Here is a 113,749-nt window from a genome sequence, read left to right on the forward strand (position 1 = left end):
ATCAATTTCTCGAACTTCTTTTTGTAGGCTCACATATTCAAATTGATTGGGAAGAAATGGAAGAATATCCCTCAATAATATGCTGCGGTTATGGTCATTTTTATGGCGTGGATTTCCACTCCAAACCAAACCAACTCGTGGCTTTAACTTTGAGCCCAGTTTTGCCTTCCAATTGATGATTTTATTGGGGTAGTTATCGAGGTTGATATATCGACTCGGATTCGGAATAGTATCTAGATTGGTTTTACATGCCAACGGAAGGCTTAAGAGTGGGCATTGATAATCAAAGAATGGCAATTCTTCACCCTCAATGACCAATTCTGAAACACCTTCTAAATTCCCCAGCAAACCGGCAAGAGCCTGAGGAGTTTCCAAAATAACTTTTGCACCTAAATCTGAAACTAGTTTTACATATCGACAGAATTGAATAAAATCACCTAACCCCTGCTCCCCATAAATCAAGATTGTTTTACCCGCAAGAGAATCAACCCCAAGCCAAGTCGGCTTGTCAAAAATGCGCTTACCTGCGCTTTCACTAACCTTCTCTGAAACCCATCGGCTCTCATAAAGCGGTAAGCCGCTCTCAAAACAACCCTGCAAGAGTAGTGTGAGGCTTTTATTCCAAGAAGCCTCGTGATAATTAGGATTCAGGCTAAGCGCCTTATCGTAGTGGTCTATAGCTTCATCAAAGCGCTTAAGTTCATTTAATACATTACCCTTATTGGACCAGGCCTCTGCATAGTCAGGTTTTAGGCTCAGCGCCTTATCGTAGTGAGCAATTGCCTCTTCATAATGCTTGAGTTTGTTTAATACATTGCCCTTATTGGACCAAGCTTCGGCAAATTCAGGGGCGAGATTTAATGCATTATCATAGTGAGTAATTGCATCTTTATAGCGTTTTAATTCATACAAGCTCATCCCTTTATTGGACCAAGCTCCAGCAAATTCAGGGTCGAGGCTTAACGCTTTATCGAAGTGAGCAATAGCATCGTCATAACATCTAAGTTCATTTAATATATCGCCCTTATTGGACCAAGCTCCAGCAAATTCAGGGTCGAGGCTTAACGCTTTATCGTAGTGAGCAATAGCATCATCATAACGCTTTAGGCACTGGAGTGACTTACCACAACCAAGCCAAACCTTATGATTATTGGGGGATAAAAAAATCGCTTTTTCGTGATACTTTAATGAATCTGAATGCCTTCCAATCGCCTGTAGTGCTTTAGCACAATTAATATTTACTTCTAAATCATCAGGTTTAATTTTTAGAGCTCTTAATGAATAATTAAAAGCTTCCTGGTGATTATTTTCAATTCCACAAATAAATCCCATTGCATGTAAAGCATCAAAATTTTTTGGCTGTATCTTTAGAATATACTCAAAAAGGGGTTTAGCTCGGCCAAAGTTTGCCTTCTGAGTGTATGTAAAAGCTTGTTGAATAATTGATTGTAGTTGGGTGCTCATGCCACTATTCTATAGGTAAAGATTAGTCTATAAAGTAATAAAAAATAGCTGGTCGGCTGTGCAAAATAAGGTGAAGAGTCTACCTATATGGGACCCTTTTTAAAAAATGGAGGAGTGGGTATGGTGGGGTCAATTTCTAGAGAATCGACCGAGGCACTCCCGCTTTATCTAGTATGCGCATGGATTCGGTCTTGCACGACTCTTGTGCTATTCTTTTTTGTGGCCTAACACTGTCCTTATTGGCCTAACTTTTAACCCGATGGGTTTAGGTTTAGTTGTTTTAGTTTTTCTTAGTTCGTTGTTTTTACTGGGCTCTCACCGCAGTTCAGGTTGCCTTACTCACAATCTACGATATGGCGAAAGCGGTTGATAGAGGTATGGTGATGGGCGATGTCCACCTGCTAGAGAAGAGTGGCGGCAAAAGTGGGGAATGGAAGGCATAACAACTAACACTCGACATGCACGTCATTAAGCCACCCAAGGGTGGCTTAATTTGTTTTGAGGCTAGAAATTCTTTATTTAGTAATGCGGCACTCTGAAGGGAGCAACTGAGGCAAGAGATTGGTTTCGGTAGAGCGGCAAGACCAACCGCCGGCCCAAGTTGATCCCTCTGGCTTGGATAAATCAATTGCTTTAGGGACATTCGCATCCGGGTCGTTCGTTGGGATGAGGTGTAGTGTGTTTTTATTTTCTGGTGCAACGTTATTCTGAAAATCGATAGCAATAGCACCAGAGGGTGTAATTTCAATTAACTTCACGCTTCGAGTAGGCACAAAAGTAAATGAACCATGGGTTGCCTCATCCATTGCTACTGTACCTCTGCTTGCAAAGGCTTCTGTCACCGCAAGCTTTGCACTTGAGGAGAGGTTCATACCCTCTACGATGCGACTGCGGGCGATGTAATCTTGGTATTGTGGAACCGCCACGGCAACCAAAATGCCAATGATGGCAACAACTACCATCACTTCAATTAAGGTGAATCCAGACTCTTGATGCTGATCTTGCTTGGGCATTATTTTTGACTCCTAAGGTTAAATACCTCATCATCCAGTCTATACCCAACGTACTCAAGACGCCCAAATGTAAGAAAAGCCGGCTTTAAAGGCCGGCTTTTCTGATTAACGCGGAAGAAAATTAGTGAGCTTCTTTAGCTTCATTTTTTTTCTTTAAATAACTACCAACCAAAATCACGATCACAATACCAACCACTTCAAAGGCCAGCTTTGCATCGCCTAGCGCAGCTTGAATGCTATCTTTAATTGCAGGGTCATCAACCAACATGCCACCGGCTAAGAAGCCTAAAAGGCCTGCACCAATAGTGATGATGATTGGGAAACGCTCCATTACTTTGAGCAACATTGCGCTACCAAAAATAATCAGCGGAATAGACATTGCCAAACCAATGATCAGGAGCAAGAGACGAGTTTCTTCTGGGCCTTTTTGAGCTGCTGCTGCAACTGCTAAAACGTTATCTAGGCTCATCACCAAGTCGGCAATCAAGATTGTGCGAATGGCTGCCCAAATACTAGTCTTTGCCTCCATGTGCTCTTCGCCGCCGCTATCAGACAAAAGCTGAATACCGATATAAAGCAAGAGTAAGCCGCCAATGAGTTTTAAGTATGGCAAGGTTAATAAAGCAACTGCGGTGATCGTAAGTACAACACGCAAGATGATGGCTGCAGCGCTACCCCAAAAAATGGCTTTCTTTTGTTGGGCAGGCGGTAAATTGCGTGATGCTAAGGCAATCACAACGGCGTTGTCACCAGATAACAAAATATTGGCAACGATGATTGAGAGTAATGCCGCCCAAAAAGCTGCATCTGAAAATGCTGAAAAATCCATAATGTCTCCGTACTTTTATATTTTAGTTTTAACTACAAGGTGCTACAAAAAGCATGCCGACGAATCGGCATGCTTTTTTGATTACAACATGGCTTTGAGCAAAGCAGCCATTTCTGAAGGATTTCTTGTTACTTTAAAGCCACACTCTTCCATAACCGCGAGTTTGGCATCAGCTGTATCTGCACCACCAGAAATCAATGCGCCAGCGTGACCCATACGTTTTCCAGGAGGCGCTGTAACACCAGCGATAAAGCCAACAACCGGCTTCTTCATGTTGGCTTTACACCAGCGAGCAGCTTCAGCTTCATCCGGACCACCGATTTCGCCGATCATGATGACTGCATCAGTTTCGGGATCTTCGTTGAACATGCGCATCACATCAATATGCTTCAAGCCATTGATTGGATCACCACCAATACCGACTGCAGTGGACTGACCTAGGCCAATTGCTGTCAATTGACCAACAGCTTCATAAGTCAAAGTACCAGAACGGCTAACTACACCGATACGGCCTTTCTTATGAATATGGCCAGGCATGATGCCGATTTTGATTTCGTCTGGAGTAATAATTCCAGGACAATTTGGGCCAAGCAACAAAGTCTTTTTGCCACCAGCAGCTTCTTTCGCATGCATTTTGTTCCGCACTTCCAACATATCCTTAACCGGAATGCCTTCAGTAATACAGATCACAAAATCGAGGTCAGCCTCTACAGCTTCCCAGATTGCAGCTGCTGCTCCAGGAGGCGGAACATAAATAACTGAAGTGGTTGCACCAGTTTGCTGAGCTGCTTCTTTAACAGTTCCGTAAATTGGAATATTAAAAATAGACTCGCCCGCTTTTTTAGGATTTACACCGGCTACAAAACAGTTTTTACCGTTTGCGTATTCTTGGCACTTCTCAGTGTGGAATTGCCCAGTCTTACCAGTAATACCTTGAGTAATTACTTTAGTATTTTTATTTACCAAAATAGACATATTGAAGTTCCTTGATTATTTGTTTTTCGCAACAGCAGCAACTACCTTAGTAGCAGCTTCTGCCATTGAATCGGCGCTAATGATTGGTAAACCAGAGTCTGCAAGAATCTTCTTGCCCAACTCCTCATTGGTACCCTTCATGCGAACAACCAAAGGTACAGTCAAGTTCACCGCTTTACAAGCTGTCACTACGCCATCAGCAATCACGTCACAACGCATAATGCCGCCGAAAATATTGACCAAAATGGCTTCAACGCTCTTGTTCTTGAGCATGATCTTGAATGCTTCTGTTACTTTCTCTGCAGTTGCGCCACCGCCAACGTCCAAGAAGTTTGCTGGCTCGCCACCAAATAACTTAATGGTATCCATTGTGGCCATTGCTAAGCCGGCACCGTTCACTAAACAACCGATATTACCGTCGAGTGAAATGTAAGCCAAGTCAAATTTAGAAGCCTCGATTTCAGCTGCATCTTCTTCATCGATATCGCGATAAGCCACGATTTCTGGATGACGATACAAGGCATTTGGATCGAAATTGAATTTAGCGTCAAGCGCCTTAATCTTGCCGTTACCCTCAAGAATCAATGGGTTGATCTCAACTAATGAAGCATCAGTTTCCCAATAGGTCTTGTACAAATTCTTGAACACATCGCCTGCCATTGGAATTGAGGCATCTGGAACCCCAATACCTTTTGCAATGATCTGGCAATCAGCATCTGTCAAACCAATCAATGGATCAACAAATACTTTAATAATTTTTTCTGGGTGAGATTCTGCAACCTCTTCAATGTCCATACCACCTTCGCTTGAGGCCATGATCACATTCTTTTGTGTGCCACGGTCGGTAACGATACTGAAGTAGTACTCTTTTTTAATGTCAGCGCCGTCTTCAATCAAGAGACGATTTACTTTTTGACCTTCTGGGCCAGTCTGGTGAGTCTTTAACTGCATGCCCAAAATTTCAGAAGCATACTTTTTTACTTCATCCATGCTGCGCGCTAATTTCACGCCGCCGCCTTTACCGCGACCACCAGCATGAATCTGAGCTTTCACAACCCATACTGGGCCGCCTAGCTTTTCGGCAGCTTTAATTGCCTCATCAACACTAAATGCAGGGATGCCATTTGGAACTGGCACATTAAATTGGCGTAGTAATTCTTTGCCTTGGTACTCGTGAATTTTCATTATTACTCCCGAAACGGTATCTTTTTTAGCAAGCGATGAGGATTAGTAAAACCAGCTTTACCTTAATCACCTATTTACTATATGGACAACCTAAAGGAGTTCATTTAAATAAATGGGAGCGGTTTGGGCCGACTCCATAAGTCTATCATGCTGCAATGCGGCAACATAGCGTATTTACTCCGTAATTGCCCTAGTCAGGACGCCCGGCAACTACCTTGGAGACCACATCTGAGCTGAAGCCCTTTGAGGCCAGAAAACGATACTGTCGCGCCCGCTCTTTTTGTTCTATTGCTAATGCACCAAACTTACGCAACCACAGCTCATGGGCTCGCTGATACTCAGTCTCTTTGAGACCTCTGAGCAGATCTGCGGTCTTCGAGCTATCTACCCCAGCCTGAGCAAGCTCATCCTGTATTTTTCGGGTGCCAAAACGCTCGCTACGGCGCCGAACAAGAGCTTCTGCGAATCGCTGGTCAGAAAGCCAGCCACGAGCCTCAAAATCATCTAAAACGGCTTCAATTTGAGTGCTTAAAGGAATTGCTGGCACAAGATCCTCAGAATCTTCCTCTAGGGGCTTGAGCTTCAGCATCCTTGCTGCTGACTCTTCGAGTTTTGCTGCTAAGCCCTTACGACTGTACTCTCGCATCGATAAAAGGCGCAAAGCCCGAGCTTTAAGGCTCGGGCTTTGTTTTTTACTTTTCTTAATGGTGCTACCTAATTCTGACATTGAAGAATTACGCTTCCTCTTCTTCGCTCAGAACGTCGCTCACTACCGCTGTGCCAGCTTTCACACCCAACTTTGCGCGAATCTTGGATTCAATATCTTGGGCAATGGCTGGATTTTCTTTTAAGAACTCACGCACATTGTCTTTTCCTTGACCAATGCGATCGCCGTTATAGGCATACCAAGAGCCTGACTTTTCAACGATATCGGCCTCAACACCCATATCGATAATTTCACCCTCACGAGAGATTCCAGCGCCGTACATGATGTCAAAGATAGCTTCACGGAATGGCGGCGATACTTTATTTTTCACTACTTTCACACGGGTCTCGTTACCAACTACTTCGTCACCCTTTTTGATACTGCCGATGCGACGGATATCTAAACGCATGGAGGCGTAGAACTTCAGTGCATTACCACCAGTAGTAGTTTCAGGAGAGCCAAACATCACACCAATCTTCATGCGGATCTGGTTAATAAAGATGACGGTTGTATTAGTACGCTTAATCGCGCCAGTCAACTTACGTAAGGCTTGGCTCATCAAACGAGCTTGTAAACCCGGCAGTGAATCACCCATATCGCCCTCAATTTCAGCCCTTGGAACCAAGGCCGCTACGGAGTCAATAACGATTAAGTCGATAGAGCCAGAGCGCACTAAAGCATCAGCAATTTCTAAAGCTTGCTCGCCAGTATCTGGTTGAGAGATCAGCAAATTATTAACATCCACACCTAAGCGTGAGGCGTACTGAACATCTAAGGCATGCTCGGCATCGATAAAAGCGCAAGTACCGCCAATTTTTTGCATCTCTGCAATCGCATGCAAAGTCAGCGTTGTTTTCCCTGAAGATTCTGGGCCGTAAATCTCGATCACGCGCCCACGTGCCAAACCGCCTACTCCAAGTGCAATATCTAAACCCAGTGAACCACTTGAAACTACCTGAATATCTTGATGAATCTCTGCATCGCCCAATCTCATGATTGAGCCCTTACCAAATTGCTTCTCAATTTGCGCCAAGGCTGCAGTCAACGCCTTTTGCTTGTCTCCACTCATGCCGTCAAATTCTGATGAGGCTGATTTTTTCTTATCATCCAAGGCCATTTTTTAATTCCTTTTCGCTATGTATTGGGCTATTTCCCGAAGTTTTCGTGCTTTTCAACAACTCAGAAGTTACTGTATATAAAAACAGTAGTATTTGCAAGCAACTTTTTAGGAAGTTACAACGGATTTTTTAATGGGTCAGATCCCACAGTAGGCCGATCCCAGTAAAAAAAGAGGGGAATAGCTATACCCCAGGCCAAGCCAAGCAGGATCAGCCCACCGATTTGACCATTCGCACCCCATGCCCCAGCCCCCATCCTGACCCCTGCCTCATAGGACATCGGCCCGGCTATTGCGCCCAGGACCGCACCCAAAATGGGTCTATCCCGCAACCAGGCTAAGGAGCTATTAACAGTGCTGGCAACTAAGGCCCAAAGCGTCCACATCCATACCGGTGATAGATAGGCACTGGGCCAAGAGTTCTCAAAGCTTAAAAAGCCCAAATTAGCAATCAGGGTATCAACCGCCGCCCCAAATAATCCAGCCTTAGCAAGGAGCTTTAACTCTGAGATTGGTCGAGGTGAATGCCAGATATGAATAGCAATGTAGAGCAAGGTAGCCACTACGGGCCAAAAGACTTGCTGGTTTGCTGCCCCAATCACACAGGCAAACCAACCAGCTTGGAAAAACACGAAATTCCAAAATTTAGCCATCGATTAAACCCAAGCGACATTGCCTAAGAAAAAGGCCACTGCCGGTGGGCAATGGCCTCTTGATATGGTGGCGAATCAGGGATTTGAACCCCGGACCTGCGGATTATGATTCCGTCGCTCTAACCAGCTGAGCTAATTCGCCGAAGGTCAGATTTTAGCTTATTTGCTCAAAATGCTCAATTTATCCGCTTTGACCCTATAAGCCGAGACCTTTAAACGATCTTGATGCTTAAATCCGGCAAATTATCAATACTGCAGCGAATGACATCACCACGAACAACTGCTCCAACATTCTCTGGCGTACCAGAGTAGATGATGTCTCCGGGGAACAGTTCATTTGCCTCCGATAGTTTGGCAATTTGCTCCGCTACCGACCAAATCATTTGATCTAAATTTGCCTTCTGCTTCACTATTCCGTTGACTGAAAGTGAAATTGATCCCTTGGTAAAGTGCCCAACCTGGCCAACCCGAAAGATGGGTCCAATAGGAGCGGAATGATCAAAGGACTTCCCAATTTCCCAAGGCTTTTTCTGATCACCCATAAAGCGCTGCAAATCACGACGTGTCATATCCAAGCCCAGGGCATAGCCAAATACATGCTCCAGCGCTTTTTCAACCGGAATATTTTTTCCACCTTTATTGAGGGCTGCCACTAGCTCAACCTCATAGTGATAGTTTTTAGTCAGCGATGGATATGCATGATCCACAAGCTTATTCGGGGCAATAAACTGAATTGCATCTGTCGGCTTTTGAAAAAAGAATGGTGGCTCACGAGTGGGGTCAGAACCCATCTCGCGTGCATGAGCCGCATAGTTTCTGCCAATACAGTAAATGCGTCGCACAGGGAATTCAGCATCACTACCGGCAATTGGTATAAAGGTTTGCGCAACAACAAAAGGAGTTTTAATTGAATCATCTGATTTATGGGCCTGAGCACCAGCAACCATTCCCACCGAAGAGAGGGATGCAACCCCTAGCTTGATCGCATTACGTCGACTGAGAATATCGTTATTTTGATTAGACATATTTCACTCCTCTTAAGAATATAAGTCATCGTATTCTCATTAGAAAATATGTGCATCAGGAAAACCCGATAATCACCCCAAGCAACTGATGAGGTAAATCATTACTTACTTAATCTGAAAGATATTCACAGCCTCATCCCGGTTATAGCGCACAAAAACTTCGATTTTCTTGGCCAGAAAGAGCCTTTTCAGAACTTCATCCTTATTTTCAAAAATGATGGCTGTCTGCTCCGGAAAGCGGGAGAATGGGTCGCTCATCACCTCAATAGACTGCCCATCCACCTTAATTAGGCGAATGGTGCGTTTATACAGGCGGTCAGGCTGAATAAAGATCAAGCGCTTTACATACTTATCGAGAACCAGCTTTTGCCCCAGCTCATTGGTCTTGTAGTAATAGACCAACTCATCCTTGCCATTAGTGGTGACGTCGCGCTCCTCATCCCACTTAGCGGATGCGCTGGCGCTGGCGAGTGCACAAAAAATTGCTACCGCCACTAATCTATAAAGATGCATCATTCACTTTCTTAGTTCGATTATTTCATCTTATCAGCCATCTGGACTTATGCGACTTCTCTCAATCTCAGCCGGCAAAGTCATGCCACTCTTTGGATCTCATCACCCAAATTATTCAAGAGTAGCCTCCGCCATTAATAAACAATCCATGAGCAATCTTGCTTCTCCTGCTCCAGTTGAAATTACTAGGCTTGGAGTTGCAGGCGATGAACAAGCAGATCTGTCGGTGCATGGCGGGATTGAGAAAGCTATTTACGTCTACCCCATTGAGCATTACGCCTTTTGGAATGATCTACTCTCTCGTGAAACTAAGAAGCCTGTTGACTTAGCGCTGGGAGCTTTCGGGGAAAACTTTACGATTGAAGGCTTAGTGGAAACTGAAATATTCATTGGGGATCAAATGCAAATTGGTGGTCTTCAATTTACCGTGGTCAAACTTCGCGAGCCCTGCTTTAAATTCAATGCCAAGATGGGCTACAAAGGCGCGGCCAAAGCCATGTTGCAATCGGGCTTTAGTGGGTGGTACCTACGAGTGAATCAAACCGGGACGCTTGCAGCAGGAGCTGCAATCCAAGTTCTCCCTGGCCAAAGACTGACCTCGGTCGCAGACCAGAATCAAGCGCTCTTTAATCGGGGAGAGCAAAAAAATCTTTGGGATTAAGTTAGGGGCTAACTTAGGGACCGGCTTAGGAACTAAGCAAGAAACTAACTTAAGAAATAAAAAACCCGACCACATAGTGGTCGGGTTTAGTTTTTGAAGCAGACTAGTAAAGCTTAGTCTTTAGCGTAGATATCTACGTCTTTAGTTTCTTTTACAAACAGTACACCGATTACCAATGTCATCGCAGCGATGATGATTGGGTACCAGAGACCATAGTAAATGTTACCGTTTTGCGCTACCAAGGCGAAGGAGATCGTTGGCAACAAGCCACCAAACCAACCGTTACCAATGTGGTATGGCAAGGACATAGATGTGTAACGAATGCGAGTTGGGAACATCTCAACTAACATCGCAGCGATTGGGCCATAGACCATGGTTACCAAGATCACCAAGTACACCAACAAGAGCAATACAGCAACATAGTTAATGTCAGCTGGGTTTGCTTTAGCTGGGTAACCAGCAGCATTCAATGCATCACGAATTGCTTTCTTGAACTCAGCATCTTTAGCTTTTGCATCAGCAGGAGCCAAACCTTTTGCAGAGTAACCAGTGATTTCTGTATCACCAATCTTGACAACAGCTACGCCGCCAGCAGGGCCAGCAACAGTGCTATAGCTAGCAGAGTTAGATGCCATCACTTGTTTTGCGATATCGCAAGAACTTGTGAACTTAGCTGTACCTGTTGGGTTGAACTGGAACGTACATTCATTCACATCAGCAGTAATCGTAGCGGGTGCAGTGGCCATTGCATTTTCTAACGCTGGGTTAGCAAAGTGGGTCAAAGCATTAAATACGGAAACTGGTGTATTTGGAATGTATGTAATTACAGCCAATAACAAGCCACCCATGATGATGACCTTACGGCCAATCTTGTCTGACAAGCTACCGAATACAACGAAGAATGGTGTGCCGATTACCAATGAAGCAGCAATCAACAAGTTCGCAGTCTTAGCATCTACCTTCAATACTTGTGTGAGGTAGAACAAAGCGTAGAACTGACCTGTGTACCAAACCACTGCTTGACCTGCAACCAGACCAAACAATGCCAAGATAACAATCTTCAAGTTCTTCCATTGACCAAATGACTCTGTCAAAGGAGCTTTAGACAATTTACCTTCATCTTTCATCTTCTTGAAGGCGGGGGATTCGTTCATCGATAAACGGATGTAAACGGAAACACCTAACAAGGCGATAGATACGATGAATGGAACGCGCCAGCCCCAAACGTCAAAGTCTGCACCAGTTAATTCACGTGTGAACAAAATCACTAACAAGGATAAGAACAAGCCAAGTGTGGCTGTTGTCTGAATCCAAGCTGTGTATGCACCACGACGTCCGTGAGGAGCGTGCTCAGCAACGTAAGTTGCAGCACCACCGTACTCACCACCCAAAGCCAAACCTTGAAGCATACGTAATGCGATCAAGATCACAGGAGCGGCAACACCGATAGTGGCGTAGTTAGGCAGAATACCAACGATAAACGTAGCACCACCCATGATGAGGATCGTCACCAAGAAGGTGTATTTACGACCAATCAAATCGCCTAAGCGACCGAATACCAGAGCGCCGAATGGGCGAACGATAAAACCGGCAGCAAACGCAAGCAATGCAAAAATGAAGGCTGAGCCTGCATCTAAGCCAGAGAAGAACTGCTTGGCGATAACGGCAGCCAATGAACCGTAAAGATAAAAGTCATACCACTCAAAAACCGTACCTAAAGAGGAAGCAAAAATAACTTTGCGTTCTTCAGCGGTCATTGGGGCTGCTTTAGTTGATGTTGACATCAGTAGCTCCTAACTATTTTTATTGAAATAAAAAACAACGGGTCGATTATGCTTTGAAAAAATTCAAAGAAATCCACTAGTTAGGGTAATTCCCCATCAAATCGAATCGGGGTTTTCCCGATAAATGTGGATTTGTTGCAACGCATTCGTTGCATTCTCATGAAACGCACTTGCACCAAGATATTGCAAGCAGCCCAATTCAGGTGCAACTGAAATAAAACACCTCCTTGTATCCCGATTTAATAGCGTTTGCAGTCCGTACCCGGTAGTGCACTAAAAATAATTAATTAAGGAGCAATACAAATGAAAAGACGTGACTTTTTAAGTAAAACCGCATTAGGCGCAGCTGCTGGCGTACTAGCAGCTCCGGCCATCGCTCAATCCATGCCTGAAGTGAAGTGGCGCTGCGCTTCTAGCTTCCCAAAAAGCCTAGACACAATTTATGGTGGTGGCGAATATATTTCTAAGCGCGTCGCAGCGCTGACCGATGGCAAGTTTCAAATTCGTATTTTTGGGGCAGGTGAGATTGTTCCAGCATTTGGTACTGTTGATGCCGTTCAACAAGGCACTGTAGAGTGCACTCACACTGCCGGCTATTACTTCGTTGGTAAAAATAAAACGTTTGCGTTTGACACTACCGTTCCCTTCGGAATGAACCAACGCCAGCAAAATGCTTGGATGTACTGGGGTGGTGGCTTGAAGCTACAACGTGAGTTCTTACGCGACTACAACATTGTCTCCTTCCCAGCAGGTAATACTGGTACACAAATGGGCGGCTGGTTTAAAAAACCTGTCAAAACAGTAGCTGACCTCAAAGGTCTGAAAATGCGTATTGCGGGCTTAGGCGGCGAGGTGATGTCACGTCTAGGCGCCATCCCTCAGCAAATTGCTGGTGGTGATATTTATCCCGCACTAGAAAAAGGTGTGATTGATGCCGCCGAGTGGGTTGGTCCTTATGACGATGAAAAACTAGGCTTTTACAAGATCGCGCCTTACTACTACTACCCAGGATGGTGGGAAGCGTGCTCCATGTATTCCATGTACGTCAATATTAAGGAATGGGAGAAGTTGCCGAAGCAATATCAAGAGGCTTTCACTTCAGCCTGTGCGGAATGCAATATCGACATGATGGCCGAGTACGACTACAAGAATCCAATTGCGCTCCAAAGCTTAATCAAGAATGGCGTAAAGCTCCAATCCTATTCAACAGAAATCATGAAAGCAGCCTCCAATGCTGCGTTCGAGATGTATGAAGAAGAGGCAGCCAAAAACCCATCGTTCAAGAAAATTTATGAGCCATGGAAGAAATTCCGCAACGACCAGATGCTTTGGAACAAGGTTGCAGAACAGACTCTGATGAGCTTCATGTTAACTAACCCAGTCAAATAAGAAATCACCGATAAGTTGATATGCCAAAACAATTATTACTTTTCTCAAGTTTCGTTGATCGCCTGAATGACCGTTTTGGTGTATTAGCGAGTTGGTTGGTATTGATAGCTGTACTGGTCAGCACTGCAAATGCGCTGATCCGGTACGGCTTCAATATCAGTTCGAATGGCTGGTTAGAAGCGCAGTGGTATTTATTCGCCGGGATGGTGATGTTTGGTGCCGCCACTACGTTTCGACTAAATGAACATGTTCGGGTAGACGTGCTTTATGCACTCTATCCAAACAGGGTTCGTCTGTGGTTAGATTTCTGGGGGGGTATTATTTTCTTCCTGCCGGTGACCATCATCATTGGCTACTACTCCTGGGAATTTTTCATCACCTCCATTATTCAAAATGAAACCTCAAGCAATCCTGGCGGCCTCATTCGCTGGCCAGTTAGAGGCGCTATTACTCTAGGCTTCTTCTTGCTGACCCTTCAGGGTCTCTCTGAAATTATCAAGCGATACGCAGCCATCATCGGCGTAATCAAAATCGATCCTAAGTACGAAAGACCTTTGCAATGATTAGTCATGATCTGATGGCCCCCATTATGTTTGGGGGTTTAGTTGTATTTTTATTGATTGGATATCCAGCAGCCTTTTCACTTGGCGCAGTTGGCTTATTCTTTTCTTTCATCGGCATTGAGATGGGCATGTTTCAGCCCACTTTTTTGCAGGCGCTACCGGATAGAGTCTTTGGTATTCTTTCGAATGACCTTTTACTATCTATTCCCTTCTTCACCTTCATGGGGGCCATTCTTGAAAAGTGCGGCTTAGCCGAAGACATGCTTGAGGGCTTAGGTCAATTATTTGGTCCTATTCGAGGTGGACTTGCCTATGCGGTAATTATTGTTGGCGCAATTTTAGGCGCCATTACTGGTACCGTGGCAGCTTCTGTCATTGCCATGGGCTTGATCTCCTTGCCAGTGATGTTGCGTTACGGATACAACCCACGAGTGGCAACTGGCGTTATTGCAGCTTCTGGCACGATCACTCAGCTGATTCCTCCTTCGCTAGTACTGATCGTACTTGCTGATCAATTAGGTAAATCTGTTGGCGACATGTATGCCGGTGCTATTGGACCATCCATTATCCAAGTGACACTCTTTTGCTTGTTTATCTTCTTCTTATCTATCTTTAGACCGCAGGATGTACCGGCTCTACCACCAGAGGCTCGCCCGAAAATTGACTGGAAGTTATTCAAGAAAATTCTGTGGGGAATCGTCCCTTCAATTGCACTGATCTTCTTGGTTCTCGGAACAATTCTGATGGGTCTTGCTACACCTACTGAAGGTGGCGCAATGGGCTCAGTTGGCGCTTTAATTCTGGCGGCAATGAATAAGCGTTTACAAAAGGCATTGGTCTGGGAAGCGATGACTTCTACCATGCGCATTAATGCCATGGTGATCTTCATCCTCATTGGCTCGACCGTTTTTGGCCTAGCATTTAGAGGTGTAGATGGTGATCTATGGATTGAGAACTTACTGTCCGGCCTCCCAGGCGGTCAAGTTGGCTTCTTAATCGCAGTGAATTTGTTTGTATTTTTCCTAGCCTTCTTCTTGGATTATTTTGAGATCGCCTTCATCATTATTCCTTTGCTGGCCCCAGTTGCTGAAAAACTTGGGATTGATCTCATTTGGTTCGGCGTGTTACTCGGCGCAAATATGCAAACTTCGTTCATGCATCCACCATTCGGATTTGCATTGTTCTACTTGCGTGGTGTGGCACCAAAATCTCTCAAGAGTTCTGACATTTACTATGGGGCACTACCTTGGGTTGGTTTACAACTCATCCTGGTTGCCATCATTATCTTTATCCCAGAAACTGTGACTTATTTTGTCGATAAGCCTGCAGCTGTCTTTGATGCTAATGGCCCATCTGTTGATCCATTAGCTGGTGTAGAGCAAAATGAGATCACAATGGACTCAAGCGCAGATATTGAACGTCAGCTTAGAGAAAATAAATAAGATTCATATTGAGACAGTAGTCAAAGGGGTTTGAGTAATGCAACAAAAATGGGGAATTCGAGGGATGGCGGTAGCGCCACACTCACTAGCATCTGAGTCAGCGCTTGCGGTACTGCATGAAGGTGGGAATGCACTAGAAGCAATGGTTGCTGCAGCTGCAACTATTGCCGTTGTTTACCCTCACATGAACTCGATTGGCGGCGACTCTTTTTGGGTGGTTCATTCCCCGGGCAAAACCATGGGCGGAATTGATGCCTGTGGCGCAGCGGCTGGCTTAGCAACTAAACAGTGGTATGCCGAGCGCGGAATCACTAAGACTATTCCATTTCGAGGTGCCATTGCCGCTAATACGGTTGCAGGCACCATTTCCGGCTGGGGCGCCGCGCAAAAGCTTTCAAAACAAGGTTTAGGTGGAAAGCTCCCGCTCTCTCGCTTGCTGGCAGATGCCATTCACTACGCAGAAGCTGGTGTTCCGGTCACTTTTAGCCAATCAAGCTTGACTGAAAAAAAGAGGCCTGAATTAAGCTCCATCCCTGGATTTGCTGAAACATTTTTAGTGAATGGCAAAGCGCCCGAAGTAGGCAGCATCTTCAAACAAGAACGTCTTGCTAAAACCTTGCGTCAAATTTCTCGCAAAGGAACCGAAGATTACTACCGTGGTGATTTAGCTGAATTACTTGCCAAGGAGCTTACCGATATTGGTAGCCCTCTCAGGTTGTCGGATTTGCATCGCCATCAAGCCAAACTCATTGACCCGCTTGAACTCAAACACAGCATGGGGAATGTCTACAATATGACGCCGCCAACCCAAGGCGTTGTGTCTTTGATGATCATCGGCATATTAGATCAACTTAATCTCAAGCGCTTTAAGGTTGATAGTTCTGAGTATGTTCATCACTGTGTTGAAGCTACCAAACAAGCTTTCAAGGTACGAGATCAATTTGTTACTGATCCAGCGTACATGACAAAAAATGCACAGTCTTTCTTATCGCCCACCTTCCTAAAGAAGCTGGCAAAAAATATTGATCCTGAAAAAGCTTTACCTTGGGGTCAAGGTAAAGGACCTGCAGATACGATTTGGATGGGTGTGGTTGATGGCAATGGCAATTGCGTCTCATTCATTCAAAGTATTTATCACGAGTTTGGTGCCGGCATCGTGCTACCCAAGTCTGGCGTGAACTGGCAGAACCGAGGATGCAGCTTCTCGCTGGACCCCAAAACACTCAATCACCTCGAACCCTATCGCAAACCATTTCATACATTGAATCCAGCCATGGCTTTATTTAAGGATGGGCGATCAATGGTGTACGGCACCATGGGTGGCGATGGCCAACCCCAAACTCAGTGCGCCGTCTTTACTCGTACAGCGACATATGGACTTGATCCACAAGATGCGATTAGCCGCCCGCGTTGGTTACTTGGCAGAACCTGGGGGCAAACTAGCGATAGCTTGAAGTTAGAGTCGCGCTTCAGCCCATGGGTTGCCAAAGAACTGCATGCCCTTGGGCACGAAATTGAAATGCTCGATGCCTTTGATGAAACCGTTGGTCACGCAGGCTGCATTATTCGGGATCCATCTGGAACCTTACACGGCGGCTGGGATCCCCGCAGTGATGGTGCTGTTAGCGCGTTTTAGTAATAAATAATTTGGGTACGCGCAGATCCCAGTAAATGGCAGCTGCGCGTAGTCCAAAAATAGCGAGCATACAAATTACTGATCCCTCGAGCGTGAACTCAGGAAAGAAATTCAGAATCAGAATGTACAAGAGGCAACCCAGCGTTACAGGGATTGCATAAAGCTCGTGCGACATGAGTAGTGTTTTTCTGCCAGCCAAGATGTCACGCAAGAGACCGCCGCCAATAGCAGTCACTACCCCAAGAATCACTGGGGCAACAGGTAAACCAAATCCTAAATTCCAAGCCTTATCTGCACCCTGAATGCCAAACAAGGCTGCACCAAGTCCATCGATATAAAGCATCCAGCGATAGATCTGAGGTTGCGTAAAAAAAGATTCGGCCACAAAGGTGACAATGCATGCACCCAATGCCACCCAAATATAAATCTGGGCAATCGACCAGAAAGCGGGCACCTCCAAAATAATGTCCCTCAGCGTTCCACCACCAATAGAGGTGATCACCCCTAAAACCAGAACACCAAAAAGATCAACCCCTCGATCGGCGATAGCCAGAACACCTGTCACCGCAAAAGCAATCGTGGCAATAATGCCAATCCAGAAATTAATTTGATCCATGGCATCTAGTCTAAATCACCGACACCAGCCAAACAATGAAGTCCTCAATATACTGGGGGTAATGCCATCAAGGAATCTCTTACATGAAAACTCAGCTTTATAGCTTTTGGCGTAGCTCAGCAGCTTTTCGGGTGCGCATTGCCCTGAACTTAAAAGGCATGGGGTACGAGGTGATTCCAGTCAATATTGTTAAAAGTGGAGGCGCTCAAACTGCTGGCGAATATGCCAACAAAAACCCCAATCGCTTAGTACCCCTTTATACCGATGGTAATCATACGATTCATCAATCTCTTGCCATCATTGAATACCTTGATGAAATTCAAGAAAATCCTCCCCTGCTACCACGGAGTGCAATTGATAGAGCATGGGCGCGTTCATTAGCAATGGATATTGCGATTGATGTTCACCCACTTGGCAATATCAGGGTATTGCGCTACCTCATGAAAAATTTAGGCGTGAGCGCAGAAGCAAAAGATGCCTGGGGTCAACATTGGATGACCTTGGGACTAGAGAGTCTAGAAAAGCAATTAAGCTCAGACTCGAGAGTTGGCCGCTTTGCTTACGGCGATCAGCCCAGCTTGATTGATATTTGTTTGGTGCCACAAATCTTTAATGCGCTCAGCGCAAAAATGGATATGAAAACCTATCCAACGCTAATGAAGATCTTCAATGAGTGTATGAAGTTACCGGCATTTATTTACGCCTCTTGGGAAAATCAAATAGATGCCGAGGGATCAAACCCCCTTACTCCACCACAAGAATAAAGACAGTGTTAGCAAAGATCCCACTGTCGTTAAGAGCACCACTCGAGAAATAATTCTGCCATCTGCGCTGTAATACTGAGCCAACATAAATGGCCCTGTACCAGTAGGAAGAGCGGCCAAAATGACAACAGCATTTACCCACAAAGTAGGCAAATCTAAGATTGGGCTAGCGATTAACCAAGCTACTAGAGGCTGAATAATCAGCTTTGCAAAACCAATACCCCAGGCTTGTTGAGGCGCTGAATTTTCTTTCTGCATCAAAAACAAGCCAATAGAAACTAAGGCGCAAGGCGTTGCAGCTGCAGCTAAGAAAGAGATCACTTGCGCTAATGGGTCATACAAAATCAAGTCAGTAGATGACCATACCAAACCCGCAACTGGCGCAATCAATAATGGATTTGTGCACAGAGACTTCAATACATTCCAGACAATTTCATGAGATTTTTTGTGGGACTGCACACCGACTTCGATGAGGACAGTTGCTATGGCAAACATCACAAAAACAATAAAGGTCGCAATGATTGCTGGCGCCAAACCATCTTGACCAAGCGCTAAAACACAGAGTGGGATGCCCATATATCCCGTATTGGAGTAAGACGCACTCAAACCTGAAAAACTAGCAGCAGCTAAGTCTCGATTACGGGTCCAAGTAACTACCAACACCAAAATAAACACTAGTAAGCAACTCAGAAAGAAAGCAGTAATGAAGCCAGGCTGCCAAAGTGTTTGCCAACTACTACTGGATGCGAAATTAAATAATTGTGCGGGCAAGGCCAGCCAAACGACAAAGCGATTTAATTCAATGGATGCGCTTTCACCCAACTTACCGGTTCTGCCACAAATGTAGCCAATCAGAATCAGCGCAAATACTGGGAAGACAACATTGAAAACGTAGAACAATTTAAATGTGCTTTTCTAGATCAAGCAATTTTCTTCAGGGTCTTCTGGTATCGCTGTGCGTTTTTGACGTAACGCCCTGCAATATCTTCAATACCCGCTATCTGCTCTGGGGTTAGCGTCTTCACTGCCTTGGCCGGAGAACCTAAAATCATCGAGCCATCAGGAAATTCTTTACCTTCCGTGACTAGTGCGCCAGCGCCCACCAAGCAGTTCTTACCAATTTTGGCGCCATTCAAAATCACGGCACCAATACCGATCAAGCTACCATCACCGACATGACAACCATGGAGCATCACTTGATGCCCAACGGTAACTTGCTTGCCAATGATGAGAGGGTAGCCAGGGTCAGTATGCAAAATCGATGCATCTTGCACATTGCTACCCTCGCCAATTTGAATGAGATCGTTGTCACCACGGATAACCACCTTAGGCCACACGCTTGTATTGCGATGGAGCTCGACCCTACCGATCACTTCTGCGCTCTCAGCAACCCAAGCTCCCTCATCTAAGCGGGGAGTATTTCCATCTAGTTCAAATATAGCCATGACTCATTATAGGTAATGGCTATATTGAAGCGGATCTACCAGTTAGGCTCGCGATCAGGAGTAGAAGAAATCCGGTGAATACTCAAATCAGCACCCTCAAACTCTTCCTCTTGTGACATCCGGATGCCTAAAACAGCCTTAAGCAATCCGTAGACCACAAAACCACTAATCAGAGCAATCGCCACCCCTAGGCCGCTACCAATCAGCTGCCCCAGGAAAGTTACGCCCCCAATACCACCCAGCGCTTTTGCTCCAAAGATGCCCGCAGCTAAACCACCCCATAAACCGCATAGGCCATGCAGCGGCCAGACACCCAAAACATCATCAATCTTCCAGCGGTTTTGTACTAAGGTAAACATGTAGACAAAAAGAGCGCCCGCAATTAATCCGACCACTAAAGCGCCCATGGGATGCATTAAGTCTGAGCCCGCACAAACTGCTACCAAGCCAGCTAAAGGACCGTTGTAGGTAAAGCCCGGATCATTGCGACCAATAACCCATGCAGCCAAAGTGCCACCCACCATTGCCATCAAAGAATTCATGGCAACTAAGCCGCTGACCTTATCAATCGTCTGCGCACTCATGACGTTAAATCCAAACCAACCTACCGCCAAAATCCAAGCGCCAAGTGCCAAGAACGGAATGCTTGAAGGAGGATGTGCTGCAACGTTGCCATCTTTGGTGTAACGACCGCGACGCGCACCTAAAAGCATAACTGCCGGCAAAGCAATCCAACCACCGACTGCGTGCACAACGATAGAGCCTGCAAAATCATGAAACTCTTCACCAGTCAGCGACTTAATCCATGCCTGAATGCCGTAATGCTGATTCCAAGCAATACCTTCAAAGAAGGGATAAATGAAACCCACCAAAACAAAAGTGGCGATGAGCTGCGGATTAAACTTAGCTCGCTCAGCAATGCCACCTGAAATAATGGCAGGAATAGCAGCAGCAAAAGTAAGCAAGAAAAAGAATTTAACTAATTCATAGCCATTCTTTTCAGCCAAGAGTTCTGCGCCTGAGAAAAAGTCCACTCCGTAGGCAATGCTGTAGCCAATAAAGAAATAGGCAATAGTTGAGACAGCAAAGTCGACCAAGATTTTTACTAAGGCATTGACTTGGTTCTTTTTACGAACGGTACCCAGCTCGAGAAAAGCAAACCCTGCATGCATGGCCAGAACCATGATGGCGCCGAGCAAGATAAACAAGACATCACTGCCTGATTTCAAATTTTCCACTGAAATAACCCCCCATGTTTTTTGCATCATTATGGGGAATATAAAGACCGAATTTGGGCATCAATGCACTTATTTAGTGCAATTTAAGGTCCTCGAGATGGTTTATCATCAAATTTACATACACCCAAGGGAGAACCCATGAAAAAAGTTTTAGTTCTGTTAGCTGCTTTAGGCGCATTTTCTGGCCTGGCTCAAGCCCAAGAAAAAGTTCAGGTACTGAGCACTCAAGAGCTAGTGAACGTTTGCAAATTACCAGCAAGCCCAGAATCTCGTAGCTTTTGCGTAGGCTACACAACAGCTATTTACGACACTTATTTAGCTACACGTCATCCAAAGCACGCTAAGCCTTACATTTGCGTTAAGCAACCAGCGCCGTCACGCGATGAAGTTATTGGTGAATTTGTAAAATTTGGCCAAACCAATCAACAGACTGCTGATAAACCAGCCTCCGGTGTTTTCTTGGGCTTCTTGGCATCACGCTTTCCTTGCGCCAAAAAATAATTCAAGACGCTTAGCCAATTCAATACTTAAAGACATAAGGAACAGTTGATATGAAAAAAATTATCGCTATTACTGCTGCAACCCTAGCAATCGCAGGTTGCTCTAACATGAGCAACACAGAGCAACGCACATTATCTGGTGCCGGCATCGGTGCAGCTGCTGGTGCAGTTGGCACAGCTATTTTCCACGGCAATCCAATCTGGGGTGCAGTTGGTGGTGCAGCAGTTGGTGCAGCATCTGGTTATGTATACGATGCCTACAAAAAAGAGCAGGCTTCTGAATACAACTCTGGTTACAACGCTGGAAAAAATAATCAGCCAGCTAAAGCTCCTCAGTAATACCTAGGTGGCTTTATACGCTAGATTAAGTTCTGGCTGAAGTAAAACAAAAAACCCGACCTGCGAAATGCAAGTCGGGTTTTTCTTTAGGGCTTTGGCAGCTTAAGAAAGCAACAGCTGATTAATGCGCTTCACATAAGCAGCGGGATCATTTAACTGACCGCCCTCAGCCAATAGAGCTTGATCAAACAAGACTTGCGTCCACTCATCAAAATGCTGGTCATCTGACTTCAACTTGAGGAGCAAGGGATGCTCAGGATTAATTTCCAAAATGGGTTTGGTATCAGGCGCTTGCTGGCCCGCAGCTTTGAGCATGCGTAATAGATTTCCAGAGAGCTCATTCTCATCAGAAACTAAACATGCTGGAGAGTCTGTCAAGCGGAAGGTCACGCGTACATCCTTGACCTTATCCTCTAATGCTGTTTTCATGCGATCGAGCAAGTCTTTGAAATTCTTCTCAGTTTCTTCGTGCTCTTTCTTTTCCTTCTCATCGCTGAGGTTGCCCAGATCAAGTCCACCTTTTGCCACCGAGGTCATGTGCTTGCTATCAAACTCAGTAAAGAAAGATAGCATCCACTCATCCACTCGATCAGAGAGCAATAAAACCTCAACCCCCTTCTTGCGGAAAATTTCCAAGTGCGGACTGTTTTTAGCGGCATTAAAAGTGTCGCCAGTAACGTAATAAATCTTGTCTTGACCATCTTTCATGCGCGAGACATATTCAGCCAAGGAAGTAGTTTGATCCGAAGAATCAGTATGCGTACTGGCAAAACGTAATAGCTTGAGAATTCGCTCTTGATTTGACTGATCTTCGCCTATCCCCTCCTTCAGAACTTGCCCAAACTGAGTCCAGAAGGTGCGGTACTTTTCTTTCTTGGCTTCGTCATCACTATTGGCCAACTCTTCCAACATACTGAGTACGCGCTTAGTAGAGCTTTCACGGATGATTTTGACATCGCGCGATTCCTGCAGAATTTCACGGGAGACATTTAAAGGCAGGTCTGTTGAATCAATCACGCCCGTAACAAAACGCAGATACATTGGCATTAATTGCTCGGCATCATCCATGATGAACACCCGCTTCACATACAACTTAATACCACCCCGTTTATTGCGGTCCCATAAATCAAATGGTGCACGCGCGGGCACATATAACAGTTGCGTAAATTCACTGCGCCCTTCAACCCTGTTTAGGGAGTAGCACAAGGGGTTTTCGTAGTCATGTGATAAGTGTTTATAAAACTCGTCGTACTGCTCTTCAGTGATTTCAGACTTTGAGCGCGCCCATAAAGCACTAGACTGATTAATACTCTCGAGCTCGTCCTTGATCACTTGCTCTTTTTTATCCGCGTCCCACTCTTCTTTATTCATCTGAATAGGTAAAGAGATGTGATCGGAATATTTACGAATAATTGACTTGAGCTTATGAGTCGAAAGAAAATCGTCCTCACCTTCGCGAAGATGCATCGTGATTGATGTTCCGCGTTGTGGGCGATCAATACTCTCCACTGTAAATTCGCCTGAGCCATCAGATTCCCAGCGAACACCATCAGTTGCCGGCAGGCCCGCTCTTCGAGTCTCGACAGTAATGCGGTCGGCCACAATAAAGGCCGAATAGAAGCCCACGCCAAACTGACCAATTAAAGCGGCATCTTTTTGCTGATCACCAGAGAGCTTAGAGAAAAATTCTTTTGTACCAGAGCGAGCAATAGTTCCTAAATTGGAAATCACTTCATCGCGACTCATACCAATACCGTTATCCGAAATCGTGACGGTTCTGGCGGTTTTATCAAAACTAACCTTAATCTTAAGGTCAGGGTCATCGCCATACCAATCGGGATGCTCGATCCCCTCAAAGCGGAGCTTGTCTGAAGCATCAGATGCATTTGAGATTAACTCACGAAGAAAGATTTCCTTGTTGGAATACAAGGAATGAATCATTAGTTGTAAAAGTTGCTTTACCTCGGCTTGAAAGCCTAAAGTTTCTTTACTGGCTACAGTCATGCGTATTCCCTCTTAATCAATGAACATAACCCCCAGTAAATGGGGGCTATTTAATGCATTTCAAGGTCTATCTCAGCAGAATTTATCCCGAGTGCGGCTTTGTATGCTTCTCTGTCACGGGCAATTCCGCTTTTTTCCAGGCGCTAAACCCGCCCTCTAGATGACAAACCCCGGGAACACCCATTTTTTGAAGGGTTTCTGTTGCTAGGGCAGAACGCCACGCGGATGCGCAATAGAGCACCAGGCGCTTACCCTCTCCAAAAACCGACTTGTAATAAGGGCTGTCTGGATCAACCCAAAATTCCAACATGCCTCGGGGCGCATGAATTGCACCGGGAATCATGCCATCTCTCTCCAGCTCCCTCACATCCCGAATATCTACAAAAACTGTGTTTTCATCATTCAGGAGTTTCTGGGCTTGCTCCAATGGCACAGTCACAATGTGAGCCATCGCATTTGCAATTAATTCTTGATAGCCTAATTTCAATTTCATCAAAATCTCCAAAATTGCCAGTACTTTTATTTACTTAATTTTAAGAAAAGTTCCTGGACGCTGTCCTGATAACATGTACCCATGAACTTTACCCCTACAGAGCTTGGTGCAAGCATTATTTTTGCTATTGCAGTGCTGCATACTTTTTGCACCTCGTATTTTGAAGCGCTCGCTAAAAAATCCCCGAGGCATGCCGGCCTATGGCACCTGCTTGGCGAAGTAGAAATCGTCTTTGGATTTTGGGCAGCCATACTCATTATTTTTATGTGGCTTGCAAATGATTTAGCCGCAGCAAAAGAGTACGCCAATCAACGGAACTTCACGGAGCCCCTGTTTGTTTTTGCCATCATGGTGGTAGCGGGTAGTAAACCCATTCTGCATTTTGCTACTCAACTTCTATACAAGCTCGGCCATGTAATGCAATTGATCTTGCGTACTAAGCAAGCCCCAACTCTGTATTTCTTAACTCTCAGCATTACTCCTTTGCTAGGCTCGCTTATCACCGAGCCAGCAGCAATGACACTAGCAGCATTCTTATTGCGAGATCTAGTCTATCGCCACAAATGCTCTACCCCTCTTTTATTTGGCACTCTAGGTGTGCTGTTCGTCAACATCTCCATTGGCGGCACGCTCACCAATTTTGCGGCACCACCCGTCCTCATGGTCGCCTCCACTTGGGACTGGAGCACCGCCTTCATGTTTACCAACTTTGGTCTTGAAGCGACGATTGCGATTTTTATCAACGCAACAATTGCAACATTAATCTTTCACAAGCAACTGATTGAGCCCACCAGCAAATCTGATCACACCCGTATTCCACTCACCATCACTGCAATCCACCTACTCTTCTTACTGGGTATTGTCAGTTTTGCACATGATCCAGTGATTTTTATGTGGTTGCTACTCTTTTTCATTGGCTACACCACTGCCTACCCAAAACATCAAAGTCCACTCATCTTGCGGGAAGCTTTGCTAGTGGGCTTCTTCTTGGCTGGACTGGTAGTGTTAGGTGGCCTGCAAGGTTGGTGGCTACAACCCATTCTGGAAACCATGAGTCCCACCGCAGTGTTCTATGGCAGCCTAGCATTAACTGCGATTACTGATAATGCGGCACTCACCTATTTAGGCTCATTGGTGCAAGGTACTTCACCAGAATTCAAGTTGGCTTTAGTTGGTGGTGCAGTTGCTGGTGGTGGCTTGACCGTCATTGCCAATGCCCCCAACCCCGCAGGACTAGCCATTTTGCGCAGTTACTTCCCAAATGCATCAGTTTCCGCGGGACTGCTGTTTGTAGCTGCCATTCCACCAACTATTGTTGCGATTCTGGCCCTAAGACTGCTCTAAACGTCTTATCCCGTAAAATCTGAGCTTCGCCCCCAGTTATAAATCTGAGAACGGCATATGAAAAAGCTCTATATCAAAACCTTTGGCTGTCAAATGAACGAGTACGACTCGGGCAAGATGGCCGACCTCTTACATGCCGATGAAGGCATGGTCATGACCGACACACCAGAGGATGCGGATGTTGTTCTACTAAACACCTGCTCGATTCGCGAAAAAGCAGAGGACAAAGTATTTTCTGATTTAGGGCGCCTGCGTGAGCTCAAGAAAACTAAACCGAATTTATTGATTGGTGTGGGCGGTTGCGTTGCCAGTCAAGAAGGTCAACAAATTATTAGTAGGGCGCCATATGTCGATGTAGTCTTTGGCCCGCAAACACTGCACCGCTTATCTGACCTGATTACACAACGTCGCGAGACCGGTAGACCTCAGGTAGATATTTCTTTCCCAGAAATAGAAAAGTTTGATCACTTACCTGCTTCTCGTCAAACTCGTGGCTCAGCGTATGTTTCTATTATGGAAGGCTGCTCAAAATATTGTAGCTACTGCGTGGTTCCTTACACTCGCGGCGAAGAAGTATCACGCCCCTTTGACGATGTATTAACTGAGGTGGCTGGTCTTGCAGCTCAAGGCGTGAAAGAGATTGTTTTGCTTGGCCAAAATGTGAATGCCTACCTTGGCAAGATGGGTGGCAGTGAAGAGATTGCAGACTTTGCATTACTAATTGAATACATCGCGGAAATTCCGGGCGTTGAAAGAATTCGCTTTACAACCAGCCACCCGAAAGAATTTACACAGCGCTTAATTGATGTCTATGCAAAAGTTCCTAAGTTAGTAAGTCACTTGCACTTACCGGTGCAGCACGCATCCGACTCCGTTTTGTCTGCGATGAAGCGCGGCTATACAGCATTGGAATACAAGAGCATTATTCGCAAGATGCGCGCTGTAAGGCCCGACCTAACGCTCTCCAGCGACTTTATTGTGGGCTTTCCTGGTGAGACTGATGAGGACTTTGCAAAACTACTCAAGATGGTTGAAGTGCTCAATTTTGATAATAGCTTTTGCTTTATCTTTAGTGCGCGTCCCGGCACCCCCGCAGCCAATCTGATCGATGACACTCCTTATGAGATCAAACTCAAGCGACTACAAACATTACTTGCACTAGTTGAGTCACAAGCAAATCAAATAAGCAAAAATATGTTGGGCAATATTGAGCGAGTGCTTGTTGAAGGGCTTGCAAAAGATGGCGTGAACTTACAAGGTCGCGCCGCCAACAATCGCGTGATTCACTTTACTGCGCCTGCTGAAGATATTGAGACCCTCATCGGCCAAATAGTAGACATCCGTATTACCGAGGTGCTCAACTACACACTCCGGGGTGATCTCATTAGTGAATCCACCCTCACTCATGCTCATTAAGATGGCAAGCAAACAAGCATCCCCCTCTAAATTAGAGATCGATATTCAATTTGCTAGCCTCGCTATTGAAGATAAAGTACTTTCGATTGCTTCTGTGGCAATCATTAAAAAATGGGTAAAAGCAGCGGTCCAATTAAACGGTCTCATCACCTTGCGCTTTGTGAATGCGGCTGAAGGTAAAAAACTAAACTTTGCTTTTCGCAATAAAGACTATGCAACCAATGTCCTCACCTTCCCATATGAGCTTACTAAAAAGACTTTGCTTGCCGATATTATTTTTTGCCTTCCGGTAATTCAAAAAGAAGCATCTGAGCAAAGTAAATCGGCGAAGGCGCATTTGGCCCACCTCATTATTCATGGCTGTTTGCACGCTCAGGGCCTTGACCATGAGAACGATGCAGAAGCAAAGAAAATGGAAAGCAAGGAAATCATCTTGCTGAAATCCCTGGGATTTACCAATCCCTACGCACCCATTTAAGGCATCTTTGGTGCCTTCTTCATCGAATTTACATATTTCTACGATATTCTTACTACATGCCTGACCCCAACAAATCCCTTTTAGAGCGCTTGGCCGATTTTTTGACGCCACAGCCCACCAGCCCAGCAGAACGCCGTCAAGAACTGATTGATACCCTCAGAGAGGCCCAGACCGAGGGCCTGATTGATGCGGATGCCCTCTCGATGATCGAAGGCGTATTCCAGGTGGGTCAATTATGTGCTCGCGATATTTTGATTCCTAGGGCTCAGATTGACTGGATTGATATCAGTCAACCTTTGTCTGAAATTATTAAAAGTGTAATTACTGCAGCCCACTCTCGATTCCCTGTATTTGAAGGCAGCCGTGACAATGTCATTGGCACCTTGTTAGCAAAAGATTTGCTGCGTCACTCTAGTGAAAAAGATTTTCAAGTGCGTGATTGGCTCCGCCCTGCGGTCTTTATTCCAGAATCCAAGCGTTTAAGTGTTTTGCTGCGTGACTTTAAAGACAACCGCAATCACTTGGCTATTGTTGTAGATGAATACAGCGGTGTTGCTGGCCTTATTACGATTGAAGACGTACTGGAACAAATTGTTGGCGACATTGAAGATGAGCATGATATTGATGAAGAGGCAGATAACCTAATCTCTTTAGATAATGGTGATATTCGAGTTAAGGGCATTACCGAGCTCGAGCAATTCAATGAGGCGCTTGGCACCCAATTTCATGATGATGATATTGAGACGGTTGCCGGCTTAGTCATTCAACATTTAGGGCGTGTACCGAAAATGGGTGAGCTAATTGAAATCGATGGAATTGAATTTGAGGTGCAACGTGCCGACCCAAGACAGATTCATATTCTGCTTGCAAGACAACTCCCGAAAAAATCTGCCTGAGAATTACCTTGATTGATCAGCAATCAACCAGACTGAGCAATAGCGTCAATTTATTGGCGCTTTTTTTTCTGGGGGCCTTACTGGCTGCAGCAGCAGAGCTTCCATATGGTGGCTGGATACAAATTCCTGTCTTGAGTTTGATTTGGTGGCGCATGCGTCAACAATCAATTCACTCCATTAAAAATCAATTTATTTCTGGCATGTCCTTTGGTCTAGGCTACTTTGTTCTAGGCTTGTGGTGGATCTACATCAGCCTGCATGACGTTGGGGGTATGCATAGTGCAGTTTCTTGCTTAGCCGTATTTTTACTGGCTGCAGGTATGGCTTTATTTTTTTCCAGTGCCGCTCTCTGCCTTTCTCTGCTAAGACGTAAATATTTAACAGGTCTGATGCTGGCAGCCTCTTGGGTGCTCGTTGAATACCTTCGCAGCGTAGTGTTAACTGGCTTTCCTTGGATGGGGTTTGCCGAAGCCCAATTCAATGGCCCCTTTGCGCCAGTGGCACCATTCTTCGGTGGACTAGCCTGCACGTTTTTAGTGGTGTGGATTTCTTGGGAGATCACGGAACTCAGGAAAAATGTTGTCTTTAGTTCTTCCTGCATTATTTCTGCAATTGTTCTTGCGCAACTTGCCAGCTTTTGGACTTTCACAAAACCCATTGGCGAGCCACTGAGTGTGCGTTTAATCCAGGGTAATTTTGAGCAAAGCCTGAAGTTCAACCCCAAGGCCATTGAAGAGCAACTTAGCTTTTACACCAACGCCATCGAGAGTCAATCAGCCGATCTCATCATTACTCCAGAGACTGCTTTTCCTTGGCCCCAAAGCAATCTTCCTACGGGCTTACTTGGATCACTTCAACAGTTTTCTAACAAAACCTCCAGCAACGTCTTGCTTGGAGTAATTGGGGAAACAAGCGGATCTACCGAAGTGAAATACACCAACCGTGCGCTGGGACTTTCTCCTGATGCGCCGAGCTATCAATATGACAAATCTCACTTAGTGCCTTTCGGAGAATTTATTCCACCCGGTTTTCATTGGTTTGTAAATGCCTTCCGAGTGCCTATGAGTGACTTCGCACGCGGCACATTCGAGCAAGCCCCTTTCAGTGTTATTCGCTCAGGCAAGGATACGATTCATGCAGCCATCACGATTTGCTATGAAGACGTCTTTGGCGGGGAATTAGCCTCCCGTATTCATTACAGCAGCAAGCCCGTCAATCTCTTGATCAATATGACTAATCTGGCCTGGTTTGGGGATTCTCAAGCACCAGCACAGCAATTGCGTCTATCTCAGCTACGCTCCTTAGAGACTGGTCTCCCAGCGCTGCGAGCCACCAATACCGGAATAACGGCAGCCCTTGGTCCGGATGGCAAAGTGCTGTCGCAACTAGGTGAATTTACTCAGGGCGTACTCAACTTAAAGATTCAAGCCTACTCAGGCACAACCCCTTACGTCATTTGGGGAAATGCCCCTATTTTGAGCTTTTCTTGCCTATTGCTCATCTTGGGTCTGATTCGCTCAAAACGAATCTAATCGCGATTTCATAGTTCACTAGCTTAGCCATGTAAAATCAAAGGCTTAGCCAGGTACATCATGCTTACTTTTCAGCAAATTATTCTCAAACTCCAAGATTACTGGGACCAACAAGGTTGCGCCCTATTGCAGCCTATTGACCTTGAGGTCGGTGCCGGTACATCTCACACAGCTACCTTCTTGAGGGCCATTGGTCCCGAGCCATGGAAAGCTGCTTATGTCCAACCTTCACGTCGACCAAAAGATGGTCGTTATGGGGAAAATCCAAACCGCTTGCAGCACTACTACCAATACCAAGTTGTGCTCAAGCCTGCGCCAGAAAATATTCTTGAACTCTATCTAGGCTCACTTGCTGCTTTAGGTCTTGATCTGCAAAAGAACGATGTGCGGTTTGTTGAGGATGATTGGGAAAACCCAACCCTCGGCGCCTGGGGTCTAGGCTGGGAAGTTTGGCTGAACGGCATGGAAGTGACACAGTTCACGTATTTTCAGCAAGTTGGCGGCATTGACTGCAAACCTGTTTTGGGCGAAATCACCTACGGTATTGAGCGCTTGGCGATGTACATCCAAAATTGTTCCAACGTATATGACCTCGTTTGGGCGGATGGCATCTCTTATGGTGATGTGTACCACCAGAATGAAGTGGAGCAGTCTTGCTACAACTTTGAGCACTCCAATACCGACTTATTGTTTGCAAACTTCACCAATTACGAAAGTGAAGCCAAACGTTTGATGGAAGTACCATTAGCTTTACCTGCCTATGAAATGGTACTCAAGGCTGGACATACTTTTAATTTACTGGATGCCCGTGGGGCCATCTCAGTGACCGAGCGTGCGGCTTATATCGGACGCATCCGCAATCTATCTCGTGCAGTAGCGCAGGCTTACTTCGAGTCTCGTGAGAAATTAGGATTCCCGATGTGCCAACGCCAATCCAAAGCCTAAGCAGCTCGATCTAATTATGAGTACAACGAATTCCCTCTCTCAATCAGACAATTTTCTGATTGAAGTATTTACCGAAGAGCTTCCACCGAAATCTTTGCGTCGCTTAGGTGATGCTTTTAGTGAAGGTATTTTTTCCACACTGAAGTCCGCTGGACTCTTGAGTGAAAACTCCGTTGCTAATAGCTTTGCTACACCGCGTCGCCTTGCTGTTCAAGTAACTAATGTCTTGAGCCAAGCCCCAGACTATCCGGTACGTGAAAAATTACTACCGACCAGCATTGCTTTTGATGCTGATGGAAAACCGACTGCGCCACTACAAAAGAAATTGGCCTCCTTGGGTTACGCTGATATTGACCTCTCCACCTTAGAAAAAGCCGGTGAAGGAAAAAATGAAGCGCTTTACCTCAATATTGTTGCCAAAGGGGCGGGTCTAGAACAAACCGCTCAACAAGCACTCGAGCAGACACTGAGCAAATTACCCATCGCCAAAATGATGCACTACCAAGTGCTCCAAAAAAATGGTGAGTTGGCGGATGTTGAGTTTGCACGTCCTGCACACCGCATCGTTGCTCTGCATGGGAAACAAACCTTGCATATCAGTGCACTAGGCATTGATGCAGCAAACCAAACAGAAGGTCACCGCTTTTTAGCTCCAGGCGTCATTACGATCGCCTCTGCAGATCAATATGAATCTGATCTCAGCACTAAAGCAAAAGTATTACCAAGCTTTAACAAGCGTCGTGAATTTATTGAATCTGCATTATTAAAAGCTGCTGGTCCTGATTTGGTATTGATGCCAGATAGCTTGTTAGATGAAGTGACCGCATTAGTCGAGTGGCCAGCAATCTATGAATGTCATTTTGATCAAGAGTTCTTGGAAGTTCCACAAGAATGCTTGATTCTGACAATGCAGACTAATCAAAAATACTTTGCTTTGACTGACAAGCAAGGTAAGTTACGCAACCGCTTCCTGATTGCTTCTAATATTGAGACTGATAAGCCAGAAGCAATTATTTCAGGTAACGAGCGCGTAGTGCGCCCACGTCTATCCGATGCACGCTTCTTCTTTCAACAAGATCAAAAGCGTCCACTGGCATCCCGTGTAGCTGATCTTGGAAAAGTGGTTTATCACAATCAGCTCGGCAATCAACTGGATCGCACCAAGCGCGTTCAAGGAATTGCTGCTGGCATTGCAAAAACCCTCTCAGCCGACGAGACGCTAGCCAGTCGCGCCGCTGAAATTGCTAAAACCGATTTGCTGACTGATATGGTCGGCGAGTTCCCAGAGCTCCAGGGCATCATGGGTCGCTACTATGCAACGCACGACGGCGAAAATGCCGAAGTGGCCTCAGCTTGTAGTGAGCATTACATGCCTCGCTTTGCTGGCGATGCATTGCCACAGACTCAAACCGGCACCATCCTAGCCATAGCGGACAAGCTAGAAACTCTCGTTGGTATTTGGGGTGTTGGTCTTTCGCCTACCGGCGATAAAGACCCCTATGCTCTTCGTCGTCATGCTCTCGGAATCTGCCGTCTCTTGCTAGAAAAGAATCTTAGCCTCAGCCTGCCTGACTTAATCGAACTAGCACGCAAACAATTTCCACAAAAAGACGTACAAGAAAAAGCTCAGGCGGAAGATATTTATGTCTTCATCATTGATCGTCTGCGTGCTTACTTACGCGACCAAGCAGTTTCTGGCAAGCCCTTTACAACTGAAGAGATTGATGCAGTACTAAGTCAGTTACCTTCCCAGCTCAATGATTTAATTGATCGCTTAACTGCTTTGCGTGAATTTAATGCCTTGGCCGAAGCTGCTCAGCTTGCTGCCGCCAATAAACGTATTAGCAATATCTTGAAAAAGAATGCTACTGCTATTCCGGCGAATTGCTCCAGCACACTCTTGCAGGTTCCTGCTGAAATCGCGCTATATCAAGCGCTGGAGAAAGTGACTCCAACACTGACAGCGGCTTACGAAAAACGTCAGTTCGTCGATCTATTGAAAGCACTCGTTGCTCTCAGCGCTCCAATTGATCAGTTCTTTGCTGACGTCATGGTGATGGATCCCAATCCAGAGTTGCGCGATAACCGCCTAGCTCTCTTGCAACAACTTCACCAGAAAATGAATCTTATTGCCGATCTCGGCAAATTAGCATGAGCATCAGCTCTTCTAAGCTAATCATTCTGGATCGCGATGGCGTGATCAATGAAGATCGAGATGATTATGTGAAGTCGAGTGATGAATGGATCCCACTCCCTGGCAGCCTTGAAGCAATCGCACTACTCAATCAAGCGGGCTATCAAATCGCAATAGCTACCAATCAGTCCGGCTTGGCACGAGGCTATTTCAATATTAACGATCTCCACGCCATGCATGGCAAGATGGACAAGTTGCTCAAGCCTTTAGGTGGTCACATCGATAGTATTTTTTTCTGCCCACATACCGATGCCAACGCATGCGATTGTCGAAAACCTCTTCCAGGGATGATGAAAGAAATTGCCCTGCGCTATAAAAAGAATCAGAGCACCACGCCTTTATCGGGGGTTCCGATTGTCGGCGACTCCTTGCGAGATCTGCAAGCAGGTGTTGCCTTAGGTGCCAGCCCGCATTTAGTATTAACCGGCAAGGGTAGTAAAACCTTGGATAAAGGCGGCCTACCTGAGGGCACACAGATTCATGCAGATTTGATGGCATTTGCGAATGCACTCTTACAAGATAAGGTTTAATGCCAATATGACTTTTATTCGCTCAGCTCTGTTTACCCTCTTCTTGCTGATATTTACACCGATCTGGTCAGTGCTCTGCATTCTTGTGTTCCCATTCCTCAATCCTGAGAATCGCTACCGCTTTATCGGACTCTGGAACAAGGTCGTCATTTGGCTCTTGCAACCCCTCTGCGGCATTCGTTACGAGATTCGCGGCATGGAAAACATGATGGCGGTTTTGGATAAACCGGTTGTCGTGCTGAGCAAACATCAATCTGCCTACGAAACCATTTTTTATATTGCTAAGCTTCCTAAGCAAGTTTGCTTCGTTTTTAAAAGAGAACTACTTTGGATCCCTTTCTTTGGCTGGGCTTTGGCCTTGCTTAAGATGATTCACATTAATCGCAATAGCAAAGAAACTGCCGCCCTCTCTGTAGTTAGTCAAGGCAAAAAGCGCTTAAGTGAAGGTAAATGGATTTTATTATTCCCAGAAGGCACTAGAACTCCAACTGGATCTCACCAGCCTTACAGTAAAGGCGGTGCAAGGCTAGCAAGTGCTACCGAGGCACTGGTGATTCCGATTGCCCATAATGCGGGGCGCTGCTGGCCCAAGAATAGCTTTCTCAAGCAACCTGGAACTGTAATTTTTTCAATCGGCCCTGCCATCAGCTCTACCGGAAAAACAGGCGGGCAGCTTCATCAAGAAGTAGAAAAATGGATCGAAGCTGAAATGCGGAAAATTGATCCTACTGCTTACCAGCAGAACCAGAGCTTAGTGGGCTAAAGTTTTAGCCCACTCAATGTAGCGCTCCACTGGAATATCTTGGGCACGCGCTTTTAATTCTGATTCAGATAAAGATAGTCGATCAGCAAAGGCTGATAAGTTAGTGCGCAGCATTTTTCTTCGTTGGGAAAACGCTGCTGCCACTACTTTTTCCAGCGCATGCCACTGCGCATCACTTAAGTTGAAATTCCTTCGCGGAATCATCCGCACTACAGCTGAGTTCACTTTAGGTTGTGGATCAAATGCCTCTGGAGGAACCTCTAAGACTTGCTCCATGTCATAGCGAGCTTGCAACATGACGGATAGTCGGCTGAATTCAGAACCACCAGCCTTGGAGACCATACGCTCAACCACTTCGGCTTGAAGCATGAATACCTGCTCATCAATCAGATGAGCAGCAGAGACAAGATGAAAGAGCAACGGAGAGGAGATGTTGTAAGGCAAGTTGCCAACTACCTTACATAAACCACTATTGGCTGGACGTGTATTTGCCCATTCCAAGAAATCAAACTTCAGGGCATCACCCTCAATGACATTCAGGCCTTTGAGATTCTCTTGATTCCAATAAGCCACCAAATCTCGATCAATTTCCAGAAGGTCCAAATGATCGAGATTGCTTAATAAAGGTCTTGTTAGTGCACCAAGTCCAGGGCCAATTTCAATCACGTGCATATTTTCACTAGGATTGATTGCGGCAATAATGGAATAAATGACTCCGGAATCCTGCAAAAAGTTTTGGCCAAATCGTTTACGAGCGCGATGCGTCATATCTTTAGATTCTTCATGTTTACCGCTAATTGATAGGCAAGTCGCAAAGCCTCTAACATGCTTCCTGACTCAGCAAGGCCTTTGCCAGCAATATCTAGCGCAGTGCCATGATCTACGGAAGTGCGAATAATTGGTAAGCCCAGGGTGACGTTGACACCTCCACCAAAGCTCACAAACTTGAATGGCGCTAAACCTTGATCGTGATACATCGCAATAAACGCATCCACAACATTTAGAGCCTTGGCATCAAACATCGTATCACCAGGATAAGGGCCGCTTACCTCAATACCGAGATCTTTTGCAGCTTGTATGGCAGGTGCAATCACATCAATTTCTTCGCGTCCAAGGTAACCTGATTCACCTGCATGGGGATTGAGTCCTGCGACACGAATTACAGGCTTAGCAATGCCAAATTTTGCCCGTAAGTCCCGATCGACAATCTGAATTGTTTCCAGAATATGCTGATAATTGAGTGTCCCTGGAACCTCAGCTAAAGGTAGATGTGTAGTAACCAAGGCTACTCGAAGTTCACGACTTTTCTGGAGGCCTAAAAAGCCCGTTGGCAATGTCGCACACAACATCATGACAACATGCTCCTGATGGCAAAGCTGAGCTAGATACTCAGTATGTCCGGTAAACAAGCCATCGCTTGAAGTAACCCCTTCATTGATCACACTTTTTTGTATGGGCGCAGTCACCATGGCATCAAAGCGTCCATCTAGACACCCCTTAACAGCGGCATCTAAGATATTGAGAACATACTGTGCATTGGCAGGATTGAGTTGACCAGCCACTACCGGAACAGCAAGAGGAATAGACTCCACCCTCAAGCGAGTTGATACTTCTTTAGGAATGTCAACTACCAAAAGTAAGCTTGGGTCTCCAAGCAAAGTAATCGCACTTGTAGATTGCTCTTGCAAAAAAGCGATTGCAGCTGCAATAGAGATCTCCGGACCAACCCCTGCGGGCTCTCCGGAGCTAATAACTAGGTTAACGGGGGCTAGCTGCTGGATCATCTGCGTTAATGATCTTCACCGTAGCGGTGTCACGCAATTCACGAAGCCAATCTTGATAAGCCTGTTCGAACTTACGCTCACGAATTGCAGCACGAGCAAATTGACGTTGCTTCTCTAGAGTCAACTGCGCCTCACGTCGTTCAAGCACCTGAATCAAATGCCATCCAAACTCCGTCTTCACTGGATTGCTGACATCGCCAATTTGCAAGCGGTTCATTGCTTGATCAAATTCAGGAACTAAATCGCCAGGACCCATCCAACCTAGATTACCGCCATTCGCCGCAGATCCATCTTCAGAGTATTTTTTAGCTAGCTCACCAAAATCAGCAGTCTTTGCGCGAACCTGATCGCGATAGCCTGCTAGACGTCTTTCAGCATCTTGGTCTGTTAAACCTGCACGACTACGTAATAAAATATGACGAGACAAAGTTTGCGTCACCATAATATTTTGGGGGGTGGAGGCATTCTCTTGAGGCGCAGCTTGCTGGGGCTCAGGCGCACCAGCAACCAATGCGCGACGATCTAACACCTTGAGGACATGATAGCCAGCAGGGCTCTTGACAACTGCGTTAGCAACTTGTCCGCTACCAGTATTTCTCACAGCCTCATAAAATAATTGTGGCAGACGATCGGGGGTTCGGTAGCCTAACTCCTGGAATTTAATTTTTGGATTGTCTTTGGCAGCTATCGCACCCAATTGCAAGAAATCAACATCCCCACGCGCTTCACGCAACAATGATTCAGCCATTTTCTTTGCCTCAGCTTGAGCGCCTGCGCCAGCACTCGCATCAGCGGGAATAAAGATCTGCGCAACATCGATTTCTTCTGGTTCACCTTTAGCGGCTGGAGTTGAGCGTGCTGGCTTTCCACCACCGGCTACTGCACGGTTACGATCGGTAATGAAATTATCTACCTCAGCATCCGAAATCTTGATTTTTCCCTCTACTTCACGTTCACGATAGCGACTAATAATCACATCATCATGCAGCATTTGGCGATACCGCTCATATGTACTGCCAGTGGCAGCTATTTTCACTTTTAACTCAGCAACTGTTAATTTATTTTTAGCCGCAATATCGCTAATAATTTTTTCGAGCTCTTTATTCGTAACTACTACACCTTCTTGCTCAGCATTTTGCAGCTGAATCTTTTCGATAATGAGGCGCTCAAGCACGGTCTTGCGTAAAGTGGCTGCGTCAGGAAGTTTACTTCCCTGTTTTTGTAAGGCGACAATGCGATCGTCAATTTCTTTACGTGTTACGTAGCCAGTGTTGACCACCGCCGCAACACCATCAATGTTGCGAATTTTGCTATCAGTTGAAGTTTTTGAACTATCTTGCGCGAACACAAGTTGAGATAGCAAGGCAGCACCAGCCAAAATCATAGCTACAAGAGCTTGGTTAAATCGATTCCTACGCATCATTGATAGTTCTCATATATTGAAGGTGGTATAGGCTTGGAGGTAGGCATATATCCGGGAACATTCAGCTTCATGATATCAACTGGATTGCTACCGGCGCTACCAAAACCCCTAAATTCTAGTTGGAATAGAACTTGAGTAGTTGTGATTTGTGAGGTGTTGAGCATCTGCGAATAAGCGCCCCGCAAAGTCCAACAGTCACGCGTCCACTCCAAAGCCACCAGCGTATTGAGAGTTTTGGTCGTTAAAGCATCATAACCCCAGCGGCCCAAGACAGATACCTCACGCGTAATAGGCCATTGCCCTGAAACATTGTATTGATCAGTAGTGGTTGCCGATGGAACAAACGCTTGGTTATTCTGAACAGATGCTTGTATTGGTGGAGACCAAACATTTCGATAGCCAAAATTTAGACTTCTTCCAGGCGTAGGTCGCCAACTACCACCTACAGTTGTTTGGACCAAGCGATTCAATTGCGTGTTGTACTGCCCAAACACATCTGTACTGAAGTTACCAAGCAAACGAACCGAAGCAGAGCCCAATGTGTCTGAATAGGTTGTAGGGTTTGCAATGGTGCCATTGAGACCCACTTTCTGCCCCGTAAAGGCTTGACGTTGTGCCAGTGTTACATTGGCTCGTTCTGCGCCTGTATTGGCCTCAATCATACGGCTGGTAATACCGCCGGTTAACTTATTGTTATCTGCAATACGGTCATTACCAACAAAAGTATTTTCACTAAAAATTTGACTTACGCCAAAACCGGCATCAGCCGTATCAAACAAAGGAGTTTGAGCCTGGCTCTCAAATGGCGTGTAAACATAAAAAGCTCTTGGCTCCATAGTGAGTAACATATCGCGCCCATAGAAGCCTTTTAACTCAGCGGCGTCTCTTTCAAATGCCAGCCCTGAATCCAGACTAAATGTCGGAATAGTGAAGCCTTGAGCGGCTGGTGCACCCACAGGGTTGTATGGTGTTACGTTGTAGGTATTTGACTGAAAACTCACTTTCGGAGTGATGTAGTAACCAGGCGTAATCTGGGGAAGGGCCATAGCGCCCTTAATCACTGTTCGATCAGCTTGGCTATAAGCACCCGGAGCAGTTGCCGCCAAGTTCCCACCAATATTGTAGGAAAAGCGCGTGAAATCAGTTGAAAAAGATGTTGCAGGGCCCGAGGGCAAGGTGATGTATTTCCCACTGGTATCAGCAACAGCTGGTGTTAAACGATTATTGTAGGCAGCTGTGACATTCGGCAGAATATTGTATGGAGACTGAACGGTCACCGTGGGATCCGGCTGTAAAGTCTGGAATGTCAGTGCTCTTGCCCCAACAGTCCAGTTACTCAAGCTCCCTGTTAAGTTCTTGGTAGTACCAACCTCTTGGCGAAACTGGTTGGTCACTGCACCAGCAATACTTTGTGAAAAGTCAGTTGGATATAAGTTATCCGAAACTCGTGCCACATTGGCATAACCAGTCCAGGCACCAGCAATCGGGATGCCACCCATGCCTAATAAATCACCGCTAAAGTTTTGCCTCTGTTGCCAGTCATAACGCCAACGATCCGTACCAGTTTTGCGATCGTAAGGTAGATAGTCACCCATTAAGTTACCAGAGTACTGCTTGTCCAAAAACTGATACTTCGCGCCCAACTGAACTCCACGTTGACCCATTACTCGAGGCAGCAAGAGTAAATCACGATTCGGTGCGATATTGACGTAGTAAGGCGTTGTCACATCGATACCATTATTGGAGTTGTAACCTGCTACAGGAGCCAGGATTCCAGAACGACGTTGATTGGATGTTGGCGCAGTGAAATAAGGAGCGTAAGCAATCGGTACATCAAAAAACCGCATAACACCGTTCGTACCAACCATCTCCTTTTGCTCGTTATCAATTTCCAAAGTACTCGCCGTGAAATACCAATCTAAGTTTTCTGGGGTACAGGTTGTGTAGGTGGCTTTATCAAACACAAATACATCAGGGGTTTCAATCGTTAATTTTTTTGCATTGCCGCTGGCTCGGTTATCACGCAGCTCGTAATTCGGGGTTTCCATTTCGCCTTCGCGAGCATCCACTCTGAAGCGCGCTTTTGGTCCCTTGAACGAAGCATTGCCTTTTGAAAATTCGGTGTTGCCAGACAAATTTGCTACATCAGAATCGGGATCGTATTTAATTTCATCTGCTTTAATCACCGCACCATTACGACGAATTTGCGCACGACCTTTTAAGCGCATTTCACGATCTACAATTCCATCAATCGAATCACTTGAGGTGAATGTCAAAGCATTACCATCGGCGATAGGCTTACCAACCCGCAATTGATCATCCAACTTTAAGACAGTAACATCGCCACGATCGGGAATTAAAACGGAGTTGGCAGAGCTGCCTATAGACTGCGCAGAAGGAGGTAAAGGTGCGGGTGCTTGAGCGGCGCCTGGAAGAGCAAATTGCGACAATCCAACCCCCATCATTACGCGCAGGGTGACAGCTAAAAAAAGAGGGGCGCAAAGGCCGGCGCGACGGCGATAATGACTCATAGATCCAGACCCGCCTTATTATACGAATCGACCATGACTGACTCTCGCTTAGACACCCTCCGTAACTGGCTAAAAGGCCTTGAACCTAGCTGGCAATTAGATCTCGCCACTTTGGCCCCCGCCTCGGCAGATGCCAGCTTTCGGCGGTATTTCCGGATTGAGTCCAAAAACCCGGATTTTCCAACTTTGATCGTGATGGATGCCCCACCCCAACATGAGCCCTTAGATGCCTTCATTAAGGTCGATTTATTGCTCGAAAATGCCGGCCTAAACGTTCCGAAAATTTTGGAAAAGAATGTGGCTGAAGGCTTTCTTTTACTCAACGATCTTGGCACTAAAACTTACCTTGCAGAACTCAATGCTGAGAGCGCCGATCATCTATATAAAGATGCAACCCACGCTTTAGTTCAAATGCAATTAGCAAGTAGGTCGGATGTATTGCCGCACTACGACGAAGCGCTCTTGCAGCGTGAGCTTGATTTATTTCCTGAGTGGTATCTAGGGAAACATTTGCATATCGACTTAACTGAACTTCAACATTCTCAATTGAAGCAGGCATTCGAACTCATTATTCAAAACAACCTTGCACAAGCAAAAGTCTACGTACATCGCGATTACCACTCACGTAATCTGATGGTGACTGAAAAAAATAATCCTGGAGTAATTGATTTTCAAGATGCGGTGTATGGACCAATCACTTACGACGCCGCTTCACTCTGGCGTGATGCTTACATTGCGTGGCCCGAAGAACGTGTGATTGATTGGGTGATTAAATTTTGGGAGGAAGGTCGCCAAGCTGGCTTACCTATGCCAACTGATTTTGGTCAGTTCTATCGTGACTTTGAGTGGATGGGTTTACAACGCCACCTGAAAGTCTTAGGAATTTTTGCAAGGCTGTTTCATCGCGATGGCAAAGATGGTTATCTCAAAGATATTCCATTGGTACTCGAGTATGCGATTGCCACCGCAAATCGCTATATCGAATTGAAGCCCTTGGCACGCATATTAGAGTCGACGCGCCCTACTAAGAAATAACAGCAAGTCGTCATGAATAAGCGCAATCTCATTCCTTGCTTTTTACTGGCCGCCGGTAGAGGCGAGCGCATGCGTCCACTCACTGATGAATTGCCTAAGCCACTCCTAACCATCAAAAACAAATCTTTACTTGCCTGGCATTTAGAAGCATTAAGAGCGGCAGGCATTAAAGATGTCGTGATTAACCATGCTTGGCTTGGCCACAAGATCGAGGAAGCTTTAGGGAATGGTAGTCAATTTAATCTGGGCATTACCTACTCCCCAGAAACTAGGGCCCTAGAAACAGCAGGTGGGATTCGCAAGGCACTGCCTTTACTCAACCCCAGCGATTACTTCCTGGTCATCAACGGGGATGTTTTTAGCCCAAATCTACCGATTGAGCAGCTTTTGGGACAAGTCTCCAGTTTGCGAAGCATGCCAAATCAGCCCTTGGCACATCTTTTGATGGTACCCAACCCGGTTCAGCACCCTGAGGGGGACTTTTATCTGAAGGACTCCAAAGTGACTAATGATCGGCTGGATGGGGCTGAAAAACTCACTTTTTCCGGTATTGGGCTATATCACCGAGACCTCTTTAAAGATGTAGAGTTGGATGTACCTGCTAAGCTAGCCCCGCTCCTGAGAAAGGCTATGACTGAAAATAAAGTGTCCGGTGAAAAATATACCGGTCCGTGGCACGATGTAGGTACGCCCCAACGATTACAAGAGCTCAACGCAGCGCATGAATAAATCCGCCATTTACCAACAACGTCGAGTTGAACTTGCAAAACTAATCTGCGCCAAAACTGGCGGAGGCATTGCCATCATTAATACGGCACCAGAGACTTCCCGTAATCGAGATAGCGAATTTCCTTATCGTCACGATAGTGATTTTTTCTACCTTACCGGCTTTGATGAGCCGGGTGCAACACTCGTATTAAAGACTTCTGGATCAGCATCGCAAGCTCAACTGGAGTCCCATCTTTTTTGCAGGCCCAAAGATGCTGAGCGTGAGATTTGGGATGGTATTCGTTTAGGGCCAGATGTAGCACCTTCAATTTTGGGTGTGGAATATGCGCATAGCAATCATGACTTAGATTACAAGCTGAGTGAATTATTGGCGGATCAAGATGCTGTCTATATTCGCCTCTCAGAGAGTGCCGAGACGGATCGTCGCTTACGTCATTGGATGAAGCAAGTGCGGGCTCAGGCCCGTGCTGGTGTTAATCCACCATCAGAGTTTCATGATGTAGAGAGCTTGATTCATGAAATGCGTCTCTTTAAAGATGTGCATGAAATTGACATCATGCGTCGTGCTGCCCAAATTTCTGCGCGCGCCCACATTCGCGCAATGCAAGCCTGCAAACCTGGTATGCGTGAATATCATCTCGAAGCCGAACTTCTTCATGAGTTCCGCTACAGCGGTGCACAAAGCGTTGCGTACAACAGCATTGTTGCTGGTGGTGCCAACTCCTGCATTCTGCATTACCGCGCTGGCGATACTGAACTGCGTAGTGGCGAACTCTGTTTAATAGATGCAGGCTGCGAACTAGATAGCTATGCTTCCGACATTACTCGTACATTCCCAGTGAATGGCAAGTTCACAGGGGCGCAACGCGCGCTCTACGACATCACACTAGCTTCGCAAGAAGCGGCTATTGCAGCAACTAAGCCTGGCAATACATTTATGCAGCCACATGAAGCTGCACTTAAGGTGCTGACACAAGGATTGCTTGATGAGAAGCTACTCAAGCTATCTGAATTAGGCTCCTTGGATAACGCAATTGAAACTGGCGCCTATCGCCGCTTCTACATGCACCGTACCTCACACTGGTTAGGCATGGATGTACATGATGTTGGCTCCTATCGCGAACCTCTGAGCACATCTATAGACTCCTCAGAAAAACCATGGCGCCTTCTTAAGCCCGGCATGGTCCTTACTATTGAACCAGGCTTATACATTCGTCCAGCAGATGATGTAGATGAACGCTTTTGGAATATCGGCATTCGTATTGAAGATGATGCCGTTGTCAACGACTCTGGTTGTGAATTGATTTCTCGTGACGTGCCAGTCAAAACCGATGAAATCGAAGCGCTGATGAAGAATAATTAAATTGCCAAGCATGTCAGCAACAAATTTTGATATTGCGATTCAGGGTGGCGGGCCAGTTGGTTTAGCCTGCGCAGCATGGTGCTTGCAAAAGTTTCCTGAAGCCAAGATTGTGTTGCTCGATCGCAATCCTTTAGAGGATGCTGATTTAGCGGCTGCTGATAGCAGAGGCATTGCTTTATCGCATGGCAGCAAACTCTTGCTCAACACCATTCATGCATGGCCTACCGAATGCGCCGATATTCATCGAGTGCATGTGTCACAAGCAGGTCGTTTTGGCCGCGCGCTTATGACTCGCGAAGAATTAAAGCAAGATGCTTTAGGTCACATCATTCGCTATCGTGATATTCACCTGACATTGCGCAAAGCCTTAAGGGTCATTCAAACAAAAAGTCCGAATTTTGTTTGGAAGCACATTGATGCGCAAACAGACACATCAAATATTCAAGCCAAATGTGTAGTTCATGCAGAAGGTGGTTTATTTAAAACTCAGGATTGGGTGGAGTCTGGCCGAGACTATGAGCAATCTGCTTTGGTTGGCTTAGTTGAGGTTGAGAATGCAGAGCACTACCAAGCATGGGAGCGATTTACCTCTGAAGGACCTTTGGCAGTGTTGCCAAGTCACTATGGTCCCAATATCCTAAATCTGGTTTGGTGTGGAACCCCAAGTTCTTCACAAGCACGTCTTGCTTTAAGTGATGCTGAATTTCTGAAAAGCCTTCAAGCCGAGTTTGGTTCGCGTATTGGTCAGTTCCTCAAAATCCAAGATCGCCGTCTCTATGAGTTGGGGCTTAATTACCGCAAGGAAATTACTCAGGGAAATGAAGTTTGGATCGGCAATGCTGCTCAGACTTTGCATCCCGTTGCAGGACAGGGTCTAAACCTTGGATTGAGGGATGCCTATCTCTTGGCCGAAAAACTGAGTGCCTTATTCTCCAAACCTGAAGATCAAAAAACTCCTCTAGCCATTGAAATGATCCTGAAGGACTACGCCCAAAGTCGCAAGGCCGATCGTTCTGCCACCATTGGCCTAACCGACTTCATGGCCAGAATCTTCACGTCTAATCTACTGCCAATTGTGATCGGTCGTGGATTGGCTTTATCGGCCCTCCAATGGGTCCCATCAGTCAAAACAGCCTTAGCTCGCCAGATGATGTTTGGCAGGCGCTAAGGGGCTTTAATAGCCCTCAAAAGACAAGCATTCCTCGTTTGATCTAAATCACGGAATCTGCCTATTTTTTAGGCAGATTTGGGCTGACTTGTGCTAAAGTGACACCCTTTCCCCAGCCCTTAAAGCCATCGAGAAACCAGCCCTAAACAGATGAAGATTGGCCCACACCTGCTCGCAAATAGATTATTTGTTGCCCCAATGGCTGGGGTAACAGATCGCCCATTTCGTCAGCTTTGCAAAAAGCTTGGTGCTGGGTATGCCGTATCTGAAATGATCGCCTCAAATGCATTACTTTGGAAGAGTGAGAAAACCCAGCGTCGTGCTAATCACCAAGGTGAATTTAAGCCAATCGCAGTGCAAATCGCAGGGGCTGATCCGCAGATGATGGCTGCCGCAGCCAAACTTAATGTCGATCATGGCGCCCAGATCATTGATATCAATATGGGTTGCCCAGCCAAAAAGGTTTGTAATGTTGCAGCTGGCTCTGCACTATTAAGAGACGAGCCTTTGGTACAACAAATTTTGGAAGCCGTAGTTCAGGCCGTAGGTGTAGGGCCTGATGCAGTTCCTGTGACCTTAAAGATTCGGACAGGCTGGGATCGCGAACATAAAAATGCGATTGATATTGCACGTCTCGCTGAAAAATCTGGCATCTCCATGTTGACGGTTCACGGCCGTACGAGAGCAGACCTGTATCACGGTGAAGCAGAATATGAAACCATTACCGCAGTAAAGAATAGCGTTGCCATTCCGGTGGTTGCGAATGGTGATATCACTACTCCAAAAAAAGCAGGATTTGTTTTAAAAGCAACTGGCGCCGATGCCATCATGATTGGTCGCGCTGCTCAAGGGCGCCCTTGGATCTTTCGTGAAATCAATCATTTTCTGGAAACGGGCGGCAAATTACCAACACCGCAGATTAATGAGATTCAGGAAATCATGAATGCCCATCTGATTGATCACTACGAGTTCTATGGTGAATATGTTGGCTTGCGCACAGCGCGCAAGCATATCGGTTGGTATTGCAAAGGCTTACGTGACTCCCATGCCTTCCGCCAAAGAATGAATACCGCCGATGATTGCAAAACCCAATTACAGATGGTGAATGATTTTTTCAATGAAATGAAATCCCACTCTGATCGTTTGTTATTTTTAGAAGCAGCCTAAATTTAGTTTTTAGTTATTTAATTTATCCATGACCAATAAGCACCCCATCACTGAATGTATTGAGACCCAACTCCAACGTTATTTGGATGACCTCAAAGGAACACCTCCATCTGACTTGTATCAAATGGTTCTCGCAGTAGTTGAAAAGCCGATGCTTGAATTAGTCATGCAGCATGCGAAACAGAATCAATCATTGGCGGCTCAGTATCTTGGCATCAACCGCAACACACTACATAAGAAGTTGGTTGAACACCAGCTTTTGAAATAAGCCAGACCCTATTTGCAAATTCTTTATTAATTAATCCTTCTGAAAAATATGATCCGTACAGCCCTTCTCTCTGTTTCCGATAAAAATGGCATTGTGCCGTTCGCTAAATCTCTTCATGAGCAAGGCGTTAAGCTGATCTCTACTGGCGGAACTGCAAAACTCTTAGCTGAAAATAATTTGCCAGTAGTGGAAGTATCTTCACTTACGAAGTTTCCAGAGATGTTGGATGGTCGCGTAAAGACCTTACACCCCATGGTGCATGGTGGCTTACTGGCTCGTCGAGATTTTCCTGAGCATATGGCAGCTTTGAAAGAGCATGGTATCGATACGATCGATATGCTCGTGATTAACCTCTATCCGTTTAATGAAACAGTTGCTAAAGCGGATTGCTCATTTGAAGATGCGGTTGAGAACATTGATATAGGTGGCCCTGCGATGTTGCGTGCCGCCGCCAAGAATCACCAAGATGTGACTGTACTGATCTCCCCAGAAGACTACGCACCCGTACTTGAAGAAATGAAAGCTAATAAGAACGTGGTTTCTTATAAGACTAATTTGGGCCTGGCTAAAAAGGTATTTGCCCATACCGCCCAATATGATGGCGCAATTGCGAATTATCTATCTGCCTTAGGTGATGATCTCGATCACCAGAAGCGTTCTGCTTATCCAGAAACGCTGCACCTTGCTTTTGAAAAAGTACAAGAAATGCGCTACGGTGAGAACCCACACCAATCAGCAGCCTTCTACAAAGATATCTATCCAGTTGATGGCGCACTGGCCAACTACAAACAATTACAAGGCAAAGAACTCTCCTACAACAACATCGCTGATGCTGACTCTGCCTGGGAGTGCGTCAAGAGCTTCACCGGCAATGCTGGTGGCGCTGCAGCTTGCGTCATCATCAAGCACGCCAATCCTTGCGGCGTAGCCGTTGGTGCCAATGCACTTGAGGCCTATGAAAAAGCCTTTAAAACAGATCCTAGTTCAGCCTTTGGCGGAATCATTGCCTTCAACGTCCCATGTGATGGTGCAGCAGCTGAGGCGATTTCTAAGCAGTTTGTAGAAGTATTAATTGCACCTAGTTTTAGCGATGAAGCAAAGGCTATCTTTGCTGCCAAACAAAATGTACGTCTCTTAGAAATTCCTTTGGGCACTGCATTTAACGCATTTGATTTCAAACGTGTAGGTGGTGGCTTGCTAGTTCAATCCCCTGATGCCAAGAACGTTCTTGAGAATGAAATGCGTGTTGTGAGCAAGCGTCTCCCAACCCCAAGCGAAATGCACGACATGATGTTTGCATGGCGTGTTGCGAAGTTCGTCAAATCCAATGCAATTGTGTATTGCGCTAACGGCATGACTCTCGGTATTGGAGCCGGCCAAATGAGCCGCGTAGACTCTGCGCGCATGGCCAGCATTAAAGCCGAGAATGCTGGACTCAGCCTCAAAGGCTCTGCAGTGGCAAGTGATGCCTTCTTCCCATTCCGCGATGGTTTAGATGTCGTTGTAAATGGTGGTGCAAGCTGCGCTATCCAGCCTGGTGGCAGCATGCGTGATGATGAAATTATTGCTGCGGCCAATGAGCATGGCATTGCCATGATCTTTACTGGCACACGTCACTTCCGTCACTAATCACCTATGCGCTGGATAGGAATCGACCCTGGTCTACGCACAACGGGTTTCGGCGTCATTGATGTGGATGGCCAAAAACTGAGCTACGTAGCCTCTGGGACGATTGAAAGTGGTGATCCAGACCAAGGCCTTCCTGTGAGATTGGGAATCTTGTACGCGGGTATTAAAGAAGTGCTGGAGACTTACCACCCAGAACAAGCAGCTATCGAAGAAGTATTTCTGAACGTCAATCCCCGCTCCACTCTAATGCTAGGTCAGGCACGAGGCGCAGTGATTGCAGCTTTAGTATCCGACAAGCTCCCTGTTGCAGAGTTCAGCGCACTCAGAGTGAAGCAGTCCATCGTGGGAACTGGTAGAGCTACTAAACCTCAAGTTCAAGAAATGGTGAAGCGTTTACTGCGTCTAAGTCGCGCCCCTGGAACGGATGCGGCCGATGCTCTGGGAGTGGCGATTTGCGCTGCGCATCATGCCCAAATTCCGAGAGCAATTACTGCTGCTCTTGCACCCAAAAAGACTAGCAAGAAATAACAATACAAACAGGTTAAGATCTTTACATGATTGGTCGCATACAAGGCATTCTCGTTTCAGTTCACCCACCCCGTCTCTTGGTAGATTGCCAAGGTATTGGATATGAGGTTGATGTCCCCATGAGCACCTTGTATCAATTGCCTCAAGCAGGTCAGAAGATAACGCTGCTGACACATTTTCAAGTTCGGGAAGATGCGCAGCAACTCTTTGGCTTTGCTACTGAAACTGAGCGTGAAGCATTTAGACAACTCATCAAGATAAGTGGTGTCGGCTCACGCACTGCTCTTGCCGTACTTTCAGGCATGAGCGTCAATGAATTAGCCCAAACAATTGCCATGCAAGAAGCAGGGCGTCTGACTCAAGTGCCGGGGATTGGTAAGAAAACTGCTGAGCGTCTTTGCCTCGAGCTTAAAGGAAAATTAGCCCCCGATCTAGGAATTATGGGAGACAAACCCCAAGTGATTGAGGCAAGTAGCGAAGTATTGCAAGCTCTCTTGGCGCTGGGCTATTCAGAAAAAGAAGCGCATCTTGCCCTCAAACAAATACCGCCTGACACTACAGTTTCAGATGGCATCCGCATGGGCCTCAAATACCTCTCGAAGTCTTCATAACTAGTTACGAAAACACCACTACACTTGCAGTATGGCAATCCACACCGAAGACCTGAGCTCTATTCCCGAAGATTTACCGGAAGACAATGACCGCATCGTTAGTGGTGCAGCAGGTAATTCTGAAGCCGTCTTTGAGAGAGCATTGCGCCCAAAACAGCTGGATGAGTATGTTGGCCAAACTAAAGCACGTGCCCAACTAGAAATCTTTATTACTGCAACTCGAGCTCGTCAAGAAGCTCTAGATCACGTTCTCTTGTTTGGTCCTCCTGGACTTGGTAAAACTACCCTAGCCCACATCATTGCCAGAGAGCTTGGTGTGAACTTGCGCCAAACTAGCGGCCCCGTTCTCGATAGACCTGGTGACCTCGCTGCTTTACTGACTAATTTAGAAGCAAACGATGTGCTCTTCATTGATGAGATTCATCGCCTCTCTCCGGTAGTTGAAGAGATCCTGTACCCAGCACTAGAAGACTACAGCCTAGACATCATGATTGGTGAGGGCCCTGCAGCACGCAGCGTCAAAATTGATCTCAAGCCATTCACACTCATTGGTGCAACTACACGTGCCGGTATGCTCACCAATCCACTGCGTGATCGCTTCGGCATTGTGGCAAGACTCGAGTTCTACACTACTGAAGAGCTCACCAAAATCATTACGCGCTCTGCAAGCCTACTCAAAGCTGATATTGACCCAGAGGGATCAATTGAGATTGCGAAGCGCGCCAGAGGCACTCCACGTATCGCTAATCGCCTATTACGTCGCGTACGTGACTATGCTGAAGTTAAAGGTACCGGAACTATTACTAAAGCCATGGCCGATGCAGCATTGAAGATGCTCGATGTCGATCCAAGCGGGTTTGATGTGATGGATCGTAAATTACTAGAAGCCATTTTGCATAAGTTTGATGGTGGCCCAGTAGGCATTGATAACTTAGCGGCAGCGATTGGTGAGGAGCGTGACACCATTGAGGATGTCCTAGAGCCCTACCTGATACAACAGGGCTACTTGCAGAGAACCTCTAGAGGAAGAGTGGCAACGCGTCAAGCCTACGAGCACTTTGGGTTAACACCACCCAACGATAATGGCCAGATTTCTTGAAACAACTCAGATAAGCTGAGAATAGTCACCAACCCTAGTTTGGCCTGTTGGGGTAACTTTTACCAGTTAAATTACTGTAGGCTGCTCCAACCAAAACCAGGATTGCAGAATCTATCAATATCGGAAATATTGCATATCGATAATTCATTACATTGCCGAGCACCACAATTAAAGCAATTGCGGCTGCCGGGGGATGCAAGCAACGCAAAATAAACATTCCCAAAATAGATAGACTGGCTGCAAATGACATTGCAATGAGTGGATCACCTACAAAATGAATTACTGAAATACCGACTAAAGCAGATAAGGTATTGCCTGCAATGACCGCCCAAGGTTGGGCCATAGGACTCTGTGGGAGCACAAAAACTAATAAAGCACTGGCGCCCAAAGAAGCCATAAGCCATTCATTAACTCCACTTAGATCCCCAAGATACCTTGAGATAAAGAGCACGAGTAAAAGACCTGCAAATACTCCGAATACTGATCGGAAGCGCTCTAGCCAAGAAACGTATGGCTGATCTCCGCCGAAATAAAAAGCGTATTTTTTTAAAAGATGGTTAAGCGTATGTCTCATCGTGATTCATATTTTTCTCACAAGCAACATAGTGATGTATCGAACGGTGCAGTTAATTTCCTTACCGCTATTTAATTATTGTCACCTTAGCGAACTTACGCTTACCTACCTGCACTACGTAAGTTCCGGCTTCCACTTTTAACTGCTTATCAGCAACTGCTGCACCATCAATCTTCACACCGTTTTGCTCGATGTTGCGATTCGCTTCGGAAGTGGATGGCGCCAATCCAGCTGCCTTCAGAACATTGGCGATCTGCATTGGGGCACCAGAAAGATTTACCTCTGGAATGTCGTCAGGTACACCGCCTTTAGCGCGGTGATTAAAGTCTTCAAGCGCTTTTTCTGCAGCTGCTTGCGAGTGGAATCGGGCAACGATTTCTTGTGCAAGCAGCACTTTGCAATCTTTAGGATTTCTGCCGGCAGCAACTTCTTGCTTCATTAAATCAATCTCCGCCATAGGGCGGAATGACAGCAATGTGAAGTAATCCCACATTAATTTATCGGAGATACTCAAGAGCTTGCCAAACATCTCACCAGCTGGTTCGCTGATGCCAATGTAATTGCCTTTGGACTTACTCATCTTGTCTACTCCATCCAAACCAACGAGGAGAGGCATGGTCAAAATACATTGTGGCTCTTGACCATACTCACGTTGGAGCTCGCGCCCAACTAAAAGATTAAATTTTTGATCAGTACCACCAAGCTCTAAATCACTCTTTAAAGCAACGGAGTCATAGCCTTGCATCAATGGATACAAAAACTCATGTACAGAGATAGGTACACCGCTACGGTAGCGCTTGGTAAAGTCATCGCGCTCTAACATTTGCGCAACGGTATATCGCGCTGCCAACTGAATCATGCCGCGCGCACCCAGAGGGTCGCACCACTCGCTGTTGTAACGGACTTCAGTTTTAGCAGGATCCAGCACCATACTCGCTTGGCGATAGTAGGTCTGCGCATTGACAGCAATTTCTTCAGCGGTCAGTGGGGGACGTGTTGCATTCCGTCCGGAGGGATCACCAATCATGCTGGTGAAGTCGCCAATCAAGAAAATGACCGTATGACCCAAATCTTGAAGCTGACGCAATTTGTTCAAAACAACAGTATGACCCAAATGAATATCCGGCGCAGTTGGATCTAAGCCCAATTTAATACGCAAAGGTGTGCCTGTAGCCTGGCTTTTAGCTAGCTTCTGAATCCAGTCAGCTTCAACCAATAACTCGTCACAACCCCTTTTAGTCACTTCAAGGGCTGCAAAAACTTCGGGGGTCAGTGGGTATTTTTGTTCTGGTTTAGCCGTCATGCTGATTGGGTTAGCTTAGTGACTTACTTAGTCGGTTAAATTAGTATTTAGATTGCTAAAGCATAATTGTCGCATTCCTGAGAACAAAGTCCTGATACAGCATGAATAAGCCTCAATCCCTCTATATTGGCCTGATGTCTGGCACTAGCCTAGATGGGATAGATGCCGTGCTGGCAAAGATTGAAGCCTCCGGGGAGACATCCCTGCTGGACTCCGTAAGCATTGCCTTTAGCCCCGAATTACGTAAAGCGCTACTAGATCTCCAGACCCCTGGGCCAAACGAGATTCACCGGGAAAACCAAGCCAGCAACGCCTTAGCCGCAGCCTATGCGGATGCTGTCAAACAATTACTAAGTCAGGCCAAACTATCTCCTGCAGATATCAGTGCTATTGGCGCGCATGGCCAGACCATTCGTCACCAGGCTGATCTGGCTTATCACCTTGCCTATACCCATCAAACTCTCAATCCAGCCCTATTAGCGGAACTCACTGGGATTGATGTCATTGCTGACTTTAGAAGTCGTGATTTAGCAGCAGGTGGTCATGGTGCACCTCTAGTGCCAGCCTTTCATGCGCAACAGTTTGCTACAGATAAAAATATCTCTGTGCTCAACCTTGGCGGAATTGCCAACCTCACGCTATTACCCAAAGAGGGTGAGGTTAAAGGTTTTGATTGTGGTCCCGGCAATATTTTGATGGATGCCTGGATTGCGGAGCAGCAAGGACATGCCTTTGATGAGAACGGTACTTGGGCATCACAAGGCAAAGTCAATCAAGCGCTGTTATCAAGAATGATGACAGATTCATTTTTCGCAAAGGCTCCGCCCAAAAGCACGGGGCGCGATGACTTTCATCTAGGGTGGTTGCATAAGCAAATTGGCTCAGACAACATTAATGCAGAAGATGTTCAAGCAACGCTATTGCAATTAACTGTGGACTCAGCCTTGCAAGCTTTAGAGCGCTACGCCCCGCAAACCCAGATGCTGGTTATCTGCGGTGGCGGTGCGCGCAATATTGCCTTATTGGAATTATTTAAATCCAGAGCTGAAGACTTATTTAAAAACTCACTGGAGATTGTTACCAGTGATGCGCTTGGCATTGACCCACAACTCGTAGAAGGGCTCGCGTTCGCTTGGCTTGCTTGGGCTCATAAAGAAAAACGGCCAGCAAATTTGCCAGCCGTTACGGGAGCGAAGGGCCCTAGAATTCTAGGCGCTTGCTATCCTGCGTAATTAAATTGCTTTCTCTCTTTAAGCAGAGAAAGAAGATCCGCAACCACAAGTAGTTTGCGCATTTGGATTTTTGATTACGAACTGTGAGCCATTGATATCTTCTTTGTAATCAATCTCTGCACCAACTAAATATTGGAAGCTCATTGAATCCACCAATAAAGTCACGCCATTCTTTTCAAAGAGTGTGTCATCTTCATTCACAGCATCATCAAATGTGAAGCCATATTGAAATCCTGAGCAACCGCCGCCTTGAACAAACACGCGTAGTTTTAATTCAGGATTGCCTTCTTCAGCAATCAAGTCAGCCACTTTTGCAGCAGCACTATCCGTAAACACCAATGGAGTTGGTGGTTCAGCTAAATCTTGTGCTGGTTGCGCAGTTTCTTGCGTAGCTAGTTGGGTCATGATTTACTCCTAATTCAAAAGACAATAACTTATTTTAGGCTTTTAATTCCAAGCGTGCTGAAGGGTCTTTACCGCTACCCTATTATGGTGAAACTGCAATCTGAGTCAATCCAGTGGTTTCAGGCAAGCCAAACATGAGGTTCATACACTGAACACCCTGGCCTGAGGCACCCTTCACCAAATTATCCTCAACCACCAAAATAACCAAAGTATCGCCATTGCCAGGACGATGAATGGCAATACGCAAGCCATTGCTGCCCCGCACAGAGCGTGTTTCTGGATGGCTACCTGCTGGCATTACATCCACAAAAGGCTCTCCTTTGTAGAAATCCTCATACAGCTTTTGGAAATCCATCTTCATGCCAGCCTCAGTCAAGCGGACATACAAGGTTGAATGAATACCTCTAATCATTGGCGTCAAATGCGGCACAAATGTCAGACCAATCTGATCGTGACCAGCAATCGCCTTCAAGCCCTGGACAATTTCCGGGAGGTGACGATGGCCTTTAACACCATAGGCTTTGAAGTTATCGCTAGACTCTGACAGCAAGGTACCGATCTCTGCCTTACGTCCAGCACCAGACGTGCCTGACTTTGAATCAGAAATAATATGCGTGCCATCAATTAGCTGTTTGCCGCCGGTAGACTTTGGCGAAAGCAAGGGAGCAAGCCCAAGCTGCACAGAAGTTGGATAGCAACCAGCTAAACCCACTACGCGCGCTTTTTTAATTGCTTCACGATTGATCTCTGCCAAACCATAAACTGCCTCTGCCAAGATTTCTGGGCAGCCATGCTCCATGCCGTACCACTTAGCAAACTCTTTAACATCTTTTAAACGGAAGTCGGCAGCTAAATCCAAAATCTTCACATTGTTGGCGAGTAATTCTTTGGCTTGTGCCATTGCAACGCCATGCGGTGTTGCAAAGAATACTACGTCGCACTCATTTAACTTGGCTTCATCTGGTGTCGTGAATTTCAGATCAATGCGGCCCCGTAAAGATGGGAACATCTCAGCGACTGGTATGCCAGCTTCTGTACGGGAAGTAATTGCCTGAATTTTTACTTCGGGGTGTTGCGCCAATAAACGTAGTAATTCCACTCCGGTATATCCAGTGCCACCTACGATGCCAACTTTAATCATGCCATTCTCCAAAATACCAACAGATGAATTTTATTTCTTGAATACCTAGATTGTAGAAACAAAAAGGGCCGCTTGCGCGACCCTTTCGATAAAACTTAAGCGACTGAAAGAAATTAGCGCTTGCTGAACTGCTTACGACGACGCGCGCCATGCAGACCAACTTTTTTACGCTCAACTTCACGAGCATCGCGAGTAACCAAACCTGCTTTAGACAGGGCTGGTTTCAATGCGTTGTCGTAGTCGATCAATGCACGAGTAACGCCGTGACGAACTGCACCAGCTTGGCCAGTTTCACCGCCGCCGCTAACGTTTACTTTGATATCAAAGGTTGTTAGGTGGGCTGTAAGAGCCAAAGGCTGACGAGCGATCATGCGTGATGTTTCGCGAGCAAAGTAAGCATCGATAGGTTTACCGTTAACAGTAATCTCACCTTTACCAGATTTAATGAATACACGTGCTACAGAGCTCTTGCGACGACCTGTACCGTAATTCCAATTTCCGTAATTAATAGCCATTTGGTTTCCTTAAATCTCTAACGCTTTTGGCTGTTGAGCCGCATGCGGATGACTGGCGTCGCCATAGACTTTTAATTTCTTAATCATGGCATAACCAAGTGGGCCTTTTGGCAACATACCCTTCACAGCCTTCTCTAAAGCACGACCTGGAAAACGATCTTGCATCTTGTCGAAGTTAGTCGAGCTAATACCACCTGGGTATCCGCTGTGACGGTAATAAATTTTGTTCAAGCCTTTTGTGCCTGTAACACGCAGCTTAGAAGAGTTGATGACAACAATGAAGTCGCCAGTATCAACGTGTGGGGTGTATTCAGGCTTGTGCTTGCCGCGTAGACGGAGTGCCACTTCACTGGCGACACGACCGAGGACTTTGTCCGTAGCGTCAATCACGAACCATTCATGCACTACCTCATGGGATTTTGCAGAAAAAGTTTTCATGATTTCTCAAATTGTTATAGTCAAAAAAAATTACTCCAACCAAACTACGTCCACCTTGGCCCTGCTTATGTTTGCAAGCTCGCAGATTCTGTAATTCACCTGGTACAACAAATTACCGCTGACTGGTTCGGTAATTCAGTAAAGCCTTGAATTGTAACCCAAAAAAAAACCCAGGAACGAGTCCTGGGTTGGAATCCACCTATGTTTAAGTGGAGGAGACACTGGGAGGTAAGTCAAACTCTTATATAAGACTGACTACCAATATGGTTATTCTACACAAGATATATGGTGCAACGCAAGAGAATTGACCAAAATCAAGTTTTTGATGCTTTTTCACAAAAATCTGACTGGCAACTGAAGCCCCTAATTATTGGTAAACTATTGATAATATTGATTAATTTAGCAATTTAGAGGTCACTACAACATGGAATGTCGAGTAACTTGGTTGGGTAATGGCGGAATGGCCTTTTCAGCAGAAACTGGGAGTGGCCATCAGGTAACGATGGATGGCCCACCCGAGGCTGGAGGTAAAAATAGCGCCCCTAGGCCTATGGAGCTCATTTTGGCCGGAACTGGCGGGTGCTCTGCCTTTGATGTGGTTTTGATCCTACAAAAGGCTCGTCAGGAGGTCAGCGCCTGCGATGTTCAGCTTTCTGCCGAACGGGCAGAGACTGAACCCAAAGTCTTTACCAAAATTAATCTGCATTTCACAGTTAAAGGCAAAAACCTCGATTTAGCTAAAGTTGAGCGTGCGGTGAAGTTATCCCACGAGAAATACTGCTCAGCTACAAGCATGCTCGCCAAAACAGCTGAGATCACTTATTCGATTGACGTCCTGAACGACTCGTAAGTATTTAGAAAGTGCAGAGTCAATCGATAAGCCGGATTCTGTCGCCTAGATTTGCATCTAGGGGCAATCATTCCTCTAGGCCGGCAGTTACCTGACGGCTCAAGCTCCCTACCCGCAGACTCAGCGGGACGCCTCATCGCCTGCTTACTTGGGATTGCTCCAGGTGGAGGTTACCGCGTTTCACCGTAACTAAATACGCTCGTCTCTGTGGCCCTATTCCTCACGTCACCGTGGATGGCCGTTAGCCATCACCCTTCCCTATGGAGTCCGGACTTTCCTCCCCCTCAATAAAGAGGCGGCGATTGCCCAATTGACTCTGCGTCTGCAGTCTAACGCAGTCGCAGAAATTTATCCTAAAAAGGATCTGAAGAATGTGGGGGCGGCCTTAAGCCAAGTTCCAGGCGATGGTCTCACCAGCACGCAGCGGCACGATCGTAGCATCGCCCAAAGGAAGCTCGGTTGGAATACTTTGTGCCTGCTTCACTAAAGTAATTTTCTGGGTATTGCGTGGCAAGGAATAAAAGTCGGGCCCAAAGAAACTGGCGAAGCCCTCAAGCTTATCCAACTTACCAACACTCTCAAATGCTTCAGCATATAAACCCAAGGCATTGAAAGCACTGTAACAACCAGCACAACCACAAGCAGCCTCTTTGGCACCCTTAGCGTGTGGCGCACTATCAGTGCCCAAGAAAAATCTGGGGCTGCCACTTGTTGCAGCTTCGAGCAAGGCAACGCGATGCTCTTCACGCTTGAGCACTGGTAAACAATAATTATGCGGACGAATACCGCCAGCAAAAATTGCATTGCGATTCATCAATAAGTGTTGTGGAGTGATAGTGGCAGCTAAGCTATTTTTACCCGCAGTTTGTGCATCACGTACATAGTGCGCAGCCTGCTTGGTAGTGATGTGTTCAAACACGATCTTGAGATCAGGAAAATCCTTGCGCAAAGGCTCGAGCACTTGATCGATAAATACTGCCTCGCGATCAAAGATGTCAATCTCAGCGCTAGTTACTTCACCATGCACTAACAAAGGCATACTGACGGCTTGCATCGCTTCTAGCGCAGCATAGCAACGTTTGATATCGCTGACACCAGCATCACTATTGGTTGTTGCTCCAGCGGGATAAAGCTTAAAACCAACAATACCAGCAGCTTTTGCTTTGCGCACTTCATCCGCCGAAGTGTTATCCGTGAGATATAAAGTCATCAAGGGAGTAAAGCTGGTCACACCCAAGGATTGAAGATTCGTTTCAATTCGAGTGCGATAGGCATTTGCCAAATCAACCGTAGTTACTGGTGGCTTTAAATTCGGCATGATGATGGCGCGCGCAAATTGACGTGCAGTATCTGCCAAAACATCTTTCATGACTTCACCATCACGAATATGCAAATGCCAATCATCTGGCTGAATCAGTTGAATTTGGGTTGAGGTATTAGTCATAATTATTTATCTAGCAAAATGATGCGGAAATCATTCACATTCGTCAGTGTAGGGCCAGTTTCCACCAAAGCATCTAATTGCGCAAAAAAACCATAGCAATCATGCTGGTCTAGGTATTGCGATGGAATCAGGCCTTGCGTATTGGCAGCCTGTCGAATTGCCGGAGTAAACCAGGCGCCGGCATTTTTTTCACTGCCATCGATACCATCAGTATCCGCAGCTAGGGCCGAAATATTGGGCAGATCTGCAGAGGCGGAAAAAAGTGAAAGTAGGTATTCGCTACAGCGACCACCTCGGCCCTTCACTCCTTTAGGGATGGTTACAGTGCATTCACCGCCCGAAATAAGGGCGATTGGATTGTCAGCCTTAGCCAGCAAATGCTGGCGTGCTAAGGCCGCTTGTTCTATACCTACCTCTTGAGCTTCGCCGGTAATAGTGTCACCCAACATCATTGACTCATAACCTTGTGTGCGAACATACTCGGCAGCAGCCTCAAGGCTCTTATAAGCAGTGGCAATCACATGATTTTTTACTGAAACATTTTTTAGATCGGCTTCTTTTAAAGTTTCAGGAACCTCACCAGCTACACCGCGCTGCAAGTGGGATAAAACTGAACCCGGAATAGCGTCGGCACCTAAATGATGTTTCGCCAAAATATCTAAAGCATCTTGGTAAGTCGAGTAATCCGGAGCACAAGGGCCGCTAGCAATATCAGCGGGAGCATCTCCCGTGACATCAGAAATCAGTAAAGCCTCGACTCGAGCGCCTCGCGCAATCGCCAGCCTTGCTAAATTACCACCCAAAATCGCTGACAAGTGTTTACGAACAACATTCATCTCCTCGATCGGCGCACCGGAACGCAATAGCGCTTCAGTAGTCTTGCGCATATCCTCAATGCTGATACCAGCCTGAGGCAAAGTAAGTAGGCTGGAGCCACCTCCAGAGATCAAGGCAATCAAAACATCACCTTGATTCAACTTACTTACTAAACGGTAGATTTTTTGAGCACCATCCATGCCCGCTTGATCCGGAACAGGGTGGCCTGCTTCAATAATTTGGACATGACTAGTGGGAGAGTGGTGACCATATCGGGTTAGCACTACACCCTCAAGAATTACATTGGGCCAATGATTCTTCGCATGGGACTCTAGAGCCGTTGCCATAGAAGAACTCGCTTTACCTGCGCCCACTACCAAACACTTCCCTTGAGGCTCTGAACCTTGCGGGAAGATCTTGGCAAGATATTCTGGGACGATTTTCTTAGGGTCAGCAACCGCTAAAGCGGCTGCAAAGGCATTTTTGAGAATAGTTTCTTGCTGGCTCATGCAGTTATTCTAATCAACAGTACTGCGCTCTTGCATTTGCCACATCTCAGCATATCGACCATTAGCAGCCAGTAGTTCGGCATGTGTTCCACGCTCCACAATCTGGCCATGATCCATGACCAATATTTGATCAGCGTGAATAATCGTGGAAAGCCTATGGGCAATGATCAAAGTAGTACGGTTTTTAGCCAAGCCAAGCAGCTCCTCCTGAAAAGCGCGCTCTGTCTTAGAGTCCAAGGCTGAGGTTGCTTCATCAAAAATAAGCATTGCTGGCTTTTTAAGTAAAGTACGTGCAATCGCAACACGCTGCTTCTCACCACCCGACAACTTTAAGCCACGTTCACCTACTTGGGTGTCATAACCATCTGGGAGGTGCTTAATAAAACGATCGATCTGTGCAGCTCTAGCAGCCTCATAAACCTCCTCAATTGAAGCATTGGGATTGCCGTAAGCGATGTTGTAGCCAATAGTGTCATTAAACAGAACTGTATCTTGCGGAACGATACCAATCGCCTTACGTAAACTCGATTGCGTGACGTCGACAATATTTTGATCATCAATCAGGATCTTTCCGAACTGAACATCGTAAAAACGAAACAGTAAGCGGGCTAAGGTGCTCTTACCAGCGCCGCTTTGCCCCACGACCGCAGTAATTGTTCCCGCTGGAATACTAAAACTTACATCCTTGAGAATTTCACGCTTGGCATCGTAATGAAACGAGACATTCTCAAAACGAACATCAGGTCCACGACCTTGATTGCTAATAAGCAAAGATGTCGCATTGGGCGCATCAGCAATCTCTTTCTCAGTATTGAGAAGCGAGAACATGCGATCCATATCCGTCAGCGCCTGCTTAATCTCGCGATAGATCACCCCTAAGAAGTTCAATGGAATGTACAACTGAATCATCAGGGTGTTAACCAAAACTAAGTCACCCAAGGTCATAGATCCGTCGATCACGCCTAAGGTCGCACGCCAAAGTATGAGAACTAAGCCGACCGCAATAATAGTCTGCTGTCCAAAGTTCAGCACTGCTAAGGATTTCTGAGATTTAACAGCAGCAGCTTGATAGCGCAATAAATTCTGATCGTAGCGACTCGCTTCAAATGCCTCATTACCAAAATACTTCACGGTCTCAAAATTGAGGAGTGAGTCAATCGCCTTCTGATTGGCCTTGGAATCCATGTCATTCATGGTGCGGCGAAAATGGGTGCGCCATTCAGTCACTACTACTGTGAAGACGATATAAAGGACTAAGGCGACAAGTGTAATAGCGGCAAACCAAATATCGTATGCGTAAGCCAAGAATCCAAGCACCAAACAAAATTCAATCAGGGTTGGCAGGATGCTGTACAGGGAGTAGGAGATCAGCGACTGGATGCCGCGGGTACCACGCTCAATATCTCGACTAACTCCGCCAGTCTGACGAGCCAAATGAAAGCTAAGCGCTAGAGAGTGCAAATGCTCAAAAACTTGAAGAGCCACTTTACGCACCGCATTTTGCGTCACGCGCGCAAAAAGGGATTCACGCAACTCAGTAAAAATCGAGGCAGAGATTCTTAAGAAGCCATAAGCCAAGATCAATCCAGCAGGTACCACCAGCAAGGCCTGAGGAGAATCCGCCTTGATATTGAGTGCATCAATCAATTGCTTCATCAAAATCGGAATGCCGAGGTTGGTAACCTTGGCAGCGACTAAGCATGTCAGAGCAATCGCTACCCTAAATTTATATTCCAGTAGATAGGGAAGTAAATCACGAATGACTTTCCAGTCACTGCCTTGTGAAGACTTTGAATCTGCTGCCGAGTGGTGATGCCCTGATGAATGTCTCATCTCTCTATCTTAGTCACTTCTACGCTAAGCCGCAGAGAACAATTGCAGAATAGCCGCACCATTGCTGGGAGAAAAACATTTACTAGCAGCATCCGCAAACGGCAGCCACTCATAGGCGACATGCTCTCTGGGAGCCAATTGAACTTGAGTAGCATCTGGTACCAACAGTGAGAACCAATGCTCGACATTTCTAGTCACTCCAGGGGCGTAGCGGTGACGCCACTGCGGATAGATTTCATACTCAATCTGATGATGCATATCTTGTAGAGAGCCCATGGGGAGGGCGGCAACATCAATTCCAGTCTCCTCAAAAACCTCGCGTGCAGCGGCGACCTTGAGATCTTCATCAATAGCATCAACACTGCCAGTAACAGATTGCCAGAAGTTGGCTTTATCGGCCCGCTCTATCAGCAAGACCTCCCCATTCGATTTGTAAATAACCACTAAAACCGAAATGGGGATTTTCAAGATGCTTTAAGACTTTCCTGCTTAAGCAGCTGGAGCAGCTTGGCGCAAACGAATATGCAATTCTTTTAGCTGACGCTCATCCACTGGGCTAGGAGCCTGCGTCAATAAGCACTGCGCACGTTGCGTTTTAGGGAATGCGATCACATCACGAATAGATTCAGCTCCGGTCATCATTGTGACGATGCGATCCAAACCAAACGCAATACCACCATGCGGAGGCGCACCATATTGCAAGGCATCTAACAAGAATCCAAACTTGGCCTGCGCTTCTTCAGGACCAATTTTCAATGCACGGAATACTTGACTCTGTACTACCTCTTGATGAATACGGACTGATCCGCCACCAATCTCACTACCGTTCAGAACCATGTCATAGGCTTTAGCTAAGCACTTACCAGGATTGGATTCGAGGTACTGCATATGCTCATCTTTAGGGCTTGTAAATGGATGGTGACATGCAACCCAACGGGCATTGTCTTCGTCATACTCAAACATCGGGAAGTCCACTACCCACAACGGCTTCCAACCTTCGGTGGAGAGGCCATGCTCTTTACCCCAAGCAGAATGACCAATTTTCAAACGCAAGCCACCGATAGCGTCATTGACTACCTTTTCTTTATCAGCACCGAAGAAAATAATATCGCCATCTTTTGCACCAGTGCGCTTCAAGATGCCTTCAATCGCAGCATCATGCAAGTTCTTCACGATTGGTGACTGCAAACCATTGCGACCTTCAGCAACTGAGTTCACCTTGATCCACGCCAAACCTTTGGCGCCATAGATTGCTACGAATTGAGTGTAGTCATCAATTTCACTACGGCTAATTTCAGCACCACCAGGTACGCACAAACCAACTACGCGCCCACCCTCTTGGTTTGCTGCGCCAGAGAATACTTTGAAATCCACATCTTTCATCAAGTCAGTCAATTCTGTGAACTCAAAATTCACACGCAGATCTGGCTTATCTGAACCGAAGCGCGCCATACCTTCTGAGTAAGGCATCGTTGGGAATGGATTAGGCAACTCAACATTCATGGTGGTTTTGAAAATATGACGGATCATGTTCTCAAATAACTCACGGATTTCTAATTCGTCCAAGAAAGCTGTTTCACAGTCAATCTGAGTAAATTCAGGCTGACGGTCAGCACGCAAATCTTCGTCTCGGAAACACTTCGTAATCTGGTAGTAGCGATCAAAGCCAGCCACCATCAACAACTGTTTAAACAGCTGGGGGGACTGTGGCAATGCAAAGAACTGACCATCATGAACGCGAGATGGGACTAAATAGTCACGCGCGCCTTCGGGGGTACTCTTGGTCAACATCGGTGTTTCGATATCAATAAAGCCCGCTGCATCCAAGTAGCGACGGCATTCCATAGCGACGTTATAACGCAAACGCAAATTCTTTTGCATTTGCGGGCGACGCAAATCCAGTACGCGGTGGGTTAAGCGAGTGGTCTCAGATAAGTTCTCATCTTCCAATTGGAATGGAGGGGTAATAGACGCATTAAGAATGACTAAGCTATGGCAAAGTACTTCAATCTTTCCGCTCACTAAATCATTGTTTTCAGTGCCGGCAGGACGTGCACGTACCAAGCCTTTGATCTGAATACAAAACTCGTTACGCACTTGCTCAGCCAAGGCAAACATCTCTGGGCGATCTGGATCGCACACTACTTGCACAAAACCTTGGTGATCACGCAAGTCAATAAAGATCACACCACCGTGGTCACGGCGACGATTCACCCAACCTGAGAGTGTAATTTCTTGACCAATGAGTGTTTCAGTTACCTGACCGCAGGTATGACTTCGCATCGACATAACAATTTCCTATAAATCAAAGATGATGGCTTGACCCAATAGCGGTCATGCCAGTTGAACTGGTGGGAGGAACAGATCCCATTGAAACAATATGTTTGAGCGCCTCTTCGACACTCATCTCTAATTCAATAGTGTGTGCGCGCGGGACGATCATAAAAAATCCAGAAGTTGGATTTGGCGTAGTTGGCAAAAATACATTCACATAATCTTCACCCAACTTCGCAGCAACTTCTTTTGCTGGCATACCAGTCTGGAACGCAATCGCCCAAGAATCTGCATGCGGATAACGAATTAATAATGCTTTGCTAAATGCTTGGCCACTTCCAGAAAATAAGGTGGAAGAGACTTGTTGAACGCTGGAGTAGATTGATCGCACAATCGGAATGCGATTCATCTGCTTATTCCACATCTTGATCCACCACTGCCCGGCAAAACTAATTGCAACTAAGCCAGTCATCATGATGACCGAAACCACAATCAAAATACCAACACCCGGTAACTCACGGAAATGCTGTAGATCGGCAGCAAACTGATTGGGGAATACGGCAATAATGGCATGCATTACAGAGCCAAAAACACCATCGAGCAGGCCCAAGCCCCATGCAATCACCCAAATGGTGATTGACATCGGTGCCCACACCAAAATGCCTGCGATAAAGTATTTTTTCATTTGCCTATGCTTACGCTTTGCCTAACCTGGCATTTTAGCGGTTTAAGCGCCGGCCGGCGACAGACTAGTACAGACCAAGGCCGATTATCAGAATCCCAGCCAAAAAGCCGCCTGCAAAGAGCAAAGCGCCAGCCAAGAGGCGATGGGTGCGTCTTTCCTGTAATAAAAGGCCTTTTAAGACCTCTAATTCAGCATTTGACTCCTTACGAGGGGTGTGTGCTTGCGCCAAACTCTCGGCAATCAGCCGTGGCAAGGTTGGCAAAATTTGCGCCCAACTAGGTGCTTCAGCCTTAATGCCATCCACCAGAGCCCGCCAACCTAACTGCTGACTGATCCATTTTTCTAAAATTGGCTTAGCAGTCTTCCAAAGGTCGAGATCTGGATCAAGCTGACGCGCCAGACCCTCGACATTTAATAAAGTCTTTTGGAGCAACGTGAGTTGCGGCTGAATCTCCACCTTGAAGCGGCGTGATGTTTGGAACAAACGCATCAACACGATTCCAAGAGAAATTTCTTTTAGAGGGCGATCAAAATAGGGCTCGCAAACAGAACGTACTGCACCTTCTAGCTCCTCAACACGAGTATTGGCTGGAACCCAGCCAGACTCAATATGTAATTCAGCCACTCGACGGTAATCACGATTAAAGAAAGCTAGAAAATTTAACGCCAAATAACTTTTATCTGTCTGACTTAAGGCGCCAACGATCCCAAAATCCAAAGAAATAAATCGGCCAAAAGTCTCGGGCTCAAGACTAATCATGATGTTGCCAGGATGCATGTCGGCGTGAAAGAAGCCGTGCTCAAAAACTTGCGTGAAAAATATTTCAACGCCATCTGCAGCAAGCTTTTTAAAATCAACTCCAGCTGCCTTCAACTCTGTAGTACGTCCAATCGAGATGCCATTCATCCTTTCCATCACGATGACATTCGTGTGACATAAGTCCCAATACATCTCAGGAATCATTAACTTTTTAGAGTCAACAAAATAGCGACGTAACTGACTTGCATTTGCTGCTTCACGCATCAGATCTAATTCATCATGCAAATGAGTATCAAATTCGGCAACGTTTTCACGGGGCTTCAAGCGACGCCCATCCTCAGAAAGTCGCTCGATAATTTTTGCTAAGTCATAAAGCAAAGCAAGATCGCCATCAATGATTGGCAGAATCCCAGGACGCAGGACTTTGATTGCTACAGCACGACCTTCCCATTCCGGATGCTTTTGGGTGCCGCGCAATAATCCAAAGTGCACCTGGGCTACAGAGGCACTAGCCACAGGGGTTGCATCAAAACTAATAAATACTTCTTCGATAGATTGACCCAGCGCCTGTTCAATCAAGCGACAAGATTCATCGTTAGAAAATGGTGGGACTTGATCTTGCAACTTCGCCAATTCATCGGCGATGTCTTCTGGCAATAAATCACGTCGAGTAGAAAGTACTTGCCCAAACTTCACAAAGATTGGTCCAAGCGCCTCTAAAGTCAAGCGAATACGCTCACCCCTAGGCAGAGACTGTCCTGGTGAAGTCCAACAAAGAATTGTTAATAGACCGCGACGAATACCGGGCTTCAAAATATCGCGTAACAATGGCAGTAAGCCATAGCGCCATGCAGTAAAGAAAATAAAAGAAAGACGGGCTAGGCGACGCACAATGAATTAACCTTTTCGCTCTAAAAGTTGAATGCGCTTTTCTAGACGATCAACTGCATCACGCATTGAATTTAATTCATTTTTACGAATCATAAAATCCCGTTTATTCAAAAGTACTTTTCTTTCTTCGCTCACATACTCCACGACATTTTCAAGTAGATCAGTCGCAGCGGCCCTTCCAGCAGAAACGAATTTCTTGCCTTGACGAACAGCAAAGTTCGCAGGGGCATCTCCAATAAAACGCGCCAGATCCTCTTCATACTCCCACCGAATCTGACCTGCTAAGCGGCCTAATAATTGCGCTAGGTCAGCATCACCGGTAATCTTGACTGACTTCATGGCTTGCTCTCGCAAATTACCAGGGCCACCAGTCAAGGCGCTGAGTGCTTCTGCGGAGACTTCCAGCTCAAGCGATGGATCATCTGTGTTCGTTAATGCAAGCAAGGAGCCATCAGGGCCTATCTCAATGCACAGCCTGCCAATTGGCAGGCTCAGCAAAATCACCTTGCCAGCATGGTGAGACAACTCAGCCATAGCCCATGGCTCAGCCTTGAGAACATGGTTTATTGCCCGACAAGCAGCTGATGCAGCAATATGGTGCGTTGGAAGAGAAGTGGTGGTCATTAGTGTAAAAAACCCGCACAAGTGCGGGCTTTCAGTGGAAAGTACCTTAAGCTTAAACCAACTGCGAAATACCCGCCAGTACCCAGCCCCCAGGACCACTTACCGGCTTACTTAAGTTCCAAATTTCAGAGAAGTTATTTGGTTGTGCGCCAGCTTGCTCACGAATCATGCCCGTGAACTGCACACTACAGTAGTAAGTATTGTCAGCTGTCTCAATTCCAAGCAACTGCGCATTCAAAGTAACGACATCTGTTTGATTGGAGCTATCAGCACGCCCCGCTAGGTCTTGCTCAATCGTCGCGAACATCTCCGGCGTGGTGTACTCACGCAAAGCTGGTAAGTCACCCTGATCCCATGCTTTTTGGAGTGTTGAGAAATACTGCTTGGCATTGTCCAGAAATGCGTACTCATCAAAACCAGGTGGCAGAGTAGATTGAAATGGTGCAGGCTCACTAGATACGCCACCAAATGCATTGGCAGCTGGTGCAAAACCAGGCTCCTGCCTAGGTGTTTGATCTAGATTGCTACGTTGCATTCCTTGCGAAGTGACTTGTGGGCCTTTATTGGCGCCCGACAATGCAGGCATCATTCTTCTCATCAGAAACATAATGACAAAGCCTGCCAAAACAGCAATCAATAATCCAGTAATCAAAGATGACGCAGCCTCACCTAAACCAAAGTGAGATAAGAGATATCCGATACCAAGTCCTGCAGCAAGTCCGCCGAGGATTCCACCCATACCACCAAAGCGACTAGGTGCAGGCGCCTGAGGGGCTGCAGCCGGTGTAGCAGGTTGAGCTTGTTGAGTTGGTTTTTGTGCAGGAGCAGCTTGTTTTTGCATTGGCGCACTTGGTGCTTTACCAATACTTTTACCGCCGCCTAAACGGGCAGCATCAGCATGACCGACAGTGGCAAATATTAAGCTGACACTCAATAGAACTGCCTTGAAAAAATGCTTATTCATCTTTTGATCTCCTATAGAACTACTCTAATTCTGGACAGCTAAAAACTACAAATTCATTAGTATTTAATACCAATATGCAGCGCAACGATACCCCCAGTCATCCTGTGGGTATCCACCCCATCAAAACCTACTCCCAACATCATTTCCTTTAGGGTTTCTGCGTCTGGATGCATCCGAATAGATTCTGCTAAATAACGATAGCTCTCAGAATCTTGCGCAATTTTTTCACCCAACCAGGGCAATACTTTGAACGAGTAGGTGTCATAAACCGGCTGCAGAAAAGCATCCGGTTTCGAGAACTCTAGAACTAATACTCGGCCACCCGGCTTAATGACCCGCAACATCTCTTTCAAAGCAACATCTTTATGAGTCATATTGCGTAAACCAAAGGCTACCGTCACCACATCAAAGTGACCAGCAGGGAATGGGATTTTTTCTGCATCAAACTGAACACAAGGCAAAGCCAAGCCCTGATCAAGTAGTCGGTCACGACCAACACCCAACATCGATGCATTAATGTCACTTAACCATACTTGGGCTTCTGGGTTATGGCCCCACGCTGCTGCACGCGCAAAGGCGGCTGCCAAGTCACCTGTACCACCAGCAATGTCCAATACTTTTTGTCCAGGGCGAACTTGCGCACGAGCAATCGTGACTTTCTTCCATAAGCGATGAAGACCAAAGGACATCAAGTCATTCATCACATCGTATTTGTTGGCTACAGAATGGAATACCTCTGCAACCTTACCTGCTTTTTCAGCTTCATCAACGCTTTGGTATCCAAAGTGAGTCTTACTCATATTCTTTGCTCTATCTAATTAAATGCTCAGTGGCTACCGCAAGACTTACCGCCCGCAACACTCATTGGAGTATCGCGGTCTAAACCAGCAGCAGCCAATTTGTCCAAATGCTCTTTCCAAAGCACTTCATGGTTCTCACATAAAAATTGCAAGTAGTCCCAGGAATACAAACCGGAATCGTGTCCATCTGAAAAGGAAGGTTTTAGTGCGTAATGGCCCACCGGTTCAATATTGGCAATGAGCACCTCACGCTTACCGGTCTGCAGAGTCTCCTGCCCAGGACCATGACCTTGAACCTCGGCTGAAGGAGATACTACCCTTAAGAACTCAAAAGGAAGGCGATACGTGTTGCCATTTTCATAAGTAAGCTCTAACACCTTTGACTGCTGATGCACTACAACATTAGTTGGAATCATTAAACCAATACCCTCTCGATACCACCTTGGTTTGCCTTGCTTACATAATCCTGCATCCAATCAGGTCCCAATAATTTTTGCGCCATTTCAACCACGATGTAATCGGCAGTCGTATCACTATCAGCATCAAAACGCGTGAGGCCTTGAAGGCAAGATGGGCAGCTCGTGAGTACTTTGACATCACCAGTGAAATCATCTTTGCGCAACTCATTAGCGGCCTTCTCCATCTCAATCTGCTTGCGGAAGCGGACCTGAGTTGAAATATCGGGGCGTGTCACGGCGAGGGTTCCAGACTCACCACAGCAGCGATCATTCTTCTGAATGGCTTTGCCGTCCTCTAACTGAATCAACTCATTCACAGTCTTAAGTGGGTCCTGCAACTTCATCGGTGAGTGACATGGATCGTGATACATATACTTCACGCCAGTTACGTTTGAAAGTTTGACACCCTTCTCAAGTAAATACTCATGAATATCCACAATGCGGCAACCTGGGAAGATCTGCTCAAACTGATATCCCGCTAATTGGTCATAACAAGTACCGCATGAAACTACAACTGTCTTGATGTCTAAATAATTTAAGGTATTAGCAACACGATGGAAGAGTACGCGATTATCTGTAATCATCTTCTCCGCTTTATCAAAGTCGCCATTGCCACGTTGTGGGTAACCGCAACAGAGGTAACCCGGAGGCAACACAGTCTGTACGCCAACATTCCACAACATTGCTTGCGTTGCTAAGCCCACCTGCGAAAACAAACGTTCAGAACCACAACCTGGGAAATAGAACACGGCTTCAGTATCAGCAGAAGTCGTTTTTGGGTCGCGGATAATTGGTACGTAATTCGCATCTTCAATATCCAAGAGCGCTCGAGCTGTTTTCTTAGGTAAGTTGCCAGGCATCTTCTTATTTACAAAGAAAATAACCTGCTCTTTTATATTGGGCTTGGTGACCGTCGCAGGTGGATGCGCAGTTTGCTTGCGCGCCAATTTACGGAAAACATCATTACCTAATCGCTGGAGCTTATAACCCCAACCAATCATGGTCTTACGAGCCAACTTAATTGTGTCTGGGTCAGTGGCATTCAAGAAGAGCATGGATGCTGCTGTTCCAGGGTTAAAGCGTTGCTGGCCCATCTTGCGCAACAAGTTACGCATATTCATAGTCACATCGCCAAAGTCAATCTTGACTGGGCACGGCGTCAAACACTTGTGGCAAACGGTACAATGTGCCGCAACGTCATCAAACATTTCCCAATGACGAATTGAAACGCCACGACGCGTTTGCTCTTCATATAAGAAAGCTTCGATCAACAGGGAGGTTGCTAAAATTTTGTCACGTGGGCTGTACAGCAAATTAGCTCGCGGCACATGTGTAGAGCACACTGGCTTGCACTTACCGCAACGCAAGCAATCTTTCACACTATCAGCAATCGCCCCAATATCACTCTGCTGCATGATGATGGATTCATGACCCATCAAACCAAAGCTCGGGGTGTAAGCAATGCTGAGATCAGCATGTGGCATTAACTTGCCCTTGTTGAAGCGACCTTCAGGATCTACACGCTTTTTATATGCGCGGAAATCCTTAAGCTCATCCTCAGTCAAATACTCCAGCTTCGTAATACCAATGCCGTGCTCACCAGAAATCACACCATCCAATGATCGGGCTAATTTCATAATCCGATCAACAGCGCGATGTGCATCTTGCAACATCTCATAGTCATCTGAATTGACCGGGATGTTGGTATGCACATTACCGTCACCAGCATGCATATGCAGTGCTACAAACACCCGCTTGCGCAAAATATTTTTATGGATAGCCTCTAGCTCATTGAGGATGGGCTCAAATGCTAAGCCACCAAAAATGATTCTGAGCTCAGCACGAACTTCCGTCTTCCAGGAGGCGCGGAGGCTGTAATTCTGTAAGCCTGGAAAATAGGTATCCATCTCCTTGAGCCACACAGACCAATTTGCACGCACTCTACCAATCAGTTCAAGTGCTTGCTGTACACGATCGCCCAAGATTTCAGCGCTAGGAATTTCATAATCTTCATCACTCTTGCCAAGCGGCAAGGCACTCTTTTTCAGAAATGCTTCGAGCCCATCTAAAACTTGTAATTTGTTTTTAAGGGAGAGTTCGATATTGATACGTTCAATACCATTGGTGTACTCGCCCATGCGTGGCAATGGGATGACCACGTCTTCATTAATCTTGAATGCATTGGTATGACGGGCAATCGCAGCAGTGCGCGCACGATCCAACCAAAACTTCTTGCGCGCTTCAGCGCTCACCGCTACAAAGCCTTCGCCCACTCGGTTGTTGGCCATGCGTACGACTTCACTGGTTGCTGCCGCTACAGCCTCTTCATTATCACCAGCGATATCACCAATCAATACCATCTTAGGCAAAGCATTGCGCTTGGATTTAGTGGAGTAACCCACCGCTCTCAAATAACGATCATCCAAGTGCTCCAATCCGGCCAAGATGGGTCCGCCATCCTTACTCAAGCCATCAAGATAAGCTTTGATTTCTACAATGCTCGGAATCGCCTCTTGCGCTTGACCAAAAAATTCCAAGCAAACAGTCCGCATGAATTTAGGCATGCGATGCAAAATCCAAGTTGCACTTGTAATTAATCCGTCACAACCTTCTTTTTGAACGCCAGGTAAGCCTGATAAAAACTTATCAGTCACATCCTTACCCAAACCTTCTTTACGGAAGCGCTTACCTTCTACTTCTAAAATTTCTGTTTTAAGAATGCGTTCGCCTGGCTCACTCAAACCATCAGACCAAGTCAGTTGAAAACGTACCTTATCTACAACGTGAATTTTTCCGAGATTGTGATCAAGACGTTCGACATCAAGCCAATTGCCATCTGGATCAACCATGCGCCAGCTGGCTAAGTTATCCAGTGCAGTACCCCACAAGACCGCTTTCTTACCGCCTGCGTTCATCGCAATATTGCCACCAATGCAGCTTGCATCAGCTGAAGTAGGATCGACTGCAAAGACCAACCCAGCGCGCTCTGCAGCATCCGAGACTCTACGGGTTACAACACCAGCACCGGTAAAGATCGTAGACACTTCATGATCTACACCCGGCAAATGTTTCAGCTTTACAGCATCGATTTGCTCAAGCTTTTCAGTGTTAATTACTGCAGACATCGCGTAGAGAGGAATGGCGCCACCGGTGTAACCAGTACCACCTCCACGCGGAATAATAGTCAGACCCAATTCAACACAGGCTTTAACCAAACCAGGGATTTCAGATTCGTAATCTGGTTTTAAAACGACCAGCGGAAACTCAACACGCCAGTCAGTTGCGTCAGTCACATGCGCTGCACGTGAGACGCCATCAAAACAAATATTATCGGCAGCAGTAATTCGACCAAGCTCTTTGCGAGCGCGTTTACGAATCTCGGTGACTTCCTTAAAGCCCTGTTCAAAACTTTCAACTGCGCGGTGCGCGGCTTTTAACAAAACCTGAACTTGCTCAGCAGATTCACCGCTAGATCTTTTCTTAACTTCGCCAAGGCGATGCCATAGAGCGTCAATCAGTAATTGACGGCGATTGGCGTTATCTAATAAGTCATCTTGCAAAAAAGGGTTGCGCTGGACTACCCAGATATCACCTAAGACTTCGAACAACATGCGAGCTGACCGGCCAGTGCGGCGAACCCCACGCAAATCATTCAGAACGCGCCATGACTCCTCACCCAGTAAGCGAATAACGATTTCACGATCGGAAAAGGAGGTGTAGTTGTAGGGGATTTCGCGAAGGCGGGGAGAACCCGCTTCGGCATCCAACAACTGGTTCAAAGCTAATGGAGCGTTCATAGCGTCATATTTGATAAATATGCATTTTAATTGAGGGATCCTGATATTGGCAGGAAACCATGAAAGATGTTGGCCTTTGACGATAAACCCTTGCAAATCTAAGGGCTTAGAGGCCATTCATGGTACGCTCATTGCATGGCAACGAACTATTTAAAGAAAATTTTATCGGCCCGAGTCTACGATGTGGCCAGGGAAACAGAGCTCCAAGTAGCCCCCGAACTCACAAAGCGCTTAGGCAATCAAGTTTTACTCAAAAGAGAGGATAACCAGCCGGTTTTTTCCTTCAAATTACGTGGCGCCTATAACAAAATGGCCCATTTACCCCCAGAAGCCCTGAAACGGGGGGTAATCGCAGCTTCGGCAGGGAATCATGCTCAGGGCGTAGCCCTAGCAGCAGCCAAAATGAAGTGCAAGGCAGTAATCGTGATGCCCCTCACCACCCCCAGCGTCAAAATTGATGCAGTTAAGGCGCGTGGCGGTTCATGGGTCGAGGTAATTTTGCATGGTGAATCCTACAGCGATGCTTTCAAATACTCTGAACTCTTGGAAAAAAAACGGGGCTTAACTTTTGTCCATCCTTTTGATGACCCTGATGTCATTGCTGGGCAAGGAACGATTGCCCAAGAAATTTTTCAACAATACCAAGAACCAATTGATGCCATTTTTGTAGCCATTGGTGGTGGTGGCCTGATTGCCGGTATTGGCGAATACGTCAAAGCAGTTAGCCCCAAAACCAAAGTAATTGGCGTTCAGTCAGTTGACTCAGATGCGATGAGACGCTCACTTGAAGCCAATAAGCGTATCGAGATGAAGGATGTGGGCCTCTTCTCGGATGGCACAGCAGTCAAACTCGTTGGTAAAGAAACTTTCCGTATTTGTAAGCGTGTAGTCGACGACATTATTACTGTCGATACCGATGAAATTTGCGCAGCTATTAATGACGTCTTTACGGATACCCGCAGCATTTTGGAGCCTGCTGGTGCCTTAGCAATTGCCGGCATGAAAAAGTATGTAGAAAAGCATCGTCTCAAAAAGAAAACGTTGGTGGCGATTGCTTGCGGGGCCAACATGAATTTCAGTCGCCTACGCTTCGTAGCCGAGCGCGCTGACGTTGGTGAATTCCGTGAAGCTGTTTTTGCTGTGACCATTCCAGAAGAGCGTGGTTCCTTTAGACGCTTCTGCGAATTACTCGGTAATCGGAATGTCACTGAATTCAACTATCGCATTGCCGATCAAAGTGAAGCACATATCTTCGTTGGCATTGGTACACAAAAGGCGACAGATAGCACCACTATTGCAAAGCATTTTCGTAAAGCAAAGTTTGCAACCATTGATCTGACACATGATGAGCTAGCGAAGTCACACCTGCGTCATATGGTGGGTGGCCGCTCTACTCTTGCAAAAGATGAGCTCCTATACCGCTTTGAATTTCCGGAGCGCCCAGGCGCCCTGATGAAGTTCCTGACCAGCATGGCACCCAATTGGAATATCAGCCTGTTTCATTACCGCAATCATGGCGCCGACTATGGTCGCATCTTGGTAGGCCTTCAGGTCCCCAAAAATGAACAGAAGAAATTTCAAAGCTTCTTGGCATCACTAGGCTACCCTCATTGGAATGAGACTGATAACCCCGCTTATCGTCTATTCCTAAAATGAGTTGTAATACATAAATGTCATACACACTCACCGGAAAACTTGTCGTTGCGATTTCATCACGCGCACTATTTGATTTCGAAGAAGAGAATCGTATTTTCGAATCAACTGATGACAGCGCTTATATGAAGCTACAGTTAGAGCGCCTATCGAAAGCTGCGCAAACAGGCGTAGCTTTTCCATTGGTAAAAAAGTTACTCGCTTTCAACGAAGAGGGTGAGCAGCGTGTAGAGGTAGTGATCCTCTCTCGCAATGATCCTGTCAGTGGCTTACGAGTCTTTCGCTCAGCCGAACACCATGGCCTGCATTTAGAGCGTGGCGTATTCACCAGGGGACGTCCGCCCTACCACTACCTTCGCTCGCTACATGCCAACCTGTTTCTCTCAGCTAATGAGGATGATGTCCGAGCCACGATTGATGCAGGCTTTCCTGCTGCGCGCGTCTATCCAGAATCAAGCAAAACTGCAGAGTCTCATCCAAACGAAATTCGTATTGCATTTGACGGAGATGCTGTTCTGTTTTCCGATGAAGCGGAACAAGTATTTCAGAGTGAAGGTTTGGTAGCCTTTGTCGATCATGAAAGCAAGAAGGCTGCGATCCCATTGCCGCCAGGTCCATTCAAGCCTTTGCTAGAAGCACTACATCGCTTGCAACGTAGCACTAGTGAGAAGGGGATGCGTATTCGCACTGCCTTAGTGACTGCTCGCTCTGCACCCGCACATGAACGCGCCATTCGTACACTCATGGCTTGGGGTATTGATGTTGATGAGGCAATGTTCCTTGGCGGACTCTCCAAGAGTGAATTTCTCCGCGAGTTTGAACCAGACTTTTTCTTTGATGACCAAACAGGTCACTGCCAATCCGCTGCATCAGTTGCACCTACAGGTCACGTTGTATCTGGCGTTTCTAATAAACCTAAAAGCTAATGTCCACACTTTCACTTGGTCAGGCAACGCAGTATCCCGATCAATATGATCCAAGCTTGCTCTTCCCTATTCCGCGTTCTGAGAATCGCCTTAAGCTCGACATTGAACCCAATCAAGTACTTCCTTTTGTAGGTGTCGATATTTGGAATGCCTTTGAGCTTAGTTGGCTCAATAAAAAAGGGAAACCCCAAATTGCATTGGCAGAGTTTCAGATTCCAGCAGACTCTCCTAATATGATTGAATCCAAATCATTCAAGCTTTACCTCAATAGTCTGAATAGCGCCCGCTTTGAAGATGAATCCGAAGTGCGCGAAAGATTGATTACGGATTTGTCTGCAGTAGCTGGAAGCAAGATTGCCACTCGCATCAATCCAACAGAAGCAGTTGCCAAAAAAGGAATGCAGGAGATGAGTGGTGTACTCATGGATCGCCTCGATATCGAGATCGATCCGAGTCTGCCGGCCGATCCTGCTTTGCTAGAGGTGAATGAATCTTTTGGACCGATCGAGCAGTGCTTGGTTTCTCATTTACTAAAATCTAATTGCCCCGTAACCGGCCAACCAGATTGGGCCAGCGTACAAATTCGTTACCAAGGCCGCCCCATTTTGGAAGAGGGTTTGCTGCGCTACTTAATCGGCTTTAGGCAAAAGGGTGAGTTTCATGAGCACTGTGTTGAAACCATCTTCACTGATATTAAGCGCCAGTGCAAGCCTGAGAAACTCTCTGTCTATGCTCGTTACACCCGACGCGGTGGATTGGATATCAACCCCTTCCGCACCGATCACAATTCGCCTTGGCCAGAAAATACGCGCCATGCAAGGCAGTAAGAAAGTCAGTAGATAAATAAAAAGCCCTTCTAGAAGGGCTTTTTACATTGAGCAAAACGAATTCACGCCATATTTAAAACGGAATATCGTCATCCATTGCACCGAGAGATGCGGCATTTGACGATGCTGGTGCAGACTGCTCAGCCGGCTTTGAGCGGCTATAACTTTCACCACCATCACCACTGCCACCTACTGGCTTACCACCAAGCATTTGCATTGTTTCTGCAACGATCTCAGTGGAATATTTTTCTTGGCCACTAGCATCAGTCCATTTACGCGTTCGCAAACGACCTTCTACATAAACTTGTGAACCTTTTTTGAGATATTGACCAGCGATCTCTGCAAGCTTTCCAAAGAATGCAACGCGGTGCCATTCTGTGGTTTCTTTCATTTCGCCAGACTGCTTATCTTTGTAACGATCTGATGTCGCTACTGAAATGTTTGTGACGGCGTCGCCGCTTGGCATGTAACGTGTTTCTGGGTCACGCCCTACGTTACCTACGATGATGACTTTATTTACCGAAGCCATGTTGTCTCCCGAAGAAAAATACTGCTGTTATTACTGCTAAAAAATAAACTGCTCACTTTAATGTAGCCAATGTAGCCGCGTTAAGTCTTTACTGCCGCATCCTTTGATTCCGAAGCCCTTGTTGGCATCGAACCCATCGACCAAGCGATTATAAGCCAGCATAAAAGTAGCACTGCACCCATCACAAAGACTGATAAGTCGCCATGGCTATCCATCAAGTACCCCCCAATTACAGCGCCTGTAAAGAGGCCAATCGACTGTGTTGTGTTGTAAACACCTAATGCAGTGCCCTTGGATTCTTTGGCAAAACGAGAGACCAATGATGGTTGTAATGCCTCAAGCAGGTTAAAGCCTACAAAGTAAATCAATAAAGCAATAGCGATTCCAAGAATGGAATGGGTGCCCGTAAACACAAACTCTGCAATGAGCAGCAACACAATCGCTACTAACAAAACAGTTCTTAACTGTTGCTTCTTTTCACCCACAATCAAAATCGGCGCCATCAAGAAAAAAGAAAGCAAAACAACAGGAAGATAAACCTGCCAATGTGATGCCAATGGCAGGCCCGCTTGCACTAATAGGCGTGGAACTACCAAGAACATTGCTACTTGAGTTGCATGTAATACAAATACGCCAGCATTGAGGCGCATCAACTCAGGGCGCAGAAATACTTCTTTCAAACTCGCTTGCTGTAGCTTGGGCTCAGGCAAAGTGCTTGGTAGAACATAGTAAGCAACAAACATTGCCCCAATCCCCAGCACCGCTAAGACCACAAAAATTCCACTCAAACTAATCCAGCGGTAGATTGGCGCAGCAATCACAAGTGACAACGCAAATGACAACGCAATACTGCCCCCCACCAAAGCCATCGCTCGAGTACGAACCTGCTCGCGCGTTAAATCAGCTACCCAGGCAGAAATTGCTGCCGAAACTGCACCAGCGCCCATTACCCCGCGACCAATAGCAATCCAGAGTAGGTCGTCCTGAGCGGCACAAATAAGAGCGCCCGCAACAAACAAAGAGAGTCCCCATAAAACAACTGGTTTACGGCCAATACGGTCAGAAAGGCGGCCTAAGGGAATGTAAAAGCAGGCCTGAACAATATTGAAGATTCCGAGTGTTAAGCCAACCCATAAGGCGTGCTCGCCGCCAGGCAAACCCCGCGCATGGATGCTGAAAACCGGCAAAAGCAAAAATAGGCCCAGCATACGGAGGCCAAAGATGCCCGCTAAGGCCAGAGTTGAGCGAAGTTCAGAAGGATTCATGGGAAAGGGCTATATTAACAAGTTACGCTAAAAAATCATGAATAACGAAATTAAGATCCGCGGTGCGCGCACGCACAACCTCAAAAACATCAATCTAGATATCCCTAGAGAGAAATTGGTCGTTTTAACTGGTCTATCTGGCTCGGGCAAAAGCTCTTTGGCTTTTGACACCTTGTATGCCGAAGGTCAACGTCGCTACGTAGAGTCCTTATCCGCTTATGCGCGCCAGTTTTTGCAGTTAATGGAAAAGCCCGATGTCGATACGATTGAAGGCCTCTCTCCAGCAATCTCGATTGAGCAAAAAGCCACCAGCCACAATCCACGCTCAACCGTAGGTACGGTTACAGAAATTCATGATTACCTGCGCTTATTGTTTGCCCGCGCTGGCACCCCACATTGTCCAGACCATGATCTGCCATTAGAAGCGCAGAGCGTTTCTCAAATGGTGGACACCGTTCTAGCCATGCCGGAAGATACCAAGCTCATGATTCTGGCTCCGGTTGTTAGCGAACGCAAAGGTGAATTCGTCGATTTATTTCAAGATCTCCAGGCCCAAGGCTTCGTGCGCTTTCGTGTGCGCTCTGGTGGCGGCACAACCAATACTGCCAAAGCAGAGATCTTTGAAGTAGATCAACTACCTGCCCTGAAGAAGAATGATAAGCACTCGATTGAAGTAGTTGTAGACCGTATTAAAGTGCGCCCCGATATTCAGCAGCGTGTAGCAGAGTCTTTTGAGACTGCGCTGCGCCTTGCTGATGGTAAAGCCATGATTGTCAATATGGATACCGGCAAGGAGATGATTTTCTCTAGCAAGTTTGCTTGCCCCATCTGCTCGTATTCGTTGCAAGAGCTTGAGCCACGCCTTTTCTCATTCAACAATCCGATGGGCGCATGCCCGTCTTGTGATGGTTTAGGTCATCAATCTTTCTTTGATCCAAAGCGCATTGTTGCTCATCCAGACTTATCGCTCGCTTCTGGCGCGATTAAAGGTTGGGATCGTCGCAATCAGTTTTACTTCAAGCTTTTACAAACACTCGCCAAACATGGCGGCTTTGATGTCGAGAAACCCTTTGAGACTCTGAATAAGAAACAGCAAGATCTGATTTTGTTGGGCTCAGGCGACATCACCATTCCCTTTGAGTACATCAATGAGCGTGGCAAAAATAGTGTTCGTGAGCACGCCTTTGAAGGGATTGTCGCGAACTTTGAGCGCCGTTATCGGGAGACTGACTCAGCGACAGTGCGTGAAGAATTGTCACGCTATCAAAACGTACAAACTTGCCCATCATGTAATGGCAGCCGGTTACGCAAAGAGGCGCGCTTTGTCAAAGTTGGTGACGGCAAACAGTCGCGAGCTATTTATGAAATCAGCGCCCTGCCTTTAAAAGAAGCTAAAGAATATTTTGAGTCTTTAGAACTCAAAGGTGCTAAACGAGAAATCGCTGACAAGATTGTGAAAGAAATTGGTTCACGTCTACGCTTCCTCAATGATGTGGGATTAGATTACCTCTCACTTGAACGCAGTGCTGACACCCTCTCCGGTGGTGAAGCTCAGCGTATTCGCCTGGCCTCTCAGATTGGCTCTGGCCTGACAGGTGTCATGTATGTATTGGATGAGCCCTCTATTGGCTTACATCAACGTGATAACGATAGACTGATCGGAACTCTTAAGCATTTAAGGGACTTGGGCAATAGCGTCCTAGTAGTTGAGCATGACGAAGACATGATTCGTGCCTCTGATTATGTCATTGATATTGGCCCTGGTGCTGGTGTGCATGGCGGGGAAGTCGTAGCTGAAGGTACTCCTGCAGAAGTCGAAGCAAATCCAAAGTCTTTAACTGGCGCCTATTTATCCGGTCGAGAGTGGATTGCCGTTCCTGAAAAACGTATTCCAGTAAATGACAAGTTCCTGGAAATTATTGGGGCACGGGGTAACAACCTCCAATCTGTTCATGCCAAGATTCCAGTCGGCCTATTAACTTGTGTCACCGGCGTCTCCGGCTCTGGTAAATCAACGCTCATTAACGACACACTGCACCATGCGGTTGCGCAACATATTTATGGCTCGAATGCTGAGCCAGCAGCGCACGATACCATTAAGGGTCTCGAGAACTTTGATAAGGTTATTAGTGTCGACCAATCTCCTATTGGTAGAACGCCTCGCTCTAACCCTGCCACTTATACCGGATTATTTACGCCGATCAGAGAACTGTTTTGTGGCGTCCCTGCTGCACGTGAACGTGGCTATGAAGCGGGCCGCTTTTCTTTTAACGTCAAGGGCGGTCGTTGCGATGCCTGTGAAGGTGATGGCGTTATTAAAGTCGAAATGCATTTCTTGCCAGACGTCTACGTGCCTTGCGATGTCTGTCACGGCAAACGTTATAACCGCGAAACTTTAGACATTCGCTACAAAGGGAAAAATATTCATGAAGTGCTCTCGATGACGATTGAGCAAGCCCATGAATTCTTCGAAGCGGTACCCATTGTTAAACGCAAACTCAAAACCCTGCTCGATGTTGGTTTGGGTTATGTGAAGCTAGGTCAAAGCGCCACGACCTTATCTGGCGGTGAGGCGCAACGTGTCAAACTCTCACTAGAACTTTCTAAACGCGATACCGGCAGAACACTCTACATCTTGGATGAGCCAACTACAGGTTTACATTTCCACGACATTCAATTGTTACTGACCGTACTTCAAACTCTCAAGAAACAAGGCAATACGATCGTCATCATTGAGCACAACTTAGATGTAATTAAAACTGCTGATTGGATTATTGACTTAGGTCCTAAGGGTGGCGCTGGCGGTGGGCAGATTATTGCTACAGGTACACCTGAGGAAGTTGCGAAGAATGAGGCTAGCTTTACCGGTCACTACTTAGCGCCACTGCTGGTCCGTAAACCAACGCCTGCAAAAAAGAAAAAGTAACTCAGCTAGCGTCAACTAAGTGATTTACTCAGAGTAATTTAGATTCGGCTAAATCAGTCGCTTCTGAATTACCTGAGAGCACCAAGATATCGTTAGCCTGCAAGCGTAAGTCAGGGGTGAGCTCCAATTTGACGTAGTCAGAGCCATCCACTTTTCGTCTGACTGCTTGTACGCTCACGCCTTCATTTTCGAGGTGTAACTCTTCAAGAGTCTGCCCAATACTGGCTGACTCAGGCAACAAAGTTACCGAGTGCAAACGCCATGACTCCTTGGTATCGACCTCGTCATCCACTCCTCGGAAGTAACCGCGCAATAGACTGTAGCGAGCTTCGCGTGCACTAGTAATACGACGAACTACCTTACGCATAGGTACGCCCATCATTAATAAGACGTGTGAGGCCATCATGAGACTGCCCTCAATTAACTCTGGCACTACCTCAGTCGCACCAGCCGCTTGCAGCTTGGCTAAATCAGCATCATCCTTTGTGCGCACTAGCACTGTCATACCTGGACGAAGGTGCTCGACTTGGTGTAACACTTTGAAGCTTGCCGGTGTGTCTGCATAAGTAATCACCACCGCCTTCGCTCTCGCTAAGCCTGCTGCAACTAAATAATTTTCTCGACTAGCATCGCCATAAACCACGTTATCTCCAGCGGCGGCAGCTTCTTTGACTCGGTCTGGATCCATATCTAAGGCGATGTAAGGAATTTTTTCTTGATCAAGCATGCGAGCCAAACTTTGACCTGAGCGACCAAACCCACAAATGACGACATGGTTTTCTGTACGGACACTTTTTGCAGCAACGCGTGTCAGAGCCAGTGATTGCAACAACCACTCATTGCTTGAAAAGCGCATCGCAATACGATCGCTATATTGAATCAAAAATGGCGCACCAAACATGGAGAGCAACATTGCCGCTAATACCGCTTGACTCAAAGCAGGATCGATTAAGTCCAAGCCATCAATCTGATTTAAGAGAACGAAGCCGAATTCACCTGCCTGCGCCAAGCACAAGCCTGTCCGAATAGAGATACCAGGACTAGAACCAAAAGCACGTGACAGTAAAGCAATCAAGCCAAACTTAAAAATCAGAGGGCCAATTAATAAGAGTAAGACCAACATCCACTGTTGATAGATCACCTCGAAATCCAAAAGCATGCCAATAGTAATAAAGAACAGGCCTAAAAGCACATCTCTAAAAGGCTTTACATCCTCTTCCACTTGATGACGATAAGGGGTTTCCGCAATCAACATGCCAGCCAAGAATGCACCAAGGGCTAGCGATAAGCCAAAGTGTTCGGTAAGCGCTGACATACCCAAAACAATCAGCAGCAAGTTGAGCATGAATAACTCTTGAGATCGCAGTTTGGCAACCAAGCTGAACCACCGACTCATTAAAGTTTGGCCAATCACGAAAATAAGAACCAAAGCCACCGTGATCTTGATAGATGCTGCACTCAGCGCTAAAAATAAGTCGCCAGGATTTTTACCCAAAGAGGGGATCAAAATAAGCAGGAAAACCACGGCTAAATCCTGGAATAGCAAAATACCGATGATGTTACGTCCGTGCTCAGTCTCGATTTCTGAACGATCGGCAATAAGCTTGGTGACGATGGCAGTAGAGGACATCGCCAAGGCACCCCCTAGCGCTATAGCTGCCTGCCAAGAAATGGGGTAAATCCAGTTCATCATCAAACTAGCCGGCACCGCTAGCAAAATCGTCAACAGCACCTGGCTGCCGCCCAAGCCAAAAACAATGGTTCGCATAGCCCGAAGCTTATGAAGGTTAAATTCCAGGCCAATCGAGAACATTAAGAAAACCACGCCAAATTCAGCTAAATACTTGACTGTGGCGGAATCATTGGCCAAACCAAGGGCATGCGGCCCAATAAGGACACCAATGGCTAAATAGCCCAAAATGGGGGGGAGCCCAAAATAGCGGAAAATAACTACCCCGGCCACTCCGGAGGCCAACAAGATGAGAGTTAATTGAAGGACTGACGGCATATACTCACCCCATGATAGCTAAGACTCGTGACCGAACCCTAAAGCTTGCACGTGACACCCTCACCATTGAGGCTGCTGCACTGCACACCATGCGTGATCGCCTTGAAGGCGCCAATGCTGATGCCCTCGTTTTAGCAGTGGATTTACTGCATTCCTGCAAAGGTCGTATTGTCGTTTCTGGAATTGGTAAATCAGGTCATATCGCCCGAAAGATTGCCGCCACATTTGCCTCCACTGGATCTCCTGCTTTTTTTGTGCATCCTGCAGAAGCTAGCCATGGCGACCTTGGAATGGTGACTCGTGATGATGTCTTTGTAGCGCTATCCAATTCCGGTGAGACTGATGAACTACTCACCATCGTACCGATCGTCAAGCGCACTGGCGCAAAACTCATCGCCCTAACTGGCGCTCCAAATTCTTCTTTGGCCAAGCTGGCAGATGCCCATTTAGATACGAGCGTTGAAAAAGAAGCTTGTCCACTGAACTTAGCCCCAACTACCAGCACAACTGCAGCACTCGCTATGGGCGACGCTCTAGCTGTTGCACTTTTAGATGCTCGCGGCTTTCAGGCTGAAGATTTCCAACGTTCACACCCAGGCGGCCGCTTGGGTCGTAAGCAGCTGATGCATGTCAGTGAAGTGATGCGCAGCTTTGATGAAACTCCCAAGATTGCAATTTCCGCCTCCCTCCAAGAAGCTTTACTCGAGATGACTGCAAAGCGGATGGGCATGGTGGTTACTTTAGACAATCAGAATAAAGTTGCTGGCATTTTTACTGATGGTGACTTACGTCGCCTACTGGAGAAGAGTACTAATCTGGATGGCCTCACTTTAGAAAAAGCAACTACTTCAGCACCTCGCACAATTCCTCCTGAGCTCCTAGCAGAAGAAGCTATTGAGATGATGGAAAAACATCGCATCAACCATTTAGTCGTCACTGATCCTCATGGGGCATTGCTTGGAGCACTTAACCTCCACGATTTATTTGCCGCCAAGGTTATTTAAGCTTTTTACTTTTCAATCGTTTACCTACTTACGCACATGCCAACCGCCTTTAACGCTCATAACACCAACCCTCTGAGCCAGTATCCGCAGGCTTGGGAGCGCGCTGGGGCAGTCAAGCTACTCGTACTCGATGTTGATGGGGTTTTGACTAATGGCCAGGTATTTCTTGGTGAAAGCGGTAAGGAGTCTCTGAAAGCTTTTGATATTCAAGATGGTTTGGGAATTAAGCTCTTAGAAAAAATTGGCATTCCAACAGCCATCATTACCGGGCGCAGCTCCAAAATGGTTTTGGCTCGCTGTGATGAACTCGGCATCAAGCATGTTCACATGGGTGTTGAAAATAAAGCCGTAGCCTTGGAAAAGATTTTGCAATTACTTGCACTGAAGTCATCTGATTGTGCCGTGATGGGCGATGACTGGCCTGATTTTCAAATGATGAAGTCTGCAGGCTTGAGAATATGTCCCGCGCAAGGGCATGATGCCGTGAAAGATACGGCACACTTTGTTACCACTAAAGCGGGTGGCAGTGGCGCGGTACGTGAAGTTTGTGATCTGATCCTAAAAGCGCAAAACCGCTATGAGGAATTACTCGCTCAAGCGCGCGCTTAAGGTTTGTCTTAATGGAACTGAATGCCCAACAAATTAAACTGAGTATCTGGCGCGGCTTATTGCGCTTGATGCCATTGATCTTGATGAGCACACTGACACTCGTCACTTTTTGGCTGGTTAAAAAAAATAGTCCTGCAGAAAAATCCGCTATTGAGCGAGTCCGCCTGCATGAGCCTGATTACACCATCACCAATGGCGCCCTTTCCGCACTCAACGAAGCTGGCAATACCAAATATCGGGTGCTGGGCAAGAAGGTGATTCACTATGACGATGATGCTTCCATCGATATTGAAACGCCACGTATACGTTTATTTCCCCCTGAAAAATCACCAATTACCGTCAAAGCAGACACAGGTCATTTAGATGGAGATATCACCATCCTTGATCTAATTGATAACGCTGAAATTTTTCGTCCACCGCAAGCCGCTACAGCAACTGAGCCGGCAAGACCACGCATGCTCGCTCGCTCCTCGTATTTCAAGGTACTTATCAATGATGACATTATTGAGACCAATAAACCAATTACGCTAGAACAAGGCGTGTCTGTTATTCGCTCAACTGATGGCGGCATATTTAACAATATCGAACAAAGCATGGTGCTTTCTGGACAGGTAAGAGGCCGTATCGAGCGCATACAAACTGGAGCACAACCATGAGCTTCTTACGCAAACGAGTAATACTTTGTGGTTTGTTAACAGCTTGCCTTATCGCCAATGTTCATGCTGAAAAAGCAGATCAAGATAAACCGGTTGTTTTGGAAGCAGAAAAAGTTTCCGTGAATGACGTGCAACAAGTCTATGAACTCGATGGTCAGGTACTCTTAACCAAAGGTAGTATTTTAATTACCGGCGAAAAAGGCAATATCAAGGTTGATGCCGAAGGCTATGAATACGTTGATGTTCAAGGAAATCCGGAATTCACTGCCAGTTTTAGACAAAGACGTGAAGGTCCGGCTAATGAGTTTATGCAGGGTCGCGGGCAAACAGTTACCTACAATGCAAAAACTGAGCTTCTGACGTTAACTGGAGATGCCAGTTTGAAGCGTCTTCACAATATGCAAATGTTAGATCAATTGCACGGCTGGAAAATTGATTACGATGATGTGCTGCAACGTTACAAAGTAACGCCACCTCCAAATGCAAAAGCAGAAGACCTGCCGCTGGCTAAAGCCATCCTTTCACCAAGAAGAAAAGCTACACTAGAGAAATGATCACGGATTCCAGCAACATTCAAAAACCAGCAACTCTCAGCGCCCAGCATCTTCAAAAGCGTTATGGTTCTCGCACTGTTGTGCGGGATGTATCGGTTGAGGTTAAATGTGGCGAAGTGGTTGGACTCTTGGGGCCGAATGGTGCCGGTAAAACCACCTCTTTCTACATGATTGTTGGCCTAGTTCCTTTAGACGGCGGAAATATTGTTCTAGATGGTACGGATATAACCCATCTACCGATTCATGAGAGGGCTCGTATGGGCCTGTCCTATTTACCGCAAGAGGCCTCTGTATTTAGAAAGCTGAATGTGGCTGAAAATATTCAGGCCGTATTAGAGCTCCAAGTCCAAGGCGGCAAGCCATTAAGCAAAGCTGAAATTGCGCATCGTTTAGATGAGCTCTTAGGTGAACTACAAATTAGCCATCTGCGCGACAACCCAGCACTGTCCCTATCCGGGGGGGAGCGCCGCCGTGTAGAGATAGCCAGAGCGCTGGCTTCCCAGCCTAAGTTTATTTTGCTAGATGAACCATTTGCGGGTGTTGACCCGATTGCAGTTGGAGAGATCCAACGCATTGTGCGCTTTTTAAGAGATCGCCAAATTGGCGTTCTCATCACCGACCATAATGTTCGAGAGACCTTAGGTATTTGTGATCACGCCTACATCATCAGCGAAGGCAGCGTACTGGCAGAAGGTAAGCCAGACCAAATCATCGAGAACGATGCCGTTAAAAGAGTCTATCTAGGCGAAAACTTCCGCATGTAAATTTTCAGAGTTTTTCGAATATTTATTAAATAAACATGATCTGCCCCCTTGGTTTTCAGCAAAATCGCTGATACGCTGGAGGCTCATGAAGTTCATTTCCGTATAAACAAGTACAACATTACAGGGGCATGCTGCGCACCCCGGGTAATTATTTGCGCATGCATTTTGTTTTGCTATGAATAGGAGCTGCTGATGAATCTGAAAATTAATAGCCGTCATGTTGAAGTTACTCCAGCAATGCGTTCACACCTCGAAGCGGGGTTAGCCAAAATTCGCAAACACTTTGACCATGTCCTAGATGCCTCCGCATTTTTAATTGTCGATAACGCTAAAGAAAAAAATCTTCGTCAAGCAGCCGAGATTACGATTCACCTCAAAGGAAAAGATCTTTTTGCTGAGGCGCATAACGCTGATCTCTACCACGCTATGGATGCAGTGGTAGATAAACTAGAGCGTCAAATAGTGAAGCACAAAGAAAAAGTTCAAGATCATCACCACGAAAAGCATTTTGAGTGATGTTCGACCTCAGGACACCTATAATGAATCGACATGAATGCCCTGACTGATCTTTTCTCCATAGACCGCATTGCCTTAAATAGCCCCTCTAAAAATCGGGCTGAGGCATTTGCGGCTGTAGGGGAGCTGTTTTCCAAGCAAGCAGGATTAGAAGCCCAAGCCATTGTTGGCTTCTTAAACGCTCGTGAAGACTTGGGCTCCACTGCATTGGGGGCTGGTGTGGCCATCCCGCATGGCCGCGTCAAGGGACTCAAGCATCCGATTGCTGCTTTCCTTAAATTAAAAGACCCCATTGAATTTGCCGCACCCGATGGTGAGGCTGTCTCTATATTAATTTTTTTACTCGTTCCAGAAAAAGCAACTCAGCAACATCTAGAAATTTTGTCTTCGATTGCGCAACTCCTTTCTGATCAAGACACCCGTAAGTCACTAGTGTCAGAAGAAAACCCAGAGAAGGTGTGTCAGCTGCTACAAACTTGGGGCTCGGTTTGACAACCCAACCCTTACTCCTTGAGGGAGTAACCGCTCAGCAGATCTTTGATGACAATGTCTCTGACTTAAAGCTATCTTGGATTGGCGGCCTAGAAGGCGCAGACCGTACATTTCCACCAGAGGCTGTTAAAGCGGCGGCTGCCAGCTCTGATTTAGTTGGTCACTTAAATCTCATTCACCCAAGCCGAATCCAGATTTTTGGCGAGCAAGAGGTTGACTATCATGCCCAACTTGAAACTAAACAAAGACAAGAGCAGATCTCTAGCTTAATCTCTAAGACGCCACCTTGCGTCATCGTGGCTGATGGCAAAGCAGCTGACGCTGATCTACAACTTTTTTGTCAAAGATCTTCTACGCCGCTCTTTACAACATCTATCTCCGCTGCTGAAGTAATTGATCACCTGCGTACCTATCTCACCAAGATTGGTGCCCCCCAGATCACCATGCATGGCGTATTCATGGACATCCTAGGCTTAGGTGTCTTAATCATGGGTGAATCTGGTTTAGGCAAAAGCGAATTGGGTTTGGAGCTAATTTCTCGCGGTCACGGTTTAGTGGCTGATGACGCGGTCGATTTTGCTCGACTTGGGCCAGACTATATTGAAGGTCGTTGCCCGGTGATTCTGCGCAATCTTTTAGAAGTTCGCGGGCTAGGCTTATTGGACATCCGCACCATCTTTGGTGAAACGGCTGTTCGACGCAAATTGAAATTACGACTCATAGTGCAACTAGTTCGTCGTAATGACGGTGAGTTTGAACGCCTTCCATTAGAAGCGCAGCATATTGATGTATTGGGCATCCCAATTCGAACGGTCAAAATTCAGGTTGCTGCGGGACGCAACTTAGCGGTTCTCGTAGAGGCTGCAGTACGTAATACTATTTTGCAATTGCGGGGTATCGATACCTTAAAAGAATTCATGGAGCGGCAGCGTTTACAAATGAACGCAGAGGCAGAGGCTACAAAGTCACAGGGCCGATTGATTTAATATGCAAATTAATCTGATTACCGGCATCTCCGGCTCAGGTAAATCCGTTGCGCTGAGAGCTTTTGAGGACGCCGGCTATGACTGTGTAGATAATCTTCCAGTCACTCTCTTAGAAAACCTCATCACTACGCTAGAGAATGAGAAGAGTGAGCGCGTTGCCGTGGCCATTGATGCACGCCGTGGTCAATCAATTGCAGAGCTTCCCCAGATCCTAGAAAATCTGCGACGCAACCATCAGGTTCGAGTGGTGTTTCTAAGTGCTGACACCAATACACTGATTCAGCGCTTCTCCGAAACCCGCAGACGCCACCCCCTATCTGGAAAAACCCAACAAACTCAAGCCGCTACCCTGATTGAGGCGATTGATAAAGAGAGAAATCTCTTAGAGCCACTTCGCACCCAAGCGCACAGTATTGATACCAGCAATCTACCTGCCCATGCCCTGCGCTCTTGGATACAGGACCTTCTCAAAGATAAGCCCCAAGGGCTTACTGTGATTTTTGAATCCTTTGGATTTAAGAAAGGTTTACCGAGCGAAGCCGATCTCGTCTTCGATGTACGCTGCCTACCGAACCCACACTACGATAAGGCCTTGCGCCCTCTGACTGGTAAAGACCAGCCAGTTCGCGAGTTCTTAGAAAAGATTCCTGAAGTGCTCAGTATGGAAAACGACATTATTCAATTTATCGAAAAATGGTTACCGCACTACATTGCAGATGGTCGCAGCTACCTTACTGTTGCTATCGGCTGCACAGGTGGACAGCATCGCTCGGTTTATCTAGTGAGTCGCATCATTGCACATTTTCTGCCACAAAAAGATTTGGCAGCACTCCAGATCAATTTCTTAAGTCGTCACCGCGAGCTAGACTCAATCCCTGCAGTAGCAATTTGATTGGTTGAGGTAGGCCGTAGTTCCCGAGCTGGCGCAAAGGGATCCACCTCAAATCATCGCCAGAGAATTTCACAGCAAGGCTTGATGTCACATGCCAAATCTGCATCCATAAACGGCGATGAGTAAAGACATGTTTAATCTCCACGCCCTGCTCAATGAGCTTACAGCTCTTGAACACGCTAGAACTCTTTTCATCTGGCAGTACTAGCTGAAATAATTCTTTCACAGATGAATTATTGGTCGAAGGATTAGAGTTTTTTTCTTTTGCTCTCCAAGCAGATTCTGGCAAAGACCATAATCCACCCCAGATGGCCCTGTCTGGACGCCTTTGCAGCAAGACTGAATCGCCATGTCTGAGCAACAACAGATCGCAATTAAATTCAGGGGACTTTGCTTTGATTACTTTGCGAGGCAACTGCAACACTTGATCGCTGAGATTAGCTTGGCACTCTTTTTCAAATGGGCATTTCTTTGCGCCACTTAAACACACAGGTTTTCGGGAGGTGCACCACGTTGCCCCAAAGTCCATCAGGGCTTGTGTATAAACCGGCATATCTTTTGCATTTTTAGGGAGTAGTGTTTTGGCTAGCAGCCATAATTCATCATTAACCGCTTTTTCCTGAATGGCACCTTCTATACCAAACAGTCTTGCCAAAATACGCTTTACATTCGCATCCAGAATCGGTGCCCGCTCATGAAACGCAAAGGCAGCAATTGCACCCGCAGTTGATCTGCCAATACCTTTAAGCTGCTCAAGCAATATCGGATCTGCAGGAAATTTTCCACTAAATTCCTCCATCACCTGTTTTGCGCAAGCATGAAGATTGCGAGCCCGTGTGTAGTAGCCGAGCCCCGCCCATTCAGCTAAGACATCATCTAATGGTGCGGCCGCCAATTTCTTCACAGTAGGAAAACGTTTCATGAAGCGGGGATAACGCTCTAGAACAGTAGCCACTTGTGTTTGTTGCAACATGATTTCAGAAACCCATACCGCATATGGATCTCGAATACTTTGCCATGGCAAGCCCTGGCGCCCATCCTTACCATGCCAAGCAATTAACTTGGTAGCGAAGTGCTTGATTAGCGCTTCTGACATTGAGGGCAAAAATAAGTAGAGCGTTGGCCTTGCACAATCTGCTTAATCGCCGTCTTGCATACCTTGCAGGGCTGATCCTTACGATCGTAGACTTTCGTTTGCACCATGAAGTGTCCTGGATCACCTTCACTATTTACAAAGTCTTTCAAAGTACTACCGCCTGCTGCTATTGCTTTTTTCAAAATCAATCGCACAGCAGCAGCAAGTCGAGAACATTGCGGACGCGTGAGTTTTCCAGCTGCCTTTGCCGGATGAATGCCCGCCTCAAACAAACTTTCCGAACAATAAATATTGCCAACCCCAACGACCGCCTGCCCTGCTAATAAAAACTGTTTGGCTGCTACGCTACGTTTACGTGAGCACTGATATAAGACATCTGCGCCCAGCTCACCCTCAAACTCAGGTGAAAAAGGCTCTACCCCCAGTTTTTGCAAAAGCGAATTACTCTCAATCGGCCCTTGAGATTTTGAGTGCCATAGAACTGCACCAAACTTACGGGGGTCATGCAGACGCAAACTCAACTTACCAAATTCAAAGGTCACTCGATCATGCGTCTTTAGTAAATCACTAGCGGGCAGCACCCGCAATGTTCCTGTCATACCCAGATGCAGCAATAGGTACCCAGTATCAAACTCCATTAAGAGGTACTTACCACGGCGCTCTATTCCCAAGACCTTTTGACCAGAAAGCAGTGTATTTAAATTTCTGGGTACTGGCCAACGCAATCGACCATCGATAATTTTGACCGCAGTCACCCTAGCCCCTTTTAAATGGGGCGCAATACCCAGGCGGGTAACTTCAACTTCTGGGAGTTCAGGCATAAATGGATTGTAGATTCGCGGATTAGAATGTGCTCATGACTACATTTTCATTAAAGCCTTCTATTGGGGCCTTATTGCTGGCATCTGGGCTTGGCTTTGGCCTTATCCCCAGTCTTGCCATTGCCAAAAATAGCAGCCTAGATAGCGGTCAAGCTGTCTTTGAGGTCCTAGCCTCTGAAATCGCTCTACAACGTGGTGAAGCTGGTCTGGCCTACACAACCTATTTGGAGTTGGCTCGACAACTCGATGACCCCCGTTTGGCACAAAGAGCCATGGAGATTGCTATTACTGCAGGCGCACCTGATTTAGCACTGCAGGCAGCTCAAACTTGGGATAACTTGGCTGGACCTAAGCAAACCAGACCCAAAGAAGTGCTAGTCACTCTTTTAGTTTTGAATCAGCGCTGGTCAGAAGCTGTCAAACCCGCTATCTCATTACTAAATCAACAGACACCATCACAACAACAAAATACCTTGCTACAGATTCAGTCGCTACTAGCTAAAGCAGCAAATGAATCGGAAGCCTTAAGAGCTTTTTACGAAATAGTCTCCACATTAAAGCCAGAACCAAAAGATCCTGGGCTGCTCTATACCTATGCCATGTCTGCCGAAAAATCCGGACGCATCGATGTCATGGAGAAAACTCTGCGCGAAATCCTGCGTAAAAATCCGAATGACGTTAATAGCCTCAATGCGCTTGGTTATTCCCTGGCTGATCGTAATCAGAAATTGCCTGAAGCGTTCAGGCTCATTAGTAAGGCTCATCAACTCTCGCCTAAAGATGGTTTTATTTTGGATAGTCTTGGTTGGGTGAACTTTCGCATGGGCAAAAATGCATTGGCGCTTGAACAACTTCAACAAGCATTTAGCATGAAGCCTGAGGCAGACATTGCTGCACATATCGGCGAAGTCCTGTGGGTCATGAATCGCCCAATTGAAGCAGAGGATATATGGCGCAAAGGGCAGCAATTAGATGCTAACAATCCCACGCTCAAAGAAACTTTGAAGCGTCTAAAGCCTGACTGGTCGGTCGCAGATACGACCCTCAAAGGCTCATGGGATGGGCGTTTCGCGGTGAAGGTTATAGGGCTCACTGAAGGCAAAAATCAAGGCGGGTCGGGTGGATTTACTTTGACTCAAGATGCACTGACTGATGTTTTAGAAATTCGTAATCCAGTGGGCGGATCAATTGCGAAAATTACGATTAAACCGGGCGAGGCAATTCTAGAACGGGATGGTCAACTTACTACAGCGATTGATGCTGATACTCTCATTCAAAATACATTAGGGCTTCCGTTACCTGCACGCGGTTTATCTGACTGGTTACGTGGACAAACGCGCCCTGGTAGTAATGCAAGTGTTGAGCGCAATCCCAAAGGACAAGTCAGCAAAATTACGCAAGACGGCTGGACCTTAAATTACTTTTGGAACAATGCTCAACGCTTAGAAAAACTCACAATGACTCGTAGCTCTAATATCGGCTCAATTGATATCCGCCTGGTATTTGATACTCCGAATGAATGATGCGTAATGTAATAGAACTACGTTGCCCGGCAAAGCTCAATCTTTTTCTACACATTGTTGGGCGCCGTGATGATGGCTACCACCTTCTGCAATCCGTTTTTCAACTGATTGATTGGTGCGATGTCCTCACCCTAAGGCATATTCCAGAGAATGCGGTTCGCCGGATTGATCCCATCCCAGGCGTCCCCCCTGCAGAGGATTTAGTAGTTCAAGCCGCCCAACTATTAAAAGATTTCTGCAAGACTGAGTCCGGCGTCGAAATCAGCCTCAATAAACATATTCCTATGGGTGCTGGTTTAGGTGGCGGATCTTCAGATGCTGCATCCACCCTCATCGGACTTAATGCGCTTTGGGATCTGGATCTTAGTATCGCTACGCTTTGCCAACTTGGCCTAAAGCTTGGGGCTGATGTGCCATTTTTCATCTTTGGCCAAAATGCCTTTGTTGAGGGGGTTGGTGAGAAATTACAAGCCATCTCCTTGGAAACCCAGGACTTTGTGGTGATCTTCCCGAACCAGGGAATCGCCACTGCTCAGATTTTTCAAGACCCTCAATTGACCCGAGATCACGCTCCGATTACAATAGATCGCTTTCTTGCATCGCCAAGCTCATATCAGTCAAATGATTGCCAGGCAGTAGCGGTGCAGAAATGTCCTGAAGTGAAGCAAGCATTAGATTGGATTTACAAGACAGTGCCAAATTCGGCACCTTGCATGTCCGGCTCTGGAAGTAGCGTTTTTGCCGCCTTAGAACCTAAGACGGACATCGCAAATCTGGAAAATCTTCTGCAAAATCTTCCAAAAGGATGGATAGGTCGAATTGTTCGAGGGCTAAATAAAAATCCCGCTTACAATTTGATTTCTTCAGATTGACCTGTAGGGGAATCGCCAAGCTGGTTAAGGCACTGGATTTTGATTCCAGCATGCGAAGGTTCGAATCCTTCTTCCCCTGCCAACTACTGTAGATACGACCAAAAGACATCCATTCGACCCCTACCAAAATTCAAAAATTACCTATGTCCGCCCCAATGAACGCTGATTTACTGACTCTTTTCACAGGTAATGCAAATCCGGTTTTGGCTCACGCGGTAGCTAAAGAGCTCAATCTGCCAATGGGAAAAGCATTTGTTGGTCGATTTTCTGATGGTGAAATTCAGGTAGAAATTCAAGAAAACGTTCGCGGTAAAAACGTTGTTGTTATCCAGTCCACTTGCGCTCCAACAAACGATAGTTTGATGGAACTCATGATCATGATTGATGCCCTCAAGCGAGCATCGGCAAGCCGTATAACCGCAGTGATCCCTTACTTCGGTTACGCCAGACAAGACCGTCGCCCGCGCTCAGCTCGGGTTGCCATCTCCGCTAGAATCGTCGCAAATATGCTCCAGTCCGTTGCCGGTATTGAGCGTGTTTTGACTATGGACCTTCATGCTGACCAAATTCAGGGCTTCTTTGATATTCCAGTAGATAACATTTATGCGTCCCCAGTGCTCTTGGCTGATCTAGAAGCCCAAAAGACTAAAAAAGACCTCATCATTGTTTCTCCAGACATCGGCGGCGTGGTTCGCGCCCGTGCGATGGCCAAGCAATTGGGCACAGATTTGGCGATTATTGATAAACGTCGTCCTAAGGCAAACGTATCAGAAGTAATGCACCTTATCGGCGAAGTAGAGGGTCGCCATTGCGTCATCATGGATGACATCATTGATACCGGCGGAACGCTCTGTAAGGCTGCTGAAGCGCTTAAAGAGCGTGGTGCTAAGGGTGTCACTGCCTACTGTACTCATGCCGTACTTTCAGGTGGTGCTGTTGCTCGGATTGCCGCTTCTGAATTAGACGAATTAGTCGTTACTGACACCATTCCATTGACCCCAGAGGCAATGAAAGTGGCAAAAATTCGTCAATTAAGTGTTGCCCCCATACTCGCTGAGACCCTTTCTCGCATTAGCAAGGGTGATTCAGTGATGTCGATGTTCGCTGAATAAGCCAAAAACAGCGTTTCTATCTCTGCTTTTGGCAGTTTTGAGCCTTTTCTAGGCAAAAACCGTCATTCCCACGATATAATCAAAGGCTTTTCTGTTTGGTCGCGAACGGAAATTAACCTTAATTTTAGGAATTCGATATGAAAGTAGTAGCCTTTGAAAGAAGCGTACAGGGAACGGGTGCGAGCCGCCGTCTGCGCAACTCCGGTAAAACTCCGGGCATTATCTACGGCGGTAAAGACGCCGCCACAGTAATTGAGTTGGATCACAACGCACTGTTCCATGCTCTCCGTAAGGAAGCATTCCACTCATCTATCCTTGATCTCGAAATCGGCGGCAAAGCACAAAAAGTGTTGTTGCGCGATTACCAGATGCACCCATTTAAGCCTTTGGTACTGCACATCGACTTCCAGCGCGTTTCTGCAACTGAGAAAGTTCACATGCGCGTTCCATTGCACTTCACCAACGCTGAGACTTCAGCTGCAGTGAAATTGCAAGGCGCTGTAATTAGCCACATCTCAACTGAATTGGAAGTTTCTTGCTTACCAGCAGACTTGCCAGAGTTCATTGAAGTGGACTTGAACAAGATTGAAGTTGGTCATGGTATCCATGCCAAGGACATCGCATTGCCAAAAGGCGTTTCTTTGGTATTGCATATTGAACAAGAAAACCCAGTATTAGCTAACGCACGTATCCCAGCAGTGAAATCTGCCGATACTGAAGCTGCTCCTGCAGCTGCCGCGGCTCCTGCGGCTGAAGCTCCAAAGGATAAAGCTTAATTATTTAAGCCTTATCTTTGCGACAGAGGAAGCCCGCTAACAAGCGGGTTTTCTTTTTTGCAGAAATACTTTTATCCTTAAGCACTCATCATGACTAAATTAATTGTTGGCCTCGGCAATCCAGGTGAAGAACACATAGAAGATCGGCACAACGCTGGCTTCTGGTTTGTTGACGCCCTCGCCAAACAATTGAGCGCTCGCTTTGAAACTGAAAAGCGATTTCATGGAAAAGTAGCGAAGGCTAAATGGGAAGGTGAAGATCTTTTCCTACTCAAACCCAGCACTTACATGAATCTCAGCGGTCAAGCTGTAGGGGCATTGTGTCGCTTTCATAAAGTTACCCCCCAAGACGTGCTGGTGGTACAGGATGAGCTCGATCTCAAGCCTGGTACTGCACGCATCAAACTCGGCGGCGGTACTGGCGGGCACAATGGATTAAAGGATATTCAAGCTCATCTAGGAACGCCTGAATATTGGCGTCTGCGCTTGGGTATTGGTCATCCGCGCGACCTTGCTGCAGAGGGTGCGCGAGTGATGGATGTAGCGGACTATGTTTTGAGAAGGCCTTTGCAGGCAGAGCAAAAACAGATTGATGCCAGCATTGAAGACGGTTTGCGAATTCTGCCCTTATTTTTTAAGGGCGATGCTCAGGCAGCGATGCTGGAGCTACATTCAAAAACGCATTAGAGCGCTACTTTGTAGCTAGGGCTTTTTTGGCAGCAGTTAAGGCTTGATACTTCACCATGAGCTGCGTCTGATTTTCTGAGAATGCAGGGTTGAGTGGAATACAGTCAACTGGACAAACCTGCTGACACTGGGGCGCATCGTAATGACCCACACATTCAGTGCATTTATTGGGATCAATCTCATAGATCTCTAGACCCATATAGATTGCATCATTTGGACATTCAGGCTCACACACATCGCAATTGATGCATTCGTCCGTAATCATTAAGGCCATCTTGTTTGCCTGCCAGCCCTACTCTTTGCTCTTATTCGCTTCGATCTTTTTGGCCAACCACTTTTCTACAGATGGGAATACAAACTTACTCACATCTCCACCCATCGAAGCAATCTCACGAACAAAGGTTCCAGAAATAAATTGGTATTGATCTGATGGCGTCAAGAATAATGTTTCAACATCGGGTAATAGATAGCGATTCATACCAGCCATCTGAAATTCATACTCAAAATCAGAGACTGCACGAAGACCACGCACAATTACACGCGCATTATGTTCACGCGCAAAGTCTTTTAATAATCCCGTAAAACCAACAATCTTCACATTGGAATAATGACCAAGGACTTCTTTAGCAATCTCAATGCGCTCATCTAATGTAAAGAAAGGGCGTTTGCTACGGCTATCGGCAACGCCAACAATGAGCTCGCCAAAAATGCTTGAGGCGCGACGCACCAAGTCCTCGTGACCACGAGTAAAAGGATCAAATGTTCCAGGGTATACAGCAACAGTCATAACGCTCCTAAGGCTTTTTCAGCTACAGGCAAGAGTTTAGTCCCTCTTGGAGCGAAATAGACAAGCTTTTACTTGCCCAGCCTCTAAGTATTTTCCACAATGCCATTCGGGTACCAAAGCCTCAATCTGCTCACGTGAGCGACTAGACGGAAACTCGACGTAAATACCACCTCCGGCACTATCATCACAAACGCGAGACGCCTCTATCAGGGCTTGATTTAATAAGCCCTCCTCCTGGAAGGGTGGGTCAATAAATATCAAATGGCTAGAGCGATTGGCCTGTTGCTTGAGAAACTCCAAACTGTCTCTATGCAAAATCTGTACTGATCCAGGAGCGGGGGATGACTGTAGCAAAGCAAAGTTTGCCAAAAGCTTGGCATGGGCCTTCTTATCCTTCTCTATTAAGGTCACTGAATGAGCATGTCGTGATGCCGCCTCAAAACCTAAGGCGCCAGTTCCTGCAAACAAATCTAGACAACTCAAGCCGACTAGATCCTGACCAAGCCAATTAAACAAAGTCTCACGAACGCGATCCGTGCTTGGACGTAAACCGGGCAGATCCAGCACACTCAACAAACGACTGCGCCACACTCCACCAATAATGCGAATTTTCTGCGGAGGCTCTAAACGCTTACCTAATGAAGCGGCCCTTGCTAGCTTATTTATTTCTTGCTCCTAAGACCACAATCTTCATCCTATCCATGGCTAAGTATTTTTGGAATGCCGCCTTAACTTGCTCCAAGCTCACCGCCTCCACCTGCTTAGTCCAAATCTCCATCGTATCGAGCGGCAAATTATTCCAAGCAATTGAGGAAACGTTATCTAGCAACTTACGGTTGTTATCGATTCTCAAAGGATAGCCATTCATTAAATTCGCCTTGGCAGCATCGAGCTCAGATTGTGTGGGGCCATCAGCAATAAATTGCGCAATGGTGGAGCTCATGACATCGAGAGCCAGGGCAGCCTGATCATTCTTAGTCTGTAAGCCCGCCTGAAATATACCCACATCCTTGCCAGGAGCAAAATAACTAAATACGCTATAAGCAAGTCCGCGCTTCTCTCGAACTTCTGACATGAGACGCGATACAAAACCGCCGCCGCCCAAGACATAGTTGCCAACTAGCAATGGAAAATAATCCGGGTTGCTGCGGGTTACAGCAGTCATTCCCATAGCGATATGCGCTTGCTGCGAATCAAATGGAATGGTGACTTCGCGTTGACTTAAAGGCTCCACTGGTGAACGCTCAAACTCTGGCAACTTGGTAATAGCAGGACTGGACTGAGGCACTCTTTGCAATAAACCTTGAACAATTTCAGCAGCCTCAGTCTTGCTCACATCACCGACGATGCTCACAATCATGCGATCACCACGGTAAAACTGTTTATGAAATTGCTGTAGATCTGCTGCACTGATATTGCTAATACTTTGCACTGTTGGTGAATGAGCTAATGGATAGTTTCCATAAACCGATTTTCTAAAACGACGATCCAGAACTGATTCTGGTTTAGTCTCCGACTCCAATAACGCAGTAGTCATTCTTTGCTTCTCGCGTGCCAATATTTTGGCATCGTAAGTAGGCGCGCTCAACATGGCCGATGCTAATTGAACAGCGCGGTCACGTAAATCTTGACGACTCAGAGTCCGGATACGCATCACAGCACGCTCACCACTAACAGAAACGCCGAGGTTTGCACCAAGGTCAGCAATCTCATCAGCAATCTGTGCTTCAGTTAGGAATCCCTTCTCAGACTTAGCGCCATAGTTCATGAGTTGCCCAACCACAGTGGCTAAACCACTCTTTGCTGCTGGGTCATAGCGATCACCCGCATCAACACTGATTTCAATATCGACCATGGGTAGGGCTTTGGTTTGAACGAGATAGGCTTGCGCACCCTTGACAGACTCTAGTTTTTCAATCGGCAATATTGCATACGTTGAAGTGATGGCTCCACCAAACAGCACTACCGTAAGAGCAACTTGTTTAATGAATTTATTTAGCGGCATGATTGCCTCCTTGCTTACTCTCACCTGACTGACGCGCCTGCGGATCTAATATCGCAATGGTAAGCCCCTCATCGACTAAATATTTTTTTGCAACGGCTTGGACTTGCGCAGGAGTAATCGTTTGCATTTTCTCCAGCATCACATCAATGTCTCGCCAGGAGAATCCCGCCATCTCCGTGCTGCCGATTTCCATTGCCTGACCAAAGATTGAATCGCGCTTATAAATTTGATCGGACAGAATACGTACCTTGATACGCTTGAGTTCGGACTCCAAAATTCCCTTATCAGCAACTTCTTTTAAAGCCCTTCGAATACTGCTCTCAGCCTGCTCTACTGTTTTGCCTTTAGCCATACTGGTACTAATTAAGAAGAGCTCTGGGCCCCTGGAGATCATGTCGTAACCGACGCCCACATCATTCACCACGCGCTCCTGCTTCACCAAAGCCCGATTCAGGCGAGCATTGTCATAACCATCGAGCACTGCAGCCAAAAGCTCCAAGGCATAAGGCTCATCATCCTCTAGCATACCCACTTGCAACTTAGGAACTTTCCACGCCATTGCCAGTTGCGCACTATCGGCGGGTGCTTTGACCTGCACTCGCTTAATGCCTTTTTGCGGAGGTTCAATCTGCGGCTTGCGCTCAGGTAACTCTCTTGCAGAAGCAACGCCATAATATTTTTCAACTGCTTGTAAAATGACTTTAGGATCAACATCGCCTGCAATCACCACTGTTGCGTTATTGGGTTTGTACCATCTGCGATACCAATCACGTGCATCGGCAGCTTTCATATTTATGAGGTCATTCATCCAGCCCACTACCGGATGACGATAAGGCGAGCTCATGTAAGCGCTAGCCATAAGTGATTCATTGAGTAGGCTGCTTGGATTATCTTCAGTGCGTAGTCGGCGCTCTTCCATCACCACCTGAATTTCTTTCAAAAACTCCGCATCATCAAAATTGAGATTGGACATGCGGTCTGCCTCTAGCTTCAATACCTCATCTAGCTTGGACTTTTCAACCTGCTGAAAATAGGCTGTGTAGTCGCGAGAGGTAAAGGCATTTTCCCGACCGCCTACAGCCGCAACCAAACGAGAGAATTCGCCTGACTTTACTTTGTGAGTTCCCTTAAACATCATATGTTCCAACACATGAGCTACTCCGGTCTTACCGTTTACTTCATCCATGGAGCCAGCGCGATACCAAACCATGTGTGCTACCGTTGGCGCACGGTGATCCTCACGCACAATCAACTTAAGACCGTTAGAAAGTTGAAACTCGTGGGTATTTGCTTGACCTGCATCTGTGGCCGCCCAGGCACTGGAGCAGCAGAACATCAAAGAGAAAGAAAAACGCAATAAAGTGGAGCGCATCTGTAAGATCACCTATCCCAAGTATTTAATTGATAAGATGCAAGGATTAAATTGTATCGATTATGTTCGGCCTACGTAAAACCCTCGGATCCCTATTCAAATCCAATCAGACTGATGAGGCCTGGTTTGATACCTTAGAAGAATCGCTCATTCTGAGTGACGTGGGCCTTCCTACGACTGAACAATTAATCAGCAAACTTCGTAAAGCTGCTAAATCAGAAAATATCAATAGCCCGGAAGAGCTGAAACAATTACTAATCCAAGAGGTTGCGACCCTTCTAAGGCCTTTGGAACCAAACCCCAATCCTTTGTATGTGCATGAGCAAAAGACCATGCCAGAGGTGTGGCTAGTTATCGGCGTGAATGGTGCAGGGAAGACCACCACCATCGGTAAGCTGTGCAAACTCTTTCAGTCCCAAGGTAAATCTGTCTTACTGGCGGCAGGCGATACTTTTCGAGCAGCAGCCCGTAACCAGCTCCTGGAATGGGGTGGCCGCAATCAAGTCGACGTCATCATGCAAGAGAGTGGTGATGCTGCGGCGGTGGCACATGATGCTATTCATGCGGCAATCTCGCGTAAGAGCGATATTTTGATTATTGATACCGCAGGTAGGTTGGCCACGCAAGAACACCTGATGGAAGAATTGAAGAAGGTGAAAAGGGTGATCGGCAAGGCCCTTCCTGGGGCGCCTCACCAGACTTTGCTCGTTCTTGATGGCAATACTGGTCAAAACGGTTTAAGCCAAGTTAAGGCCTTTCATGGGGCTTTAGGGCTCTCAGCCTTAATCGTGACTAAATTAGATGGCACGGCAAAAGGTGGGGTTATCTGTGCACTCGCCCACACCCTCAAAGAGGGGCATATTCCAGCGGTTTTAGCTTTGGGCAAAGGTGAAGGAATTGATGATTTAGCCCCTTTCACTGCCGCCCAATATTCTTCTGAATTATTCAATTAAATCATAGGCTTATAGAAGTAAAAAACCATTAGCACTCTCTTGACAAGAGTGCTAAAATAGAGCCCTATTAATACCTAAAATATATAAAAGAAAATGGTTCAAAAGAAAGCATACAAACCGCAATTGCAAGCAAGGCAAACACTGCCAGCAGCGCAAACTGCTGCGGCTTCGCTCGCCTTTCCGATGTTGCCTTCCCTTGGAGTCGGCACGCTCGATTCTTATATCTCGTACGTGAATCGTGTACCGATGCTCAGTGCTGCAGAGGAACTTCACCTCGCGCAAGAATTTCGTCGCACTGAAAATGTGGATGCTGCGAAAACTTTGGTTCTCTCGCATCTTCGTTTGGTGGTGTCTGTTGCACGCCAATATTTGGGTTATGGCATTCCGCATGCAGACCTTATTCAAGAAGGCAATATCGGCTTGATGAAGGCTGTCAAACGCTATGACCCCAACCAAGGTGCACGCTTAGTCTCTTACGCAATCCATTGGATTAAGGCGGAGATTCATGAGTACATTCTGAAAAATTGGCGCTTAGTTAAAGTTGCGACTACTAAAGCACAACGCAAGCTGTTCTTTAATTTACGCAGCAATAAACCCACTTTAGCCGCCCTTACTCCAAATGAAGTTGAGGCATTGGCCAAGGCACTAGATGTCAAAGGCTCGGACGTTAAAGAAATGGAAATGCGCCTGGCTGGTGGCGATGTTGCTTTAGAGGGTGATGACAGCGATGATGAGTCAGCCTATGCACCAATTCAATGGTTGGCGGATAACAGTCAAGAGCCTACCGAGATGATGGCTGCTGCTGCAACTGATGCCTTGCACGGCCCTCAATTGGATCAAGCACTCATGGCCTTGGATGAGCGTAGCCGCAACATTGTCCAGTCGCGTTGGCTAGCAATGGATGCAGATGGTAATGGCACAAAGACATTGCATGATCTTGCAAATGAATATGGCATTTCTGCAGAGCGTGTTCGCCAAATCGAGACTGCTGCTCTTAAAAAGATGCGCAGCCTCTTGCAAACAGAAGCTGCTTAAGCAGCTTTTTCCTAGTCTTTACTTCAGCAGTTCCTTCAAGTCTTGCGCCAGGGTCTCAGCACCTTGCGCATGCTTGATGTAAAGACGCAAATGGCCCTCTGGATCAAAAACATAGCTACCTGCTGTGTGATCCATAGTGTACGAACCAGGGCTAGATCCGGGCACCTTCTTGTAATAAATCATAAAGTCTTTGGTGACCTTTTCTAGTGCGGCTTCATCCGCTGGACGCAAGCCCAAGAAACGGGAATCAAATGCAGGCACATACTGCTTCAGAATGCTTGCGCTGTCTCGCTCAGGATCCACTGTGACAAATAGCACCTGCACTTTATCTGCCTGAGGACCCAGCAAAGTCATGACCTGCTGCATCTCAGTTAGCGTAGTAGGACAAACGTCCGGACACTGCGTGTAACCAAAAAATATCACCACTGCCTTACCTTTAAAGTCAGCTAATGTTCTGACCTTTCCATCGGGATCGACCAAAGTAAAGTCTGTACCAAATTTCTTGCTACCAGTGATATCCACATTCTTAAAGCTCTGCTTCGGACTGCAAGCCATTAAAGCTAAGCCAATGAGCGACATCATCAAGATGCTCGTAATACGGATGGAAATTTTTGGTAAATTCATACCCAACTCAAATGAAGTAATGATCAATTAATAAAGCTGCAAAAAGCAGAGATAAGTAAGTGATTGAAAAGCGGAATGTTTTCTTAGCCAATTCATCACTATAAGAGACAAATAAGGCAATCACGTAAGCAAGAAAAATTAAGCCCAAAATGATTGCGGAGATTAAATACACTACACCACTCATGCCATAAATATATGGCAGCAAAGTAGCGGCGATCAATATCAAGGTGTAGAGAAGGATGTTGAGTAAGGTAAAGCGTTCGCCATGCGTGACTGGCAGCATTGGCAAACCGCTTTGCACATAATCATCACGACGATACAAAGCCAGGGCCCAAAAATGTGGGGGAGTCCAAACAAAAATAATGAGTACTAAGAGCCAAGCTTCTGCAGAGAGGCCATTAGTGACCGCAGCCCAACCAAGAGCAGGTGGCATCGCACCAGAGAGCCCACCAATCACAATGTTCTGCGGAGTTGCTGGTTTCAGCAGCCAGGTATAAATCACTGCGTAACCAACAAAGGTTGCAACCGTCAGCCACATCGTTAATGGATTGCAGAAATTCCACAAGATGATCATTCCCAAACTACCGAGCACAATCGAAAAAATAGTAATGTGAAAAGGTGTTACCTCACCAGTAGCAGATGGTCTCCATGAAGTACGCTTCATCTTGGCATCAACGGCTTGCTCAATTAAACAGTTCATTGCAAACGCTGCGCCCGCCAGCAACCAAATTCCAACAATGCCACCAATCAGGACTGGATAAGGGACCATGCCCGGGGTAGCCAAGAACATCCCAATGACTGCACAGAACACTGCCAACTGAGTGACGCGGGGCTTGGTGAGCACCCAGTATTGACGCCAACGTGGCATCGCCACAGGAGTGGAAGAGGTGGGACTACTCATAATGATTTGACCATCTTAATATGAATCGGGGCAACCCAGGAGGACCACTGAGATAGGCGAACCAAACAGAACACCAATGCAGCGGAACCCGCGGTATGCATTAAAGCAGCAAACAATGGCCACTGAAACACCACATTAGAGATGCCTGTCAGCGCCTGAAGAATTAATAAACCTAACAGCAGCCTAGCAATCCTACCCATTCCTGACAATGCCGTATTACTCAGTTGCAGCGCGCTGACTCCCAATAGGCTCAGAGCTGCGATAGCAACTACAGCGAATATACGATGCGCCCAATGAATCGTTTGCAATGCGACAGGGGAAATAGATTCACCTTGCGCATTAAGACCCAGCTGACGCCATAGAGTAAAGCCCTCTTGCCAAGCAGTCTCTGGCCAAAAAGTGCCCAAACAGGTAGGGAAATCAGGACAGGCCAATACTGCGTAATTTGTGCTGACCCATGCACCCAAAAAAATCTGAATGATTAAGCTAACTGTAGCAAGTAACAATAACTTTGCAGAAAGTGGCTTCATTTGGAACGCTGGAGAAGCTTTTTCCTCCCACCCTTGCTGCGCATACTTTGTTAAACAAGCCAATAAAACTAAAGCCAACATTAAGTGGATAGTCACAATGATCGGTTGTAATTTGAGCGTTACAGTCCAGGCACCAAATGCCCCCTGAATACACACCAACACTAGCAATCCGAGGCTGCCTAACAAAGGCTTTTTTCCTAAAGTTCGCAACTTACTCCAAGCCATACTCACCTGAATCAAAATCAGGGCGCCAACAGTCATAGCCAGGTAACGATGAATCATTTCAATCCAAGCTTTGATGACCGTTACGGGTCCTGTGGGCATATTGGCCTCAGCTAGCTGTATCTCTCCAATAGCATGCCATGGATTGGATGTGCCATAGCAGCCAGGCCAATCTGGACAACCCAGGCCAGAGTCCGTTAAACGAGTAAATGCACCGAACACAATCAAGTCAAAAGTCATGAAGACTAAAACCCAATTGAGCTTTTGGAAAAAGTTATAAGCTGGTCTAGTCCAGAGATAAGCCAAAGGCAGACCCGCAAAGACAATTGCAATTGCAGCTAACTCCGCGAGCAATAAAAAACCACTCATTGCAATTGCTCACCCTTACGATTAAGGCGCAGTAGTTTTTCGAGATCTTTTTTAATACTGCCGAATTCTTTTGGAGAATTAGTTACAGGAAAGACCATCATCTTGGCCGGACTTGGATCGATCAACTGAATCTTCTGACCTGCGCCATCACGATTTAGCCAAGCATCAAACTCAGACCTCAACTTAGGATCTGCTGGCAAACTCAGTATCTGAAATCCTGCAGTCTTTTGATCGTAGGCTAGCAATACTTCTGGATCTACTGGCTTGCCATCCGTATTGATCCAAACCAATTGGACGCGACCACTCTCGCGCCCAACAGCAACACGCAACTGACGCATTAAAAATAACGCCTCAAGGCAAGATTCATTTTTGATGGTGCATTCACCAGCGGGTCTAGCCACTAGTAATGTCCACTTTCCATTAAAGGGGATATCAAACCAAGCTGGATTCACATCCTGAACGGGCTGAACCAAGGTTCCAAAATTTGTCTTTGCACCCTCAGGTTTAAAAACATAGTAGGCCAAATAAGAGGCAATTACTGGCGCTGCGCAGGCAAGCAGTAGGAGCATCATCTGGATTCGCCCACGCCGAGTTTGCGCATTGATCACAGACGCATCTGTTTGTGATGCTGGAATCAATAATTCTTTATCACTCACACTCTATCTCCATTAACCGCAAGCTCTCGCCGGTATTTCATGAACCCATTAATGAGCCAAAATAAAAATCCTGCCAATGCCAATGCAAACCACTGAAAGGCATAAGCATAATGGCGATCGACTCCATTTGTTGGGGAGGGCCAATTTCTGACTAAGCCATCCTTTTTAGCTAAATCAGACTCACGTACGATAAATGGCATCTGCTTCCATCCATGAGTTTGAACCTCGGCTGCCAAATCAAAATTTTGCTCTATCCGCGGACTGGTCTTCACATCAGCTTTTTGACCTAATTCATAAACTCTGCCCGGATGTGCAAAGGCAATCCCCTCGATGACCAATACCTCATCAGCAGTATCGACTGGGGGTAGCTCAATTCGATTCAGATTATTACGGGGCGCCCACCCACGATTTATCCAAAGCACAGTTTCCTGGCCAGCTAATTTCAAAGGCATCATGAGGTAAAAACCGGACTGTCCTGCACCGCCAGCACCACCCTCGGGAATGGGACGAGGACGGTTATCCAACCAAATAGCCTCGGCTTCTATAAATCTACCTCGAGCCAGAATACGACGCTCTGAAGCCTGCTCTAAGCTCAAGCTATCGGTATTGGCATTGAGTACAGGCATTTGCAGTTTGGCTTGCAAAGATTCACCCAGACGAATCTTTTGGTCCGCCCGATTCAATTGCCAAATACCAGCACCACAGCCCACTAAAATTACCAAAAGGGCTGATACAGTAGCGACTATACGGCTAGTAATTAAGCTAGAAAACATATTCACAGGGGTACTTTGAGATGAAATGGGTTATTCCACTTGCACTGCTAATGATTGTAGGGAGCTTGGGCTCTGCGCTTTACTTCATGATGAAGGATAAGGGCGGCAGCTCAAGAATGGTGCAATCACTCATGTTGCGCATCGGACTATCCATCGTACTCTTCTTAGGAATTTTAATTGCCCACTACTTTGGATATATCGAAGCTACCGGTGTTCGGGTGGGAACAAACTAGGTAATATAAAAGCAGCAATCCAAAACAAATCGGGGCTGAACGCCCCGATTTTTTATTTGCTTACATCCAGTAAACGGCGATGTAGAGACCTAGCCAAACAACGTCAACAAAGTGCCAGTACCAAGCGGCACCCTCAAATGCAAAATGGTTTTCAGCAGTAAAGTCGCCGCGAATCATACGACGCAATACGATTGCCAACATCAAACCACCCAAAAATACATGGAAGCCGTGAAAGCCGGTCAACATAAAGAATGTTGAGCCATAGACGCCTGAAGTCAATTTCAAATTCAAGGCATGGTAAGCATGGTAGTACTCATACATCTGGAAGCCCAAGAAGATAATGCCAAGGCCAACCGTTGCAGCCAAGCCATTGATGGCTTTCTTCATGTGATTTTCACGAAGCGCATGGTGAGCATAGGTAACGGTTACACCCGAACTCAGGAGCAACAAAGTATTAATCGTTGGGATTGGCCATGGACCCATGGTCGTAAATTTCTCTACCAACCCTGCAGGACCATCATTGGGCCAAACAGCTGTGAAGTTAGGCCAGAGTAATTTGCTCTCCACATCACCCATCCAAGGCATCGCAATATTGCGCGCATAGAACAATGCTGCGAAGAAGGCGCCGAAGAACATAATCTCAGAGAAGATGAACCAAGCCATCGACCAGCGATAAGAGATGTCTACGTTAACGCCGTTTTTGCCGGCATTAGATTCGGCAATCGTGTCCCCAAACCAGTTGTAGAGAACAAATAAAATCCAGAGTACGCCAACTGCAGTCACTGGGCCACCCCAAGCTGCATGGTTTACCCAACCAGACATACCAGCACCAAACGCAAGCAAACCTAAGGCTGCTGAGGCTGGATGACTAGATAGTCCAGGAACGAAATAGTAAGGGGTTGAATTGGATGACATCTTATTCTCTCTATTCAATCAAAAAATAATCAATGGGACACAACTGCTTTAACTATTAAAAGGAGTACGCCCATAAAAATCAAGGCACCTAAAACTCCCGCAATAACAATATGGACAAAACTGAGTGAAGCTACATCTTCCTGCAAACCTGATTTTTTACGCACACCCAAAAAAGCCCACAATACTGCGATCATGGATTGCATAAAGGTACTTTTCTTGCTCATGACGCCAATTTCGTTTTAGGAGTTGTTGAGCCTGCTGGCTGCTGACCAACGCCTAACTCAAAGAAGGTGTACGACAAGGTAATCGTTTTTACATCAGCAGGTAGCCCTGCATCAATCACAAACAGTACTGGCATCTTTTTCATTTCATGAGCCGCCAGGGTTTGTTGCTGAAAGCAAAAACACTCTAATTTAGTAAAAAACTCCATAGCGCTCTTAGGCGCATAACTTGGTATCGCCTGAGCCTCTACAGAGCGGTTCAAATTATTAGTTACTTCATAAACAATTTCTGTCATTTCGCCCGGGTGCACTTCTAGAAAGTTCTTGACTGGACGAAATGTAAATGGGCCGCGACTATTAGAGTCAAATTCGATAGTTACCTTACGGGAATAGTCGACTTGAGTATTGCCAACCTTATTCGCGCTGTAAGCTCGAATACCATAGTCATTTTTGCTGGTAACTACATTAATACCGGTTACTTCACACAAGGCTTTGTACATCGGCACTAGTGCATATCCAAAGCCAAACATCATCACCGAAGCGATCAATAGCTTCAATAAGATTTGGCGATTAATGGAGGCAGTTGCGGACATGGTTATCGGGGGGTCTTAACCCAACACACTCCGTTTAATAACGATACCAACAAAGAACACAATGGCAACGCTTAAAAGGATAAAACCCAACCTGCGATTACTGGCAGATTGGGATTTGTGTGTAGCTACTTTAGATTCCTGCAGCATGCAACTCTTTAGCATCAGGAGGTGTTTCAAAAGTGTGGTGTGGAGCTGGTGAAGGAATGGTCCACTCCAGACCTTTAGCACCATCCCATGGCTTCATAGATGCCTTTTCGCCTTTGCCGCTGTATGCCGGCAAAACAACGAAGAGCAAGAAGTACACCTGAGACAAACCAAAACCAAGCGCACCAATCGAAGCGATCATATTGAAATCAGCAAACTGAGTTGGGTAATCCGCATAGCGACGTGGCATACCTGCTAAGCCCAAGAAATGCATTGGGAAGAAGGTGATGTTAAAGAAAATCATGGAAGTCCAGAAATGGATCTTGCCGCGAGTTTCACTAGCCATGTAGCCAGTCCACTTTGGACACCAGTAGTAAAAACCAGCAAACATCGCGAACAATGAGCCCGCTACTAATACATAGTGGAAGTGGGCAACAACGTAATAGGTATCTTGAACACCAATATCAATTGGCGCCATTGCCAAGATCAAGCCTGTAAAGCCACCCATTGTAAATACGAAAATAAAGCCGACTGCCCACAACATTGGAGTTTCGAATGTCATCGAACCCTTCCACATGGTTGCAACCCAGTTAAAAATCTTCACGCCGGTTGGAACAGCAATCAACATGGTGGCGTACATGAAGAACAGCTGACCTGTTACAGGCATACCAGTTGCAAACATATGGTGAGCCCAAACGATGAATGACAAGATCGCAATCGATGCTGTCGCATAAACCATCGAGCTATAACCAAACAAAGTTTTTCTGGAGAAAGCAGGGATGATCTCACTCACAATTCCGAAAGCTGGAAGAATCATGATGTAAACCTCTGGGTGACCAAAGAACCAGAAAATATGCTGGAACATGATTGGGTCACCACCGCCAACTGCGGAGAAGAAAGAAGTACCGAAATGACGGTCTGTCAGAACCATGGTGATTGCACCAGCCAATACAGGCATTACGGCAATTAACAAATAAGCAGTGATCAACCAAGTCCAGCAGAACATTGGCATCTTCATCAATGTCAAGCCAGGAGCGCGCATGTTCAAGATGGTCACGATGATGTTAATGGAGCCCATGATGGAAGAAGCACCCAATAAGTGCAGTGCAAAAATACCCATATCTAAGCCTGGGCCCATTTGTGATGTCAATGGAGCATACAAAGTCCAGCCACCAGCAGGTGCGCCACCAGGAGCTAAGAATGAACCAAACAACAGGCAAGCTGCTACTGGAAGAATCCAGAAACTAAAGTTGTTCATGCGGGCAAAGGCCATATCGGATGCGCCGATTTGCAAAGGAATCATCCAGTTCGCAAATCCAACGAATGCCGGCATGATTGCGCCAAACACCATGACTAAACCGTGCATGGTAGTTAACTGATTGAAAAACTCAGGGCGCAAGAATTGCAAACCAGGTTGGAACAATTCCAAACGAATACCCAAGGCCATAACGCCACCAGCCATCAAGCTCACGAATGAGAAGATGAGGTACATCGTGCCGATGTCTTTATGGTTGGTTGCAAACAACCAACGACGCCAACCATGTGGCGTGTGATCATCGTGCGCATGGTCATGTGCGTGATCGTGGGTAGTTGAAATAGTGCTCATGGATTACTCCGGTTTAGTTTGATCTGTATTAATAAATGTATTACTTGCCAGCACGTGCAGAAACAATGTCTTGGGTCTGAATAATCTCGCCCGTTTTATTGCCCCAAGCATTGCGGGTATAAGTCATCACGGCAGCAATATCGCCATCAGAAATCACACCAGCCCACTTTGGCATTGCGCCCTTACCGTTGATCAGAATGTTGTATTGACCAGCTTTTGGTCCAAGCACCATCTTGCTACCATCTAGCGCTGGGAATGCACCCGCACCTTTACCGTTAGGCTGATGACATGCTGCGCAATTGGCCGCATACACTTTCGCACCACGCTCTTTTTGCTCATCCAAGGTGTAAACCTTAGTTGGGTCATCTGATGCTGCGCCCATTTCTTTTTTCTTTTCAGCTACCCACTTGGTGTAGTCATCTTGCGAAACTACATTCACAACAATAGGCATAAAGGCATGCTCAGCACCGCACAACTCTGAACATTGACCGCGGAATTTGCCGATAGTCTCAGCACGGAACCATGTATCGCGTACGAAACCAGGGATCGCATCTTGCTTAACGCCAAATGCCGGAATAGTCCATGAGTGGATGACGTCATTCGCGGTAGTAATCATGCGAATCTTTTTACCAACTGGCACAACCATCTCGTTATCCACTTCCATCAAATACGTATTGGATTTTGGCGCCAAGTTATTAATCGCTTCGCGTGAAGTGGACATAGTGGACAAGAAGCTAATGCCCTCACCTTCACCCTTAATGTAGTCGTATCCCCACTTCCACTGGTAGCCAGTGGTCTTAATAGTGATATCTGAATTTGTCGTGTCTTTCATAGCCACAACAGTTTTGGTTGCTGGTAATGCCATACCGATCACGATCAGCAATGGAATAACCGTCCAAATAATCTCAACAGTCGTACTCTCATGGAAAGATGCAGACTTAGCACCCAAGGATTTACGATGCTTGAGGATGGAATAGAACATCACCCCAAAAACGCCAATAAAAATGAGTGCGCAAATAATCAACATCATCCAATGCAACCAATGGATTTCTTGCATGATTTTTGTCGCAGGAGCGGTGAAGTTCAACTGATTCACAGCTGGGCCGCCTGGCATATTTTCAGCCGCATGAGCGATTGCAGTGCCGAAGGCTGCTACTAAATAGAGCGAAGCCCTAGTGACTTTTCCAAATAAATTCATCTTATTCTCTGTTTATTGTCGTGAACTTCTGTTGCTATAAAGCCCCAGAAAGCCCAAAAAAGCGGTATCAAGCAATACTTACAGCGCTGATTATAGGGTTAATTAAGTTCAACAACAAACGGGGTTAACCATGCTTGTCTCAATCTTGGCAATGGTTTAAAAGATAGTGAGTACTTACACTTAAGCAGAATCACTCCTAGTCTTGCGCCCGATTTGATTTAGATCAATATAGGCGACGTGGTCCTGCGCCTTGGCAAGGTGCTTGCCTAAAGCCCAAGCGTGCCCATAAACCACCTCCAAGCTCAGCTTTTTAGGTAATTGAGTGCATTGAGCGCCATTCTGATCATTAGAAGCAAGTAAATTCAGGGCTTTAGCATCCGCTAACAAGAGTGCATCAGAGTCGTAATCTAGGCCCAAAATCTCCATATCCATTACCGGATCTGAAAAACGCTCACCTAACAAGGCATCACCCATATCGTGCATATCCCAGGGGCTTGCCAATTTCTGCAGTGGCAATTGCTGGGATAAAGATTCGGAGCAAAGCTCTTTCCCGGTATCAGGGCCTAAATAACTTAATGTCAGCAAGCCACCTTCTTTCAGCACTCGCCAGCACTCTTGCAAGAAATGCTTAGGGTCAGACAAATCTTGAATAAAAAGTACGCTCACCACCAAATCTACAGAATTACTGGGGAGATTAATCCGACCAGTTTTCTTATAGTCATCCAAAGAGATACAGGACGCCGACTTGAATTTGGAATTCCAAAAACGAATGGCCCTTAATTTGAATAACTCAAGCTTTGATAATTCAGATTCTGGTGCGCTGTGAAAACGAATTCCCGGAAAACGTTTTGTCAGAAAAGGGGCATGCGCTCCAGGAAAATCTGGAATTAATAAGACATCCTTTGCCTCCAACTTCACGATGTCTAATTTCTGCAGCATACGGTCTGCAATTTCATCCTGAAGCCATCTGATTGATTGGGTCATTGGCTCAGTATACTCAGCGACCCATGCGAATAATAGAGAATGTTTTCGAAGCAATTTCTTCTCGATTATTGCCGAGTGCTTGCATTGTTTGTGGGGAATTTCAGCAACGTAGCCTCTGCTTAGATTGCTCTACGATATTGGAATCAGAACATCTCTTGCATTACGAATGTTGCAAGCAGTGCGGCATTACTCTTCAGGCAAATGAGCTGCGAGAAAGATATTGTCGCGAGTGCGAGCTCAATCCACCACACTTTGACGAAACCCACTGCCTTGATCGCTACGACGGAAAACTACAGTCTGCTCTGCATCAACTGAAGTATCAAGGTCGACTTGCTTGCACGCATGGCTTGGCATCCGCATGGAACGCACTACTTTCAAAGGGCTCAATGACAACCCATGCAGACTATCTGCTGCCGGTACCGCTCAGTAGAGAAAAACTATGTGCGCGAGGTTTTAATCAAAGCTGGGAGTTGGCTAGACGAATTCACTGTGGCAAACACATTCATAAGAACCCTTATATTTTGCAACGCCATCACCACCCCCAGAATCAAGCTAAAGGGGGGCGCGCCGATCGCCACATTTCCATTCAAGATATGTTTTATATCAACCCACAGTATCAAGGGCGGCTAGAGTCCACTAGAGTGATCGTGTTCGATGATGTGATGACTAGCGGAGCAACCTTAAATGAAATCGCTCGCGTATTGAAGGACAATGGCGTATCTCGTGTCATTAATTGGGTTTTACTGAGAACACTTCGGCCATCACAAAGATCAGAGCATGTTTAACATTGTTTTATTCGAACCAGAAATTCCGCCCAATACAGGCAACATCATTCGGCTGTGCGCAAACACGGGTGCAAAGTTACATCTCATTGAGCCCCTCGGTTTTCCCATGGAGGATGCCAAACTTCGTAGAGCAGGCCTGGACTATCACGAGTTTGCCAAAGTTCAGGTTCACAAAAATTGGGTGCAATTTCTTGCTGACGAAAAACCTAAACCTGAGCATATTTTTGCCCTGACTACCAAGGGGTCTGGCAAGTTTCATGATGGCAAATATTTGCCCGAAGATTATTTCGTTTTTGGCTCAGAAACCAAAGGCATTACTGAAGAAGTAAGAAGTTCGATTCCAGCGCCCAATCAAATGCGCCTAGCGATGCAAGATAGTAGTCGCAGCTTAAATCTCTCCAACACGGTAGCAATTGTGGTTTACGAGGCTTGGCGCCAAAACGGATTGCTTGGCGGAAATTAAGAAACTTAAACCTCAACCTTGGGGTCGCGCCCCATCAGTTTTTTGACTGCCTCATGCGGTGAAAGTTTTCCAGATAAGACTTCAGTCATCATGGCAGTAATTGGCATCTCAACATTCAGGCGAGTCGCTAGATTACCAACTGCAGACGCGCACAAAACACCCTCAGCAACATGACCTAGATTGCCTAAGATTTCAGGCAAAGGCATTCCTGCGGCAAGCGCCAAACCAACACGACGATTACGCGAGAGATCGCCAGTGGCAGTTAAGATCAAATCGCCCACACCAGTTAATCCCATGCAGGTCTCTGGTCGGCCGCCAGCAGCCTTTACTAAACGCATCATTTCTGCGAGGCCCCGAGTTAACACTGCAGCGCGAGCATTTAAGCCAAGATCTAAGCCATCACCAATGCCAGCAGCAATTGCCAAAACGTTTTTAATTGCACCGCCCAGCTCGACTCCAACCAAATCGTCGCTAGCATAGATGCGCATATTGCCGTGATGGAAGGCGCCCTGAACGATATCGCACAAAGAATTTGATTTACTGGCAATCGTTAATGCGCAGGGCATTCCGTTACCAACCTCTTGTGCAAAACTAGGTCCCGATAGGGCGCCATAAGAATGACGTAGACCATGGCTATGGAGTTGATCTTCACGCGCCACTACCTGATGCGGCAATAAGGTGGTACTGGGCTCTAAGCCTTTGCAGAGCCAAACAATATTGAGTGGATGCCTAGCAAGGCGTAATACCTTCGCCACTGTTTCTGACAAACCCGACATTGGAGTAGCG

114 protein-coding genes, 2 tRNA genes, 1 other RNA gene and 1 pseudogene (2 of these 118 only partly in view) are annotated in these 113,749 nt (G+C 46.3%); 54 read left to right on the forward strand and 64 right to left on the reverse strand.

The features are described 5' to 3' along the window. Positions 1–1,464, reverse strand: partial view of a tetratricopeptide repeat protein gene (locus tag FD971_RS08625; RefSeq protein WP_215333910.1) — the 5' portion only. 315 nt of this gene lie to the left of the window's left edge; the window shows 1,464 of its 1,779 coding nt (coding positions 1–1,464); its start codon is at positions 1,462–1,464; the stop codon falls past the left edge of the window. 311 nt (positions 1,465–1,775) lie between these two features. Between FD971_RS08625 and FD971_RS08630 the strand changes: the two are divergent. Beyond that, positions 1,776–1,907, forward strand: a pseudogene (locus tag FD971_RS08630) (cyclic pyranopterin monophosphate synthase MoaC); the annotation flags it as partial. A 72-nt stretch (positions 1,908–1,979) separates the two neighbouring features. Here the strand turns inward: FD971_RS08630 and FD971_RS08635 are convergent. The 10 genes from FD971_RS08635 to FD971_RS08680 all read right to left on the reverse strand — a co-directional run bounded on the left by FD971_RS08635 (position 1,980) and on the right by FD971_RS08680 (position 9,483). Then, entirely contained in the window at positions 1,980–2,477 is a 498-nt protein-coding gene (locus FD971_RS08635; protein ID WP_215333911.1) for a pilin, read from the reverse strand. Positions 2,478–2,598: 121 nt separating this feature from the next. After that, positions 2,599–3,306, reverse strand: a complete 708-nt coding sequence (locus tag FD971_RS08640) for a TerC family protein (RefSeq protein ID WP_215333912.1) — start codon at positions 3,304–3,306, stop codon at positions 2,599–2,601. Between the two features lie 81 nt (positions 3,307–3,387). Next, on the reverse strand, positions 3,388–4,281 hold the full coding sequence (gene sucD, locus FD971_RS08645) for a succinate--CoA ligase subunit alpha (RefSeq protein ID WP_215302024.1): 894 nt from the start codon (positions 4,279–4,281) through the stop codon (positions 3,388–3,390). 15 nt (positions 4,282–4,296) lie between these two features. Then, positions 4,297–5,466 (reverse strand): ADP-forming succinate--CoA ligase subunit beta, encoded by a 1,170-nt coding sequence (sucC, locus tag FD971_RS08650; RefSeq protein WP_215333913.1) that lies wholly within the window; start codon positions 5,464–5,466, stop codon positions 4,297–4,299. 190 nt (positions 5,467–5,656) lie between these two features. Next, a complete protein-coding gene (recX, locus tag FD971_RS08655) occupies positions 5,657–6,193 on the reverse strand; it encodes a recombination regulator RecX (RefSeq protein WP_215333914.1) in 537 nt (178 codons plus the stop codon). 7 nt (positions 6,194–6,200) lie between these two features. Continuing rightward, positions 6,201–7,283, reverse strand: a complete 1,083-nt coding sequence (gene recA / locus FD971_RS08660; protein ID WP_041485194.1) for a recombinase RecA — start codon at positions 7,281–7,283, stop codon at positions 6,201–6,203. Between the two features lie 122 nt (positions 7,284–7,405). Next, a complete protein-coding gene (locus tag FD971_RS08665) occupies positions 7,406–7,942 on the reverse strand; it encodes a DUF2878 domain-containing protein (protein WP_215333915.1) in 537 nt (178 codons plus the stop codon). A gap of 65 nt (positions 7,943–8,007) precedes the next feature. Then, positions 8,008–8,084: transfer RNA gene (locus FD971_RS08670), tRNA-Met, on the reverse strand. Positions 8,085–8,154: 70 nt separating this feature from the next. Beyond that, on the reverse strand, positions 8,155–8,889 hold the full coding sequence (locus tag FD971_RS08675) for a fumarylacetoacetate hydrolase family protein (RefSeq protein ID WP_251368721.1): 735 nt from the start codon (positions 8,887–8,889) through the stop codon (positions 8,155–8,157). Between the two features lie 183 nt (positions 8,890–9,072). Continuing rightward, the gene (locus FD971_RS08680; RefSeq protein ID WP_215333917.1) at positions 9,073–9,483 is read right to left on the reverse strand and encodes a hypothetical protein; all 411 of its coding nucleotides are present in this window, start codon (positions 9,481–9,483) and stop codon (positions 9,073–9,075) included. 46 nt (positions 9,484–9,529) lie between these two features. Between FD971_RS08680 and FD971_RS08685 the strand changes: the two genes are divergently transcribed. Beyond that, entirely contained in the window at positions 9,530–10,141 is a 612-nt protein-coding gene (locus FD971_RS08685; RefSeq protein ID WP_215333918.1) for an MOSC domain-containing protein, read from the forward strand. A 113-nt stretch (positions 10,142–10,254) separates the two neighbouring features. Here FD971_RS08685 and FD971_RS08690 read toward each other — a convergent pair whose 3' ends face one another. After that, entirely contained in the window at positions 10,255–11,925 is a 1,671-nt protein-coding gene (locus tag FD971_RS08690) for an MFS transporter (RefSeq protein ID WP_215333919.1), read from the reverse strand. 303 nt (positions 11,926–12,228) lie between these two features. On the opposite strand from FD971_RS08690, the gene FD971_RS08695 reads away from it, so the two are divergent. The 4 genes from FD971_RS08695 to FD971_RS08710 are packed head-to-tail and all read left to right on the forward strand — an operon-like array spanning position 12,229 to position 16,955. Then, positions 12,229–13,314: a TRAP transporter substrate-binding protein gene (locus tag FD971_RS08695; RefSeq protein ID WP_215333920.1), complete on the forward strand. Its 1,086-nt coding sequence runs from the start codon at positions 12,229–12,231 to the stop codon at positions 13,312–13,314. Positions 13,315–13,334: 20 nt separating this feature from the next. After that, positions 13,335–13,877: a TRAP transporter small permease subunit gene (locus FD971_RS08700; protein ID WP_215333921.1), complete on the forward strand. Its 543-nt coding sequence runs from the start codon at positions 13,335–13,337 to the stop codon at positions 13,875–13,877. Next, on the forward strand, positions 13,877–15,319 hold the full coding sequence (locus tag FD971_RS08705; RefSeq protein ID WP_371743080.1) for a TRAP transporter large permease subunit: 1,443 nt from the start codon (positions 13,877–13,879) through the stop codon (positions 15,317–15,319). The genes FD971_RS08700 and FD971_RS08705 overlap by 1 nt, the downstream gene beginning before the upstream one ends. A gap of 37 nt (positions 15,320–15,356) precedes the next feature. Then, on the forward strand, positions 15,357–16,955 hold the full coding sequence (locus tag FD971_RS08710; protein ID WP_215333923.1) for a gamma-glutamyltransferase family protein: 1,599 nt from the start codon (positions 15,357–15,359) through the stop codon (positions 16,953–16,955). Here the strand turns inward: FD971_RS08710 and FD971_RS08715 are convergent. Next, positions 16,942–17,571, reverse strand: coding sequence for a trimeric intracellular cation channel family protein (locus FD971_RS08715; RefSeq protein ID WP_215333924.1), 630 nt, complete (start codon positions 17,569–17,571; stop codon positions 16,942–16,944). The two genes, FD971_RS08710 and FD971_RS08715, sit on opposite strands and share 14 nt — an antisense overlap. An 83-nt stretch (positions 17,572–17,654) precedes the next feature. Here FD971_RS08715 and maiA point away from each other — a divergent pair, with 83 nt between their 5' ends. Continuing rightward, positions 17,655–18,335, forward strand: a complete 681-nt coding sequence (maiA, locus tag FD971_RS08720) for a maleylacetoacetate isomerase (protein WP_215333925.1) — start codon at positions 17,655–17,657, stop codon at positions 18,333–18,335. Here the strand turns inward: maiA and FD971_RS08725 are convergent. Genes FD971_RS08725 through FD971_RS08735 form a run of 3 tightly spaced genes read right to left on the reverse strand, consistent with a single transcriptional unit; the run spans position 18,306 to position 21,018 of the window. After that, entirely contained in the window at positions 18,306–19,235 is a 930-nt protein-coding gene (locus FD971_RS08725) for an AEC family transporter (RefSeq protein ID WP_215333926.1), read from the reverse strand. The two genes, maiA and FD971_RS08725, sit on opposite strands and share 30 nt — an antisense overlap. Positions 19,236–19,255: 20 nt before the next feature. Beyond that, on the reverse strand, positions 19,256–19,780 hold the full coding sequence (locus FD971_RS08730; protein WP_215333927.1) for a gamma carbonic anhydrase family protein: 525 nt from the start codon (positions 19,778–19,780) through the stop codon (positions 19,256–19,258). A gap of 35 nt (positions 19,781–19,815) precedes the next feature. After that, positions 19,816–21,018: an ammonium transporter gene (locus tag FD971_RS08735; protein WP_215333928.1), complete on the reverse strand. Its 1,203-nt coding sequence runs from the start codon at positions 21,016–21,018 to the stop codon at positions 19,816–19,818. 138 nt (positions 21,019–21,156) lie between these two features. Here FD971_RS08735 and FD971_RS08740 point away from each other — a divergent pair, with 138 nt between their 5' ends. Both FD971_RS08740 and FD971_RS08745 read left to right on the forward strand, forming a co-directional pair. Then, positions 21,157–21,519 (forward strand): Rap1a/Tai family immunity protein, encoded by a 363-nt coding sequence (locus FD971_RS08740; protein ID WP_215333929.1) that lies wholly within the window; start codon positions 21,157–21,159, stop codon positions 21,517–21,519. A 50-nt stretch (positions 21,520–21,569) separates the two neighbouring features. Continuing rightward, the gene (locus tag FD971_RS08745; RefSeq protein ID WP_215333930.1) at positions 21,570–21,857 is read left to right on the forward strand and encodes a glycine zipper domain-containing protein; all 288 of its coding nucleotides are present in this window, start codon (positions 21,570–21,572) and stop codon (positions 21,855–21,857) included. 102 nt (positions 21,858–21,959) lie between these two features. Here FD971_RS08745 and htpG read toward each other — a convergent pair whose 3' ends face one another. Further along, positions 21,960–23,861 (reverse strand): molecular chaperone HtpG, encoded by a 1,902-nt coding sequence (htpG, locus tag FD971_RS08750; protein WP_215333931.1) that lies wholly within the window; start codon positions 23,859–23,861, stop codon positions 21,960–21,962. A gap of 82 nt (positions 23,862–23,943) precedes the next feature. Further along, the gene (locus FD971_RS08755; RefSeq protein WP_215333932.1) at positions 23,944–24,354 is read right to left on the reverse strand and encodes a rhodanese-like domain-containing protein; all 411 of its coding nucleotides are present in this window, start codon (positions 24,352–24,354) and stop codon (positions 23,944–23,946) included. Between the two features lie 81 nt (positions 24,355–24,435). Between FD971_RS08755 and FD971_RS08760 the strand changes: the two genes are divergently transcribed. From FD971_RS08760 to FD971_RS08800, 9 genes are read left to right on the forward strand one after another with little or no spacing between them, the layout of a single operon-like run. Beyond that, complete coding sequence (locus FD971_RS08760) at positions 24,436–25,698, forward strand: putative Na+/H+ antiporter (protein ID WP_215333933.1); 1,263 nt, start codon at positions 24,436–24,438, stop codon at positions 25,696–25,698. 57 nt (positions 25,699–25,755) lie between these two features. After that, positions 25,756–27,114, forward strand: a complete 1,359-nt coding sequence (gene miaB, locus FD971_RS08765; protein WP_215333934.1) for a tRNA (N6-isopentenyl adenosine(37)-C2)-methylthiotransferase MiaB — start codon at positions 25,756–25,758, stop codon at positions 27,112–27,114. Between the two features lies 1 nt (position 27,115). Continuing rightward, on the forward strand, positions 27,116–27,592 hold the full coding sequence (gene ybeY / locus FD971_RS08770) for an rRNA maturation RNase YbeY (protein WP_215333935.1): 477 nt from the start codon (positions 27,116–27,118) through the stop codon (positions 27,590–27,592). A 56-nt stretch (positions 27,593–27,648) separates the two neighbouring features. Next, entirely contained in the window at positions 27,649–28,488 is an 840-nt protein-coding gene (locus tag FD971_RS08775; protein WP_215333936.1) for an HlyC/CorC family transporter, read from the forward strand. 8 nt (positions 28,489–28,496) lie between these two features. Beyond that, the gene (lnt, locus tag FD971_RS08780; protein ID WP_251368619.1) at positions 28,497–30,020 is read left to right on the forward strand and encodes an apolipoprotein N-acyltransferase; all 1,524 of its coding nucleotides are present in this window, start codon (positions 28,497–28,499) and stop codon (positions 30,018–30,020) included. 60 nt (positions 30,021–30,080) lie between these two features. After that, entirely contained in the window at positions 30,081–30,965 is an 885-nt protein-coding gene (gene glyQ / locus FD971_RS08785) for a glycine--tRNA ligase subunit alpha (protein WP_015422011.1), read from the forward strand. Positions 30,966–30,981: 16 nt separating this feature from the next. Continuing rightward, positions 30,982–33,120, forward strand: a complete 2,139-nt coding sequence (gene glyS / locus FD971_RS08790) for a glycine--tRNA ligase subunit beta (protein ID WP_215333937.1) — start codon at positions 30,982–30,984, stop codon at positions 33,118–33,120. Beyond that, positions 33,117–33,689 (forward strand): D-glycero-beta-D-manno-heptose 1,7-bisphosphate 7-phosphatase, encoded by a 573-nt coding sequence (gene gmhB, locus FD971_RS08795; RefSeq protein ID WP_215333938.1) that lies wholly within the window; start codon positions 33,117–33,119, stop codon positions 33,687–33,689. The genes glyS and gmhB overlap by 4 nt, the downstream gene beginning before the upstream one ends. A 7-nt stretch (positions 33,690–33,696) precedes the next feature. Then, complete coding sequence (locus tag FD971_RS08800; protein ID WP_215333939.1) at positions 33,697–34,452, forward strand: 1-acyl-sn-glycerol-3-phosphate acyltransferase; 756 nt, start codon at positions 33,697–33,699, stop codon at positions 34,450–34,452. Here the strand turns inward: FD971_RS08800 and rsmA are convergent. Genes rsmA through FD971_RS08820 form a run of 4 tightly spaced genes read right to left on the reverse strand, consistent with a single transcriptional unit; the run spans position 34,441 to position 40,190 of the window. Beyond that, a complete protein-coding gene (gene rsmA / locus FD971_RS08805; RefSeq protein ID WP_215333940.1) occupies positions 34,441–35,220 on the reverse strand; it encodes a 16S rRNA (adenine(1518)-N(6)/adenine(1519)-N(6))-dimethyltransferase RsmA in 780 nt (259 codons plus the stop codon). The genes FD971_RS08800 and rsmA overlap by 12 nt on opposite strands. Continuing rightward, positions 35,217–36,236, reverse strand: a complete 1,020-nt coding sequence (gene pdxA, locus FD971_RS08810; protein ID WP_215333941.1) for a 4-hydroxythreonine-4-phosphate dehydrogenase PdxA — start codon at positions 36,234–36,236, stop codon at positions 35,217–35,219. The genes rsmA and pdxA overlap by 4 nt, the downstream gene beginning before the upstream one ends. Next, a complete protein-coding gene (locus tag FD971_RS08815; RefSeq protein ID WP_215333942.1) occupies positions 36,211–37,659 on the reverse strand; it encodes a peptidylprolyl isomerase in 1,449 nt (482 codons plus the stop codon). The genes pdxA and FD971_RS08815 overlap by 26 nt, the downstream gene beginning before the upstream one ends. After that, a complete protein-coding gene (locus tag FD971_RS08820; RefSeq protein ID WP_215333943.1) occupies positions 37,656–40,190 on the reverse strand; it encodes an LPS-assembly protein LptD in 2,535 nt (844 codons plus the stop codon). The genes FD971_RS08815 and FD971_RS08820 overlap by 4 nt, the downstream gene beginning before the upstream one ends. Positions 40,191–40,223: 33 nt before the next feature. Between FD971_RS08820 and FD971_RS08825 the strand changes: the two genes are divergently transcribed. The 10 genes from FD971_RS08825 (at position 40,224) to ruvB (ending at position 49,787) form a co-directional block, all read left to right on the forward strand. Next, positions 40,224–41,225, forward strand: coding sequence for an aminoglycoside phosphotransferase family protein (locus FD971_RS08825; RefSeq protein WP_215333944.1), 1,002 nt, complete (start codon positions 40,224–40,226; stop codon positions 41,223–41,225). Positions 41,226–41,237: 12 nt separating this feature from the next. Then, positions 41,238–41,954, forward strand: a complete 717-nt coding sequence (gene murU, locus FD971_RS08830) for an N-acetylmuramate alpha-1-phosphate uridylyltransferase MurU (RefSeq protein ID WP_215333945.1) — start codon at positions 41,238–41,240, stop codon at positions 41,952–41,954. After that, the gene (locus FD971_RS08835) at positions 41,947–43,317 is read left to right on the forward strand and encodes an aminopeptidase P N-terminal domain-containing protein (protein WP_215333946.1); all 1,371 of its coding nucleotides are present in this window, start codon (positions 41,947–41,949) and stop codon (positions 43,315–43,317) included. Before murU ends, FD971_RS08835 begins: the two co-directional genes overlap by 8 nt. A 10-nt stretch (positions 43,318–43,327) precedes the next feature. Further along, on the forward strand, positions 43,328–44,485 hold the full coding sequence (locus tag FD971_RS08840; RefSeq protein WP_215333947.1) for an FAD-dependent monooxygenase: 1,158 nt from the start codon (positions 43,328–43,330) through the stop codon (positions 44,483–44,485). A gap of 150 nt (positions 44,486–44,635) precedes the next feature. Beyond that, on the forward strand, positions 44,636–45,652 hold the full coding sequence (gene dusB / locus FD971_RS08845; protein ID WP_215333948.1) for a tRNA dihydrouridine synthase DusB: 1,017 nt from the start codon (positions 44,636–44,638) through the stop codon (positions 45,650–45,652). Positions 45,653–45,680: 28 nt separating this feature from the next. After that, on the forward strand, positions 45,681–45,920 hold the full coding sequence (locus tag FD971_RS08850; protein ID WP_215333949.1) for a helix-turn-helix domain-containing protein: 240 nt from the start codon (positions 45,681–45,683) through the stop codon (positions 45,918–45,920). A 48-nt stretch (positions 45,921–45,968) separates the two neighbouring features. Next, the gene (gene purH, locus FD971_RS08855; protein ID WP_215333950.1) at positions 45,969–47,549 is read left to right on the forward strand and encodes a bifunctional phosphoribosylaminoimidazolecarboxamide formyltransferase/IMP cyclohydrolase; all 1,581 of its coding nucleotides are present in this window, start codon (positions 45,969–45,971) and stop codon (positions 47,547–47,549) included. A gap of 6 nt (positions 47,550–47,555) precedes the next feature. Continuing rightward, positions 47,556–48,077: a crossover junction endodeoxyribonuclease RuvC gene (gene ruvC / locus FD971_RS08860; RefSeq protein ID WP_215333951.1), complete on the forward strand. Its 522-nt coding sequence runs from the start codon at positions 47,556–47,558 to the stop codon at positions 48,075–48,077. Between the two features lie 26 nt (positions 48,078–48,103). Next, positions 48,104–48,688: a Holliday junction branch migration protein RuvA gene (ruvA, locus tag FD971_RS08865; RefSeq protein WP_215333952.1), complete on the forward strand. Its 585-nt coding sequence runs from the start codon at positions 48,104–48,106 to the stop codon at positions 48,686–48,688. 31 nt (positions 48,689–48,719) lie between these two features. After that, a complete protein-coding gene (ruvB, locus tag FD971_RS08870; RefSeq protein WP_215333953.1) occupies positions 48,720–49,787 on the forward strand; it encodes a Holliday junction branch migration DNA helicase RuvB in 1,068 nt (355 codons plus the stop codon). Positions 49,788–49,821: 34 nt separating this feature from the next. On the opposite strand, the gene FD971_RS08875 is transcribed toward ruvB, so the two are convergent. Both FD971_RS08875 and tyrS read right to left on the reverse strand, forming a co-directional pair. Continuing rightward, the gene (locus tag FD971_RS08875; protein ID WP_215333954.1) at positions 49,822–50,361 is read right to left on the reverse strand and encodes an HPP family protein; all 540 of its coding nucleotides are present in this window, start codon (positions 50,359–50,361) and stop codon (positions 49,822–49,824) included. A gap of 67 nt (positions 50,362–50,428) precedes the next feature. Further along, positions 50,429–51,664 (reverse strand): tyrosine--tRNA ligase, encoded by a 1,236-nt coding sequence (gene tyrS, locus FD971_RS08880; protein WP_215333955.1) that lies wholly within the window; start codon positions 51,662–51,664, stop codon positions 50,429–50,431. Positions 51,665–51,765: 101 nt separating this feature from the next. Between tyrS and FD971_RS08885 the strand changes: the two genes are divergently transcribed. Beyond that, on the forward strand, positions 51,766–52,896 hold the full coding sequence (locus tag FD971_RS08885) for an anhydro-N-acetylmuramic acid kinase (RefSeq protein WP_215333956.1): 1,131 nt from the start codon (positions 51,766–51,768) through the stop codon (positions 52,894–52,896). Positions 52,897–52,914: 18 nt separating this feature from the next. Here the strand turns inward: FD971_RS08885 and erpA are convergent, their stop codons facing one another. From erpA to rplM, 4 genes are all read right to left on the reverse strand, one after another. Continuing rightward, entirely contained in the window at positions 52,915–53,301 is a 387-nt protein-coding gene (erpA, locus tag FD971_RS08890) for an iron-sulfur cluster insertion protein ErpA (protein ID WP_012358423.1), read from the reverse strand. Between the two features lie 82 nt (positions 53,302–53,383). Next, positions 53,384–54,442: an N-acetyl-gamma-glutamyl-phosphate reductase gene (gene argC, locus FD971_RS08895; protein WP_215333957.1), complete on the reverse strand. Its 1,059-nt coding sequence runs from the start codon at positions 54,440–54,442 to the stop codon at positions 53,384–53,386. A 113-nt stretch (positions 54,443–54,555) separates the two neighbouring features. Beyond that, positions 54,556–54,957 (reverse strand): 30S ribosomal protein S9, encoded by a 402-nt coding sequence (gene rpsI / locus FD971_RS08900; protein WP_076023685.1) that lies wholly within the window; start codon positions 54,955–54,957, stop codon positions 54,556–54,558. A gap of 9 nt (positions 54,958–54,966) precedes the next feature. Further along, a complete protein-coding gene (rplM, locus tag FD971_RS08905) occupies positions 54,967–55,395 on the reverse strand; it encodes a 50S ribosomal protein L13 (protein WP_015422034.1) in 429 nt (142 codons plus the stop codon). Between the two features lie 424 nt (positions 55,396–55,819). On the opposite strand from rplM, the gene FD971_RS08910 reads away from it, so the two are divergent. Then, entirely contained in the window at positions 55,820–56,245 is a 426-nt protein-coding gene (locus FD971_RS08910) for an OsmC family protein (protein ID WP_215333958.1), read from the forward strand. Between the two features lie 11 nt (positions 56,246–56,256). Here FD971_RS08910 and rnpB read toward each other — a convergent pair. From rnpB to FD971_RS08975, 13 genes are all read right to left on the reverse strand, one after another. After that, an RNA gene (rnpB, locus tag FD971_RS08915) (RNase P RNA component class A) lies at positions 56,257–56,563 on the reverse strand. Positions 56,564–56,630: 67 nt separating this feature from the next. Further along, on the reverse strand, positions 56,631–57,689 hold the full coding sequence (gene pyrC, locus FD971_RS08920; RefSeq protein WP_215333959.1) for a dihydroorotase: 1,059 nt from the start codon (positions 57,687–57,689) through the stop codon (positions 56,631–56,633). A gap of 2 nt (positions 57,690–57,691) precedes the next feature. Next, complete coding sequence (locus FD971_RS08925; protein ID WP_215333960.1) at positions 57,692–59,014, reverse strand: glycerate kinase; 1,323 nt, start codon at positions 59,012–59,014, stop codon at positions 57,692–57,694. Between the two features lie 9 nt (positions 59,015–59,023). Beyond that, positions 59,024–60,847: an ABC transporter ATP-binding protein/permease gene (locus FD971_RS08930; protein WP_215333961.1), complete on the reverse strand. Its 1,824-nt coding sequence runs from the start codon at positions 60,845–60,847 to the stop codon at positions 59,024–59,026. A gap of 24 nt (positions 60,848–60,871) precedes the next feature. Continuing rightward, positions 60,872–61,315: a dihydroneopterin triphosphate diphosphatase gene (gene nudB / locus FD971_RS08935; RefSeq protein ID WP_215333962.1), complete on the reverse strand. Its 444-nt coding sequence runs from the start codon at positions 61,313–61,315 to the stop codon at positions 60,872–60,874. 21 nt (positions 61,316–61,336) lie between these two features. Further along, complete coding sequence (gene aspS / locus FD971_RS08940; RefSeq protein WP_215333963.1) at positions 61,337–63,136, reverse strand: aspartate--tRNA ligase; 1,800 nt, start codon at positions 63,134–63,136, stop codon at positions 61,337–61,339. Positions 63,137–63,152: 16 nt separating this feature from the next. Continuing rightward, complete coding sequence (locus FD971_RS08945) at positions 63,153–63,806, reverse strand: DUF502 domain-containing protein (protein ID WP_215333964.1); 654 nt, start codon at positions 63,804–63,806, stop codon at positions 63,153–63,155. A gap of 64 nt (positions 63,807–63,870) precedes the next feature. Then, the gene (gene ubiB / locus FD971_RS08950; RefSeq protein WP_215333965.1) at positions 63,871–65,457 is read right to left on the reverse strand and encodes a ubiquinone biosynthesis regulatory protein kinase UbiB; all 1,587 of its coding nucleotides are present in this window, start codon (positions 65,455–65,457) and stop codon (positions 63,871–63,873) included. Between the two features lie 6 nt (positions 65,458–65,463). Further along, a complete protein-coding gene (locus FD971_RS08955) occupies positions 65,464–66,081 on the reverse strand; it encodes an SCP2 domain-containing protein (RefSeq protein ID WP_215333966.1) in 618 nt (205 codons plus the stop codon). Positions 66,082–66,133: 52 nt separating this feature from the next. After that, positions 66,134–67,045 (reverse strand): Tim44 domain-containing protein, encoded by a 912-nt coding sequence (locus FD971_RS08960; RefSeq protein ID WP_215333967.1) that lies wholly within the window; start codon positions 67,043–67,045, stop codon positions 66,134–66,136. Between the two features lie 56 nt (positions 67,046–67,101). Continuing rightward, positions 67,102–67,845 carry a bifunctional demethylmenaquinone methyltransferase/2-methoxy-6-polyprenyl-1,4-benzoquinol methylase UbiE gene (gene ubiE, locus FD971_RS08965; RefSeq protein WP_215333968.1) on the reverse strand — a complete coding sequence of 248 codons (744 nt, stop codon included), beginning with the start codon at positions 67,843–67,845 and terminating at the stop codon, positions 67,102–67,104. 26 nt (positions 67,846–67,871) lie between these two features. Continuing rightward, positions 67,872–68,261, reverse strand: a complete 390-nt coding sequence (locus FD971_RS08970) for a gamma-butyrobetaine hydroxylase-like domain-containing protein (protein WP_215333969.1) — start codon at positions 68,259–68,261, stop codon at positions 67,872–67,874. After that, positions 68,261–72,100, reverse strand: coding sequence for an FAD/FMN-binding oxidoreductase (locus FD971_RS08975; RefSeq protein ID WP_215333970.1), 3,840 nt, complete (start codon positions 72,098–72,100; stop codon positions 68,261–68,263). The genes FD971_RS08970 and FD971_RS08975 overlap by 1 nt, the downstream gene beginning before the upstream one ends. Before the next feature lie 135 nt (positions 72,101–72,235). Here FD971_RS08975 and ilvA point away from each other — a divergent pair, with 135 nt between their 5' ends. From ilvA to queF, 3 genes are read left to right on the forward strand one after another with little or no spacing between them, the layout of a single operon-like run. Continuing rightward, positions 72,236–73,756: a threonine ammonia-lyase, biosynthetic gene (ilvA, locus tag FD971_RS08980; RefSeq protein WP_215333971.1), complete on the forward strand. Its 1,521-nt coding sequence runs from the start codon at positions 72,236–72,238 to the stop codon at positions 73,754–73,756. A 14-nt stretch (positions 73,757–73,770) separates the two neighbouring features. Then, positions 73,771–74,679, forward strand: a complete 909-nt coding sequence (locus tag FD971_RS08985) for a 5'-nucleotidase (protein ID WP_215333972.1) — start codon at positions 73,771–73,773, stop codon at positions 74,677–74,679. Beyond that, positions 74,679–75,506, forward strand: a complete 828-nt coding sequence (queF, locus tag FD971_RS08990; protein ID WP_215333973.1) for an NADPH-dependent 7-cyano-7-deazaguanine reductase QueF — start codon at positions 74,679–74,681, stop codon at positions 75,504–75,506. Before FD971_RS08985 ends, queF begins: the two co-directional genes overlap by 1 nt. Positions 75,507–75,579: 73 nt before the next feature. Here the strand turns inward: queF and ssb are convergent, their stop codons facing one another. Together ssb and FD971_RS09000 are read right to left on the reverse strand one after the other, a co-directional pair. Further along, positions 75,580–76,035: a single-stranded DNA-binding protein gene (gene ssb / locus FD971_RS08995; RefSeq protein WP_215333974.1), complete on the reverse strand. Its 456-nt coding sequence runs from the start codon at positions 76,033–76,035 to the stop codon at positions 75,580–75,582. Positions 76,036–76,115: 80 nt separating this feature from the next. Next, complete coding sequence (locus tag FD971_RS09000; RefSeq protein WP_215333975.1) at positions 76,116–77,300, reverse strand: MFS transporter; 1,185 nt, start codon at positions 77,298–77,300, stop codon at positions 76,116–76,118. 37 nt (positions 77,301–77,337) lie between these two features. Between FD971_RS09000 and uvrA the strand changes: the two genes are divergently transcribed. Further along, positions 77,338–80,226: an excinuclease ABC subunit UvrA gene (gene uvrA / locus FD971_RS09005; protein ID WP_215333976.1), complete on the forward strand. Its 2,889-nt coding sequence runs from the start codon at positions 77,338–77,340 to the stop codon at positions 80,224–80,226. Between the two features lie 28 nt (positions 80,227–80,254). Here the strand turns inward: uvrA and FD971_RS09010 are convergent, their stop codons facing one another. Beyond that, a complete protein-coding gene (locus tag FD971_RS09010) occupies positions 80,255–82,234 on the reverse strand; it encodes a monovalent cation:proton antiporter family protein (RefSeq protein WP_215333977.1) in 1,980 nt (659 codons plus the stop codon). 11 nt (positions 82,235–82,245) lie between these two features. Between FD971_RS09010 and FD971_RS09015 the strand changes: the two genes are divergently transcribed. From FD971_RS09015 to rapZ, 9 genes are all read left to right on the forward strand, one after another. Further along, on the forward strand, positions 82,246–83,238 hold the full coding sequence (locus tag FD971_RS09015; RefSeq protein ID WP_215333978.1) for an SIS domain-containing protein: 993 nt from the start codon (positions 82,246–82,248) through the stop codon (positions 83,236–83,238). A gap of 36 nt (positions 83,239–83,274) precedes the next feature. Further along, positions 83,275–83,847: an HAD family hydrolase gene (locus tag FD971_RS09020; RefSeq protein WP_215333979.1), complete on the forward strand. Its 573-nt coding sequence runs from the start codon at positions 83,275–83,277 to the stop codon at positions 83,845–83,847. A gap of 11 nt (positions 83,848–83,858) precedes the next feature. Then, positions 83,859–84,503: an LPS export ABC transporter periplasmic protein LptC gene (gene lptC / locus FD971_RS09025; RefSeq protein ID WP_215333980.1), complete on the forward strand. Its 645-nt coding sequence runs from the start codon at positions 83,859–83,861 to the stop codon at positions 84,501–84,503. After that, complete coding sequence (lptA, locus tag FD971_RS09030) at positions 84,500–85,057, forward strand: lipopolysaccharide transport periplasmic protein LptA (RefSeq protein ID WP_215333981.1); 558 nt, start codon at positions 84,500–84,502, stop codon at positions 85,055–85,057. Before lptC ends, lptA begins: the two co-directional genes overlap by 4 nt. Next, positions 85,054–85,821: an LPS export ABC transporter ATP-binding protein gene (gene lptB / locus FD971_RS09035; protein WP_215333982.1), complete on the forward strand. Its 768-nt coding sequence runs from the start codon at positions 85,054–85,056 to the stop codon at positions 85,819–85,821. Before lptA ends, lptB begins: the two co-directional genes overlap by 4 nt. Positions 85,822–86,013: 192 nt before the next feature. Beyond that, positions 86,014–86,337 (forward strand): ribosome hibernation-promoting factor, HPF/YfiA family, encoded by a 324-nt coding sequence (gene hpf, locus FD971_RS09040; RefSeq protein ID WP_215333983.1) that lies wholly within the window; start codon positions 86,014–86,016, stop codon positions 86,335–86,337. Positions 86,338–86,370: 33 nt separating this feature from the next. Continuing rightward, positions 86,371–86,829: a PTS sugar transporter subunit IIA gene (locus FD971_RS09045; protein ID WP_215333984.1), complete on the forward strand. Its 459-nt coding sequence runs from the start codon at positions 86,371–86,373 to the stop codon at positions 86,827–86,829. Then, positions 86,826–87,815: an HPr(Ser) kinase/phosphatase gene (gene hprK, locus FD971_RS09050; protein ID WP_215333985.1), complete on the forward strand. Its 990-nt coding sequence runs from the start codon at positions 86,826–86,828 to the stop codon at positions 87,813–87,815. Before FD971_RS09045 ends, hprK begins: the two co-directional genes overlap by 4 nt. A 1-nt stretch (position 87,816) precedes the next feature. After that, the gene (rapZ, locus tag FD971_RS09055) at positions 87,817–88,707 is read left to right on the forward strand and encodes an RNase adapter RapZ (protein WP_215333986.1); all 891 of its coding nucleotides are present in this window, start codon (positions 87,817–87,819) and stop codon (positions 88,705–88,707) included. Here rapZ and mutY read toward each other — a convergent pair. Together mutY and mutM are read right to left on the reverse strand one after the other, a co-directional pair. Next, positions 88,652–89,803, reverse strand: a complete 1,152-nt coding sequence (gene mutY, locus FD971_RS09060; RefSeq protein ID WP_215333987.1) for an A/G-specific adenine glycosylase — start codon at positions 89,801–89,803, stop codon at positions 88,652–88,654. The two genes, rapZ and mutY, sit on opposite strands and share 56 nt — an antisense overlap. After that, positions 89,788–90,624, reverse strand: a complete 837-nt coding sequence (mutM, locus tag FD971_RS09065; protein ID WP_215333988.1) for a bifunctional DNA-formamidopyrimidine glycosylase/DNA-(apurinic or apyrimidinic site) lyase — start codon at positions 90,622–90,624, stop codon at positions 89,788–89,790. The genes mutY and mutM overlap by 16 nt, the downstream gene beginning before the upstream one ends. Positions 90,625–90,659: 35 nt before the next feature. Here mutM and FD971_RS09070 point away from each other — a divergent pair, with 35 nt between their 5' ends. The 6 genes from FD971_RS09070 to pth all read left to right on the forward strand — a co-directional run bounded on the left by FD971_RS09070 (position 90,660) and on the right by pth (position 95,594). Next, positions 90,660–92,147: a lipoprotein insertase outer membrane protein LolB gene (locus FD971_RS09070; RefSeq protein WP_215333989.1), complete on the forward strand. Its 1,488-nt coding sequence runs from the start codon at positions 90,660–90,662 to the stop codon at positions 92,145–92,147. Next, positions 92,144–93,019, forward strand: coding sequence for a 4-(cytidine 5'-diphospho)-2-C-methyl-D-erythritol kinase (gene ispE, locus FD971_RS09075; RefSeq protein WP_215333990.1), 876 nt, complete (start codon positions 92,144–92,146; stop codon positions 93,017–93,019). Before FD971_RS09070 ends, ispE begins: the two co-directional genes overlap by 4 nt. 5 nt (positions 93,020–93,024) lie before the next feature. Further along, positions 93,025–93,101 (forward strand) — tRNA-Gln (locus tag FD971_RS09080). Positions 93,102–93,174: 73 nt separating this feature from the next. Then, positions 93,175–94,131: a ribose-phosphate pyrophosphokinase gene (locus tag FD971_RS09085; RefSeq protein WP_215333991.1), complete on the forward strand. Its 957-nt coding sequence runs from the start codon at positions 93,175–93,177 to the stop codon at positions 94,129–94,131. A gap of 137 nt (positions 94,132–94,268) precedes the next feature. After that, positions 94,269–94,907 carry a 50S ribosomal protein L25/general stress protein Ctc gene (locus FD971_RS09090; RefSeq protein ID WP_215333992.1) on the forward strand — a complete coding sequence of 213 codons (639 nt, stop codon included), beginning with the start codon at positions 94,269–94,271 and terminating at the stop codon, positions 94,905–94,907. Positions 94,908–94,997: 90 nt separating this feature from the next. After that, positions 94,998–95,594 carry an aminoacyl-tRNA hydrolase gene (gene pth / locus FD971_RS09095; protein ID WP_215333993.1) on the forward strand — a complete coding sequence of 199 codons (597 nt, stop codon included), beginning with the start codon at positions 94,998–95,000 and terminating at the stop codon, positions 95,592–95,594. 4 nt (positions 95,595–95,598) lie between these two features. Here pth and FD971_RS09100 read toward each other — a convergent pair whose 3' ends face one another. The 5 genes from FD971_RS09100 to FD971_RS09120 are packed head-to-tail and all read right to left on the reverse strand — an operon-like array spanning position 95,599 to position 99,758. Then, complete coding sequence (locus FD971_RS09100; RefSeq protein WP_215333994.1) at positions 95,599–95,868, reverse strand: YfhL family 4Fe-4S dicluster ferredoxin; 270 nt, start codon at positions 95,866–95,868, stop codon at positions 95,599–95,601. An 18-nt stretch (positions 95,869–95,886) separates the two neighbouring features. Then, complete coding sequence (coaD, locus tag FD971_RS09105; RefSeq protein ID WP_215333995.1) at positions 95,887–96,381, reverse strand: pantetheine-phosphate adenylyltransferase; 495 nt, start codon at positions 96,379–96,381, stop codon at positions 95,887–95,889. 36 nt (positions 96,382–96,417) lie between these two features. Next, a complete protein-coding gene (rsmD, locus tag FD971_RS09110) occupies positions 96,418–97,047 on the reverse strand; it encodes a 16S rRNA (guanine(966)-N(2))-methyltransferase RsmD (RefSeq protein ID WP_215335325.1) in 630 nt (209 codons plus the stop codon). Beyond that, positions 97,040–98,386: a pitrilysin family protein gene (locus tag FD971_RS09115; RefSeq protein WP_215333996.1), complete on the reverse strand. Its 1,347-nt coding sequence runs from the start codon at positions 98,384–98,386 to the stop codon at positions 97,040–97,042. The genes rsmD and FD971_RS09115 overlap by 8 nt, the downstream gene beginning before the upstream one ends. Continuing rightward, a complete protein-coding gene (locus FD971_RS09120) occupies positions 98,373–99,758 on the reverse strand; it encodes a pitrilysin family protein (protein ID WP_215333997.1) in 1,386 nt (461 codons plus the stop codon). Before FD971_RS09120 ends, FD971_RS09115 begins: the two co-directional genes overlap by 14 nt. A gap of 62 nt (positions 99,759–99,820) precedes the next feature. On the opposite strand from FD971_RS09120, the gene ftsY reads away from it, so the two are divergent. Continuing rightward, positions 99,821–100,711, forward strand: coding sequence for a signal recognition particle-docking protein FtsY (gene ftsY / locus FD971_RS09125; protein ID WP_215333998.1), 891 nt, complete (start codon positions 99,821–99,823; stop codon positions 100,709–100,711). A gap of 93 nt (positions 100,712–100,804) precedes the next feature. Further along, complete coding sequence (gene rpoH, locus FD971_RS09130) at positions 100,805–101,746, forward strand: RNA polymerase sigma factor RpoH (protein WP_215333999.1); 942 nt, start codon at positions 100,805–100,807, stop codon at positions 101,744–101,746. An 18-nt stretch (positions 101,747–101,764) separates the two neighbouring features. On the opposite strand, the gene FD971_RS09135 is transcribed toward rpoH, so the two are convergent. From FD971_RS09135 to FD971_RS09155, 5 genes are read right to left on the reverse strand one after another with little or no spacing between them, the layout of a single operon-like run. Then, positions 101,765–102,328: an SCO family protein gene (locus tag FD971_RS09135; protein ID WP_371743081.1), complete on the reverse strand. Its 564-nt coding sequence runs from the start codon at positions 102,326–102,328 to the stop codon at positions 101,765–101,767. Between the two features lie 49 nt (positions 102,329–102,377). Next, positions 102,378–103,271, reverse strand: coding sequence for a heme o synthase (gene cyoE / locus FD971_RS09140; protein WP_215334001.1), 894 nt, complete (start codon positions 103,269–103,271; stop codon positions 102,378–102,380). Further along, positions 103,268–104,392, reverse strand: a complete 1,125-nt coding sequence (locus tag FD971_RS09145; protein WP_251368620.1) for a heme A synthase — start codon at positions 104,390–104,392, stop codon at positions 103,268–103,270. The genes cyoE and FD971_RS09145 overlap by 4 nt, the downstream gene beginning before the upstream one ends. Next, positions 104,389–105,048 (reverse strand): hypothetical protein, encoded by a 660-nt coding sequence (locus tag FD971_RS09150; RefSeq protein ID WP_215334002.1) that lies wholly within the window; start codon positions 105,046–105,048, stop codon positions 104,389–104,391. Before FD971_RS09150 ends, FD971_RS09145 begins: the two co-directional genes overlap by 4 nt. Then, the gene (locus tag FD971_RS09155) at positions 105,045–105,821 is read right to left on the reverse strand and encodes an SURF1 family protein (protein ID WP_251368724.1); all 777 of its coding nucleotides are present in this window, start codon (positions 105,819–105,821) and stop codon (positions 105,045–105,047) included. Before FD971_RS09155 ends, FD971_RS09150 begins: the two co-directional genes overlap by 4 nt. 20 nt (positions 105,822–105,841) lie before the next feature. Here FD971_RS09155 and FD971_RS09160 point away from each other — a divergent pair, with 20 nt between their 5' ends. Beyond that, positions 105,842–106,054 (forward strand): twin transmembrane helix small protein, encoded by a 213-nt coding sequence (locus FD971_RS09160; RefSeq protein WP_215334003.1) that lies wholly within the window; start codon positions 105,842–105,844, stop codon positions 106,052–106,054. A gap of 60 nt (positions 106,055–106,114) precedes the next feature. On the opposite strand, the gene FD971_RS09165 is transcribed toward FD971_RS09160, so the two are convergent. The 7 genes from FD971_RS09165 to FD971_RS09195 all read right to left on the reverse strand — a co-directional run bounded on the left by FD971_RS09165 (position 106,115) and on the right by FD971_RS09195 (position 111,715). Beyond that, on the reverse strand, positions 106,115–106,969 hold the full coding sequence (locus FD971_RS09165) for a cytochrome c oxidase subunit 3 (RefSeq protein WP_215334004.1): 855 nt from the start codon (positions 106,967–106,969) through the stop codon (positions 106,115–106,117). A 29-nt stretch (positions 106,970–106,998) separates the two neighbouring features. After that, positions 106,999–107,193: a DUF2970 domain-containing protein gene (locus FD971_RS09170; RefSeq protein ID WP_197712874.1), complete on the reverse strand. Its 195-nt coding sequence runs from the start codon at positions 107,191–107,193 to the stop codon at positions 106,999–107,001. Further along, on the reverse strand, positions 107,190–107,783 hold the full coding sequence (locus FD971_RS09175; RefSeq protein ID WP_215334005.1) for a cytochrome c oxidase assembly protein: 594 nt from the start codon (positions 107,781–107,783) through the stop codon (positions 107,190–107,192). The genes FD971_RS09170 and FD971_RS09175 overlap by 4 nt, the downstream gene beginning before the upstream one ends. Positions 107,784–107,798: 15 nt before the next feature. Further along, entirely contained in the window at positions 107,799–108,014 is a 216-nt protein-coding gene (locus tag FD971_RS09990; RefSeq protein ID WP_371743040.1) for a cytochrome oxidase small assembly protein, read from the reverse strand. Further along, positions 107,914–109,533, reverse strand: a complete 1,620-nt coding sequence (gene ctaD, locus FD971_RS09185) for a cytochrome c oxidase subunit I (RefSeq protein WP_215334007.1) — start codon at positions 109,531–109,533, stop codon at positions 107,914–107,916. Before ctaD ends, FD971_RS09990 begins: the two co-directional genes overlap by 101 nt. Before the next feature lie 40 nt (positions 109,534–109,573). Further along, on the reverse strand, positions 109,574–110,731 hold the full coding sequence (gene coxB / locus FD971_RS09190) for a cytochrome c oxidase subunit II (RefSeq protein WP_215334008.1): 1,158 nt from the start codon (positions 110,729–110,731) through the stop codon (positions 109,574–109,576). A gap of 180 nt (positions 110,732–110,911) precedes the next feature. Further along, positions 110,912–111,715 carry a methyltransferase domain-containing protein gene (locus FD971_RS09195; RefSeq protein WP_251368621.1) on the reverse strand — a complete coding sequence of 268 codons (804 nt, stop codon included), beginning with the start codon at positions 111,713–111,715 and terminating at the stop codon, positions 110,912–110,914. Between the two features lie 23 nt (positions 111,716–111,738). On the opposite strand from FD971_RS09195, the gene FD971_RS09200 reads away from it, so the two are divergent. Continuing rightward, the gene (locus FD971_RS09200) at positions 111,739–112,500 is read left to right on the forward strand and encodes a ComF family protein (protein WP_215334009.1); all 762 of its coding nucleotides are present in this window, start codon (positions 111,739–111,741) and stop codon (positions 112,498–112,500) included. Continuing rightward, positions 112,493–112,963 carry a tRNA (uridine(34)/cytosine(34)/5-carboxymethylaminomethyluridine(34)-2'-O)-methyltransferase TrmL gene (trmL, locus tag FD971_RS09205; RefSeq protein WP_215334010.1) on the forward strand — a complete coding sequence of 157 codons (471 nt, stop codon included), beginning with the start codon at positions 112,493–112,495 and terminating at the stop codon, positions 112,961–112,963. The genes FD971_RS09200 and trmL overlap by 8 nt, the downstream gene beginning before the upstream one ends. Positions 112,964–112,968: 5 nt before the next feature. Here the strand turns inward: trmL and FD971_RS09210 are convergent, their stop codons facing one another. Next, on the reverse strand, positions 112,969–113,749 hold the 3' portion of the coding sequence (locus FD971_RS09210) for an NAD(P)H-dependent glycerol-3-phosphate dehydrogenase (protein WP_215334011.1). Its footprint extends 242 nt past the window's final position; 781 of the gene's 1,023 nt are visible here — the last part of the coding sequence; its start codon lies beyond the right edge, outside the window; it ends in the stop codon at positions 112,969–112,971.

Source organism: Polynucleobacter sp. AP-Ainpum-60-G11 (assembly GCF_018688375.1).
In the GTDB taxonomy this organism is placed as follows: domain Bacteria; phylum Pseudomonadota; class Gammaproteobacteria; order Burkholderiales; family Burkholderiaceae; genus Polynucleobacter.

What these genes read in the sequence shown, in the direction of transcription:
- tyrS (WP_215333955.1), bottom strand. Translation starts at nt 51,664, where the DNA reads ATGACGGCTAAACCAGAACAAAAATACCCACTGACCCCCGAAGTTTTT.
- gmhB (WP_215333938.1), top strand. Translation starts at nt 33,117, where the DNA reads ATGAGCATCAGCTCTTCTAAGCTAATCATTCTGGATCGCGATGGCGTG.
- FD971_RS08875 (WP_215333954.1), bottom strand. Translation starts at nt 50,361, where the DNA reads ATGAGACATACGCTTAACCATCTTTTAAAAAAATACGCTTTTTATTTC.
- FD971_RS08975 (WP_215333970.1), bottom strand. Translation starts at nt 72,100, where the DNA reads ATGAACGCTCCATTAGCTTTGAACCAGTTGTTGGATGCCGAAGCGGGT.
- mutM (WP_215333988.1), bottom strand. Translation starts at nt 90,624, where the DNA reads ATGCCTGAACTCCCAGAAGTTGAAGTTACCCGCCTGGGTATTGCGCCC.
- FD971_RS09070 (WP_215333989.1), top strand. Translation starts at nt 90,660, where the DNA reads ATGACTACATTTTCATTAAAGCCTTCTATTGGGGCCTTATTGCTGGCA.
- FD971_RS08955 (WP_215333966.1), bottom strand. Translation starts at nt 66,081, where the DNA reads ATGACCACCACTTCTCTTCCAACGCACCATATTGCTGCATCAGCTGCT.
- FD971_RS08695 (WP_215333920.1), top strand. Translation starts at nt 12,229, where the DNA reads ATGAAAAGACGTGACTTTTTAAGTAAAACCGCATTAGGCGCAGCTGCT.
- FD971_RS08835 (WP_215333946.1), top strand. Translation starts at nt 41,947, where the DNA reads ATGAATAAATCCGCCATTTACCAACAACGTCGAGTTGAACTTGCAAAA.
- FD971_RS08740 (WP_215333929.1), top strand. Translation starts at nt 21,157, where the DNA reads ATGAAAAAAGTTTTAGTTCTGTTAGCTGCTTTAGGCGCATTTTCTGGC.
- FD971_RS08745 (WP_215333930.1), top strand. Translation starts at nt 21,570, where the DNA reads ATGAAAAAAATTATCGCTATTACTGCTGCAACCCTAGCAATCGCAGGT.
- FD971_RS08760 (WP_215333933.1), top strand. Translation starts at nt 24,436, where the DNA reads ATGAACTTTACCCCTACAGAGCTTGGTGCAAGCATTATTTTTGCTATT.
- FD971_RS08885 (WP_215333956.1), top strand. Translation starts at nt 51,766, where the DNA reads ATGAATAAGCCTCAATCCCTCTATATTGGCCTGATGTCTGGCACTAGC.
- FD971_RS08775 (WP_215333936.1), top strand. Translation starts at nt 27,649, where the DNA reads ATGCCTGACCCCAACAAATCCCTTTTAGAGCGCTTGGCCGATTTTTTG.
- FD971_RS09090 (WP_215333992.1), top strand. Translation starts at nt 94,269, where the DNA reads ATGAAAGTAGTAGCCTTTGAAAGAAGCGTACAGGGAACGGGTGCGAGC.
- FD971_RS09010 (WP_215333977.1), bottom strand. Translation starts at nt 82,234, where the DNA reads ATGCCGTCAGTCCTTCAATTAACTCTCATCTTGTTGGCCTCCGGAGTG.
- ybeY (WP_215333935.1), top strand. Translation starts at nt 27,116, where the DNA reads ATGGCAAGCAAACAAGCATCCCCCTCTAAATTAGAGATCGATATTCAA.
- erpA (WP_012358423.1), bottom strand. Translation starts at nt 53,301, where the DNA reads ATGACCCAACTAGCTACGCAAGAAACTGCGCAACCAGCACAAGATTTA.
- ssb (WP_215333974.1), bottom strand. Translation starts at nt 76,035, where the DNA reads ATGGCTTCGGTAAATAAAGTCATCATCGTAGGTAACGTAGGGCGTGAC.
- FD971_RS08680 (WP_215333917.1), bottom strand. Translation starts at nt 9,483, where the DNA reads ATGATGCATCTTTATAGATTAGTGGCGGTAGCAATTTTTTGTGCACTC.
- mutY (WP_215333987.1), bottom strand. Translation starts at nt 89,803, where the DNA reads ATGTCAGAAGCGCTAATCAAGCACTTCGCTACCAAGTTAATTGCTTGG.
- FD971_RS09145 (WP_251368620.1), bottom strand. Translation starts at nt 104,392, where the DNA reads ATGAGTGGTTTTTTATTGCTCGCGGAGTTAGCTGCAATTGCAATTGTC.
- FD971_RS08925 (WP_215333960.1), bottom strand. Translation starts at nt 59,014, where the DNA reads ATGAGCCAGCAAGAAACTATTCTCAAAAATGCCTTTGCAGCCGCTTTA.
- FD971_RS09200 (WP_215334009.1), top strand. Translation starts at nt 111,739, where the DNA reads ATGCGAATAATAGAGAATGTTTTCGAAGCAATTTCTTCTCGATTATTG.
- queF (WP_215333973.1), top strand. Translation starts at nt 74,679, where the DNA reads ATGTCCACACTTTCACTTGGTCAGGCAACGCAGTATCCCGATCAATAT.
- pth (WP_215333993.1), top strand. Translation starts at nt 94,998, where the DNA reads ATGACTAAATTAATTGTTGGCCTCGGCAATCCAGGTGAAGAACACATA.
- ruvA (WP_215333952.1), top strand. Translation starts at nt 48,104, where the DNA reads ATGATTGGTCGCATACAAGGCATTCTCGTTTCAGTTCACCCACCCCGT.
- FD971_RS08755 (WP_215333932.1), bottom strand. Translation starts at nt 24,354, where the DNA reads ATGAAATTGAAATTAGGCTATCAAGAATTAATTGCAAATGCGATGGCT.
- FD971_RS09135 (WP_371743081.1), bottom strand. Translation starts at nt 102,328, where the DNA reads ATGATGTCGCTCATTGGCTTAGCTTTAATGGCTTGCAGTCCGAAGCAG.
- FD971_RS08910 (WP_215333958.1), top strand. Translation starts at nt 55,820, where the DNA reads ATGGAATGTCGAGTAACTTGGTTGGGTAATGGCGGAATGGCCTTTTCA.
- FD971_RS08675 (WP_251368721.1), bottom strand. Translation starts at nt 8,889, where the DNA reads ATGGTTGCTGGTGCTCAGGCCCATAAATCAGATGATTCAATTAAAACT.
- FD971_RS08985 (WP_215333972.1), top strand. Translation starts at nt 73,771, where the DNA reads ATGTCATACACACTCACCGGAAAACTTGTCGTTGCGATTTCATCACGC.
- miaB (WP_215333934.1), top strand. Translation starts at nt 25,756, where the DNA reads ATGAAAAAGCTCTATATCAAAACCTTTGGCTGTCAAATGAACGAGTAC.
- ilvA (WP_215333971.1), top strand. Translation starts at nt 72,236, where the DNA reads ATGGCAACGAACTATTTAAAGAAAATTTTATCGGCCCGAGTCTACGAT.
- htpG (WP_215333931.1), bottom strand. Translation starts at nt 23,861, where the DNA reads ATGACTGTAGCCAGTAAAGAAACTTTAGGCTTTCAAGCCGAGGTAAAG.
- FD971_RS08820 (WP_215333943.1), bottom strand. Translation starts at nt 40,190, where the DNA reads ATGAGTCATTATCGCCGTCGCGCCGGCCTTTGCGCCCCTCTTTTTTTA.
- ctaD (WP_215334007.1), bottom strand. Translation starts at nt 109,533, where the DNA reads ATGAGCACTATTTCAACTACCCACGATCACGCACATGACCATGCGCAC.
- ftsY (WP_215333998.1), top strand. Translation starts at nt 99,821, where the DNA reads ATGTTCGGCCTACGTAAAACCCTCGGATCCCTATTCAAATCCAATCAG.
- FD971_RS08945 (WP_215333964.1), bottom strand. Translation starts at nt 63,806, where the DNA reads ATGAAAAAATACTTTATCGCAGGCATTTTGGTGTGGGCACCGATGTCA.
- FD971_RS08800 (WP_215333939.1), top strand. Translation starts at nt 33,697, where the DNA reads ATGACTTTTATTCGCTCAGCTCTGTTTACCCTCTTCTTGCTGATATTT.
- FD971_RS08640 (WP_215333912.1), bottom strand. Translation starts at nt 3,306, where the DNA reads ATGGATTTTTCAGCATTTTCAGATGCAGCTTTTTGGGCGGCATTACTC.
- coaD (WP_215333995.1), bottom strand. Translation starts at nt 96,381, where the DNA reads ATGACTGTTGCTGTATACCCTGGAACATTTGATCCTTTTACTCGTGGT.
- FD971_RS08970 (WP_215333969.1), bottom strand. Translation starts at nt 68,261, where the DNA reads ATGATTCCAACTAATGTTGTAGTGCATCAGCAGTCAAAGGTGTTAGAG.
- FD971_RS09160 (WP_215334003.1), top strand. Translation starts at nt 105,842, where the DNA reads ATGAAATGGGTTATTCCACTTGCACTGCTAATGATTGTAGGGAGCTTG.
- FD971_RS09115 (WP_215333996.1), bottom strand. Translation starts at nt 98,386, where the DNA reads ATGCCGCTAAATAAATTCATTAAACAAGTTGCTCTTACGGTAGTGCTG.
- FD971_RS08730 (WP_215333927.1), bottom strand. Translation starts at nt 19,780, where the DNA reads ATGGCTATATTTGAACTAGATGGAAATACTCCCCGCTTAGATGAGGGA.
- FD971_RS08710 (WP_215333923.1), top strand. Translation starts at nt 15,357, where the DNA reads ATGCAACAAAAATGGGGAATTCGAGGGATGGCGGTAGCGCCACACTCA.
- glyQ (WP_015422011.1), top strand. Translation starts at nt 30,081, where the DNA reads ATGCTTACTTTTCAGCAAATTATTCTCAAACTCCAAGATTACTGGGAC.
- FD971_RS08825 (WP_215333944.1), top strand. Translation starts at nt 40,224, where the DNA reads ATGACTGACTCTCGCTTAGACACCCTCCGTAACTGGCTAAAAGGCCTT.
- cyoE (WP_215334001.1), bottom strand. Translation starts at nt 103,271, where the DNA reads ATGAGTAGTCCCACCTCTTCCACTCCTGTGGCGATGCCACGTTGGCGT.
- FD971_RS08960 (WP_215333967.1), bottom strand. Translation starts at nt 67,045, where the DNA reads ATGAATAAGCATTTTTTCAAGGCAGTTCTATTGAGTGTCAGCTTAATA.
- FD971_RS08815 (WP_215333942.1), bottom strand. Translation starts at nt 37,659, where the DNA reads ATGATGCGTAGGAATCGATTTAACCAAGCTCTTGTAGCTATGATTTTG.
- argC (WP_215333957.1), bottom strand. Translation starts at nt 54,442, where the DNA reads ATGATTAAAGTTGGCATCGTAGGTGGCACTGGATATACCGGAGTGGAA.
- lptA (WP_215333981.1), top strand. Translation starts at nt 84,500, where the DNA reads ATGAGCTTCTTACGCAAACGAGTAATACTTTGTGGTTTGTTAACAGCT.
- ubiE (WP_215333968.1), bottom strand. Translation starts at nt 67,845, where the DNA reads ATGAGTAAGACTCACTTTGGATACCAAAGCGTTGATGAAGCTGAAAAA.
- rapZ (WP_215333986.1), top strand. Translation starts at nt 87,817, where the DNA reads ATGCAAATTAATCTGATTACCGGCATCTCCGGCTCAGGTAAATCCGTT.
- lptB (WP_215333982.1), top strand. Translation starts at nt 85,054, where the DNA reads ATGATCACGGATTCCAGCAACATTCAAAAACCAGCAACTCTCAGCGCC.
- FD971_RS09015 (WP_215333978.1), top strand. Translation starts at nt 82,246, where the DNA reads ATGATAGCTAAGACTCGTGACCGAACCCTAAAGCTTGCACGTGACACC.
- glyS (WP_215333937.1), top strand. Translation starts at nt 30,982, where the DNA reads ATGAGTACAACGAATTCCCTCTCTCAATCAGACAATTTTCTGATTGAA.
- FD971_RS09020 (WP_215333979.1), top strand. Translation starts at nt 83,275, where the DNA reads ATGCCAACCGCCTTTAACGCTCATAACACCAACCCTCTGAGCCAGTAT.
- FD971_RS09085 (WP_215333991.1), top strand. Translation starts at nt 93,175, where the DNA reads ATGAACGCTGATTTACTGACTCTTTTCACAGGTAATGCAAATCCGGTT.
- rpsI (WP_076023685.1), bottom strand. Translation starts at nt 54,957, where the DNA reads ATGGCTATTAATTACGGAAATTGGAATTACGGTACAGGTCGTCGCAAG.
- rpoH (WP_215333999.1), top strand. Translation starts at nt 100,805, where the DNA reads ATGGTTCAAAAGAAAGCATACAAACCGCAATTGCAAGCAAGGCAAACA.
- FD971_RS09120 (WP_215333997.1), bottom strand. Translation starts at nt 99,758, where the DNA reads ATGCGCTCCACTTTATTGCGTTTTTCTTTCTCTTTGATGTTCTGCTGC.
- FD971_RS08850 (WP_215333949.1), top strand. Translation starts at nt 45,681, where the DNA reads ATGACCAATAAGCACCCCATCACTGAATGTATTGAGACCCAACTCCAA.
- FD971_RS08930 (WP_215333961.1), bottom strand. Translation starts at nt 60,847, where the DNA reads ATGAGACATTCATCAGGGCATCACCACTCGGCAGCAGATTCAAAGTCT.
- trmL (WP_215334010.1), top strand. Translation starts at nt 112,493, where the DNA reads ATGTTTAACATTGTTTTATTCGAACCAGAAATTCCGCCCAATACAGGC.
- purH (WP_215333950.1), top strand. Translation starts at nt 45,969, where the DNA reads ATGATCCGTACAGCCCTTCTCTCTGTTTCCGATAAAAATGGCATTGTG.
- FD971_RS09170 (WP_197712874.1), bottom strand. Translation starts at nt 107,193, where the DNA reads ATGAGCAAGAAAAGTACCTTTATGCAATCCATGATCGCAGTATTGTGG.
- sucC (WP_215333913.1), bottom strand. Translation starts at nt 5,466, where the DNA reads ATGAAAATTCACGAGTACCAAGGCAAAGAATTACTACGCCAATTTAAT.
- pyrC (WP_215333959.1), bottom strand. Translation starts at nt 57,689, where the DNA reads ATGACTAATACCTCAACCCAAATTCAACTGATTCAGCCAGATGATTGG.
- FD971_RS08700 (WP_215333921.1), top strand. Translation starts at nt 13,335, where the DNA reads ATGCCAAAACAATTATTACTTTTCTCAAGTTTCGTTGATCGCCTGAAT.
- hpf (WP_215333983.1), top strand. Translation starts at nt 86,014, where the DNA reads ATGAATCTGAAAATTAATAGCCGTCATGTTGAAGTTACTCCAGCAATG.
- pdxA (WP_215333941.1), bottom strand. Translation starts at nt 36,236, where the DNA reads ATGATCCAGCAGCTAGCCCCCGTTAACCTAGTTATTAGCTCCGGAGAG.
- FD971_RS09100 (WP_215333994.1), bottom strand. Translation starts at nt 95,868, where the DNA reads ATGGCCTTAATGATTACGGACGAATGCATCAATTGCGATGTGTGTGAG.
- maiA (WP_215333925.1), top strand. Translation starts at nt 17,655, where the DNA reads ATGAAAACTCAGCTTTATAGCTTTTGGCGTAGCTCAGCAGCTTTTCGG.
- FD971_RS08635 (WP_215333911.1), bottom strand. Translation starts at nt 2,477, where the DNA reads ATGCCCAAGCAAGATCAGCATCAAGAGTCTGGATTCACCTTAATTGAA.
- murU (WP_215333945.1), top strand. Translation starts at nt 41,238, where the DNA reads ATGAATAAGCGCAATCTCATTCCTTGCTTTTTACTGGCCGCCGGTAGA.
- FD971_RS09155 (WP_251368724.1), bottom strand. Translation starts at nt 105,821, where the DNA reads ATGTTTTCTAGCTTAATTACTAGCCGTATAGTCGCTACTGTATCAGCC.
- FD971_RS09175 (WP_215334005.1), bottom strand. Translation starts at nt 107,783, where the DNA reads ATGTCCGCAACTGCCTCCATTAATCGCCAAATCTTATTGAAGCTATTG.
- FD971_RS08715 (WP_215333924.1), bottom strand. Translation starts at nt 17,571, where the DNA reads ATGGATCAAATTAATTTCTGGATTGGCATTATTGCCACGATTGCTTTT.
- FD971_RS09990 (WP_371743040.1), bottom strand. Translation starts at nt 108,014, where the DNA reads ATGGTGCTAAAGGTCTGGAGTGGACCATTCCTTCACCAGCTCCACACC.
- recX (WP_215333914.1), bottom strand. Translation starts at nt 6,193, where the DNA reads ATGTCAGAATTAGGTAGCACCATTAAGAAAAGTAAAAAACAAAGCCCG.
- rsmA (WP_215333940.1), bottom strand. Translation starts at nt 35,220, where the DNA reads ATGACGCATCGCGCTCGTAAACGATTTGGCCAAAACTTTTTGCAGGAT.
- lptC (WP_215333980.1), top strand. Translation starts at nt 83,859, where the DNA reads ATGGAACTGAATGCCCAACAAATTAAACTGAGTATCTGGCGCGGCTTA.
- FD971_RS09195 (WP_251368621.1), bottom strand. Translation starts at nt 111,715, where the DNA reads ATGACCCAATCAATCAGATGGCTTCAGGATGAAATTGCAGACCGTATG.
- dusB (WP_215333948.1), top strand. Translation starts at nt 44,636, where the DNA reads ATGAAGATTGGCCCACACCTGCTCGCAAATAGATTATTTGTTGCCCCA.
- FD971_RS09165 (WP_215334004.1), bottom strand. Translation starts at nt 106,969, where the DNA reads ATGTCATCCAATTCAACCCCTTACTATTTCGTTCCTGGACTATCTAGT.
- coxB (WP_215334008.1), bottom strand. Translation starts at nt 110,731, where the DNA reads ATGAATTTATTTGGAAAAGTCACTAGGGCTTCGCTCTATTTAGTAGCA.
- FD971_RS08840 (WP_215333947.1), top strand. Translation starts at nt 43,328, where the DNA reads ATGTCAGCAACAAATTTTGATATTGCGATTCAGGGTGGCGGGCCAGTT.
- sucD (WP_215302024.1), bottom strand. Translation starts at nt 4,281, where the DNA reads ATGTCTATTTTGGTAAATAAAAATACTAAAGTAATTACTCAAGGTATT.
- ruvC (WP_215333951.1), top strand. Translation starts at nt 47,556, where the DNA reads ATGCGCTGGATAGGAATCGACCCTGGTCTACGCACAACGGGTTTCGGC.
- ispE (WP_215333990.1), top strand. Translation starts at nt 92,144, where the DNA reads ATGATGCGTAATGTAATAGAACTACGTTGCCCGGCAAAGCTCAATCTT.
- uvrA (WP_215333976.1), top strand. Translation starts at nt 77,338, where the DNA reads ATGAATAACGAAATTAAGATCCGCGGTGCGCGCACGCACAACCTCAAA.
- FD971_RS08690 (WP_215333919.1), bottom strand. Translation starts at nt 11,925, where the DNA reads ATGTCAACATCAACTAAAGCAGCCCCAATGACCGCTGAAGAACGCAAA.
- FD971_RS09000 (WP_215333975.1), bottom strand. Translation starts at nt 77,300, where the DNA reads ATGAATCCTTCTGAACTTCGCTCAACTCTGGCCTTAGCGGGCATCTTT.
- rplM (WP_015422034.1), bottom strand. Translation starts at nt 55,395, where the DNA reads ATGAAAACTTTTTCTGCAAAATCCCATGAGGTAGTGCATGAATGGTTC.
- aspS (WP_215333963.1), bottom strand. Translation starts at nt 63,136, where the DNA reads ATGTCGATGCGAAGTCATACCTGCGGTCAGGTAACTGAAACACTCATT.
- ruvB (WP_215333953.1), top strand. Translation starts at nt 48,720, where the DNA reads ATGGCAATCCACACCGAAGACCTGAGCTCTATTCCCGAAGATTTACCG.
- FD971_RS08685 (WP_215333918.1), top strand. Translation starts at nt 9,530, where the DNA reads ATGCGACTTCTCTCAATCTCAGCCGGCAAAGTCATGCCACTCTTTGGA.
- FD971_RS09045 (WP_215333984.1), top strand. Translation starts at nt 86,371, where the DNA reads ATGAATGCCCTGACTGATCTTTTCTCCATAGACCGCATTGCCTTAAAT.
- FD971_RS08665 (WP_215333915.1), bottom strand. Translation starts at nt 7,942, where the DNA reads ATGGCTAAATTTTGGAATTTCGTGTTTTTCCAAGCTGGTTGGTTTGCC.